Consider the following 113,380-nt stretch of genomic DNA (forward strand, 5'->3'; position numbering starts at 1 on the left):
CCTGGGACTCGTAATCATTGACGAGGAACAATGGTTCGGCGTCAGGCATAAAGAACGACTGAAACAGCTGCGCACGCAGGTGGACGTCCTCACATTGACCGCGACGCCGATTCCCCGCACGTTGCAAATGGCCATGTCGAGCGTTCGCGATTTGTCCATTATGGACACGCCGCCCGCCGGGCGCCTGGCCATTCGCACCCAGGTCGTCCGTTTCAGTGACAATCTGGTCCGGGAGGCGATTCTTCGCGAACTGGGACGCGGCGGGCAAGTCTACTTCGTTCACAATCGTGTCGAAACCATGGAACGAACCGGTGCCTGGCTCAGGGAATTGGTGCCGGAAGCACGGATCGTGATGGCGCATGGACAAATGAACGCAAAGCCGCTCGAATCGGTCATGCTGAAATTCTTTCACGGTGAGGCCGATGTGCTGATTGCATCAGCCATTATCCAATCTGGTCTGGATGTCCCGAATGCCAACACCATCATCGTGAATCGCGCCGATACGTTCGGGTTGGCGCAGTTGTACCAACTCCGAGGGCGCGTGGGACGCGGCGGCGATCAGGCCTATGCGTACTTTCTGACCCCTGACGAGGGGATGTTGACGGGCGACGCCCAGAAGCGGCTGACCGCGATTCAGCAATTTACCGAGCTCGGGTCGGGTTTTAGGATCGCCGCGGCCGATCTGGAGATCCGCGGCGCGGGAAATCTGCTCGGTAGACAGCAGTCGGGCCATATCGCCGCGATCGGTCTCGACCTGTACATGCGGATGGTGGAGCAGGCGGTACAGAAACTGAAGGGGAAAGTCGTTGAAGAAGAAATCGATCCCGTGCTGCGTCTCAACGTCTCCGCCTATATCCCGGACGTCTATGTCACAGATCCTCACCATCGGCTGTCATTCTATAAACGGCTCTCGTCATATACACAGATCGGCGATCTTGCCCTGCTTCACGGGGAACTGCAAGATCGGTACGGATTACCGCCGGAACCGGTTGAACGGCTGTTTGAAGTCATGCAGATCAGGATCCTGGCGAAGGTGCTCCGGCTGGCTTCGGTCGAATTGAAAACACAGTCTGTGGTTATCACGCTCGACGCCAAGAACCCAGTTGGAAACTCCGGCATCCAACGCCTGATGGATCGGCACAAGAAACAGCTTCGGTTTCTCTCTCCCCTGTCATTCGAGCTCCAAATACCGCATCAAGACTGGGCTTCCACCTTTCGGGAACTCACAGCAACCTTGCAAAGCCTCAATGTCTGTGATACCAACACATCACAATCTGCGCAGGGATAAGCCGCTGTACCAGTTACGCTTATGAACTTAATTCGCAGTGCTACCGTCCGTAGGGGATACGCTCGTGTTTCACTGGTCTTTGCCGGTCTTATCGGCAGCGTGCTGCTACTCATCAGCTGCACTCCCCCGCCCGAGGATCCCGTCCTCGCGCTCGTCAATGGGCGACAGATCATGCAAAGCGAATTCGACATCCGGTGGTCAGAACTCGCCGACGCGACCCGCGCCCGCTACGAGAAGGAGGGCGGGAAACGGCGCTTCCTCGACGAATTGATCACGCGCGAGCTTCTCATGCAGGAAGCCCGGAAGAAAGGCCTGGACCAGGACGACACTATCCGCGAACGGACCCAACGGTACAAGGAACAGCTCATTCTTGACGAGCTGCTCAAGGACAAGATCAAGGCAAAGATCGAGCTCACGAAGGAAGAATTGGACGCCTACTATGAAAAACATGCCCGCGAGCTTCTGACACCGCTCAAGGTGAATGTATTCCAGATGCTTCTTCCCAACTATCCGGCTGCAAAAGACCTCGAGAAACAGGTCAACCAGGGAGGAGATTTTGTGAAATTCGCCCAACGCTATTCCATCGACGGGAAGACGAAGGCCAACGGGGGCGACCTCGGCCCTTATCGCAAGGGTCTCGTCATGCCTGAAGTCGACGAGGTGATCCACACCCTCAAACCCGGAATGGTCAGCGCGCCGATTAAGACGGACGCCGGATACTATCTCGTCAAAATCGTTCCCCTCGACAAGGAAGTCATCCAAGCGGACCTCGCGACCCGCGAACGTCTCCGGCAGGAATTGCTCAACGAGAAACGCCGCAAGCGGTTTGACGAAATGATCGCCGACATCCGAGGGAGGGCGATCGTCCGCCTCGCCGACGCCTCGCGCTACGTGGCGGATGACGTTGGAAAACGCTGATCTTCGCTGTTTTCAGCTTGTCACTCCTCCCTCCTCAATTCCCGATGAATTCATGTACAATTAATCGGATTCCATCAGCCCGATAGGGCAGTTCAGGTTGGCATAGCGGAGGTTCGAAGTCTGTAACATGATGCATCGATCTAGCCACACGCCATCGCATCGGCACCTTCATCCGGCGATCAGTGTCTTGACTGCTCTCCTCGGGTTTGCTTCCCTCGGAGCGGCTCAAGTGGAAGAACGGATCGTCGCTGTCGTGAACTCCGACCTGATCATGCTGTCGGAGTTGAAACGAGAACTCGCTCCTGAACGCGAGAGACTCAAGAAGCATTACCAAGGCCGTGAGTTGGCCCGTCGGATAAAGATGGCCGAGTCCATGGTCCTAACCACGATGATTGAGCGCAAGATCCAACTTCAAGAAGCGAAAGCTCGCGGCGTCGACGTCTCCGACCAAGAGGTTAAGCAAACGATCAAACAGATGAAGCAACAAGGGGAAAAGATCGACGACATTGATCCGTGGACGCTCAAGAACGTTCGCGACCAACTCACACTGCTCAGGCTCGTCGATCGCGAAGTCCGCAGTGGTGTGATGGTCGTCGATTCGGACATGAGACGATACTACCAGGAGCATCGCGACCGGTTTGCACTTCCTGAAGAATATACGCTGAGCCAAATCCTGCTTGAACGCCGATCATCGGACGACGCTGCCGCCTCGAAGGCCAAAGCCGGCGAGATATTCGCCATGCTCAAGCGAGGAGAAACCTTTGAGGATCTTGCGCTCCGATATTCTGAAGGCCTCAACGCGTCGCGGGGGGGAGCTCTCGGTTTGGTGCGACAGGGAGAATTGCTGCCAGCCATCGAACGGGCCATTGCGGACCTGGCGCCCGGGGGTATCTCAGACCCCATTGATGCCCCGGAAGGCATTCACATCGTCCGCGTGGACGAGAAGCAGCCGAAACAGTTCCGGCCCTACGAAGCGGTCAAAACGGAAATCCAGGGTTTGGTGTTTCAGCAGAAGAGCGAGGATGTGTTCCAGGCGTGGCTGGCGAACCTGAAGAACAAATCGTATATCGAAGTTAAGTTCGAACCCGCAGCAACAGGGCAGCCCACAGGCGGTCTCTCCCCTCCTTCGTCACCGATGAAAAAGGAATGAGCGCCTCACGATTTTGGATGGCCAGGACATCGCATAAGCGACGCAAGGCCCCGACTCGTTCGCCGGCTTTCAGTTTATCCGCCTTGGTGGCGACCACGATCGGTGAACACCCAATCGACGCCAGCCAGGCGATGGTGTCGCCATCTTGTTCTCTCGGCACTCGGCTCTCGACCAACAACACCACAGCGAGCAATTGGTCCCGATTGGCAAGATAGCCTTCGACCAGTGGGGCCCATTGAGCACGCACCGATTTCGAAACCTTGGCGTATCCATAACCAGGAAGATCGACGATGTGACAATGTGGCATGGTCGGGTCGTCGGTCGACACAGCAAACAGATTAAGCGCCCTGGTCTTGCCCGGTGTCCGACTCACCTTGGCAAGACCCCTCCGCTGGAGGAGAGTATTGATCAAGGACGATTTGCCTACGTTTGATCGTCCTGCAAAGGCAAATTCCGGAATCGTGCCGGACGGAAGCTGTTCTGTGGTCAGACAACTTCTGATAAACTCCGCCCTCAGGATTTTCAACGGCAACCCTCTAGGAGTAGGTGGCATGGGGCGAAACGCGGGAACGAAATTCTCATCGACTCCGTTGCCACACGCTTCACGACAGTTCATACGCATCACGCTATGGCGAAGTCAACCACGCAACGTCGCGCACGCCTGATTCTCTCCGTCGTCCTCTTGGTGTGCCTTCCCATCGGCGCGGTACTGTTCGTGTGGCTGGTGACGCTGCCCAACGTCTCAGCCCTAAAAACGAGCAACCCGTCAACCACCGCTCTCATGGAGATGCGTCGGGCCCAGGCTCAGGATCGGGGCCACACGATCGAACGCCAATGGAAGTGGGTGCCGCTGTCACGCATCTCGCCCCATCTTCGCCGCGCCGTCGTGGCCGCGGAAGACGCGTCGTTCTTCACGCATGAAGGATTCGATTGGGAAGGTATCAAGGACGCCGCCATCGCCAACCTCGAAGCCGGTGAGCTAAAACGTGGCGGGAGCACCATCACGCAGCAGCTCGCGAAGAACCTGTACCTGTCCTCCGAGCGATCGATGTTCCGCAAGGCGCGAGAAGCTCTGATCACGCGCCTCCTTGAGCACCAACTCAGCAAAGATCGCATCCTCGAGCTGTATCTCAACGTCGCGGAGTGGGGCATCGACGTGTACGGAGCCGAAGCGGCCGCACGCCATCACTTCCAAAAATCTTCACACGACCTCACCGCAGAAGAAGCGGCCTGGTTGGCTGCTATCCTGCCTTCACCACGCCGGTACGACCCCATTCGTAAATCTACCGCCTTGAGCCGACGATACGAACGGATCATCTATCGGATGAACAAGTATCCTTCCTCAAAGCGCGCTACTCATTGAGGCCGCCGCCATGAGCAGCAGACCGGAGACTTCGTCGTGGTCGATGCCTTGATTCAAAAACCGATCGCAAAAGGAATTCGAGTGTTCCTCAACGGCGAGAATCTGACGAATCGACAGGACATCGCGGCACAGACCGGACCAGTGAAGACCCTCGGCGTCCCATTGCTCGTGCTGGGAGGGATCTGCGTGGAACATGAACTGACGTTGCAGGGCGATTGGTCTAGCGGTCTCCGACGTGTTGGAATTCGTGCTCGCCGAAGATGGCTGATTCGTGTGTGTAGTATTTGAACTCCAGTAGATTCCTCGAGGGATCTTCGATGAAGAACGTGTGGTGCTCGATGCGTGTCCCGGGATACCGTACCCGCGGTTGTTGATAGAAGGACAGCCCCTTTCCCCTGGCACGGTCAGCCAGTTCCTGCCAACCTGTCTTCGAGAGAAAAATCAGGCCGAAATGCCGCGGGTAGATCCCCTGTTGGGCTGGCTGAAGTTCCGGCACCAGATGCGCCACGAGTTGATGGCCGGCGAGGCCAAACGTCACGGCGGTCGATGATTCGCGGCCCAGGGTACAGCCGAGTCCTTCAACGTAGAAACGTTTGGCTGCCGTCACATCATGCGTGGGAAATGCCAGGTGCAAGATACTGTCACTCATCGAAATCGTCCTTGGACGCTGGGCTTTCTTTTCCCATCCCACCATCCTGCCGCCATACAGGGCGTGACGTGGCGAATTGCGAAGCGGCCGTTCGAGGCTAAAACCAACAGTCCTGCCGAACCCTGGAGCCTGGATACTAACTGACGCAAGATCTGTTGCGCAGCCACTGCGGGACTTGCCCCGGAGGCCAAACGATCGCAGATTGTCTTGGCCATGGCAAGACGAATGATGCCCTCACCGAGTCCCGTCATGGACACGGCCCCGCTCCGATTATCGGCGTAAACTCCGCAGCCGATCAGAGGGGTATCGCCGACTCGCCCCGGAAGCATTGAATCAATGCCTCCCGTGGAAGCTCCGGCTGCAACCGTTCCTCTTCCATCTAAAGCCACGGCTCCCACCGTGCCATGCCGTTCTATCGATCCGGACTCTTTTCTCGCCATCATGCGGTAGAGGAGCGTCGTTTTGATGGCCGCAGCGGAGACAGGCCGAGCGAGACGTGGCAGGCGGGACGCCTTCCTCTGTGTATGACGCTCAAGGTGGAAGTACCGAGCAAACCGGGTGGCCGAAGGCCCGACAAGCAACACATGCTTCGTCTTCTCCATGACCAACTTGGCTGCGGAAATGGGATGCACGATTCCTTCGATCGAAGCCACCGCCCCCGCCTTCAAGGTAGCGCCATCCATAATCGATGCGTCCATCCGCATCACGCCATCTAGCTGGCGGCGTGACCCCCGCCCGGCATTGAAAAGGCCGGAAGCTTCCAACAGGCTGATCGCACGTTCGACTGCGCAGACGGCCGGCCCCCCCTCCTCAAGGATGACGTAGCTCGTGGCTAACGCCTCGGCAAGACAGGCTGTCTGTAATGGAGTGACGGGTCGGCGACCGGCGCCGCCATGAACGAGGATCACGGGGCGAGAGGATTTCAATTGAGTAGGAGATCCCGGGCGCGCTTGTAGGCCGGATCCCTCATGCGATCTAAATCTGACCGCACGAAGCCCAGGCCTGTGACACAGAGTTCAAAATTGTCAGAGAGCGTTTTGAACAATGGGAGGCCTTCCGAAGACGATGTATCGGCCATTTGCGCCACAATTCCGTATGACCGTTTTCCGGTTTTGACGTAATCGACCAGAAAATCCTTATGGTAGATCAGTCCCGCGGTTTTGAGGCGACGAAGGTACTCGGGGAAAATCCCGGCCATGAACAACGTGAAGTCCCCGATGTGCTGATGTACGTCTCGTTCGCGATCGAGCGATTGGGCTTCGAGCAGCACCTCAGACTCGAAGAGCAAATCCACGACCGTCTCGACTGACGCGCCGTGGCGATTTCGAATTTTATAGAGCTGGTCAGTGTGGGTAAAGTCGACGAGAAGATTGGAGACATATTCGGTGACGTTCTGGTCCGGCCAACCGAGGTGTTCGGTGAAACTTCGCTCGGTCAGGGCACCGAAGAGCGCTCGCAGCGGATGTCGAGGAGGGACCTGCGTTCCCATCTCCATCCCCCTGTTACAGAAGACTCTTTGGCTAGTATAGCAGATGTCCGGTCACGAACTGCGTTCGGTTGTCCCTCGACTGTCGAGGATGAAGGTCACTGGGCCATCGTTGAGCAGCTCGACACGCATGTGCGCGGCAAACTGTCCGGTCTCGACCTTGGTTCCCAGTACCCGTAGATCCGTCACCACCCGTTCGTAGAGACGTTTGGCATCATCAGGGGACGCGGCATCATCGAAACTCGGGCGGCGGCCATTGGTGGTCCTGCCGAGCAAGGTGAACTGCGAGACGACCAGAACAGACCCGCCGACATCCGCCAACGATCGATTCATCTTGCCTTGTTGGTCCGAGAAGATCCGCATCGTTCGGATCTTCTCGACCAGATAGCGAGAATCTGCCTCAGCATCTCCTTTGGCCACCCCGAGCAAAACCAGCAGACCTGTTTCGATGCGCCCAACGATCTGACCGGACACCTCGACCGACGCGTAACTCACACGCTGGATGACCGCCTTCATGGTCGTTCGTTTACGATCTGAGCTGAGACAGGGTTCCTTCAAGGGTCAGCAATTTTCGCTTCACAGACAATCCTCCCGAAAAGCCACCCAGCCCGCCATCGTGCGCGACAATCCGGTGGCACGGAATCATGATCGGAACAGGATTTGCCCCCACGGCATTTCCCACAGCTCGGGCGTACGGCCGACCTCCCACGCGTGCAGCGATCCATTGATAGGAACGAAGCTTGCCGTAGGGGACTCGTTGCAACGTGCGCCAGACCTGACGCTGAAACGGCGTCCCCTGCGATAGATCGAGCGGGAGATCGAAGCCTTGGCGCGTCCGGCGCAAGTACTCGGTTACCTGAATCCGCGCGGCTTGCAACCGTTCCGACGTTCGAGAGTCGATCGGTTTATCATCGGAGGATCGAAGGATCGACTCCACTGCAGCGCGGGATGGTTTGGGCAAGACAATCGCATCAATCCCTCGCTTCGTTTCTGAAATTCCCATCCAACCCCAAGGGGTCATAAAAATCATCGCCACTCTTGGACAAGAAGGAAGTGAGCGGCGAGCTGGAGCTGTACTTCTCTTCTTTTTTTTTACCGAGCGCCTCTTATTTCCTTGCTGGGCCATTGCTCTCGCTCCTTCCCGTTCGACCAATTTTACGCTGAACCATCCTCCATACCACGTCCAATTCCTCCGACCGCAGTAGGGCATGGACGCCGAGATAGCCTGTCATACTTAATCCAATCGCCACGAACAGCATCACGACCTTCGCGATCCATTCACCCGGATGACCCCAGACTTGCGCCCCTGCGACCCACCAGCATGCCAGAGTCAACGGAACGGAGGCGCCTATGGCACGAAGAGACGCGTAGCCAATGGACAACCAGTCGACGCCCCCCAATCGACGGTCCAGCACTGCCACGAGAATCGCACCGTTCAGCATCGCCGCCAGTGCCGTTGCGAGCGCAAGGCCGGCCGCGCCCAACGCCCGCATGAAGATCAGGGAGAACACCACGTTGGCTCCCACCGATACCGCTGCCGTGATCGCAGGCGTCTTCGTATCTTGTAAAGAATAGAACGCCGAGACGATGATCCGAACACCGGCAAACGCCCACAGACCCACCGCATAACACAAGACGGCCGTGGCAGTCATGACCGTATCATTGTGGGTGAACGAACCGTGCTCGAAAAACAGATGAACAATCGGCTGGCGCAACAGGATCAAGCCCAGCATCGCGGGCACAATGATAAACAGAATCATGCGGAGGCCGAACCCCAAGGTCGTTCGCAATTCATCCAACGCCTTACGAGCCGCCTGTGAAGACAGCGTCGGCAGAATCGCGGTCGCCAGGGCCACGCCGAAGATCCCGAGGGGGAATTGAATCAGGCGCATCCCGTAGAACAAATAAGTGGGCCCGCCGGCAAAGAAGGACGAAAGCACCGTGCTCACCGTAATATTGATTTGCGTGACGGACAAACCCAACAACGACGGTACCATGAGCCAGCCGATTCGTCGCACCCCCGGATGACCCGGCTCATACCGGAGCCCGAACAGCATCCCGCGCGACTTGAGCCCAGGCAGTTGCATGGCGAATTGAGCAGCCCCGCCGGCCACAACACCGATGGCAACACCGACGATCGGTTCCGGCAGCACCGGCGACAGAAAGTACGCACAGCTGATGATGACAATGTTGAAAAACACCGGAGAAAACGCCGGAGCCGCGAAGGCCCGCAGAGAGTTCAGAATGCCCATCGCCAGTGCAGCTAGGCTGATGAAAATCAAATAGGGAAACATGATCCGCGTAAGCAGCGTTGTCATCTCCAGCTTCATTGGTTCGTCATGGAAGCCAGGTGCGAACAGCCAGACGATGCCGGACGCAACGACAATGCCAATGAGGGTGATCCCGGTGACGATCGTGAGCAGGGTCGTGAACACCGCGCTCGCCAATTCCCATGCGTCCCGCTTTGACTTGAGAGTCTGATATTCGGTGAAAACCGGGATAAAGGCGGAAGACATCGATCCTTCGGCAAACAATTCACGCAACAGGTTCGGGATCCGGTAGGCCACGAAGAAGGCGTCGGCTGCGGGTGTCGCGCCGAAGAGCTGGGCGAGAACCATGTCCCGAATGAACCCGAGAATACGACTGGAGAATGTTGCGACACCGATCATCCCGGCGGCGTCGACCACCGAATGATTCTCGTCCTGGCTTTGGTCGGGTGACGTGGAGCTTACGGCGGGATCAGCCATTGAGCGGATTCTATCGGAACCGGTCAGGACAGTCTATAATCGACACGATGGAGTGGTAAGATCTCCCTGATTGGAGGCCACGCCATCATGTCTCTTGAACCATCATCCCGTCTATCAGGCGGGTTTCAGATTCGGCATCGCACGCTGGGAGTCTATCAAGGGAGTGCGATCGAATTGGCATTTTGGCACCCCTCGTCTGGAATGCCGGAATATGGATTGTGTCGATTCGCCACGAAGGAGAAGGCGGATGCTTACGTCGCGTATCTCACTTCTCCCGCGTGCCCTGAGCCACTCGATTTCAACGACTTGATCATCGAGCCCTATGACCTCGCGGAACATGAGCGACTGACCAACGACTATCCGCTCCCTTCCGCGTGGGAGAATCCCATCTGATGCCTTCACAGTATGCGATGAGGACAGTGGGCGAGATAATCTGTTGTCTGGCCCCATCTCATTCGTATCCCGAGAATCAGCCGGCAACGCCGACTTTCATCGGAGATTTTTCGTGGTGGTCTGAGGTTCGGGTTTGGACGAACGCCAGAAGTCGCTTATTTTCCTGCGCGGCGCGGAGAAACTTGAATGCGATTCCTCGGGCGCTCACGGATCGGACCATCGCGGCCACTTCGAGCGGAGGTTCGCTCTCGTCGAGCGTTAACTGCAGATAGAAAATGTCGTTCGGATGGACCTGCGTCTCACTCTTGATAATGCATCCGCCCACGGAGATGTCCAAGACCGTCCCCTCCCCACGAACCTTCCCTCCTGAAAACGACAAATAGAGCCGTACGGGAATTCGGAGATGTTCGCGGCGATCCATCGGGTGCTTGGGAAGGTCGAGCCCGATTCGGGAAGCCATAAAGCGAAAGCTACAGTGGGGACAATAGAAAGGGGACACCATGAGGAACGCCGCGAAATGTTCGCAAGGCGATCGGGGGCGAGTTTGGAGTACGGTCGACTGGTGGCATTGTGGGCAGCTCAGAAGTCGTCCCATTCGATTAGTTCCTCGGTTCCACAACCTGGTCTCGCCTGCAAAACGTCGTGATAGTTGAAATATATCGGGGTTTTCGCGGCCGTCAAGCCGAACACCAACTCGCCCTGATGGAAGTCCATCCTGATTTCCTGTCCCATGCCTTGTTCTATGACTTGCCTTCTACTCAGGCGCTCATTACAACGAGAGGGTCATGCGCGCTGCTAGAACTCACTTCATTCAGGTCGTGGCCTTCGTCGTGGGGATGACATTGGCGAGTTGCGACGGAGACTCCCAGACGGTGCGCATTACGGCGCAGGATTTCCGGTTCACCCCGGTCACGGTTCACCTGACGGCCGCATCGCCGATCCGTCTCACGATCGTCAACGAAGGGCGCGAACCCCACGAGTTCGAGAGTTCTCTCCTCGCACACCGTGTTGACGGGTCGAGTGGGAGTTCGACGAGCTTGCGCGTGGCTCCGAATCAACGGACAGATGTAATGATTCGCACCATTCCCGGCACCTACATTTTCTATTGCAGAATCCGGGGTCATGCCAATATGAGCGGCACGATTGTCGTTGAATAGCTGGTGTATTGAAGCCTCTTCACGACGGCTGTCTTAGCGAGGAATCCCATCACCCAGATCCATTAAAAATTGACCCAGCCGATTCGCCCGTCGCAACCAACAATTTCCCCGACAAGATATCTGAGCCGGAAACGCCGCCAGTCCATTGTTAGTGATGTGGTGATCGCCGAGCCAATGTGTCGGCTTGACCGTCTCATGCGTCACGTTGCACCAGCCGGCGGCCGAAACCAAAGTCTTGCCCCCACTGGTCTGCGCGCCATCCAACACGACGATCGCGCATCGGCATGATATCTCAGCTGTTTCCCCGGCAAATTTGGTGGCCGTGAGCCCCGCTATTCCTGCTTGAACAACCATCACATCGCGATTGTTCTCCTGAATAGACATTAGAGATTTTTAACTGCCTGTTAACACCCTATTAATGTGACGATGTTACAGTCCTGCTCGTGCAATGCATCTTCCGCTTTGTGGGGATGTGCAACACCAGGAGGTCACAACGATGACTTGCCGAAAATGCAAAGGATTTATGGTTGAAGAGTGGCGACCCGACTTTTCACCGGAGTCGACGGCGCTTCGCTGCATCAATTGTGGTCTGATCTTGGATCCGCTGATCGAGCAGAATCGTCTCGCGCGACTTCGGATGAACCAGCCGGCCCTCGATGCAGCATGAACTGTAGTGAGTGCCAAAAAGCCCGTTCGGTCGTAATGGACGACTTGCTATTGCGGCCGGACCTGGGAGATGTGGACGTGGCGTTCACGGTTAGACCGAAAACTCTGCCCATAAAAACGTATGATCTGAGGGGTCTTTCGCTCGCCGTGGCTCAACGTCCACTTCTATCCTGACACACTTCTCAGCCAGCGGCGCGGTTGCCAGAATATGGTCGATGCGCCATCCCTTATTCGCTTCCAGTGATCCGGGAGCGCGGTAATCCCAGAACGTGTACTGTCGTCGATCCGGATGGAGCTTCACAAAAACATCCTGGAATCCCCACGCGACTGTGTGCTCATACGCTTTTCTCGCGTCCTCGTGGTAGCAGACGTGTTTAAGATGTTTCTCGGGACTGTGCACATCGATCGGTCTGGGCGCGACGTTCATATCGCCCAGCCAGATTGCCCGCTCTGTCGGCGACAGATGCGTTTCGAAATACTGTCGCAGCCGTTTGTACCACTCTAGTTTGTAGACATACTTCGGTGAGTCAATCTCAAATCCCTGCGGGACGTATGTATTGATAATCGGAATTCCTTGAATCACTACCCGGATGATCCGCGCCTCGTCCGGCTCTCCGCCGTCATCCAATCCGTACGCGATCGATTCCGGTTTGCATCGACTGAGGACCGCCACACCGTTGTACGATTTCATCCCTCGAAACGTGATCTCGTATCCAGAAGGAGCCAAGGCCAGCAACGGAAACTCGTTGTCCTGAACTTTTGTCTCCTGTAGGCAGAGCACATCGGGCTTCTGCTTCTCCATCCAATCGAGCACAATGGATAATCGTTTCCGGAGCGAATTCACGTTGAAGGTGGCGACTTTCATAGCGGCGAAACTCGAAGAGGGCGACGGCATCCTAGCAAAAGCGCTGTCAGGCAACAAGCGAGATGGTCGGCGACTGGCTCATGAGGAGATGGGATCCGCGTCCCTCAGGCTTTCCTCACGGGACCTCGAGAATGTGCGTGACGGAGAACGGCCCGCTGAAACAGGTCGTGCTCCAGCGGGCCGTATTTTACTCACGCGAGAGACGTGATGCGCAATGCAGAGGAAGTTATTTGCCCGTTATGGCACCCATGGCGTCTTGGCCGGTAGCCTTCATGTCCTGACCTGTCGCCTTCATTTCCTGTCCCATGGACTGGCCAGCAGCCTTCATCTCTTGACCCTGAGCCTTCATGGCATCGCCCTGCGCTTTGGCCTTGCCCTTCATTTCCTGTTCCTTGGCCTTCATGGCATCGCCTTGTGCCTTGGCTTTGCCCTTCATTTCTTGTTCCTTAGCCTTGACCTTATCCTGGTGTTCCTTCGCCTTGGCCTTCATGGCATCCTGCTCAGCTTTCACATCGGCCTTCATCGCATCTTTCTCGGTCTTCATGTCGGTCTTCATCTTGTCTAGTTCGGCCTTCATGGCATCATCGGCCATAACGAGTGATCCGGCCCCGACCAGGCAAACCATGGTGAACGCGACAACGATCACTTTTTGCATGAGACACCTCCTGTCATAGACTTAGGGATAAACAATGGATTGCATCGTCTTGACGAGACGGGCACCAGCCTGGCACGGCCTCGAAGTCCTGTCAAGCACCGGCTGGCCGAGATCGAAAAATTACCGTGTCGCGGCTAGATACCGGCGCAAAATCGCCTGCTCAACTCGTGATCGGCCTCGATCAGGCGCAGGGAAACGCAATACAAGATGGATCCGGCCCGGTTCCGGGAATTGGAGGCTGATTCGCGGCTCCGGTGACGGGGCCTCGAGCAGATTGGTTCGTTCCGAGAGTTTCAACTCGCGGGCGACATCGGCCATGAATGGTGCGCACTCGGCCTTGGCCGCATCCAGAAGCCGCTGCTCTGCATGCTGCCAGTCTTCTTCTGCCTTCAGAGGGATCACGATCGTGTAGAGGCCATAATTTTGACTCGGATTTTCTTTGACCAGTGGGTTCGACAACAGCAGACTGTTGGGAAAGATCGTGACACGGCCGGTATAGAAATGCGCGGACTGGCCCGGTCCGATCTCAAGCAATTTTGTGGCAAACACATCATGATCCAGCACCACGCCACGATGACCGGCAATTTGTATCCGATCACCCACTGAATAGATTTTCCCACCGACTCGCAGTGCAGCTCCGCTCCAACAGAGGATCAATTCTTTCGTGGCCAAAACCAGTGCGGCTGCCAAGGCCACCAGCGAGACGGTAAAGGCTTCCAGTTCGTGCGCCCATACGACGACCAATCCAACCAAGAAGACGAAGACTGTGGAATTCCGCACGGTGACAACCCACCGGCGCTTGGCTTCCATCGAAAGTGCGGCATTTTTCAGAATCCAGCGAACAAGCAGTGTGCGAGCAATCAGGAGCAATGCCAACCAGAGAACGGACTTGAGGCCATCCAACACTACCGAGCTGTCGATCTGCGGAAACCAGGATGGCATAGCTTACTCCTCTGAACGCGCTACTGAGCGTTGAGTGTGTCGCGGGTCCCCGGTACGCATTCTTCGCGCTTCCAATTCTTTAGGATCTTGTCTTCATTGAAGGTCAGCGTGTATCGGTAACAATAGAGTCGTTGCTTCGGCCCCTCGCTCTGCTTTCCGATTAACGAAGCCGCATCTCGAGCGGCATCGGCCAGTCCCGAAAAATTCACTGGGTCTAACTCTTTGTCGCTGACCGGAACGCGATAGGTCCAGATCGTGTCTCCCCCCAAGGCCGGTGTCTTGGCCGTGTGCGGAGGACCTAGTTGTTCAGCCACCTGATCCTGCGTGAGCCGGTTGACGCCTTTTTTAAAATACGTGTCCCGCCAAGGTCCGCCGCACGCAGACATCGCCCCTGCCAGGAGTATTATCAGACCTCCTGTCATGCCTCGAAACATTGGCCTGTCCGATCTCATGGTTTTGGCGGGTGTTGCAATTCCTGCATGCGCCTTATCGAGCAATAGAGCGCATAGCCCTGCGCCAATATCCCGGTCACAAGCAGCCCTAATGCCGTTTGCAACCAGTGGGCCGTTGGCTGATCGAAGCTATAGATTCCGATCATAAAACCAAGCGCGATCGCGACGATTCCGACGAATCGGGCAATCATCGCGTTCATGCGCCAATTGACTGGTGATGGTTGGGGGGCCGAAGACATTGATGTACGCTACACCGGCAGGCCGGTTTGGTTCAACTCCGCTGAGCACGGAGCGCGCGCGCCCGCGCTTCCAGCTGCGCCGCCTCGTCTGGCCGTTTTAACTTCCTCAGCACGTTGGCAAGGTCGTCGAGGGTTTTCCCCACGTCGGGATGCGAGGCGCCAAGGGACTTTTCGCGAATCGCGAGCGCGCGGCGATAGAGTGGCTCTGCCTTATCCGGCTGACCCTGGGCGACTCGCAGCTGGGCTAGATTACTCAAGCTGAGTGCAACCTCGGGATGATCGGGACCTAACAGTTTCTCTTTGATGGCGAGGGCGCGCAGCAGTAGCGGCTCGGCCTGCGCATACTGGCCATACATGCGATGGAGCACGCCGAGATTATTGAGCGTGGCGGCGACGTCGGCGTGGTTCTCTCCGTATACGGACTCGTATATCTTCAGCGCTTGGAGGTACACCGGTTCCGCCTCAACATATTTGCCTTGACCAGCATAGACCTGTGCCATCTGCGAGAGACTGACCGCGACACGCCTGTCCTGAAGGCCGAATTCCTCCGCCTTATGGACGGCTGCGAGATAGATTCGTTCCGCATCAGCATAGTTTCCCTGTTTGACTGCCTCCTGTCCCGCAGCCATGGCGGATTCCCAGGTCTGTTGCTGACAGGTTGGCAGCGACAATAGAAGAAGACCGGCCGCGATGACACGATAGCGTTTCATGGGACATCCGGATTGCTAGCTATGGAGGATTCGAGGTCTCCTTCCCTCTTTAACAGACCGTTACGTCAACCAGGTCCAGTGCGAGAAGGTCGCGGCCTGCCCGACACACTGTCCTTGGTGATCAACGACGTTCCAGACCAGCGCGTCTTCGACGAGGAATCGTCTACCGGTCGCTGTGATTCGAACGCCGCGATAGGTGTCGAGGTACCCGCGCCTCCTGGCTTGTTCCAACATCCACTCCCGTTCCGCCCGATTCACCGGTTCGGCAGTCAGCCTCGAAGGAGTTTGCACGAGTCGGTCCCATGTCATCTCCCAAAGATCCAACGCCATCTGATTTCCGTAGTTGAGGATCGGGTCGTCTTCTCTTCCGTGCGACACCACCACAAAGGGTGCTTCAAAGAGCGCCTGTGCCTGGAAATCAGGCGCACCCACCCGTTCGAGCAATTCTCTTCCCGTCCAGTAGCGGTAGCTGTTTAAAAGCCATGCTGTCCATTCAACGACGGCAGGATGGGTCCACACAGGCAGCATCATGAACAATCCGACTCCACAATCGAGGTGTCAATTGCTCGACACACCAGTTGCTGCCTATCACGCCGGTAGAAGCAATGCAAGAACGACCAGCCCTTGCGCAGCCCCTACCGGACATAGGTATAATGCTTTCCCTTTTCCGTCGTGTTCCTCATCGCGAGAGAGTCAAGCGCCAAGGAGTCCGCATGGCCGGGAAGACATTGTTCGACAAGATTTGGGAATCCCACGTGGTCCGTGAGGAACCGGACGGAACCACCCTGCTGTATATCGACCGACAGCTCGTGCATGAAGTCACATCTCCCCAGGCCTTCGAAGGGCTCAAGCTCGCAGGACGCCGGGCTCATCGACCACACACGATCTTAGCCGTACCGGATCACAATGTACCGACGACCGATCGGAAACTTGGCATTGCTGACCCGGTCAGTGCGAAGCAGATCCAGACGCTGGAGGAGAATTGCCGGGACTTCGGAATCACGCTGTTCGGTATGAACGACATCCGCCAGGGTATCGTCCATGTGATCGGTCCAGAGCAGGGCTTCACTCTTCCGGGAACGACGATTGTCTGCGGCGATTCCCACACCTCGACTCACGGTGCATTCGGTGCCCTCGCTTTTGGCATCGGCACGAGTGAAGTTGAACACGTGCTCGCTACCCAGTGTTTGGTCCAAAAGCGTCCGAAGACGATGGAAATCCGCGTCGACGGCGTCCTGTCGCCTTGCTGCTCGGCCAAGGACATCATCCTGGCTATCATCGGTAAGATCGGCACGGCGGGAGGAACCGGATATGTCATCGAGTATACGGGTTCGGCCATACGCACGCTCAGCATGGAAGGGCGCATGACGCTCTGCAACATGTCTATTGAGGGTGGTGCGCGCGCCGGCCTCGTTGCCCCCGACGAAAAGACGATTGCGCACATCAAGGGTCGGCCGTTGGCTCCCGCTGGAGCGATGTTCGACCAAGCCGTTCGCGCGTGGCATCAGCTCAAGACCGACGCAACGGCGGCGTACGATGCGACGGTGACGTTGAGAGCCGAAGAAATTGCCCCGCAAGTGAGTTGGGGAACGAGCCCCGGAATGGTGATGGGCGTAGATCAGCACGTCCCAGACCCCCGCACCATGTCGGACGACAACATGAGACAGGCGACGGAACGGGCGTTGGAGTACATGGGCCTCAGGCCGAACATGCCCATCACCGACATTCGAATAGACAAAGTGTTCATCGGTTCCTGTACCAATTCACGTATCGAGGACCTCCGTCTCGCTGCGAGTTTGGCAAAAGGCAAACACGTGGCCAAGGGGGTACACGCATTGGTGGTGCCAGGATCCGGCCTGGTCAAGCAGCAGGCTGAACAGGAAGGTCTCGATCAAGTCTTCAAAGAAGCTGGCTTTGAGTGGCGAGAAGCCGGCTGCAGCATGTGTCTGGCCATGAACGCCGACGTGTTGCAGCCCGGTGAACGGTGCGCCTCCACCAGCAATCGAAACTTTGAAGGGCGACAGGGAGCCGGTGGACGGACCCATCTCGTCTCTCCCGCCATGGCCGTGGCCGCCGCTGTCGAGGGCCATTTCGTGGATATCCGGAACTGGAGCTAGCGGACCGATGCGAGCGTTTACCACACTGACCGGCCTGGTTGCAGCGTTGGATCGCGTCAACGTCGATACGGATCAGATTATCCCGAAACAATTTTTGAAGACGATCAAACGCACAGGATTGCGGGAAGGGCTGTTCTTTGACTGGCGGAGGAAGAAGGATGGATCGCCCGATCCGGAATTTTTTCTCAACCAACCGCGGTATCAAGGCGCGACGATCCTCCTCACCCGAGAGAACTTCGGCTGTGGCTCCTCGCGCGAACATGCTCCCTGGGCGCTGCTCGACCAGGGATTCCGCTGCGTGATCGCCCCGAGCTTTGCTGACATCTTCTACAACAACTGTTTTCAGAACGGCATCCTGCCAGTGGTCTTGAAGACCGATGAGGTGCAGGCTTTGATCCAAGCCGTCCTCAAGACGCCGGGGTTCCAGTTGACGGTGGACCTCGAAAACCAGACGGTGACGACTCCGTCCCACACCAGCCACCGTTTCGACATCGATCCGTTCAGAAAACGCTGCTTGTATCAGGGACTCGATTCGATCGGGCTGACACTGCAGCACGAGGCCGCCATCACCGCGTACGAGACGCGGCGCAAGACCGAGGTGCCATGGTTGTTCGCCGATCCTCGTCCCTAAACTGAGGAGACTTTGATGAACTGGTCGATTATTCTGTTCCCTGTCATGTGGCTCTGGCGTCCAAAATTGCTTCTGACTCTCATCTTCTTCATCGGCGCCGCCTACCTCCTCATCGCATTTAATTACAGCTATTCAGACGGGAGCCGGGCCGGTTATGTTCAGAAGTTTTCCAAAAAGGGCTGGTTCTGCAAGACATACGAGGGGGAGCTGGCGATGACCACGGTACCGGGAGTTGCGCCTGTGCTCTGGGACTTTACCGTGTGGGACGACAACGTTGCATCACAATTTAGTCACATGATGAGCAAGCGATTGGTGCTCCATTATAAGGAGTATCGCTATCTGCCCACGACCTGCTTCGGAGAAACCCAATACTTCGTCGATAGTGTCGAAGTGCAGGAATAGCGCGCTGCTCGGTAGCCGGTCTCACAACCATTGCTTCATTCGAAAGACCACCAGCATCACCACGCCTACGGCCGTCATTACCGCCAAGACGATCGGATACCCCCATTCGGTTTTCAACTCCGGCATGTACTCGAAGTTCATGCCGTAAATGCTCGCAATAAAACTGAGAGGCATGAAGATAGTGGTGATGACCGTCAGCACACGCATGACCGCATTCAGGCGGTAACTGACGCTCGACAGGTAAATATCGAGGCTCGCTGATACCATTTCGCGCAGCGTCTCGATGGTATCGACGATCTGCACGACGTGATCATAGACGTCCCTGAGGAAGAGCTTCGTGGCCTGTTGCAAGGACGGGCATTCCGAACGGGATAAGCTGTTCATCGCATCCCGGAGCGGCCAGACGGCACGACGGAGAAACAGCAACTGCCGCTTGAGCGCATGAATATTCTTGAGCGTTTCCGGTTTGGGATCGGCCACCACGGTTTGTTGCAAGGCTTCGATTTTTTCCCCCAAAACTTCCAGCACGGCAAAGTATTGATCGACGATCGCATCAATAAGCGCATAGAGGAGATAGTCAGCACCAGATTGGCGAAGCCTGCCCTTCCCTCCCCGCAGTCGCTCGCGTACCGGCTGGAAGACATCGGTTCCGTTTTCCTGGAATGAGAGAACAAAGTTCCGTCCGAGGACAAAACTGACCTGTTCGACCACCACATCCTGCCGGTCTGAGAGCGAGAGCATCTTCATGACGAGGAAAAAATAGGTCTCGTAATCGTCCAGCTTTGGACGCTGATCGGTATTCGCTACGTCCTCGAGCAGTAACGGGTGAAGCGAGAATTGTTTACCGAAGGCTTCCAACACCTCCATTTTGTGCACGCCGCCAACATTCACCCAGGTCACGGACTCGTCAGCGGGAGGAGCGAGTTCATCGGGTGTGGTGACCTGCTGTTCGTCACACCTGTTACTCGTGTAGCTGAACGCGGTGATGGTGACCTGTTCCGCCTTCCTTTCACCGATGTGGACGGGCGTGCCGGGCGGAAGACCAGTTTTTCGCGATCGCTTCTGGACCAACCTCATGCCACCTCCTCCGATTGGCTCCTGCTTTAACGCAGGTTCACCGAGGCCGTCAAGAGAGAGTGGCGTCGAAACCAGCGGACCTGTTACTCTCTGATCTCCTGTTTGAGAAAGAGGATCCGCGATGCAATCGGAATTGGATGTGCTCATCGACGCAGTTCAGAAGGCCGGAGCTCGGGCGCAGCAATTGGCGCGTGAGGGGTTTTCAGTCCACACGAAGTCCGACCGGTCGCCTGTCACGACGGCAGATTTGGAGGCCAACCGTATCTTACAGGAGCAACTTTCAGCGCACTTTCCAGGCGACGGGTGGTTGTCTGAAGAATCTCCCGACGAAATCGGTCGCCTCGAGAAGACTCGCGTCTGGGTCGTGGATCCGATTGACGGGACCAAGGCCTATATCAATAGCCTGCCGGAATACTGCATCTCCGCGGCCTTGATCGAACAGGGAAAGCCGGTGGTCGCCGCGATATTCAACCCAACGACGGATGAGATGTTCTCAGCCAGACGCGGGTCTGGCCTCTATCTCAACGGAAAACCAGTGCAGACCCTGGCATCACCAGCCTCTTCGCCCCTCGTCATGGTCACTCCCTGGGAACTACGTCGGGGGCGCTGGGCCGCGATTACAGAAACCGTTCGTTGCCGTCCGATGTACTCCATCGCCCATGCGCTCGCCCTCGTGGCCGTGGGTCGCGTTCAAGCCACGATCACCCTCGAGCCGGAAAACGAATGGGATCTCGCCGCCGGCCTGTTACTGATCGAAGAGAGTGGTGGGAGCATGACCGACGGAGCAGGACAGCCATTTCATTTCAACCAACCGACACCGAGATTCCACGGTGTGATTGCCCTGGCGGGGTCAGCGGATCAGAAGTTACAGAATTTATTGCGGTCGCAGGCGGGTGGGGCTGGTATGCCATTTCAGAAGAGGTGACCTTTGACGACGGTTGGATTACTGGGAACCGGACTTATGGGTCGGGCGATCGCGGAACGGCTCCATGCCGTGCATCATTCTGTGATTGTCTACAACCGGACCGCCGCCCGGGCACTCTCCCTCCAGAACCTTGGCGTGACCGTCGTCACGTTGCCTGAACAAGCGGTCGTGCAAACCGACGTGGTCCTTCTGGTACTGGCCGACGCTGCAGCGATCCAAGCGGTCTTGCTCACACCCGCGGTTACCAAGGTCCTCGGAGGCAAGACCATTGTTCAAATGGGCACCATTGCTCCGGACGAGAGCAAAGCAATTCAACGCGAGGTCGAACGCTTCGGCGGCACATACTGCGAAGCCCCGATCCTGGGGAGTCTCGTTGAGGCAAAATCCGGCACACTCCAGGTTATGGTGGGCGGCACGGACGAACTGTTCTCTAGGTGGTTTCCGTTATTCCGCTCACTCAGCCGTGAACCCCGTCTGATTGGCCCAGTCGGAACGGCCGCCGCACTCAAACTGGCCTTGAACCAACTGATTGCCGCGGAGATTTCGGCATTCGCTTTGAGCCTTGCCTTGATCCAAAGAGCCGGGGTTCCCGTCGACACCTTCATGACCATTCTGCGAGAAAGCGCCCTCTTCGCCCCGTCTTTTGAGAAGAAATTACCCCGCCTCCTCAAGCGGGACTATCACAACCCCAATTTTTCGACCCGCCATCTTCTGAAGGACGTCGAGCTGTTCCTTGCCGAGGCGATCAAACAGCGGCTTACGGTCACCAGTCTCGAAGGCATTGTACCGATCCTGCAAAAGACGATCGACCATGGGCTCGGGGAGGTCGATTATTCTGCGATTTACGACGTCATCCATCCACCTCGATAGCTCACGGTTGGTTCGCGCCCGCATTTCCACCCAGAAGCGCGGATTCGTTGTGCAGAATCCTGTCTCGTTTTTGAAATTCGTTGTACGCGATGGGAAAATCTCTATACTCATTTCATGAACAACCCGCCGCCCCAATAACCGCATATTTCTCAAAGAATTCATGAAATGACACCGATGCCGAAGACGGTTCAGAAAACCATTGATCCCCACGCTTTCGATCTTTTGATTGACGAGGGGTTCATTCGCCAGGCGGATCTGGTGAAGGCAATTCAGGATTCCATGCAGGCACGCACCGAACTGGAAGGCGTGCTTCTCGAGAAATATCGCGTCCCTAAGGCAGCGCTTGGCAAAGCGTTGAGCAGGTTCTTCGACTGCCCCTATATTCCGTTTGACGAACGGACCGTTGCTGATCCCAAACTCGTGAAAGATCTCAGCCACGATTACCTGTGGAAACATCGCTGGCTTCCTCTCAAATGCGATGGAGAGGTTCTAGATGTTCTGATCGACAACCCCCACGATCTCGAGAGAGGTCATGACATTCGCCGCGCCTTTCCTGGTTTGACCGTACGGTACGCCGTGAGCTTGCGGCGTGACATCGAGCGGTTTCTCCAGTCAATTATCGGAGAATCCGACACGGGCTCCATTGCCGACACCCTTGGCGAACTGGTTCAAGAAGCCAGAATCGAAGAGTCACCCGATCCCGTTTCTGACGGCATTGATGAAAATGATTCCGCAATCGTACGGCTCGCCAATCAGATTATTGCCGAAGCCTATCGGCACGACGCCTCCGATATTCATATCGAGCCCTATACGGATCGGAAAGAAACCGCCATCCGCTTCCGTGTGGACGGAACCTGCTCCACCTATATGCGGATCCCAGCGGCGTATCGTCGAGCGCTGGTGTCCCGTATCAAGATTATGTCCAGTCTGGACATCGCCGAACGTCGCAAACCTCAAGACGGGAAGATCCGATTCCGATTGAACAGGGAGAAGGAGATCGAACTTCGCGTCGCCACACTGCCTACTGCTGGCAACAATGAAGACGTTGTGTTGCGGCTCCTCTCGGCAAAGGAACCGATCCCTCTAGAGGCCATGGAGCTTTCCCCTGCCATGCTCAGCAAGCTGCAGGATATCGTGGAGAAGCCGCATGGAATCATCCTGTGCGTTGGTCCAACCGGTTCCGGGAAAACGACGACTCTTCACGCTCTGCTTCGCCATCTGAATACCGACGAGCGGAAAATCTGGACGGCGGAGGATCCTATCGAGATTACGCAGGAAGGGCTCCGTCAGGTGCAGGTCAATCCAAAGATTGGATTCACGTTCGCTGCCGCCATGCGATCATTCCTGCGGGCCGACCCAGACGTCATCATGATCGGCGAGATGCGAGACAAGGAAACCGCCGATGTGGCCATCGAGGCTTCGCTTACCGGGCACCTTGTTCTGAGCACTTTGCACACGAACAGTGCGGTCGAGACAGTGATTCGACTTCTCGATATGGGATGCGATCCTTTTAATTTTGCCGATGCCATACAAGGTGTGATTGCCAAACGCCTTTGCAAGCGGCTCTGCACCAATTGCAAACAGGCCTACCATCCCTCGGCCCAAGAGTACGACAAACTTGTCCGCGCATACGGCACAAGCTCCTGGGAAGCGTTAGGAATTAGCTATGACGAAGGATTTCAGCTCTCTCGTGGGCAGGGGTGCGAGACCTGCAATCACACGGGTCTTAAAGGACGGGTCGGGCTGCACGAACTCCTATGCGGATCGGATGAGCTGCGGAGCCTGATTCAGAACCGGGCTAAGACAGCGGAGATGTTGAGCCTAGCAGTCAAAGAAGGGATGGCAACACTCGTACAGGATGGGATTGCAAAAGTGCTCGCCGGCGTGACGACCTATGACCAGGTCAGAGCCGTTGCTATAAAATGATGGATCGCTCCCGATAACGGCTGCCTAGGCTCGGACCCCTGTTTCTAACGTCTTGACAAATTTCTTCAGCCGATCACCCTCGTCGGGACGAACCTTGATAAACTCCACGCCAAATCTCGCCGGAGTCGACCATCGGACCGCCGCGAGATCAACATGGACGGGCTCTTCCCGCTCCCGGAGTTGCATCGTCAATTGCATGTACGACGCCGTACCCGCAATGGTGGTCGAGGTGATGGCGCAGCCGTCGGCGGACAGATTTAGGATAATCCCTTCGCCCTCCTGCGAGAGCTGATCTCCATTGAATGACACGGGAAGTTGAACTGCGTATCTGGTGTGTTTGCGTGATTCCACGAATCTCCCTGCGCGAGCCGACTGGTCGTCTTAATTCCTCCGTGTCATGGGGCCGACGGCGTGTCACTCACTTTCGCCGAGAGTGCTTTTTTGGTGAGACGAAACGTCCCGCCCTTCTGGGACGGAGCGTGATCGTTCCCGATGCGTGTGTACCACCATGTGCCGTCTCCCTCTGAAAAATCAGGCGAGAACTCGACGCTGAAACCGCCTTCACGGTCATTCTCTTTTTGAAACCACATCCCTTTCCACGTCCGGCCGATGAGCGCCTGCGTCTCGATGCGACCCTCCTTCCATGCGTAGGGCCCATTGCCTTGCTCATCGAGCGAGAGCAGGAATACCGCTCCATCTTCATATTCCCATTCGCCAGCCAGGTTGCGACGGTCACCCGGAAGGGCTTGGTCCAGCGATGGGACCAGTTCGGTCGAAGACGATCGCTGAATCCCCGGCTGAATGCAGCCGCCGACACCCAACAGTGCGAATAACAGCACGAGTAACCCAGTGCGGTGTATGCACAGGGATTGCTGCGAACCATTCATGGTTGTTGTACTTACCACGTGGGGACCAGTTACACAAGCAGATGAATCGAACTGATTGCCCGAGGTGCACACATAGGGCTGAGCCGGTTTGGGAATCTCTTAGCCGATCCGCGCCAGCCGCCTGCAGGCTTCATCGAGGTCGGAATCCGTCTTTGCATAACTGAAGCGGATGAAGTGATGCCCTCCCCCTCCCGAGAAAAATGCTTCCCCTGGTACACCTGCGACACCGGTTTTATTCAATAGATACATGGCCCGCTCTTTGCCGGTTTTTCCCGGCAGGCTCGAGGCATCGGCCAATACATAATAGGCCCCTTGGGGGATCGACGCTGTGAGGCCGGCCTTTCCCAGTGCGTGGCAGATGCGATCCCGTTTTATTTGATAGTCCTTTGCAAGGTCTCGATAAAACGAGTCAGGAAGCTGCTCGATTCCCGATGCTACGCCAGCTTGGAGAGGTGCAGGGGCACAGACATACAGCAAATCGTTCATGGCCCCGATCAAGGAAGCCCATCTTTGATCCGCGACACTATATCCGATTCGCCAGCCGGTGATGCTGAAGGTTTTGGAATAGCCGCCGATCGTAATTGTTCGCTCGCTCATACCGGGCAGTATTGCGAGACTGATATGCCGGCAACCGTCGTACAGGAAATATTCGTAAATCTCGTCCGTAAACGCGAACAGATCGTGCCGTTGTGTCACATCTGCTATGCCTTCGAGTTCAGTTCGAGAAAACACTTTTCCAGAAGGGTTGCCCGGCGAGTTCACAATAATGGCCCTTGTCCGAGGGGTAATCGCGCGTTCGAGATCGGCTTTCGAGAACGTCCAGTGTGGTGCCGTCATCTTCACGATGACTGGAACCGCTTCAACAGCTAATAGTGCACTGATGTGATATTGGTAATAGGGCTCGAACAAGATCACTTCGTCACCGGGGTTCAGCAGGGCGAGGCAGGTGCAGTGAAATGAACCGGTCGCGCCGGAACTAATCGTGATCTCCGTTTCTGGGTCCGCCTTGATGCCGTTGTATCGAGCCAGCTTTCTTGCGAGTGCTTGCCGCAGTTCCGGCAGGCCATCGAACCTCGTATACACATTCCCCCCGCTCTCCATGGCCTGCTCAGCCCCCTTCAGCACCACGGTCGGCACTGGGGTATCGCACACGCCTTGCGCCATATTGATCCCTGTGACTTTGGCACAAGCCTGGGTCATCGCCCTGATTTCCGAGTGAGCCAGTGTGGACATCCGCTGGTTGACCTGCCGCTTCATAATTTCCTGACTCTCCTTCGCCTCGCTCTCTCTTGTCGCAGAGGGATTCTGAAAAGGTCAAGTCCTCTACCGTGAATGACGAAGACAAGACGAGCCTGATGCTGGGTAGAACTACGTGTTTCCTTTTACATAGATTAACGTGCTGTGTATACTGCGCTTGGGGACCCAGGGCATGTTCCCTACTTCAGGACTAGTCTGTTCAGGGAAGGCATCATGCTGGTCCCAGCTATAGTTTTATAGTGAGAAGCGGAACATTCTCCCTAGTTCTCGGGTCGTTCCTCGGAAAGGACACGGTTTGTGACGGCGAATAATCCTAAACCTGATCGAGATCCGAAGCCTGATGAAGACGCCACAATCCTGGAGCGACGGGGCCGTCGCTTGCGCATCGATTGTCGGCTCTTCTTCTTTGGAGAGGACGAATTTGAGGGCGAGGCACAGGTTCTTGATATTTCGACCAACGGGTGCCAGGCCAGTTCCCAGGTGGCCGTCCAGGTTGGGATGCAGCTTCGGCTTTCCGTCTTTCTCGGGGATCAGAAATGGCCATTGCGCATCGATCAGGCCACCGTGCGGTGGGTCCGGGGCCAGAATTTCGGGCTGGAATTCATCGGGATCCGGTTGGCCCAGCGAGAGCGGTTACGGACAATGATCATGGCAAAGCGGTACTGACACGCACCTCGCACCTTACCCCACTTTCAGTCTCTGACATAACCTGGATCGCCAAAAAAGCCCGGCACCATATCGCGCCTGCCGATATTATCCGACGTTTCAGCGATCATAGACTCGGGCAGAAGGACGCTGGAACGAGGGTCGACTCGAGCGGGGAGAATGCGCCGGTGCCTTGAAGGCATGATAATAGTGAAGGACTTTTCGGACGTACCGCCGTGTTTCGCGAATGCGCGGGACCTTTTGTCCTTTCACTCGCTGGATACCGGCGTTATAGGCCGCCAGACTGAGGCGCAGGTCTCCGCGATAGAGATTCAAGAGGCGGCGCAGTTGTTTTGCACCTCCTCGGATGTTCTGGATCGGGTCATAGACGTCTGCGATCCGAAGGGTCGCCGCCGTATCAGGCGTGAGTTGCATGAGTCCGACGGCACCTTTGTGCGACACCACATGCTGGCGAAAATCAGACTCAGTTTTGATGACCGCCCGTAGCAGGGCAGGATCGAGACGGTAGTGCTTCGCGTAAAACGTGATGGCCCGGCGAAGTTCTTTCTTGGAATACTGCGGTCGATTTTCATAATCAGATTTCGTCGAACTTGGAAACAGCACGAGCGTCGTCGTGACGATCGCGACAATGCAGAGTTCGCGCGCGAGCTTTCTGAGAACGTGCGAGATTTCCATAATAAATCGCTAGAGTCTGACCCAGGACCATGACCTCATTCCTGCTGAAGAGGCTCAACTTCTGTGCCAGAACCCTTCCATCGTAAGTGTCGAAAGATGCGACGAATCTTGGCTGCTGTGACAGAAATGCCGCGCGGGACTTCTGTTCAAAGCCTGACGGGCATGACTCCTTTTTGACGCAGTGGAAATGAGAGCCTTGCGGCATCGGGATCACGCAAGCCGACAAGCCGCTTTTTCAATTTGTCACTTCGGCTTTCCCCACAACTCATCGAGCCGTTGGGCGCGGCCACAGTTGTATTTGTAGAACTTGTAGCGGATGGGGTTTTTCTTGTAGAAATCCTGGTGATACTCCTCGGCGGCATAGAATTGCGATGCCATCACGATTTGAGTCAGAATCGGCTGACTGAACCGTTTTGATTGTTCGATGGCCTGCTTGGATTCCTCGGCGAACCGCTTTTCTTGGTCATTCTGATAAAAGATCACCGCGCGATACTGCGTGCCATGATCGCAGAACTGTGCGTTTGTGGTGATTGGATCCACGTTTCGCCAGAACGCTTCTAGGAGTTGGTTGTACGTCACTTTCGACGGGTCGTAGAGCACCTCGACCGATTCCGCGTGCCCGGTCCGACCCGCAGACACTTCTTCATAACTGGGACTCTGGAGGGTCCCTCCCATATAGCCGGAGACGACTGCAATCACCCCGTCCACCTTTTCGAAGGCCTCCTCCATACACCAAAAGCAGCCGCCGGCGAAGTAGGCCCTAGCCGTCTCTCCCGATTCGACGACGGAATGGGATAGGACGTTCAAGAGTGCGACGATCACAATAATCATTGCTCCCGACCACATGGCACTAAACCGCCGGACATATTTCATGGAGCGTCCCTCCCTTTGCCTTCTGTCGTTCCATCACGCTAGGACGTACATCATCCTACCATGGTCGATCCGAAATGGATGTTCATGTATGATGCCGTCATGTTGCTTCAATGGGCCAAGATCGCAGGATTAACCTCCTTCCTTGCCGTGTCCGGATGCGCCTCGTGGTTTCAGAAAGGTGAGCCGCCTGACGTGCTGGTCACCAATGTGACCCCGTTGGAGTCCTCGGCATTGGAGCAGCGGCTGCAGGTTGATCTAAGCATCCGTAATCCCAACGACTTCGACCTTCACGTGACTGGAATCGATTTCAAGCTCGACATGAACGGGAAGCGCCTCGCCCGCGGACTGAGTAATAAAGAATTGACGGTGCCTCGCCTCGGTGACGCCGTCCTCTCGGTGGAGACCAGCGCTTCTACTTTCGACATCGTCCGTCAGGTTTTCAGGGCGTCGCAGAAACAGGAACTCTCCTACAGCATCTCCGGGGAGCTCCACAGCCAGGACGGTCGTCTTCCCTTCGAGAGCAGCGGCACGCTCTTCGAAAAGGGCCAATTCTCAGGATCGCCTTCTCCTTGAACTTCAGCCTCGTCAATGTTCAATACGTTTCATGATGAGGTCGATGGCTTCCTCCGGCGTATTGACGGACGAGACCAGCTTTTGACCAAGCTTCTTGAAGAAGGTCGTTTCGACCGGTGTCGCTCCGACGAGAATAACTGGTTTGCTTGCCTTCACCGCCAGCGCCACTTCTGACACCGTCCCCGATCCACTGAGGCCACAGGCGACCACGACATCGCTCGACAGAACGTTAATATTGTTTCTCGCGCTGCCCATCTCCGTCATGATCGCGACATCGACGTGACGGGAGACTTTGTCGGTCGCAGAGGGCAACACTCCGACCGTGAGGCTTCCGCCCACCCGTTTGGCTCCCTCGCAGGCCGCATCCATGACGCCGACGTCACGCCCGCCGGTGAGCACCACCCATCCACGTCGGGCGATCAATTCGCCCAACAACCGGGCATGGTCCAGATCTTTTCTCTTGGCCTTCGCCGGTCCCATCACCCCCACAACAAATCGCATGGACCCTCCATCAGATTGTCGCGATTCCCGATCGATCAAAATCGCGAAGCGGTCAATGTCACATCGGCATAGGTCCACGCTTTGGCGAACCGCGCCTCTTCGACCCTGGCTGCCTCATCTTGCTGCTCAGCCCGGAGGCTTTGCATCAGTCCGAACAGCGCCCACCCGCTGTCAGGATTTCGCGTAAGATCGGCCCGATACTGGGCCTCTGCTTCCGCCGGTCGGCCAGCCATCAGTAAAACTGGTCCGAGATACTGACGAACCGGTAGTGGCCAGTGAGGAGGCTCTGCGTACGGAAGGCTGTCTTCCAGCTTGATGGCTTCTTTCAGTGCGCGAATCGCATCCTCGAATCGTTGTCGCCGAGCGGCAATCTCGCCAGCCAGCATCCGTTCCGCAATTTTCAGCAGCGATCGAGTGATTTTGTCCTCCTCGCTCCGGTCCCGCCTTATCTGTTTCGTCAGGCTGAGCAGCGCATAGTGCTCTCCCTCGGCTCCCGGCAGTCGCCCGGTCGCAGCCAGAGCCAGTCCTCGCCCGAGCCGCCACATGCCGTCCGTGAGCAGCAGCCCCTTTGGAGCCGGCGGTTCACGTAACAGCTCATCCCAGCGTCCGAATCGAATCAACGAGTAGAGCGGCGCGGGCAGATAAAACTCCTTCCACTTGTCGCTGCGAACTTCTTGCTCGGTGATCGTCTTCGCCAGCTCTCGCGCCACCTTCATGGCCTCTGCGCTGCGACCCTCCATCATGAGCGAGACCCAGAGAAAATGGAGGTTGTGCGAATAGTATCCATCGGCATAGTTTCCGTTCGGCGTGCGAGAAGCCAGATACGCCCGATCGACTTGGGCTGCGTGTTCGTTGCGCTCCGCAGCCTCATGATACCTGCCGAGCCGGATGTAGAGGTGAGCCGGCATGTGGACCAGATGCCCGGCACCAGGCATCAGGTCGGGTAACCGGTCTGCGCAGGCGAGCGCCCGTTCCGGGTGGGGCGACGCTTCGAGCGCGTGAATATAGTAGTGGCAGGCGCCGGGATGGTCCGGATGTTGTGCAAGCACTTGCTCGATAACGGACACGAGTTCGGTCGTCCCTGATTTCGGCTTCCCATCCGACGTCCAGAGATCCCATGGCCGAAGGTTCATCAATGCCTCTGCAAACAAGATTCCGGCATCCGGATCATCCGGATATCGTCGCCAGACGATCCGCATCGCTTCGGCATACGCCGAATCAAGAGAGGCACGCGTTGCTCTGCGAGGTGAGAGATACCGTTTGCTAAGCGCGCCAATATACGCCTGTTCGGCTGCCGAGGCGGTTTTGGCGTGGGCACGAGCTTTTTGCATCGCATCGACGGCCCGCCGCCCGTCCTCTTTTGACATTGCAGCATTGATGTTGGGACCGGAGGCGAGGGCAACGCCCCAATAGGCCATGGCGGCGTGCGGGTCCTGTCTCGCCGCCTCCTGAAAAGAAAGGATGGCTTCCTCGTGATTGAAGGCATATACCAACCTCAGCCCCTGGTCAAAGTATCGTTGCGCCAGTTCAGAAGTCGTGGTGATTTGGTGGTGCAGCGTCCCCAGATTGTCGAACAACGGAGGAGGGGTTCCCTGATTCCCTGCATGACCGATCGATGGGGAAACTCCGAACCAGGCAAGGAGTAAAGAGTCGAAGCAGACCGCCAATGAAACGAGAACTCTCCACTGATTGGTCACGGCGACCCTTCCGATCGACCTTCCGAACATCCTGCTAAAACTTCGTCACGCTGGAGAAGTGAAAATCGTCGAGCATCATGGCGGGCACCAGCAACTTGCCCGTCTCGGAAGTGACCGCCTCGGCCGGACCGGTACAGGCGTCCAGTCGGTTGAAGACGCGCAAGGGACTATCGTGAAAGCGGAAGTTCTTCACTGCCGAGACAATTTCGCCGTTCTCCACAAGAAAGGTGCCGTCTCGAGTCATGCCGGTCAACGTGAGATCCGTCGCGTTCACCGTGCGAATGTACCAAAAGTTCGTCACGAGAATCGCGCGCTGTGTCTTCTTAATGAGATCCCGGACATTGGTTGCTTCCGCCTCTTCCGCGGCAAGGCACGGTGCGTCCAATGTCGGAATCGTGTGAATGTCGTGGGTCTTGGCCGTGTAGCGATCGTAGGAGAGTTGCTTCAACTCTCCCCGCTCGACCCACATAGATTCGGTGGAGGGTAATCCATCGCTCGTAAAACTCACTCCCAGGAGATCGGCGTGCTTCGGGAGATTCTTCAGGCTTAACCGCTTGTCGACGATCGATCGCCCCAGCTTGCCTGCAACGGGACTCGTTCCTTTCTCATAGGATTTGGCATCAAGCATCCACAGCAGCCAAGTCCAGAGCCCCGCCACTGCAGCCGGTTCAAGAATCACTTTGTAGCGACCGGGAGAGAGTTCCCTCGGCTCCCCTCCTCGCTTGGCCTTACCGATCGCGGCGAGTGTCCGTTCCTGGACTTTCAAATGATCGATCGACCGGTGCGCCGCCGAAGCCCAGCCCGTCGCGTCGCCCGCCTGTACGGTGAGGCCAAATCGCGCCTCGGTCCGTTCCTCGTGAGCAAAGAGGCCCGTGCTGGCCGCAATCCCGATGGCCGCGGTCGACGATGACACAATTCCGGCCGCATGGAGATTTTCCATTCGACACTGACCAATGGCTTCGTTGACATACTCGAGGCGGCGAGCCGGTCCGGCTGCGACCGTCTCCGGACGAGTCGTGGGAACGTTCAGATACTCGGGCTGGTCCACCGGAGGAAGATATTCAGGATCGTCGGGTGACAGGCGAGCAATGTGCTCGGCGCGGGTGAGCGTGTCCTGGATTGCGCCGGCCGTAAAATCTGTCGTACTCGCCGTACCCTGCTGCCGTTCAAATGCGACGGTTACACTGAGCAAGCCCCGCCTAGTATCGACGTTCTGCACGATCTGGTTGTTGGCGAAGCGGGTTGTCCCCCCATGCTGGTCGTGCAGGCGCACGACGGTATGGTCGCCCATCGACCGTTTCAGCACCAAGTCGGCGAGAAACTGGAATTCGTCGCGACCGGTCATCTTCGGCCAGGTCCTGGCGGCGACACTCATCAGCTCCCACCTCCCTTGATTACGCCGATCGCCCGAAATCGTGCAGGAGAAGCCGCATGGGTCATCCAGCCCGATTGACCCGGCTGACCTTTGCCACACGTAATAAACCCGAAAAGACGGCGATGTCTCCGGTCCGCAACTCCGTCGCACTTGCTCCAAAACTCAGGCGTAATCCCGTGATAGACAACATCCCGGACCATGTGGGTCCGCTTCCCACGCTCAATGAGCCAGAACGCATCGCCGCCGAACTGAAAGTTGTAGCGTCGCTGGTCGATGCTGTACGACCCATGCCCTTCGATGTAAATCCCCCTTTTGACGTCGACGATCAGATCATCGAGGGATCCGATACCAGGCTCTAACCCGATGTTGGCGATACGGACCATCGGCACGCTGCTCCAACCATCGGCGCGGTTTGACCCGCGCGAACGAGACTCGCCGATCTTCAGTGCCACTTCGCGATTGGTGCAGTATCCGACGAAGATCCCTTCGCGAACAATATCCCACCGTTGACACGCCACTCCGTCGTCGTCGTAGCCGGTCGCCGCCAATGTGGTCGCCTCCGTGTTGTCCGCCACCAGATTTACGTGTGAAGACCCATACCGAAAGCTCCCTCGCTTCTCGGTCGTGAGAAAACTCGTGCCAGCATAGTTGGCTTCATATCCCAATGCACGATCCAGTTCGCTCGGATGACCGCATGATTCATGCATTGTAAGTGAAAGGTGCTCGGGATCGAGGACGAGATCATAGGAACCAGGGTCGATCGCCGGGGCGTTCACTTTTTCGACCGCTTGGGCGGCAACTCGGGGAGCTTCGGTTAAGAAGCGCGTGTCCTCGATGAGTTCGTAACCGGTTCTGAGATGGGGCGCGGTATAACTCCGCGTCGCGAACCGTCCGTGTCGGCTCGCTGTGGCCGTCATTTCTCCGTTAAGAGCCAGCAGGTCGAACTCCAGATGGGTGCCTTCAGTGGAAACGAAGAGTTTGCGGTCCCGACAGGCCCAGAGGCTGGCTGAGCTCCGAACCACGCCCGCCTGTTGTTGCAGCACCTCCATCGTCTCCAACAGAAGATCCGTCTTCTTGTCCGTAGACACCGCAAAGGGGTCGATCCGTCTAGCCGTCACCACCTGATCGCGGTGGACCGGCTCATCGGCGAGCTTCACCTTCTCGATGGCCAACGAGGCCGATCCTCTGGCGATCTCGACCGCAAGGTCGGTGACACGCGGCACTTCCTCCAGCGAGCAGACCGAACTGGCGGCAAACCCCCATCCACCGTGGTAAAGCACCCGGACGCCGAAGCCGCGATCGCTCGACTCGCGCACGGCAGCGATCCGACGGTCTTCGCCTGCGATGGTTTGAACCGTGCTGTCGAGAAGGCGAATGTCTCCGTATTCCGCACCGGAGGCCGTGATGCGCGCGAGGGCGAGTTCGGCAAGTTGTTCCCAACCGGTGGCAGGCATCTTGATCTCATCCTGCCAAAGTTCCGGCACCCGATCAACCCTTCATCGTCCTCAGTTGGCTTTCCGCCCGTGATTGCCTAGGATGGGGACCATGTTGCCTCCGGAACGAACCCCTCGTCAGCGGATCATTGAGCTGATCACCGACACTCGCCTCTCGTCCCACCAGCTCGCCCAACTGCTGGGGATTCCAGAGCGACAGGTGGAGGATCACCTGACTCATGTGGTGAAATCCCTGGCGCGTGATCGAGGCCGACGTTTCGTTCTCGATCCATCGGTTTGCGGGGACTGTGGTTTCGTCTTTCGCAACCGGAACCGCCTTACACGTCCAAGCCGCTGCCCGATTTGCCGTAGTGAAAGGATCACAGCGCCTCAGTACGGCATCGAACCGGCATCTTTGTAGTCGCTACACTGTTCGGTTCGACACATCGACCCTCCCTGTTTGAATTTCCTCGAATCGTGTCGTAAGCTCCACGAATCGACGGGCGGTCTGCTCGATCTCGCATGGGATAAGCTTTAAGGTTTGTCGTGCCACGCTAGACATGTGTCCTGGGAGGGCGCAGGGTGACAGAAATGACTGGGATAAGGAGAAGAATGAGTCGACGCGGAGAGATCCTCGTCCTTCTGTTGAGTCTTGTCTTCACTTCCTGCAGCGGCGACAAACCCAAGGAACTGCTCGAAACAGCAGAGCTGGAAGAGAGGCAGCACAACATCGTCCATGCGAAGGAGCTCTACGAAGATCTCATCCGTCTCTACCCCACCAGCCCGCAGGCAGAAATCGCCCGAGCCCGTCTGACTTCGCTCAGTCAGGGCCAATAGGTGTTGAATGATTGCTTCATCTCGGTTGGAATCCAGGGACACGAATGCTTACAGCAGGCTGAGCCTGCTACTCAGGATGTTCAAAAAGGCTGTCAGCAAGGCCGCAGCGAGTGAAGATGCGACGCGTACCTTGTTTCACCCGCCAACCCCAAGCTTGCCGAGACAATCTCTTTCCCCAGCCCGTACGTGGAGCCGCTGAGCGATGCGAGAATGAAGCTGACGGTCTTTTTCAACATCCTGCCAGTGACTCACTGCCGTTTCGGAAACCAGGGAACGAACGCATTCGTCGTGCGCTGGTAGGCTCGATAGTCCTCCCCGCGCGCGGCCAGCGCCTGACGTTCAGCCAACGGAATACCAGTCAGTCGTACCAGCGCCATTCCCATGACAACAGGTCCGATCCACGTCAGTAACCATCCCGGCGTGCCGACTGCCATCAGCACATAGGCCCACCACTGCAGCCATTCGAAAAAGTAGTTGGGGTGACGGGAGTAGTACCAGAGGCCGTCGCGGCACACCCGGTTTTTGTTCCACGCCTTCTGGCGAAAGTGTGCGAGCTGCCAGTCTGCCGTGGCCTCCCCGACCACTGCTACAAGCCAGACCAGCACACCAGCGAGCTCCCACAGGCTGAACGTGGGCCGTGGGTTCTGCATGACGGTCAAGGGCGGGAGAGAGAACAGCACTACGGCCGGAGCCTGGAGCAGAAAGTAGGCGAACACCCCCAGGTGCTCCCGACTGCCCAGCCATCGACGCATGTATTGGTACCGCGGATCTTCCGTCTTGCCGATGACCCGATTGAGCAAAATGTAGGAACCAAGGCGCAGACCGTAGACTCCGATCATCGCCATGACGAGACCGCGGCGTCCGGGATCGCCGAAGGCGGCAGTGCCGTACCAGGTCGTGACAGCGACAAGCCCAATGCACCACCCCACATCGGCCAGTGAGGCATTCCGACCATGCAGCTGCACCATCCACAACAGGAGCATCACCCCTGTCATCATTACGAAAGCTGTGCCGATCAGGGTCAGGGGATCGTGTGAGGTCATGAACGATGGTTCTCCCTGTGGGTCAGGAGCGCTAGGGTGCGCCAGTCCGGCTCATCGTCACACAATGCTCGGAGCCGGCTAATGTGAGGGATCTCCCTCACCCGACTGAAGCTGGTGGCTGGTCGACACCCCATCGAAGTGTAATGATCGAGTCATTATAGGGAGATCTGGTTCGAGCGCAACACTCCGCGGCACGCGTCGTTCATTAGGTGGTATAGTGAAACTAGTAGTGCGCTTCAGTCCCTCGCTCTTGTCAAGGAGGTGCGCTATGGCGTCTCCGGCTCTCCCTAGTTCAACCAAGACTCTCCGCTATCAGCTGTTCATCGATGGGAAGTGGGTTGATGCTCGATCGGGCAAAACATTCACCACGCCAAATCCATCGACCGGTGCATCACTCGCCGAGGTCGCAGAAGGCGACGCGGCCGATATCGATAACGCCGTGCGCGCCGCTCGCAAAGCCTATGAAGGTGTCTGGCACAACGTGAGCGCGCGCGATCGTGGACGTATGCTGTACAAGCTGGCTCAGTTGATCGAGCGCGACGCGCGACGATTGGCCGAATTGGAGACGGCTGATAACGGCAAACCGATTCGCGAGGCAACTTACATCGATCTCCCCCAAGTCGTCGAGACATTCGAATATTTTGCCGGCTGGGCCACGAAAATCGAAGGGGCGACGATTCCGCTCCCCGGAATGATGTTCAATTACACGCTCCGGGAGCCGGTCGGCGTGTGCGGCCAGATCATTCCCTGGAATTTTCCGTTGCTGATGTGCGCCTGGAAGCTTGCGCCTGCCCTGGCCGCGGGCAATACGTGCGTGCTCAAACCCGCGGAGCAAACGCCCATCACGGCCATGGAGTTAGCCAAACTCATCCAAGAAGCCGGATTCCCAGACGGTGTAGTCAATATTGTACCCGGTTACGGTGAAACGGCAGGAGCGGCACTGGCCTCCCATTCAGGCGTGGACAAGATCGCGTTCACCGGTTCGACGGAAGTCGGGAAATTGATCGCCCATGCAGCCGCCAACAACCTGGCGAAGGTCTCGCTGGAACTTGGCGGCAAAGCTCCGAACATCATTTTTGCAGACGCCGATCTGGATCAGGCCGTTGACGGCGCGATGATGGGGATCTTCTTCAATCAAGGCCAAGTTTGTTGTGCCGGCTCGCGTCTCTTCGTCGCGGACGCAGTGCGAGACTCATTCCTCGATCGGTTCCGAGCGAAAGCACAACGCCTCAAAGTCGGCGATCCTCTGCAGCCCGACACACAGATGGGACCGCAAGTGTCCGAGGAGCAGCTGAATCGGATTCAAAACTATGTCGCGATTGGCCAGCGGGAGGGGGCAACCGTGCTCACCGGCGGGAAACCGCCTCGCCTTTCCGGTGCGCTTGAACGGGGATATTTTTTTCAGCCCACGATCCTCGTCGACGTGCAGAATCAGATGCGTGTGGCTCAGGAAGAAATCTTCGGGCCAGTCACGGCGGTTCTTCCGTTCAAAGACGAAGAGGATCTGATCCGACAGGCCAACGACACCATCTACGGCCTGTCAGCCGGAATCTGGACCAGAGATCTCGGGCGGGCTCATCGGTTCGCGAAGGCAGTGCATGCCGGAACGGTCTGGATCAACACGTACAACATGATCCATCCGGCTTCTCCGTTCGGTGGGTACAAACAATCCGGTTACGGGCGAGAACTCGGCAAGCATGCGCTCGACCTGTATACGCAGGTCAAGAGCGTGTGGGTCGACCTCTCGGATAAGCCGATCGGCTGGTTTGCGGCGTAACTCGGTTCAGCTGCGCGTCAGCCTCCGATACCGGATGCGGTGTGGCCGTTCGGCTTCTTTACCGAGTCGTTTCTTGCGGTCTGCTTCGTAGTCGCTATAGTTTCCTTCGAACCAGACGACCTTACTGTCGCCTTCAAAAGCCAGAATATGGGTTGCGATCCGGTCGAGGAACCATCGGTCGTGACTGCTGATGACGGCGCAGCCGGCGAAATTCTCGAGTCCCTCCTCCAAGGCGCGCAGGGTGTTGACGTCGAGATCGTTGGTCGGCTCATCAAGGATGATGAGGTTCGCCCCTTCTTTCAGCATCCGGGCGAGGTGCACGCGATTACGTTCACCGCCTGAAAGGTCTTTGACTTTCTTTTGCTGATCCGTCCCGGCGAAGTTAAACCGCGCGCAGTACCCGCGGGCGTTGACATCGACCTTACCCAACTTCACGGTTTCTTGCCCGTCTGAAATCACCTCGTAGACGGTCTTGTTGCCGTCCAGGCTCCGATCCTGATCGACGTAGCCGAGCTTGACCGTTTCGCCGATCTTGATTGAACCGGCATCAGGCTTGTCTTTCCCGATGATCATCTTAAAGAGGGTCGTCTTCCCGGCGCCGTTCGGGCCGATCACTCCTACAATCCCGCCCTTCGGCAGGTTAAAGTTCACGTTTTCGAAGAGTACCTTGTCGTCGTAAGCCTTACTGATCCCCTTCGTCTCCACGACCACATCGCCCAGTCGGGGTCCCGGAGGAATATAGATTTCCAGGTCGTCGGTCCGCTGCTCTTGTTTCTGGTTCACGAGTTCTTCGTAGCGATTCACTCGAGCCTTACCCTTCGATTGTCGAGCCTTTGGCGACATGCGGATCCATTCCAGTTCGTGTTCGAGCGTTTTACGTCGCTTGGATTCCGCTTTTTCCTCCTTCTCGAGCCGCTCCTGCTTCTGTTCCAACCAGGAGGTGTAGTTGCCTCGAAACGGGATGCCGTGGCCACGATCGAGTTCAAGAATCCATCCGGCCACGTTGTCGAGAAAATACCGGTCGTGCGTGACCGCGATCACGGTCCCTTTGTAATGCTGCAGGTGCTGTTCAAGCCACTGGACCGATTCGGCGTCCAAGTGATTGGTCGGCTCGTCGAGCAGTAGAATGTCAGGCTCCTGAATCAGGAGACGACAGAGCGCCACACGGCGTTTTTCGCCGCCGGAAAGCGTCCCGATTTTCTGATCCGCCGGGGGACAGCGCAGCGCATCCATCGCGATCTCTAATTCGTTTTCCAGTTCCCATCCATTGGCCGCTTCGACTTTCTCCTGGAGTTGCGCCTGTTTGTCGAGAAGCTTCTCCATCTCGTCGGGATCCGCTTCGCCGATCTTGTTACTGACGGCTTCGTATTCGTGCAAGAGCGCCACAAGTTCCTTCTTGCCTTCTTCGACTATTTCTTTCACCGTCTTGTTCGCATCGAGCTGCGGTTCTTGGTCGAGCAGGCCGACCGAATAGCCCTTCGATCTCGTAATCTCGCCGGTGTAGTTCGGATCTGACCCGGCGATGATCTTGAGCAGACTGCTCTTCCCCGATCCGTTTAACCCCAGCACACCGATCTTGGCGCCGTAGTAAAAGCCGAGATAAATCTCCCGGAGTACCTGTTTCTTCGGTGGATAGACTTTGCCGACATTGACGAGTGAAAAAATGACTTGTTTATCGTTTGTGGTTGCCATGTGTTCCTTCTCGTTGCTGGGTGAACCGACTGCGAGAGGCCACGATAGCAAATGCGCGTGGCGTTGCACAACACGAGGAGGAGTGATTCGAGGGTATCTCGCCGGAGCGTTTAGATCCCCAGTTCCTCAGAGAGCCTGAGTTCTGACTCGTCAGTGATGTCTTCGAGGCAGCTGAAGCACGCGAAGGGAAACCGATCGATCGGGATCGCGCAGACCTCGCCGACCATCGCGTCTTCGATTGCCGGCCCGCTACATGCCTTGTGGATTAAGACCAACATTGGATTGCTCTGTAGAATAACGTCGAGTCACGCACGTTCAAGTCGTAAATACTCTTGTGAGAAAAGCACCGAGTTGCCGCAGCACGATCTCCGGGATTTCATGTCCACCGCGAAAGCTGTGCCATTCTACCGACAATCCATTGTGGATCAATTCGTCATGCAACCGTTCGGCCATGACATAGGGGAGAATCGGGTCCCGTGTGCCGTGGCTCTGAAAGACCGGAACCCCTGTTCGTTTGGCGACCGCGGGACGCCAATCCTGTTTCGCCAGGAGCGACCCTGAGAGTTGGACGAGTCCAGCGAACGGGTGCGGCGTGCGCATGACGATGTCACAGCTCAACATGGCGCCCTGAGAAAATCCCCCGATCACAGTTTTTTTGTAATCGATCGGAGTTGCGCGAGGAAGCTGCGCAAGAAACTTTTCGAGCGCCTCGCGTGCGGCAGGAAGGCCGCGCGGCACTTCGGCCGATAGGTCTCGCACTCGGCCCGCGGCCCGATCCGCTTCAAGCCGGGCCATATCGATAATCCACCAGGCCCGGGAGTCGCCGAAGCCCATGCTCAGCGAGAGAGGACCTTCCGGAAAGAGAAATCGCGTCCCTTTCGGGACAGCCAGCACATCCCCCAACGCCACAAGATCGTCGCCTGGTGCACCGAAGCCGTGCAGCAGGATGACGACGGGACCGTTGCCGCCTCCGTTTCTGTCGGTTCCACCCGTGAGCCGCGTGTTCAAGCCACCCAGTATGACTTCTCGCATCGGCGGTTTGTTAATGGGCGTAGAGATATTGAAGCAGTGCCACGATGCCGTAGATGGAAGACTCGATCACCGGTTGCTGGTAGAGCGGCACGAAGGCGCCCTTTTCATTGGCTTCCACCTCGTCGATGATGAACTGAATTTGCTTCATGCGGACATCACGATCCTGGCCGACTTCCAAAGCCTGGACCATGTGCCGGCTCAGCCCATCGAGCATGGCGGCTTTCGCCTGGCTCGCTGCCTGGTACAGCAGATACGCAGCCAGCAGCGCAAGGAACACATTTAACGTCCAGGAGAGCAGTAAGAGGAGAGGATAATTCCAGATATCGAAGTAGTCGTTCCGTCCCGCAATCATGATGATCAAGGCGATAAAGGGATACCGGATCAGACGATTCACCACTTCTGTCCGCCGCCCGATCAAATCAACTACCGCGAGGTACTTCAGCTTCTCGAACTCGGCCTTCCGGGTTTCACTCAACCCATATTCGACAAGATATTGCTCTTGCACCTGTTGCGACCAGCCGCCGGTCGAAGCCGTCACCCAGCCGATCCAACGGCGGCACAACATCACGGCATCGAACACCGCAAGATTGAGGAATACGACCAAGACCGTGCTGCTCAGCGTCATGACCCAATCCACTGCGCAGCTCAGTCGACCGCGGCAGGGATGAATATACTCCTCCTCCAATACATAGTAGCCCAATAACCACGTCATTCCGAGATAGAGGAGAAACAACAAGACGGTCCGGGCGAACCACTGCGCCGGCTTGCTTGCTTCGCGATACCACGACCAGGCCTGGTCCACCGTTGTCGCCGTCATCGTTGCGGCCGGATGAGCGACTCGCTTCAGATTGAGCCAGAAGGTCTTCGGTGAGAAACGTTGAAAGATGGACTCATCTTGGAAGAGGAAATCATCCGTAATGAAGTCGCCGTTCTTGCTAAGGTCTCGCCATCCCTTTGCAAGGAATACCAGGCTGAGCACCACCACGAAGAGACGAATCAATTCGCTTGGCCAGACGCTGGCTCCGGCGGTCCAGGAGAACGGCTCTCCCTCATCGTGTCGGGCCAGCAGCGCGGGCGCACCGCCGAATGCCACGAAGGCCGCGAAAAAGGCGAGGAGGAGGACTCCCACGACTCCCAAGAGGTTCGGGTTCCGTGATACCCACAGCCACAGACGCTGATTGCTCCAAGCAATGATCGTTCCGATCATGAGTGCGATAACCATGAGGACGGCGACCGCTGTATTATTGAATTCCACACCCCGTTTCAGCTGCCCATGGTCGTCGGTCTGGGCGAGATCCGCCCTCAGGGGATGGATCGTTCGCACCCCTTCTTTGTCCACCACGCTCAAGTCCACAGCACCCTCACGGCCCACTTCAAACAGTCTCGGATGAGTTCCGGCGTCGTAGAGACGATCCTCCGGCATCAGCGAAACATGGTACTCAGTCGTGCAGGGCTCGACCTGTCTTTGATGACCATGCGATTCACAGAGGACGTGCTCCACCGCTTGCAGGACGGCAAAGTATGCCGAGGTTTGATAACTGCTGCGGAAGGGCGAGACATCGCGCTGGAGACCTCCCTCCAACTGCAGGCCGAACGGCGAGGCAGTAACCATATTACGCGTCGCCTTATATTCGCTCGTATGGAGATGGCGCGCGTCCAGATCGACGGTGAAGAAGATCGCGTGCGGGAATGCCGGACGTAGGGCTCTGATGATGAGCAACGCGTCGTAGGGATCTGTACCCAGAATGCCGATGGCCCTGGCCCCCTCCCCTTCATCATGTATGCGAGCGACCAGCGCTCGCACGTAATCGAGTTGACTGGTCCCTTCCGGACGGTCTCGGGTTGTGTCTTTGGACTGGTCCCCGGCTGCTGCCTTTGCGGCCCGAGCGGCTCTCGCCGCGTCATCGCCCGGCACTTCACCGTCCAAGCCGCTGAGATAGCTGTAGCGAAAGACATTCAGCGTAAGTGATTCGTAGTCGGCCGGCCGCTGGATCTGCAAATCGATGCCACGGGGGATCGACGGACACCAGCCCTTGATTCCCACCGGCACCTGGATTTCTTTCAGGTCGGCCTCGGTGAAGGTCGCCACCTTCGCGCAGGCGGCAGCGCGGAACTCGATGGGCAAGGCCCGCCCGTAGAACGAATCCCACTCGCTGATGAGGATGACAGCATCCCATCCGAGCCGGACCTGTCTCCGTTCCAACTCAGCGATCAGCGCTTCGAACCGTTGGTCATCGGATCCAATATCGTAGACCAGTCGCACGTTCGCATCGGCCAACCGGCGATAAAACTCCTGTTCGCAATCTTCGTACGTCGCGCAAGCCGCTCCCTTGCCGGACTCCGCCCTGAGCCCGTAGGCCAGCAGGCCCTTCATCGCGGTGGCCCAAGGGGAATAAAGGTCAATCGCGCCATCGGCGTTCGGCCAGACGCCGATACCTTCGTGAGAACCGCCGTACAGTTTCCCGGCCTCATCCAGAAGCGAACGGTACGCCGACGAACTGCGAGGGCCAATGATTTTGAACGTCACCGCCCGCCGCAACGAGGGGTTCAGCCACGCCAACTTGCGTTTGTCGTCGGTCAACAGGCACTCGCTCCGATCGGTTTCCTGGCAGACAAGCCCTTGGGAGAGCGACGTCAGCGTGGCGAAGAACCCGCGACTGAAGGCTTCATCAGGCAACCAGACGACGAGGACGCTGTCCGCACGCGATCCTGCTTCTCCACAGACCCTCGTCTTCCTGAGGCGATAGATACCATTCATAGGACAGTCCCTGAACGACGCCTTGCGGGTCCCAGTCCACAAAGGACAGGTGGCCTTCGTCTTCCGGAGCGTAACAAGCCACACCGAGCGCGGTCCCGATGGCATACCGATCGCGGATACGCGATTCGGTGCTCTCGACGTAGGGCCCCCCGCTCGTCGTCACCAGAAGGACGGTCAGGCGCTCGCCGTTTGTGACCCGCTCGACGATGGCGTGCCGGAGCGACCTGAGCCGTTGAGCCAAGGACGGCATGTGAGAGGTGGCGGATGCCGCCTTGGTTGATCCTTTCTCTCGTATGGCCCGTTCGACCGCAGCTACCGGATCTTCCCAGAGCCTCGCCCGGACCAATTCCTCTCCGGTCGTCTGCTTCATCTCCAACCCGGTGCCGACCGGCCGCGAGCTGCGCAACGGCTCCTTCACTAACAGTACGCCAGCGACGGCCAGAGCGAGCGTGAGCGCCCCCGCCACCGCCAGTTTCGAATCGCCAGGCTTCTTCGCCATAATGCCTGTGTCCTCGGCCGAACAGCCCCGACACTGTACAACAGAGTGCGTGGGGGACTGCAAGCGGACCTGGGCGTTCAGCTGCCTGGCGGGCGGAAGGTGGAGCTATGAGGAGCAACTGACCGCGAGATGCTTGCCCCAGTTGGGAGGAGGAGCCGCGTAGGCTTCCATTCCGGGCTGGTCGCTGTAGGGAAGGTGCAGCAGAGTGACCAAGCGATCGATCTCGGAGAAATCCTTCTGTTGCGCCTTCTCGATCGCCTGCTGGGCCAGATAGTTGCGCAGGACATACTTAGGATTGACTCGGTTCATCCGCTCGCTCCGTTCAGCGTCGGTACCAGCCTGGTCCTGCAGGCGAGCGCGGTAGCGAGCAGCCCAGCCGTCGAACGCACCTCGATCCACAAAATAATCGCGCAACCCTTCGTTCAGCTCTCCCGACGCTGAACGAAAATCGCCCAGTGCTCGGAAAACGTTCGTATAATCCGCCTGACTTTGAGCCATGAGAAGCAAGAGATCGGTCACGAGCGATTCATCCTCCGGCCGCGCAGCTTCGAGGCCCAACTTGGTGCGCATGAGTTCCAAATAATGGTCCTGGTGAATCGGCGTATAGCGATCCAACGTGGCCTTCAGCTCCTCCTTCGGGGCCAGCGGCAAGAGGGCCTGGGCGAGACAGCTGAGATTCCACAAGCCGATGAAGGGCTGTTGGTTAAAGGCATAGCGGCCATTGTGATCTGAGTGGTTGCAGATAAAGCCCGGATCGTAATCGTCCATGAACCCAAAGGGACCATAGTCCAGCGTGATCCCATTGATCGACATATTGTCGGTGTTCATCACGCCGTGCGCCCACCCGACCGCCTGCCACTGAGCGATCAGTTTCGCGGTCCGTTCTGTGATTTCCCCAAAGAAGCGTGCGTATTTGTTGCTCGCACTGACGAGGTGGGGATAGTGATTCGCAACGACATAGTCGGCGAGGACCTTAAGATGTTCGTACTGTTTCCGATAGTAAAAGATCTCAAACGTGCCGAACCGAACGTGGGACAGAGCCATGCGCACCAGCATCGCGCCGGTTTCGACCTGTTCCCGGTAGACTTTCTCATCGCTCCCGACGATACAGAGCGCCCTCGTCGATGGAATACCCAGCCCGTGCATCGCCTCACAGCAGAGATATTCCCGGATCGTCGAACGCAGGACGGCACGCCCGTCGCCATCGCGCGAAAAGGGAGTGAGGCCTGCTCCCTTGAGTTGCAGATCCCACCGCTCGCCTCGCTCATTCTTGACCTCACCCAGTAGAATCGCACGACCGTCGCCAAGTTGAGGAACATAGACGCCAAATTGATGGCCGGAGTAGATCATCGCGAGCGGCTCCATGCCCGGCGCCAGGAGGCTGCCTCCGAATACACCGGCAAACTCAGGGCGAGTGAATTGGTCAGGGTCGAGGTCGATCAGCCGCGCCGCGGCACGATTGGCATGAACCAGATACGGTGGAGAGCCGAACGGGGTCGGGTTCAGCTTGGCGTAAAACGCTTCGGGTAAACGGGAGTAGGTGTTGTCGAAAGAAAGAGTTTCCAGCGAACGTCCGGCCATGGCCCCAGCATGCCAGGGCTAACGAGCCGCTTTCAAGCAGGCTGAACGAGAGCCTCCATGACCCTCAAATCGTGGCTTATGTGGAGTCGAGCGAAGAGTTCTTTCTTCTTTCTCAAAGATTTCGATACGAAATCCCGTAAAGCCATCCACGAGTTTCTCCAACCTTCTGTTCCTGCCTAGCGTCCGCCATTCTTGAGGTCCCGATCCACCGTAAAAACAAAGACCCGTTCCCCGAGCTGCACGTCGATGTCGGTGAAGACCCCCAGGATCTTGGCGCCCGTGATCTCGCTCACCTGTTCGCAGAGTTTATCCCGTCCTTGCGCGATCAAATTCTGGCGTAGACGCTTGACCATTTCGACACCTTCTGTGGTCTTCGCCAACTGACGTTCGGCCGGCGTGAGCACCCCTTTGAGCCGCACGACGACCACATCACGGACGATAAAGGCCCGGACATCGTCGGGACCTCGTCCCATGAATTCCTGCTCGAACTTGATAATCGCGTTGCGAATCGCGTTTTCCATGATCTGTCCGTCTGCGCACAGGATTATAGGATCGCCTGGGAGCACGAACAAGCGGAAACCTAAGCCATTTGTCTCAACGATGTAATGTGTCATAGGTCTTTCGGGCCAAGGGGCGCCGGTTGAATGGCCTCACGCTCAATCAGTGCTTGACGGTGATCAGGGTGCCGTATTATTGAAGGGACTCGTTACTATCAGGCGGCGCTGCTGCTTGTCCCGACGGTGGCTCGAGGACGAACAGGACGCTGGGTTCGTTGACAACAGGGCCGTAGGGTGACCGGCAGTTTGATCCAGAGGCTGGTCGCAGTACAAGCCAACCGGGATGCCTCGACTGCCGGTCGAGCATGTCGGTTGGCTTTTGTGTTTTGAAATGCTTCGAGGTGCTGATGTCGGCTGTGCTGCTCGTCCCGTTGCTCCCGCTGTTAACCGCGCTCATCGTCGTGGCCGGTCCGGACAACACGCGATATCAGCGCGCCAAGATCGCGGCCTGGCCGATCGGCGCGGCCTTCTGTGGAGCCATCGTCACGCTCTATGTCGTCGCGACACAGGGACCGATCACCATTCGGTTTTACGACCCTTCGTCGTTGGCCTCCATCGGCTTTCCCATCGGCTTCCACATCGACCGGCTCAGTGCGGTCATGATGGTCCTGATCTCGGCGGTCGGCACCATCATCTATACCTATTCCGTCGGGTACATGTACCAGGACCAGCACGAATCCCGGTATCTGGCCCTCATCGGGTTCACAACCTTCGTGCTGCTTTGCATGGTCTCGAGCAGCAACCTCATGATGCTGTTCATCTTCTGGCAACTCCTGAGTTACCTGCTCTATGTGCTGGCCCACAATCATGCGCACGCGGCGACGTTGGAAGGCGCCTTTCGAACGTTTACCCTCCTGCGCGTCGGCGACGTGGCATTCCTCTCCGGCATTGTTCTGGCCCACTCGCTCTACGGCACGTTGGAATACCAGGCGCTGTTCGCCAGGGCAGCTGGCACGTCGATCGTCCTTTCCCCTTTGCCTGGAATCGAAATCAGCGGCCCGACCGCCGTTACCCTGCTGCTGTTCATCGGCGGAATGAGCAAGTCGGCGCAGTTTCCGATCCACGTCTGGCTGCCCCGTTCCCTCTATGCTCCGACACCGGTGCATGCGCTGCTGCATGCGGGCATCATCAACGCCGGCGGGTTTTTGATTAATCGACTGGCGCCGCTCTTCGGACTCAGCTCAACCACGTTGCATGTCGCCTTCGTCGTCGGAACCATGACGGCCATCCTCGGCGCCAGCATGATGTTGGCACAGAACGACATCAAAAAAACCCTCGGCTTCTCCACGATCGGCCAAATGGGCTACATGATCATGGAATGTGGCTTAGGCGCGTTCTCATTGGCCGTGTTCCATTTGATCGCCCACGGCCTCTTCAAGGCCACTGTCTTCCTGAACTGCGGCAATGTCATCCATAAGGCCAGGCAAGAACCCCACTTCCCGCACGTCGACCATCAGGAGGAGGAAGGGTCCTTCTCTCGCCTCACCTGGTCGACCGGGTTCGTGACGACTCTCTTCATTCCCCTGTTGATCCTGCTCGTCACGCACGGCGTGCTGCATATCCCGCTCCTCGAGTCGCAAGGCACCGTGATCTTTCTGTTCTTTATTTGGATCACCTCCTCGCAAGCCATCCTGACGCTCACGCGCTTGCGCGCCGTGGCTTCGTGGAAAGTATCGGCAGCGATGTTGCTGACATTGCTCTTCATCGTGTTTGTCTATCTGTTCGCGGTGGAATCTTTCACCGCGTTCTTGTACCCGGATCCGCAGGAAGTCGCGTCCTACTTCAAGGCCGCGGCTCTGGCGAATTGGCTGTTCGATCTCATCATCCTCCTGGCCACCGTCCTGACGATCGCGAGTTGGTCGTACCTCTACATGCGCGCCCATGGTCGGACCGTGTGGATGCCGGCCTGGATCGAAGGCCTGAGGATTCGGCTGTACGTCCTGTTTATGAATCGGCTCTTCGCGGACGAGATCTATCAGACCCTCGGAAGGATCGTAACGCGACTCCTCGACCGATTCGACAAGAGCGCACAAGGATGGTCGCGATGATGGAAGGCGCGCTGGTTCCGTTGCTGCTGGCCGGCATTCCTCTTTTAGGCGCCGCATCGAGTGTACTGGTCTGGTCGCGACCGGAGCATCTCAAGAACTGGTCGGTCATCTTCTCCGTCGCGAGCCTAGCTGCTGCTATTGGATGGTCGGGGTATCTTGCAACCCCACCAGAAGGCTTGTTGCTGGTCTATCTTCTGCCGGTTGCTGCCTGCGCGTCCCTTCTGGGTCAGCCGGTTCATCAGAACCATCGACCTTCATGGATGCTGACCCTCGTGTTTCTTGGGTTGGGATTGGGCATCCTCACGAGTCAAAATCTCCTCGGCCAGATAGGTCAGATGCTCTTGTTGATCCTGACCGCTGTGCTGCTCTACCGCCACCATACTCCTTTGTGGCCAATCTCCTGGTTAGGCATCGGTGCGTATGGGCTCGCCGCCATGTGTGTCGCGGTCTCTATCGTGGCCGGTCCACCTCTGTCCTCGGTCATGTCCTTGCTGGCCTGCGCCATCTTGTTGCCGCTTGTCCCGTTTCATGAGGGATACATCACCGCGCTCACGCGACTCCCTGGCAGCCTCCCCTCGTTCATTGTGTTGCTCTTTCCCTCAATTGGACTGCATGGGTTGGCCTCCGGCATGCAGACGGTGCCGGACTCAGTGGCCTGGACGGTGACCCTGCTCGCGCTGGCGGGAACTTTGTACGGAGCCGGCAAGGCGTTGGCGCAATCGCGAGCTCGACTGTTGCTCTCGTTCGGGAGCTTGTCGTTGTACTCGATGCTGTGGTGGGTTGCGGCCATGACTCACGCCACGCCACCACGTGCAACGATCTTCGTCGGCGCTATCGGTCTCATCACCAGCGGGCTGTTGCTCGCCTGGCAGGTCATCCGTACACGCTACGGAGACGATGTGGACCCGCAATCCATCAGCGGGTTGGCCGCGACCATGCCGCGCTATGCGGTCCTTCTCTCGCTCCTCGCACTGGCAGCGATGGGTCTGCCGCCGTTCGGTCTGTTTGCCGGCTTCATGGGTTTGCTGTTGGCGTCTGCCGTGCCGTTCTCACTCTCAATCCTCATCATGGTGACGGCCTGGCTCGCCGCTTCTTGGTACATCATGGGGATGGTGCAGCAATGGCTCTTCGGAGCCAAGCGTCACGATCTACGCTACACCGATCTCCTCCATAGTGAGTTGGCCGCGCTGATGATTCTTGTTGCGGTGTTGCTCGCGTTGGGCATGATGCCAGCTACGTTTTTCGGGCCTGACGCGATGGCAACAGCAACCGGCGCGTTCACGGGATTGTTCGCATGGAACAAGTAGAGAACCGGTCCGACATCGAAACAAGACGGATGGAGCTGCGAGGGATCGTCCACCTCGCGGGCGAAGTCGTCGCGCAGTATTGGCCGATGCGCATGTTCGTGCACCACAATCCGCTCCATAGCCTCGAGTACCTCCCGTTTGAAGAGACCGTCCGCCGCGGCAGGCAATTCATGGATGGTAACGGCTACCTCCCAAGCCATCAGTATCGCGCCTGCCTCGAGTCGGGCCGCATCAGAACCGAGCACGTCGACGCCGCGCTGAAACCACTGGTTCTCGACAAGCACGTGACCATCGGAGGTCGTAGGGTTACACACGGCGAGGTTCTACGGGCCTGCCTGACGGAAGGACTCTGCGAACCGCTCGTCGAGCCCTTGGAAACGGAACTTCCGGATCCTTGGCAGGAACTGATCGACAAGCTCGCGGTCAAGCTGACGTCCATCCTCAAGGTGCGGGACGTGCGCGAGCGGATCGACAAGATCGTTGAAGGGGATCAACTAGCTCTGGGACGCTGGCTTACGCTCTCGCACTGGTGCGATGACACATTCGGCACGCAGGTCGTCCGGCAGATCAACGATCAATTGATTAAATGGTGCGAAGCGTTCCTGGATGAAGACCATGCGGCCTGGCCCATGCCGGAGCGGGAGAAGGGACTTTACGGGGCCTGGAAAATGATCGCCTCCCACGAATGGTCGCCTTGCGGAATCAGGGACAGCGGCAGAAAAATCGTGCGGCTTCCGGAGTATCCCGAAGATGCTCTCCTCGACAGTCTGGATGCACTCGGCATTCCGGCTGAACTTCGACAGGATTATCTGGCTCTGCAACTGACCGCGCTGCCAGGCTGGGCCGGCTTCATCAAGTGGCGTGGAGAGGAACGGAATTATCCCTGGCAGCAAGCCTATCCGGCCGGCCTCGTGAAATTTCTGGCCATCCGTCTCTGGTACGCGCGCGAGTTGGTCCAAAAGACCTGCCGCGAAGAACTGGGCATTGAGGGTCGCTACGACGCCGTCACTACCTACATGCGGAACTATCCGGAAGAATATTATCTGAGACGACAGCGGGTCGCCGGCCGATTGCCGGCCCTCTACGCTGAGGAAGTTGACCGGCTGCGACATCAGAAACGAAACGGCTGGCGCAGCGTCATCGAGCGTTATAGAACGGAGGTTGTTCCACGCCAGCAAGCGGCGGCCAGGCGTGACATGGCGAGAAGGCTGCTGGCATTCGCTCGATCGTTCGACATCGATCCAGTCGCGCTCGTCGATAGTGCTCACAGTGATCTGAAACAACTCATCAAGTGGATGGAGGCCTTTCCTGAATCGGACCATGGACCGTTATGGCTCAAGGCATTTGAAGCCGGATACCACGAATCGCTGATAATCAAGCTTGTGCGCAACGCGCGTGAGGGTGAGGCGCCTCCGGCTAAGCAGGAGGAGGGAGCGACGCGAGTCCCTGGTATAGCCCGCCCCTATTCACAATCGGTCTACTGCATCGACGTGCGATCGGAGCCGTTCCGCCGGCATCTCGAATCCACAGGGCCCAACGAGACCTATGGCTTCGCCGGATTCTTTGCCGCGTTCATTCGCTATCGCGCGTGGGGAAAAGAACATGACACCGAACAGTTTCCGGCCATCATGCGCGCCAAGAACGAGGTGCGGGAAATCCCCCGGAGCTATTTCGATCACAAGGTGTCCAAGCACGAGGCTCGCACCAGATGGGTACAGGCGGGTCACACACTGTTACACGATCTCAAAGAAAACGTCGTGACGCCCTATGTCATGGTGGAATCGTTGGGTTGGTTCTACGGGTTCCCGATCTTCGGCAAAACATTCCTGCCAGCGCTTTATCGACGCTGGACCTCCTGGTTGCGGAACCTGTTCGTGCCGTCGATCGCCACGACACTCACCGTGGATAAGCTCGCGCCGGCCGAAACGGCGGAGATGCTGGCCGCCGAGCAACAGGCTCTCGTCAGGAAGGCGCTGCAGGAACGGATCGGGTTGCGCAGTTCCCGCATGACGCCTGCATTGGTCGAAGGGTTGCGGCAGCGCGCCTTGAGCGGATCTGGTGACCTGGACCCATCGTTGGCCGAAGTGGCCAACCAAGCAGGTCTCTCAACCGATGTGGTGAACGGCCTCGTCGAGACCTTGCGCCGCCACTACGACCTCAACGCGCGCTCGGCCTCCCGGCAGAAGGAGCGGATCACGCGCACTGGATTCACGCTTGAAGAACAGACGCTCACGGTCGATACCGCTCTACGCATGATGGGATTGACGAAGAATTTTGCACGCCTGGTCCTGTTCTGCGCCCATGGCAGCACGTCGGACAATAATCCCTACGAATCCGCGCTCGATTGCGGCGCCTGCGGCGGCAATGAGGGCAAGCCCAACGCCCGCGTCCTCGCGATGATGGCGAACAACCAGAAAGTGAGAGAACGCCTCATCAGGACCGGCATCGAGATTCCGTCCGATACCCACTTTCTCGCCGGCCAAATGGACACGACGACTGACGAGGTGCAAGTCTTCGACTTGGAGGACGTGCCGCCGACGCACCGTGCAGACCTGGCTCGTCTCCAGAAGGATCTCAAGGAGGCCTCCGCGCTCACTAGCCAGGAGCGCTGTGCGCGCTTTCCCGACATTCAGCAGGCGCTAGAGGGAACGAATGCCGAAACTCGTGTCCGTCGACGGAGTTCAGATTGGAGTCAGGTCCGACCGGAGTGGGGTCTCTCCGGCAATACGGCGTTCTTGATCGGTCGACGGGCACTCACAAAGGGGTTGGACCTTGGCGGACGTGTGTTCTTGCACTCCTACGACTATCGCGAAGACCCGAGCAATCGTCTGCTCGAAGTGCTGCTCACCGCGCCGCAGGTCGTGGCGCAGTGGATCAACATGGAACATTATTTCTCCGCGGTCGACAACGACGTATACGGGAGCGGGAGCAAGGTCTACCACAACGTCGTGGGGCGGCTCGGCATTATGTCGGGACCTTGGAGTGATCTTCGACTTGGATTGGCCAGGCAAACGGTGATGAACGGCGACGTGCCGTATCACGAACCGATGCGGCTGCTGACGATCATCGAGGCGCCGCGTGAACGGATCGAAAAGCTGATTGCGCGGCATGAAGTGCTGCAGCATTACTATCACAACGAGTGGGTGCACCTCGTCGCGCTCGACCCGGAAGACCAGGTATGGTATCGATACCGCCCGACCGGCGAGTGGAGCGTCTTAGCGAGTTAGGTATAACCGTCGAGCTAGGAAAGGAGTTCGTTAATGGGTTTGACATTGCATCCGATGAAGGAAATCCGCGTGATCGTGGCAGGAGAACAGCGGGCGTTCGTGACCGACTTACTCGACCGGGTCAACGCCACCGGCTACACCATCATCGGGAACGTATCCGGCAAAGGTCACCACGGCGTGCGCGAAGCCCATTTCATGTTCAGTGAGCAGGAAAGCCTGGAGATGATCATGACGGTGGTCCCCGAGGAGAAAGTCGAGCCGATCTTGGCCGGGCTGCGGCCGCTGTTCGAGCGGCATTCCGGTGTCATGTTCGTCGCCGACGTGGCCGTGAGCAGGCAGGAATATTTCGGCAAGAAGGGCAAAGAGGCCTGAACGACGCGATCCGCCCCGCCCTTGTCTTCACGACCAGAACCTGTCTAAAATGAGCCCCTCTGAGGCAGGTTTCGCCACGGTGCAACGATGAAGGGTTTACGGTTCGAGCGTATCGGCCGGGATCGCTACTACAATGTGGTCTTCCACATGGGCAGCACCTATGTGCCGGTAAGCGACGAGACCGTGGAAGAACTGAAATCCCAGAGCCTCCTGCCACCCGAGCGGTTCCTCGATCTGCTCATCGATCGCATCGGATATTCGTCCTATCTCAAAGATCAGATTCGCACCGAATTGAAATCGTCGGGCGATCCAGTGACGCAGATCACGGTCCTTCAGGGAGCAATCAGAGAATTATAGTTCCTTTCTTGCCAGGTTCTATCCTTCCACTGTCAAATAGACCGTTGCTCTTCCCACACCCGCTTTGAATGTGGCGGGATTTGGTTCTTCCACTGTATGCCTCAAGAGGCACCGCCTTTAAAATGGTCCTTCCGAGCTTGCTTGGTCCCTCCCAACGGGTGATCTGGATCGGTCCCGTCGTGCGCCCGTCGAACAAGCACCAACCAATTCAATACTCCCTCCAAGCTCGCTCGTTCCCTCCTCAAGCGTGGGGGCTGATTGATCTCCCACTGCGCGCATGCACTGAGCACCATTTTCTCTTATCCTCTCCACTGCCAACCCCAACGGGATGGTTGGGCTCGCTGCGACTTGCGAGGGGGTTGCATGGTTCTGTCGCTGCGGTCGCCGGAGGCGATGGCGAGCACTGTCCGAAGTTCCGTTCGGACGGAGTTTTGGACGGAACGAGTTGCGCAGCCAAGCAGTGATAGAACCACGCGGCCTAACCCATCGCCGGAGCAGCAGCCCACCATCCCCTACGTATCCCACGTCCCGCCTTCTTTGTAGAGTTTGTTCATGATGTCGTTCTTCTTCTGCGGGTCCCGCTCGTACTTGATGGCCTTGGTGTAGTTCTCAATCGCCAATTGCACCTTGCCGCGGCTCGCATAGACTTTGGCCACGCCGAGATACGCTCTTGCGTCCTCGGGATCGGCTTTCAGGGCGCGATTGAAGCTGTCCATCGCCTCTTCCCGCTGGCCCCTATCAAAGAGCATCCAGCCGATCGCTGAGTGGGCCGGTGCGATGTTCGGATTGGCCTCGACCGCCGCTTGATACTCCTTCATCGCCAAATCAGACCGGTTCTTAGTTTCGTACAAGCCGCCCAAGGCGAAGTGCACTTCACCATCGTTCGGATTCAGACGCAGCGCTTCTTGGTATTCCAAGAGCGCGGCCTGCGTCTTCCCTTGCTCTGCCAGCGCGCAGGCCAAGTTTGCATGGGCGACGGCATCGTTCGGGTTGAGTTTAATCACTTCGCGGTACTGCGGGATTGCCATCTCCAAACGCCCCTGCTCTTGATAGGCCACGCCCAGGTTGGTGCGCGCCGGCACGTAGGCGGGATCGAGTCGGACAGCTTCGCGATATTCTTTGATCGCCATTTCGAGATAATCGGCCCGCTCGTGGATTTGCGCGAGAAAGTAGTGGGGATAGGCGGACAGGGGCGCGAGCTTGGCGGCTTCTTTGTACGATTGGATCGACTGTTCGGATTCTCCCGATTGAGACAAAAAGAGACCCATCACGAGGTGGGCATTGGCCTGCCCCGCCTGTCGCACCACGAATCCGTTGACCCATTGTTTGACCTGAGCGATGTCGTCGGCCTCCTGTAGACAGAGGGCGTGCGTCTGCCAGGCCTCACCAAATTGCCCTCGGATCAGCTGCACGACATTGCGCGCAAAATGCGGCCGCGGGTCTCTGGTCGTTCCGGGAGGCGGATGCCGGGCCCAGGCGAGCGCCTCTTGCTCTGCAGCATCCCATCGCCCTTCGAGCAGGGTCGCTTCACATTGTGTTTGGTAATCGGGCATGGAACGAGGCTGCTGCTTGTTACCTGGTAAGCGTGTCCTCGATATCGGGCGACGTGGCTTGAATGCGATCGCCGAGGGCGGGATAGCGCGCGGTGAGTTTCTGCTTCATCAGCCAGGCAACGGTGCGGTACGACCAGTGGCCCTTCACGCCAGACCGGAGTTTGGCGATATATTCGGCCTCGGCATAGTCCATCTTAAACAGGCAGCGAACTTTGAATCCGAAGGGAATGGCGTACAGCGCGCCCTCCGCGCTGGATTTCCTAAGCTGCTCGATGTCGACCCGCACGGCGTCCATCGCTTGGCGATACTCCTGATCCAGTCCCGCTTGCACGAGCGGCGGCGGCACGTCGAATCCGTGGACCGTTGTGAAGTTCTGCTGCACCTGCTGGCAGCGCCGGTGCCGGTGCAGGTCGCGCCAGCCCCCGATGTCCATCAACACATCGAACGTGAAGGCATAGCCGCTGCGAAATTCCTTGATGAGTTCATCGTACGGCCCTCTGGTGCTCAGCGCCACGTCGATCGTTTCCTGCTTTTGCTTCTCCGTCCAGCTGCGGACGACTGCGAGCACGTTGCGATAGGGGGCGTGGGACACGCGATAGAGCAACGTCGTCGCGACCTCGTCCAACGGGTCGTGCGGTTCGATCAGGTCTACCGACTCCGGCTCACCCCACGTCGCCGGTTGATCCAAGCCCGTTCCCTTCAGTACGTCTTTCGCATATCTGGCGAGGTCCTGGTAGACCCTGGATTGATATTCGTTCGGCTTCGCATGGCGCGCGAGGGTCGGCGCCAACGGTTCGCTCATGCCGGCTGCCTGGCCGTTGAGTTCCCCCCACAGGTTCACGGGCGGGCGCTGGCAGGCATCCTTGAGGTCGTCTCCAATCATGCGGAGCTCGGGTAACTGCGACGAGAGGAGTCTCGTGATCTGCTTTTCTAGCGTTCGGATGCTCACGACCTGTCCGACATTTGTCTTGGCCGCGAGCGGCAACAGGTATCGCGTGACGTCGAACGCGCGTGCGGCGATGGTCCGTTGGTAATCGCCGGGTTTCATGGTTTCCGGGCGAGGTTCCCGCTCCGACAGAAATTGAGTCAATGGTTGGTGCAGGAGGCGATAGGCTTCGGCAAGGCTCCGGAGGATGCCATGGTACGTTCCCTCCGTTTCCGACCCGCGCAGGCTGTCCGGAATGTACCATGCGCCAGAGGCGAAGTTCTGATAGCGGCTTGATTTTGCCTGCCCGTCCCATAACGGTTCGTCCTCGAGGCGGATCGCCGCAAGTTCGGAAACGTCCTCGAAACAAATGATGACATGGCCGAGGTCGGCGATCGACGCGTGCCCGTAGTCAAAGTAGAACTGATCCCAGAATTTCTCTGAGGAATGGCCGTGCACCCAGCGGATGCTGCTCTCGATGGAATCGGGCGAACGGCTGTAGCGGGCAAGGGCGTAGGCCGACTTCTCCGGCGGCATGGGAGCCACTGCGATCACGCGTCGGTTGGATTGATCCTGGCTCATCGCACAAATGACCTCTGCTCACAGCCCACAATCGTGAGGAGCGCACTATACCCCCCGTTTTAGCGAGGCGCAAGGTCCGCTCCGTTGACTTGCCGCGGAACGCGCCGCTATAGTCGCGACGCGCATGCGCGAGAGGCAAGGGGCTCGTGGCTAGGGGCTCTCTTTCCTCTAGCCCCTCGCCTCGGATCCTCGCGCCCATGGCCAAGCAAGATATGATCAAAGGCATTAAGGGCGTCAAAGATATTCTCCCGGAAGAGACCCCTCGATGGCGTGTGATTGAAGAGGCAGCGAGAGGAGCTGCGCTGCGCTATGGGTTTCAGGAGATCCGTATCCCGATCTTTGAGGTGACGACGCTGTTCGCTCGGAGTATCGGCGCCACAACCGACATTGTCGAGAAGGAAATGTATACGTTCGCCGACCGGGATGGCACGTCGCTGACACTTCGCCCGGAGGGCACAGCCGGGACGGTCCGTGCCTTTATCGAACATAATCTCGCGGCCGACCCGCTCCCCCAGAAATATTTCTACCTGGGGCCCATGTTCCGACATGAGCGTCCTCAGGCGGGCCGCCTCCGGCAATTTCATCAATTCGGCGTCGAAAGTTTCGGCACTTCGGACCCTCGGGCTGATGTGGAGGTGATCGCGCTGCTCTGGCGTTTTTTGTCTGATCTGTCGTTGCCGGATTTGACGCTGGAGATGAACAGTCTGGGGACCAGCGCGGACCGAGCGGCCTATCTGCCGGCTCTGGTCTCATTTCTCAAGCAGCACGAATCTCGGCTCTGTGCAAACTGCCGACGTCGTATCGAGACGAATCCCTTGCGGATTCTGGATTGCAAGGTTCCTGAGTGCCGGACGGTTACCGACAAGGCTCCTCGCCTGACTGATCATCTCTCGGCAGAGGCTCAGGTACATTTCGACGAGGTTCTCGCGGGATTGGCCGTGATCGGAATCCCCTACCAGTTGAATCACCGCTTGGTGCGCGGGCTCGACTACTACTGCCTGACGGCGTTCGAGATTACCTCGACACACCTGGGGGCACAGAATGCCGTCGGCGCCGGGGGGCGCTACGACGGTCTCGTCGAGTCGTTGGGAGGCCCCAGCGTTCCGGCAGTGGGTTTTGCTGTTGGCCTCGAGCGTGTGACGCTGATGCTCCCTGAGGGAACGGCTTCATCGATCGGGCCATCGATTTACGTAGCAGCGTTTGGAGCGGAAGGAAATCGCGCTGGCGTGCTTCTCCTTGAAGCGCTGCGGCGAGCTGGATTCAGTGCGCAAACTGACTATCGTTCAACATCCCTCAAGGCCCATCTGCGTCAGGCTGACCGAGCCGCGTGTTCCTTCGCAATTCTCCTCGGGGATGACGAGGTAAAACGTGGTTCTGGAATTCTCCGTAACATGCACTCGAAAGCTCAAGAGGAACTGTCCTTGGGGGACTTTCCTACCCTCCTTAAATCGCGCGTTTTAGGCTGAAAAACCGCGCTTTTTTCCAGTTGCTTTTCTTTTCAAAAACCCGTAGACTCCCCTCGAGCACACCAATCCGTAACTATTTGATAGTATTCGGAAGTTGTTTATTTTTCTCCTGTGGATTCCCATGGCACCCCGTAAACTCGGCCTCCTTTTATCCACACCCCCGTCTCATCCGAGTGTCAACACGGTCTTGCGCCTCACTGACGCGGCTCTCCGTCAGGGGATTGACGTTTATCTCTATCTCATCGATGAGGGTGTAAAGAGCCTAATGGACACACGTTATGGAGACTTGATTCAGGCTGGAGCGAAGATGTCTGTCTGTGCCTATGGCTGCCAGCAACATGGGGTTTCGACCAAAGATATCAATCCGAAGATCTCTCTTTCTGGGTTGGTCGTGCTCTCCGGGATTATCGATGGGTGTGATCGTTTCTTGGCATTCACGTAAAATTCCTTCTTTTCCGTTCATCTGGTGCCTATGCCAAAACGTGTGGCGGTCGTGATTTCAGGTGATCCCTGCAAGACGCATCGCCCTGTTGAGGCCTTGCGTATTGCGTTGGGTCTTTGCGCTGGGGAGCATGAGACCACGGTCATCCTTCTCGATCACACTCCCCTCCTCCTCACGGACGACACTGATGATGTGGTTGACGTCGATATCCTCGAAAAATACCTTCCCTCCCTCAGCCAACTGCGGGTCCCATTTCTTATGGAGGCTGACTCCTTTCCTAGGCCATTGCGTCATGAATTTGCTGTATCTGCTGCATCTTCGGACAAGATCAGAGGAGTTCTTCAGTCGGTGGATCGCAGTTTAGTCTTTTGATTTCCTGTGGGAGTTTCTTGGTGAGCAAGACATTGTATCTGCTTCGTCGGCATCCGAATGAGATTTCTCGTGCGCTGTTTCATACTTCAGATCCAGGAGTAGAGGTAGTCCTTATTGAAGAGGCTGCTTCACGTGCATTCTCTTACGATGATCTCGTGAGGAAAGTTTTTGAAGCGGACCGTGTGGTTGTCATATAAGGACGACCAGGTCTTACTCCGAAGAAAAGTGTGTCAGAAGAGAGAAACCTCGGCGTAGTAGGAGAAGTAGTAGTAAGGTCAGCAGATAGTGGGGATGAGTCGAAACGACTGTTGGGGTATGGAAATAAGTTACTCGGTCTCTGGGGAAGTCCTTGGGGATTGACTCTGTATGATCCCTGTGCGAACAGTGGACATACTGGGGAACGTCTGGAAGTAGCAAAGTGTGTGACAAAAAGAGAGACGTTCGAATGGCTACGATCACCAGAGAAAAAAGATACAGAAATCCAACTTATCCACAGGTGTGAATAAGCCTGTGAATGAACAACCATAAGGGGTTATGAGCGTTACGAGCGTCTGGCAAGAGGCTCTGTCCTACATTCAGGGTAAGGTCCCAAAGCAGGTCTACGACACCTGGTTCACTCCGGTTCAGCTTGAGAGAATTGAGGAGTCGACCGCACAAATAGGCGTTCCTAATAAGTTTTTTGGGGATTGGCTCAGTCAGCATTATGGTCCGCTGCTTGCGGAGGCTGTCTCAAATGCCAGGGGGGGTGGCGACCTCGCTGTAAGCTTTGTCGTGTTTCAGCGTTATGCAGCCCGTCAACCAGAAAATCCCCCAATCAGTCAGGCGGGCCGGACCGGGACTCCGGTCCGCGCAAGGAGAGGGGGACAACTCAATCCCAAATACACCTTTAAGAACTTTGTCGTGGGAGCCGGCAATCAGTTCGCCCATGCAGCCTGTATGGCTGTGGCCGAGCAGCCGGCCAAGGCGTATAACCCGCTCTTCATCTATGGCGGTGTGGGGTTGGGCAAAACGCACCTCTTAAATGCGATCGCGAACCATGTTGCGGAGCGAACCGACCTCCGGATCGCATACCTGACGACAGAGCAATTTACCAACGAAGTCATCAACTCCATCCGCTATGACAAGATGATGGACCTGCGCAAACGGTATCGTCACATCGACATGTTGATGATCGACGACATCCAGTTCTTGGCCGGGAAAGAACGGACACAGGAGGAATTCTTTCACACGTTCAACTCGTTGTACGAGGCCCACAAGCAGATTGTTTTATCCAGCGACCGGTTCCCCAAAGACATGCCCGATATCGAAGAACGGCTGCGGTCACGGTTTGAATGGGGACTGATCGCAGATTTACAGCCGCCCGACGTTGAAACCAGGATCGCCATTCTCAGGAAGAAGTCCGAAGACGAGGGTGTCACGCTGCCGGAGGACGTGATCCAGTTTCTCTCAACAACCATGAAAAGCAACATCCGCGAGCTCGAAGGATCGCTGGTGCGCCTTGGAGCCTATGCGTCGTTGACCGGGCAGACGATCACCCTCGACATGGCGAAGAACGTGCTCCGGGACCTCATCGGCGACAAAAAGAAGATCGTGTCGATGGAAGATATTCAAGAGGCCGTGAGCGCGCGCTTTCACGTGAAGATCGCCGACCTCAAGTCGAGGCGTCGCAGCAAGACGCTCGTGCATCCGCGCCAAATCGCGATGTACCTCTGTCGCGAATTGACCGACGCATCCTATCCCGAGATCGGGCGTCATTTCGGCGGGAAGGATCATACGACGATCATTCATGCCTGTCGGCAGATCACGAAAGCACAGGACGGCGACGCCACGCTGAACGCGACATTGGAGAGCCTCAGGGAGGAGATTCTCAGGGGGTGACGAGGCGCTCGAGGGAGAGACGACCATGAAGGTACGGATTGGGCGTGACGAATTGTTGACGGGCCTCCAGCGCGTACAGGGCGTCGTGGAGAAGCGAAACACCATGCCCATTCTTTCCAATATCCTGTTCGAGGCCAAGCAGGAGGGGGCGGAGATCGTGGCCACCGACTTGGAGCTGGGAATGCGCGGGCTCTACAAGGCCACGGTTCTGAAGCCGGGAGGCATTACCGTCTCCGCACGCAAGCTGTATGAGATAATCAAGGAACTTCCGGCGGGGGACATCGAGCTCATATCAGGAGACAATAATTGGACGACGATTCAAGCAGGCAAAAGCCAGTTCAAGATTGTCGGGCTTCCGAGCGCGGACTATCCGGCGCTTCCGACCATCGATCGAGAGGGCCTTATTCCCCTCGCGGGAGCCGGCCTTCTCGAACTGATTCGCAAGACCCTCTTTGCGGCCGGCGACAACGATGCACGGTATATTCTCAACGGGCTCCTGGTCACGCTGATCACGACCGATAAGAAGACGATGTTGCGGTTGGTTGGCACCGACGGTCACCGGTTGGCGGTGGCTGAACAGGACGTCGGCAAGGCAACCGGCAAGGGGGCGCCGCAAGAAATCAAGGCGATCATTCCTAAAAAGGCGGCGCATGAGATGCAGCGCCTGCTGGAAGAAGGCGGTGATGGGGAACCGTTGATCGGGTTCACCAAGAACCTCATGATCTTCCGGAAAAGCGGTCTTTTGTTGACCTCCCGGCTGATGGAGGGAAACTACCCCAACTATCAGCAGGTCATTCCAAAAGAAGGCCAGAAAAAGGTCAGCGTCAACCGCGTCGAATTCGAGAGCGCCCTCCGCCGCGTCTCGGTGCTCTCGCGGGACAAGGCGAACGCCGTGAAAGTCTCATTTGCGGCGGGGCGGATGACGCTGTTCTCGAGCAATCCGGACTATGGCGAGGCCACGGAAGAACTGGCGGCGCGGTACGACGGCGAGGCCCTGAATACAGGGTTCAACGCCCGCTACCTCCTGGATGTCTTCGGGGTGATGGACGGAGAGACGATCTCTCTCCAGATGGACAACCCGCTCAGTCCCTGTTTGATCCAGGAGCCCGATAGTCCAGGGTTCAAGTGCGTCGTGATGCCGATCAAGATCTAGGCATCCATTGTCACCGGTCATGAGTCGTGCGGATGCTTGCCGCCAGGCATGACACCCGTGGACTACATGACCGGGGACAGATGTTGGTTGACCAATCAGCAGAGGAGCCGAATGGCTACTGACGAGACAGCGGAGCGGCCGAAATCAGAGAGCTACAGTGCGGACCAGATCAAGGTCCTGGAGGGCCTCGATGCCGTGCGCAAGCGGCCGGCGATGTATATCGGCAGCACCAGCGTGGACGGCCTCCATCACCTCGTGTACGAAGTCGTCGATAACAGCGTCGACGAACACATGGCTGGCTTCGGCGAGACGATCGAGGTGACCATCCACATTGACGGCAGCGTCACGGTCGTCGACAACGGACGCGGTATCCCGACCGGCATGCATCCCACGCAGAAGAAGTCCGCTGCAGAAGTCGCGCTCACGATGCTGCATGCCGGAGGCAAATTCGAACAGGGTGCCTACACAGTCTCCGGCGGATTACACGGCGTCGGCATTTCGGTCGTCAACGCGCTCTCTGAATGGTTGGAGTTGGAAATCTGGCAGGACGGGCAGGTATTCGAACAACGGTATGAGCGGGGGAAACCGAACGCGCCGCTCAAAGATACAGGAAAAACGAAGCGTCGAGGCACGAAGGTCCGATTCAAGCCGGACGGTCAGATCTTTGAAACGCTGGACTTCAGCTTCGACGTATTGGCGCAACGGCTGCGCGAGCTTGCCTTCCTCAACAAAGGCCTTGCGATTACCCTGAAGGACGACCGCAAAGAGCCGGCCAAGGAACAGGTGTTCCTCTACAAGGGCGGCATCATATCCTTCGTCGAGCATCTGAACGAAGCCAAGACCCCGCTCCACAAGCCGATCTACGTCAACGTCGAAAAAGAGAAAATGATCCTGGAAGTGGCGTTGCAATACAACGACAGCTACGCGGAAAATCTCTTCTCCTTCGCGAACAATATCAATACCAAGGAAGGTGGCACACACCTCGTCGGCTTCAAGGCCGCCTTGACCCGCACGATTAACAATTATGCGAACGCGAACGATCTGCTGAAGAAAGAGACCGAGTCGCTCACCGGTGACGATGTGCGCGAGGGTCTCACGGCTGTGGTCAGCGTCAAGGTCCGCAATCCGCAATTCGAAGGGCAAACCAAGGCCAAGCTTGGTAACAGCGAAGTCAAAGGAATCGTCGAAGCTGCGGTCAACGAAGCGCTAGGAACGTACTTCGAAGAAAATCCGCCGGTCGCGCGGAAAATCATCGGCAAGGCCATCGATGCGGCCCGCGCACGCGAAGCGGCGCGTAAGGCCAAGGACCTTATTCGGCGTAAGAGCGCGTTGGATGGCGGCTCGCTTCCGGGCAAGCTGGCGGACTGTGCGGAGAAGGATCCGGCGTTGAGCGAACTCTATATTGTCGAGGGTGATTCCGCCGGCGGATCAGCGAAGCAGGGGCGAGACCGGAAATTCCAAGCGATCCTGCCGTTGAAGGGCAAGATTCTCAACGTCGAAAAGGCGCGCTTCGACAAGATGCTCTCCAGCGAGGAAATCCGCGTCTTGATCATGGCGCTCGGGACCGGCATCGGGCGCAAACGTGAAGAGGGCGATAAGGGCGACAAAGACACGTTCGACATCGCCAAGGCCCGGTACCACAAGATTATTCTCATGACCGACGCGGACGTCGACGGCAGCCACATCCGGACCCTGCTCCTGACGTTCTTCTTCCGCCAAATGCCTGAGTTGATCGAACGGGGCTACATCTATATTGCCCAGCCTCCGCTTTTCAAAGTGAAGAAAGGGAAAGCCGAACGATATTTGAAGGATGAGGGTGCCCTGAACGAACACCTAGCCGACTTGGCGGTCGAGGATGTCGAAGTCTACGTGGAAGGAGCACAGGACTACGTCACAGGCCGCCGTCTGCTGCCGATCTTGAAGAAGCTCATCGCATTCGAGACGCTCCTGACCCGTCTTAACAAGAAGCCCCATGAAGCCAGCATGCTGCGGGCCTTCGTGGACGTGCCGGGACTCGATCGCGAATTGCTCAAGAACAAGAACGCGCTGAAGAATGTAGTGACGGAAGTGAAGAAAACCTTGGCCGTTGTCTACCCCAAGCTGACACCAGCCATCGAGATCGTCGACGATGAGGAACATCAGTCGAACAAAGTGACCTGCCGTCTGCTCGTGAGCGGAATCACCCACAGTTTGGACGTGACGCACGATCTGGTGGGCTCTGCCGAGTTCCGCGAGCTTCAAAAGTTGGCGCCATCGGTAATCGGGATCGGCCGTCCTCCTTATAAATTGAAGGCAAAAGGTCAGGTCCAGCAGGAAGCGGAGACCGACGAATTGGTCAAGGCGATCTTGGATATGGGCAAACAGGGACTCAGCATCCAGCGGTATAAAGGTCTCGGTGAAATGAACCCCGGGCAGCTCTGGGAAACCACCATGAATCCTGAGGTGCGGACGCTGTTGAGGGTGAAATTGGAAGACATCACCGGGGTCGATGAAATCTTCACGATTCTCATGGGCGATGAAGTCGAGCCCCGGCGGAACTTCATTCAGGATCACGCGTTGGAAGTCAGGAACTTGGATGTGTAGAAATTGGCTAGGGGCCAGTGGCAAGGGGCTAGAGGTTGGGCAGTCAACTCTAGCCTCGTGCCCCTCGTCTCTCGCCCACCGACGGAGTCGGAATGCCCCCCGATGAACGGCTGAGTCAGATTGCAATCGAAGACGAGATGCGCTCGTCGTACCTGAGCTACGCGATGAGCGTCATCGTGGGCCGAGCCTTGCCCGATGTACGAGACGGTCTGAAGCCGGTGCATCGCCGCATCCTCTTCGGCATGAACGAAATGGGCTTGGTCCACAACCGGCCCTATCGGAAGTCCGCCAAGATTGTCGGCGAGATCATGGGGAACTACCATCCCCACGGCGACAGCGCGATCTACGATACCTTGGTTCGGATGGCGCAAGACTTCAACATGCGCTATCTACTCGTGGACGGCCAGGGCAACTATGGCTCTGTGGACGGTGATCCACCGGCGGCCATGCGCTATACCGAGGCGCGGCTGGCGAAGCTGGCCGAAGAGATGCTGGCCGACATCGACAAGGAAACGGTCGACTTCGGCCCGAACTATGACGAGTCCCGTGTCGAGCCGCTGGTCCTCCCGTCGAAGGTCCCGAATCTCCTGGTGAACGGTGCAGGTGGAATCGCGGTCGGCTACGCGACGAACATTCCGACCCATAACATCGCGGAAGTCATCGACGGACTCCTGCTATTGCTCGACGAGCCTGACACGACGATTGCCCAGCTCATGAAAAAGATTCCGGGCCCCGACTTCCCGACCGCCGGCTTTATCTACGGCACGGCCGGGATCAAAGAGGCCTATGAGACCGGCCGGGGCCTGCTGACCCTGCGGGCGAAAGTCAATATCGAGTCGGATGAACGGACGGAGCGCGAGCGTCTGATCGTGACCGAAATTCCGTACCAGGTGAACAAAGCCAAGTTGATCGAGCGGATCGCCGAGCTGATCCAGGAGGATCGCATCAAGGGCATCTCGGACCTGCGCGATGAATCGGATCGCGAGGGCGTGCGCATCGTGATTGAACTCAAGCGGAGTGAAATCCCGCTTGTCGTACTGAACAATCTGTACAAACACTCGCAGCTCCAGACGACCTTTGGCGTGATCATGCTGGCGCTGGTGAATAACCGGCCGGAGGTGCTGAATCTCAGGCAGATCCTCCAGCACTTCGTCGATCATCGCCGCGAGGTCGTCGTCCGGCGGACCGCCTACGAGTTGCGCAAAGCGGAAGACCGGGCCCACATCCTCGAAGGGCTCAAGATCGCCCTCGACCATCTCGACGTCGTCATCACGCTGATCCGGCGCGCCCAATCGCCCGACGAAGCCAGGGCCGGGTTGATGCGACAGTTCTCGCTGAGCGAAATCCAGGCCAATGCCATTCTGGACATGCGGCTCCAACGCCTGACGCAACTGGAGCGGACGAAGCTCATCGAGGAATACGCGGAGGTGTTGAAGCAGATCGAGTATCTAAAGTCGGTCCTGGGGAGCGAGGCCTTGGTGCGGAAGATCATCAAGGACGAGTTGATCGAAATCCGCGAGAGCTACAAGGACGACCGTAAGACACAGATCGTGAAGGAAGAGGCGGAAATCAACGTCGAGGACCTGATTGCGGAAGAGGAAGTCGTCGTCACGATCTCGCACGCCGGGTATATCAAGCGCAATCCCGTCTCGCTCTATCGAGCCCAACGTCGTGGCGGCAAGGGCAAGATCGGCATGGGCATCAAGGAAGAGGATTTCGTCGAAACACTGTTTACGGCGTCGACTCACGACTATCTGTTGTTCTTCACCGACGCGGGCAAAGTGTACTGGCTGAAAGTCCATGAAATTCCAGAGGCAGGGCGCGCCGCAAAGGGCAAAGCATTGGTGAATCTCTTGGCGCTCGCGGGCGATGAAAAGGTCACAGCGACTCTACCAGTGAAAGAATTCCGGGAAGACCGCTTCGTGGTGATGGCGACGAAACAGGGCATCGTCAAGAAAACGGAACTCTCGGCCTACGGGAATCCGAGACAGGGTGGAATCATCGCGTTGGGACTGGAAGAGGGCGACAAGCTGATCAGCGTCCATGTCACAGACGGCCAGCGCGAGATTCTCCTGGGGACCAAGCAGGGCATTACCATTCGATTTACGGAGGACGAAGTCCGGCCCATGGGCCGCACCGCCTACGGCGTAAAAGGCATCACGCTCGAAGAAGGCAATGTCGTCATCGGGATGGAGACCATCACGCCAGATTCCACCACGTCCATTCTCACGGTGACGGAAGGCGGCTATGGCAAACGGACGCCGGTGACCGAATATCGCATTCAGGGCCGGGGCGGCAAGGGCATCATCAGCGTCAAGACGACCGAGCGGAACGGTCTGGCCGTGGGTTTTCTCCAAGTCCGCGAGGGCGATCAAATCATGCTCATGGCGGCGCAAGGCAAGGTGTTGCGCTGCAGCGTCGACGACATCCGAGAAATCGGCCGCAACACGCAAGGGGTGCGGATTCTCGAGCTTAACGGGGACGACCGGGTTGTGGCAGTGGCTCGGCTGGCCGAAAGTACCGAACGCGATGACGCGGGACCTGACGAGAGTGCTGTTAACTGATCTTCGTCCGTGACACCCGGCCTCCCTGACCGATTTGTTCCCACCCATGAATGATTCAACGAGTCAGCCGGCGGTACCCGGGCAAAAGAAACCGCTCGATACCGTCGTCAAGATGGCGCTGGGAGTATTCGTCGGGTCCTTTGCGTTGATCTGGGGCGGGATGTATCTCAGCCGTCCCGACCGGTCCATTCCACCTTACAGCATCGGGTCGCAAGAAGGGTCGGCCGTCGCGGTTCACGTGCCGGCCTGGACGAGCGACGCGGAGATTGAAACCCTCATCGAGCGCTTCCGGAAAGTCGGCCGGGAAACCAGAAACTTCGGGGCCATGAAGATTCGCCCGACGACGCCCGATGATCCTCAGAGCCGTTATCACCGTATCACGATCTACATCTTTACGCTGGATGACTGGGCAGAGGCACCGATCCTCCATCAGTACCTAACAGGTGAAGATCGAGACGTGCGGGAGGGGTTTCGGAAGGCGTTACGGGGTTTCTACCAACTGACTGATTCGGAAGAAGAGGGCCGGATCGGTCCGTTGGTCGAGGGCCCTGATACAGCCGCGACGATGGCTTATTCCCGCCAGCTGTTCAAGGGACCTATCGGTCAGCCCTTGACCGGGTCGAGCGAGCGAGCGAGTGCGCCATGAGGTGCGCAAAGCGATACCGAAGATCCGGATCGTGAATTGGAGACGCGTGAGCGGAGGTTTCCGCGAGGAGATCGACGCTCGGATTGCTCGCGTCTGTGCTTTGGTCTACAGAGGAGGACACCTGGTCCGACTCCGGAAGCTCCCCCACCCGGAACACGATGTCGGCGATGAAATCCGCGCCGACCGCGCTGTGAAGTTTCTCAATCAGCGTCGGCTTGAGAAAAGTCAGTTGGTGGAGCCAGACGCTATTATGGACGCGCACGTACAGTTTCTTGTATCGGATTTGATCGGGCCAGGTGTTGGAGGCGATCGGTTCGCCGACAATCGCACCCCATTCTCGCCGAACGCGGCTTTCAAGGAGTTTCGACTCAAGACCCAAGCGGCGGGCTAGACCGTTGAGTACGGTCCCGATCGAATCGAGTGGGCGGACGCCGCGCATGCGCGCATGATAGGGAGTGTGCGCACAGCGGTCAAGCGAGAAGACTCACTCCGATCGACAGTGCGACATGACCAAAGCTTCAGACGATCATCAAAAAGTCGTGGCGACCAATCGGAAGGCCTACCACGATTATTTTATCGAAGAGAAACTGGAAGCCGGCCTCGTGCTCAAGGGAACGGAAGTAAAGTCCCTGCGGGAAGGCCGCGTGAACCTGCAGGACAGCTATGCCTCCGTCCATGGGAACGAAATCTTTTTGCACCAATGCCATATCAGTCCCTACAGTCATGGCAACATCATGAACCACGACCCGACAAGGGCCAGAAAGCTGCTGTTGCATCGGAAGGAAATCAACAAACTCATCGGAAAGACTCAGCAGAAAGGGCTCACGCTCGTGCCGCTCCGCATCTACTTCTCCAAGCGCGGCCATGCGAAGGTCGAGATCGGTCTGGCGAAGGGAAAGAAGCAGTACGACCGAAGGGAATCGATCAAGGCCAGAGAAGCCGGTCGCGAAGTCGAACGGGCGATCAAGGAGAGAAAGTAGAGTCAGCGGGTCCTGTCGCCGACCCAGCCCATTCGTCCTCGCTCCACCCATCCCCCAGTAGGTCCCTTACGCTGCGGGCGAATGGGCGCCCGGGTCTGCACCACCCGCTGACTGAAGAAAAGCGGAGAAGTTCTAAAGCCGGCGCCGTTAGTCGTTGTTACTCGCACATTCCAACTCGTTGATCTCGCAAGACAAAATAATCACCACTTTCTCGTCGCCACTGTTACTTGACTTTGTTCTAACTAGAACTATTATACTGGGGTCAGCCGGGGTTTTATGTCGATCTCAGCGATCGCAGCAGTTTGAACAGGCAGTGGGTCGATTAATCACAAGGGGGTGCCCATGAAAGTGCTCTTTCAGACGGATGAGAGTTGGGTCGGTCTGATCTTACGACTGACGCTGGGGTTCGTGATGTTTCCACACGGAGCGCAGAAGCTCCTCGGTTGGTACGGTGGATTCGGCTTCTCCGGCATGATGGGCTTCTTCACGGAAACCATGCACCTCCCATGGTTGATCGCGTTCCTTGTCATCATCGGAGAATCCTTTGGGAGCGTGGCTCTCCTCCTGGGACTCTTGACGCGATTTACGGCGGCAAGCCTCGCAGTCATCATGCTGGGGGCGATTACAATGGTCCATCTGCCCAACGGATTTTTCATGAACTGGTTCGGGAAGCAGGCCGGCGAAGGATATGAGTACCATCTCCTCGTGATCGGAATCGCGGTGACACTCATGGTGACTGGCGCAGGCAAGTGGTCGGTTGATAAAGTGATCGCAGAACGAGTGCATGTGTAAAGAGTGTCCGATGAAAGGTTTCGATGACTGACAGTCCGCCGATCGGGCGAGCAAGTCCGAACATGGCACGTGGCGGAGAAAGAGAGGTCAGAATGAGAGACGCGATGCTGGCAACCAATGTGAACAAGGCGGCGCAGGTGAAAGTCTATCAACCGGGCTCTCAACATGTTGTCGGGGACGGGTTCCACGTCCGCAATCTACTCCCGAGCAACGACCTGGACCGCGAACTGAGCCCGTTTATCATGCTGGATTATGCGGGGCCTACGTACTATCCGGCGACGGACACGCCGCGCGGAGTCGGCGAACATCCGCATCGGGGGTTCGAAACCGTCACGATCGTCTATCAGGGGATCGTGGCCCATCGGGATTCGGCCGGGAACTCCGGCGTCATCGGACCGGGAGACGTCCAGTGGATGACGGCCGCGTCGGGCATCGTCCATGAGGAGATGCACGAGCGCGCATGGGCCAAGCGCGGAGGGACGCTGCAGGCGATTCAGTTGTGGGTGAACCTCCCCAAAGCGTTCAAGATGTCGGCGCCCGGCTATCAAACCATCGTCAACGCTCAAATTCCGGTGGTGCCGCTAGAGGACGGAGCCGGCTCGCTGCGTGTGATCGCGGGATCGGCGCGAGGCGTCAAAGGCCCGGCGAAGACCTTCACTCCGATCGAACTGTACGATCTCCGTCTGCGCGCAGGTCATTCATTGCCGCTGCAGATTCCGAAGGGTCACAACGTCGGTATGTTCGTCCTGAGCGGCCGAGCATCCGTCGCGGAGTCGCAGAGGTTGGCAGAAGCGGACCTGGCCGTCTGGGCTTCCACGGGCGACGACGTGACGATTACGGCAGAGGAAGATGCCGTGATCCTGGTGATGGCCGGCGAAGCAATCCACGAGCCGGTGGCGCGCTATGGCCCATTCGTGATGAATACGAAGGCGGAACTGGTCCAAGCCGTGAACGATTATCAGGCCGGCAAGATGGGACATTTGTCTTGATGCCGTCGCTCATGAAACGTATGTCGTTGAAAGCTGACGTAGCGCCAGGGATGAAAGCTCACATGGGCCAGTCGACAGCAGTACTCTCGATCGAGATCTATTCCGATGTCGTGTGCCCTTGGTGCTATGTCGGAAAGCGTCGGCTGGAGCAGGCGCTCGAGACCGCTGGTTACGCAAGCCGGGCGCACATTCTGTGGCGCCCGTTTGAGCTGAATCCGACAATGCCGAAGTCCGGCATGGATCGGCAGGCCTATCTCGACGCGAAATTTGGAGGCCCAGAGGCCCGGCGTGCGATGGAGCAACGCATCGCTAATGCCGGTGAAGCGGATGGGATCGTGTTCGCCTTCGACCGGATCGAACGGACGCCGAACACGTTCGATGCCCATCGCTTGCTATGGTTCGCCCAGCAGCACGGGAAGCAGGACGACCTGGCCGAAGCGCTGTTTCACGCCTATTTCTCGGAAGGCCGGGATATCGGCGACGGACCGACGCTCGTCGAGATTGCAGTGGAGGCCGGGCTTGGTCGCGGGGAGGCCCGGCAGTTTCTATCGGGCGATGCGGGAATTGAAGAAGTCCGTGCTGAAGAAGCAGCAGGTCACCGTTTGGGAATTCGCGGTGTCCCCTACTTCCTGTTGAACGATACCTATGCGATCTCCGGTGCGCAATTTCCTGATATCTTTGTCGCGGCCTTGCAAAGGGCAGACGTTGATCGCGCGGAGCGAAAGGTAGGTCGATGATGGCGGTTCAAGTCTACGGCTGCAACCATGTTGTGATCGAAGTGACCGATGCGAAGAAAGCCGTGAAGTTTTATTCCGATGTGTTTGGCCTGAAGATGCTCCGGGGAGGGGAAGGCGCGGCCTGGTGCAAACTGGGCGAGCATCAGTTCATGGCGATCTTCGAAGTCGAGAAGCTCCAACCAGACCGCACGAAACACTTTGGCCTTATGGTGCGCGATCAGAGACAGATCGATGAAGTTCGGCGGAAACTCACGAAGAAGTATAAGCTCAAGCTCCATCCGAATTTCCGCTGCGACTTCCGAGATCCTTGGGGGAACCGTATTCAGGTTGGCGACCTCTCCGACGAGTCGCTGGTCTGGCTTCTCCCCTATCAGGAAGTGCAGAAGGCAGGAGTGACGTTTGTGAAATGAGTTCACCTATGACTCTCGACCACGGACAACACCAACATGAACACCATGCCATGGCAGGAGAACGAGCTTCGCTGACGGGACTCGCTGTCTCGGCCACGATCCATTGCCTGACCGGCTGCGCGATCGGTGAAGTCCTTGGCATGGTGATCGGGGTGGCGCTCGGTTGGAGCAACGCTGCGACCATCGCTGTGTCCATTGTCTTGGCCTTTCTCTTCGGGTATTCGATGACGCTCTGGCCGCTCCTGGCCGGTGGCATGGAATTCGGGCCGGCGGCGGGATTGGCGTTGGCTTCGGATACGCTCTCGATCACCGTGATGGAAATTGTAGACAATGCTGTGGTGTTAATGATCCCCGGTGCGATGGACGCGGGGTTGACCAGCCTGCTGTTCTGGGGGAGCCTGGTACTGTCGCTGGCCGTGGCTTTCGTGGCCGCCTTGCCGGTGAATCGGTGGTTGATCAGCAAGGGTCGCGGACACGCCCTGGTCTACGCGCACCATTAACGGTCAGCTCAGACAAAGAGGATCTGCAATGAAAGCACATTATCTCGGTCACGTCGTGTTCTATGTGAAGGATCTTGAGCGATCATTGAAATTCTATCGCGACCTGCTGGGATTCAATGAAGTCGGACGGATTTTCAACGGAGCGGCCGCCGCGTTGACGTCCGGCCGCACGCATCACGAGCTGTTGCTCATCCAAGTCGGTGACGCGCCGGGGCCTCCGACCGGAAGACATCGAGGCCTGTATCACATCGGCATCAAAGTCGGCGACAGTCTCGATGAATTGCGCGAGGCGAAGAGAGAATTGGAACGAGCCGGTGTTACGATCGACGGCATAAGCGACCACACAGTCAGCCAGAGCCTCTACCTTCAGGACCCGGACGGCAATGAGGTTGAACTCTACGTGGATGTGGACGAGTCCATCTGGAAGGAGAACCCCGAGGCCGTGTTGTCCCCGATCAGGCCCCTGCGGTTGTAACCAGATCAAGGGCTTGCTACCCTCGATCGGCACGACTCAAAGGAGTACAGTTCACCAAGAGGCCACACCACGCAGCCAAATAGCGGGCGCTGCTCACGCTGGGTCCAGCAACCTATAAAGGAGGAGCCGTCATGCGCATGAAATGGGAAACGCCTTCGTTCGCGGAAGTAAAGATGGACGCCGAAATCAACTCATATCAGGACGATTTTGCGGACACTCCGGATGTCCAGGAGCCATCGAAGGAAGCGTCGGTCGCAAACATTCCCCAATAATAGTAGGAACAGCAATGCTCATCCGGGTCCTAGGATCTGCAGCCGGAGGAGGATTCCCACAATGGAACTGCGCCTGCGTGAACTGTCGAGGCGTACGGGGTGGGCTGATCCACGCAGTTCCCCGGTCGCAGGAATCAGTCTGTGTGAGCGCTGACGATGGAGACTGGTTTCTCATTAACGCATCTCCGGACATCCGTTCACAAATCGAGAGCTTCGGCCCTCTCCACCCAAGGAAATCACGCGCCACGCCGATTCAGGCGATCTTTCTGACCAACGGCGACCTTGATCACTGCCTGGGACTCCTCTCGCTGCGGGAGAATCACCGTCTCGTGATCTACGGGACCGAATCCGTGCATCGCGGTTTCACAGAAGGCAATGTCTTGTATCGGACCCTTCAACGCTTTGCCGATCAGGTGACCTGGCGAACCCTGAAACTCGGAGTGGAAGAAACGGTGCTGCGCGCAGATGGATACCCGTCGGGGTTGACGGTGAAAGCCATGGCCGTTCCGGGAAAACCTCCTGTACATTTGGAAGGACTCGTCTCGTCCGATAACCTGGAAATAAATGTGGGGCTCAGGTTTCGCCAGGTCAGCAACGGGCGGGTCCTGACCTATCTGTCCGCTGTCGGCAGAATCACGCCTTCCGTCGTCGAAGGACTGGAAGGCGCGGATTGCGTCATGTTTGACGGTACCTTCTGGTCAAGCGATGAACTGTCCGCGCCGGGCTTCCTCCAGAAGTCGGCCGAGGAGCTCGCTCACTGGCCCGTCGGCGGGCTGGAGGGAAGTCTGTCGATGCTCTCGAAGATCACGGCTCCCCGCCGACTGTTTATCCACATCAACAACACCAATCCGATGTTGCGGGAGGATTCCCCTGAGCGGAAGATCGTCGAGGCAACCGGATGGGAAGTGGCCCGGGATGGGATGGAGGTCAGGCTATGAAGAGCGACCAGCATCAAGGTCCGCTTTCAAAGGACGCCTTCGTGGAGTGGCTCTCGCGCGAAGGTGCTGTCCGTTATCATGACCACCATCTCTTCCATAAGCTCATGCACGATGGGAATCTGACGAATGTCCAGCTGCAACAATGGGTGTTGAATCGCTACTACTACCAAACTCGCATTCCGATCAAGGACGCCCTCATCGTCTCAAAGTCTGAAGACCCGAATTTTCGACGGATCTGGCTCCGCCGCATTCAGGATCATGACGGATCGCAAGATGGGCAAGGCGGCCTCGCTTCGTGGCTCGAGTTGGCCCGCGGTGTGGGTCTCGATATCGAGGAAGTCAGAAACTGTCGGTCTGTGCTCCCGGGAGTCAGGCTCGCCTGTGACGGGTATGTGCAGTTCGTCCGTGAGTCCCCGCTTCTCGAAGCAGTGGCCTCCTCACTGACGGAGTTGTTTGCTCCAGCGCTCATGGCCAAACGCCTCGAGGCGTGGAAACACCATTTTCCGTGGGTAAGTTCGGAAGCCCTGGCGTATTTCCAGATGAGAATTTCCCGCGCCAGCCTTGATTCGAAACAGGCCGTCGAATTCGTCGTGCAACACGCCGTGACGTATGAGCTGCAGAAACGATGTGTGCAAGCTTTGGTCAAGAAGGCCGAGATTCTGTGGCATATACTCGATTGCCTGTATATGGCCTACGTCGAGCCCGGATCAGAACGAGAAAAGGCGGCCCATGCTTATGACCACAGCCAGGCCTCGGCTTAACCGAAAAGTGCGCCTTCGCCTCGATCGGCGCACGGGTCGCTATATGCTGCTGTACCCTGAACGGGGACTGGAGCTGAACGAGACTGCCTTGGAGATTGCACGCTTCTGTACGGGAGAGTGGACGGTCGACGATATCGTCCAACATCTGGCTCGTGCGTTTCATGATGCTTCCCTGCTTGAAATCAAGCGAGACACGCGTCACTTTCTCGACACCCTCGCCGAACGTGGACTCCTGCAAGGTTGACCATGAACGGCGAGTATCGTCCCTATACATTCATCGCCGAACTCACCTACCAGTGTCCTTTACGATGCCCCTATTGTTCGAATCCTCTCGACTATACGCATCAGAGAGACGAAATCGACACCGACACATGGCTTCGTGTCTTTCAGGAGGCGGAAGCACTTGGTGTGGTCCAGCTCAACCTGACGGGCGGCGAGCCGTTGCTGCGGAATGATCTTGAACGGCTCATTGAGGGGGCGAGCAAGCTTGAGCTGTATACGAATCTGATCACGAGCGGCATCCCTCTGACCTTCGAACGACTTGCTCGATTTCGGGCGCTCGGGCTCAACAGCGTGCAAGTGTCCATCCAAAGTACAAAGCCGACGGAATCAGATCGCATTGCCGGCGCACCATCGTTCCACCGGAAGCTCGACGTCATGCAGTGGGTGAGATCGCTCGACATCCCGTTGACCATGAACGTGGTACTCCATCGGGACAACATCGGTGAAACCGCGGCGCTCATCGCGCTGGCCGAAAATGTGTCGGCAGACCGGTTGGAATTGGCCAACGCGCAGTACCTTGGGTGGGCTCTCCGGAATCGCGCAGCGCTCCTGCCCACTCGCGAGCAACTCGGACGGGCACGAGCCATCGCGGCTGACGCCAGGGAACGGCTTCGAGGGAGAATGGAAGTGGTGTTCGTCACTCCCGACTACTATTCGGCGTTTCCCAAATCCTGTATGGATGGCTGGGGACGCCGGTTCATCGTGGTGAATCCGGAAGGGCTTGCGCTGCCCTGTCATCTAGCGCAGACGTTGCCGGGCTTACATTTTGACAACGTCAGGCAGCGTTCCGTCGAGGACATTTGGCATCACTCCTCCGGCTTTAATCAATTCCGTGGAGAGGGATGGCTGCCCGACCCCTGCCGAACCTGCGATCGTCGCACCAAAGACTTTGGAGGATGTCGCTGTCAGGCCTTTCATGTGACGGGGAACGCCGGCGCAACGGATCCAACTTGTTCTCTCTCCCCTGCACATGGGCGCATTGAATCCGCCCGAAGCCAGGCGAGTCACGTGGCCGGTGCGCCGGTGTTGTTTGAATATCGGACCGGCCGAGGATTTGCTCGAGCATGAGCGGGCTCTCTTGGTCCCTCCGTTCCTGGGGATGACCGGACAGTGTGCATTCAATCTGGCGATGAAAAGGAAAACGGAATAGCCGGCTAGGAGGCGATGGTTCGATGAGGCGCGTTGGTATGCTGTCATTCTTCTCGACGATTCTGATCTTCGTCGCCTGCCGGGTCGGCGCAGGCCCTCTCCCGCTCGATACAATCAAGCTCCCCCCCGGCTTTTCCATCGCGATCTATGCGGACAATGTTCCGAATGCGCGGGGAATGACGCTTGGGCAAAACGGCACCGTCTTCGTCGGCTCCAGAGAGAAAGGAGACGTCTATGCAGTCCTCGACAAAGACGGTGATCAACGCGCTGATGCCGTGGTGACTATCGCCCGTAGCTTGCAAATGCCCGTGGGTGTCGCCTATCAGAACGGCTCTCTGTACGTCTCCGCGGTCGATCGCATCTTACGTTTCGACAAGGTTGAGCAAAACCTGACGAATCCTGCTCCGCCGGTGGTGGTCACGGATCGATTTCCGAAAGAGACGCATCATGGATGGAAATTCATCGCGTTCGGTCCAGACGGAAAACTCTATGTGCCTGTCGGAGCCCCTTGCAATATCTGTGAACCCGACCCCGACCGCTACGCGCTCATCGCCCGCATTAATCCGGGCGGGAGCGGTTACGAGGTTGTGGCTCGTGGAGTCCGGAACTCGGTCGGATTCGACTGGGATCCAACGACCCGCGACTTGTGGTTCACGGACAATGGTCGGGATTATCTCGGAGACAATCAACCGCCGGATGAACTCAATCATGCGTCGAAGGCGGGACTGCACTTCGGCTACCCCTATTGTCACGGTGGAACAATCCAGGATCCTGAATACGGCAGCAAGCACGCCTGCAGCGAATTCACTGCGCCGGCCGTCACGCTCGGCCCCCATGTTGCTTCTCTTGGCATGCGTTTTTACACCGGCATGATGTTCCCCTCGGAATACCGAAACCAAATCTTCATTGCGGAGCATGGGTCGTGGAATCGGAGCGAGAAAATAGGCTATCGGATCACCCTCGTGTCACGGGATAAACAGGGGCGACTCCAGTATTCGACCTTTGCAGAAGGGTGGCTTCAGGGTCAAAAGGCATGGGGACGCCCTGCTGATGTTCTCGTCATGCCGGATGGCGCTCTCTTGGTGTCGGACGATTCGGCGGGCGTGATCTATCGAATCAGCTATCGAACACCGTCGGCCAATACTCCCCCGCCACCACCGTGAGTGCTGGTGACTGCCGTGGCGAAGTTTCAGGGTGAGGCTTGAGGAGAAGGAGGCTCTCATGCGCTCGACATGGTTCCGATTCTTACTGGTCGTTGGATGCCTGCTGGTTCAAGGACCTGAGGCGTCGGCTCAACAGTCTCGGCCCGATGATGAAATCACGAAGTTGGCCGATGACGTGTATCTGTTCAGGCACAAATTTCATCAGTCTATTTTTATCACCACGCCAAAAGGTGTCGTCGTCACCGATCCGATCAGTTCCGACGCCGCGACCTGGCTGAAAGCCAAGATCAAGACCCTCACCGATCAGCCCGTCCGCTACGTGATATACAGCCACAACCATAATGATCACATCACCGGTGGCAGCGTCTTCTCCGACACAGCTCTCTTCATCAGTCAGACTGCCGCAAGGCCGAAAATTCTCCAGGCCGGGGATCCTCAGACACCAGTTCCCAACGTGACGTTTGGTGATCGGATGTTCATCGACCTTGGAGGCAAACAGGTCGAACTGATTTACACCGGAAGAAACCATTCGGATAACAGCCTCGTCGTGCTGCTCCCGCAGAACAAGCTGCTCTTCGCCGTCGATTTCATTCCGGTCGAGACGGTGGCCTATCGGGCGCTGCCGGACAGCTATCCAGAGGAATGGATCGACTCGCTCAAACAGGTCGAGCAATTGGATTTCGAGATCCTGGTTCCCGGCCATGGCAAGGTCGGCACGAAGGAGGACGTGCAACGGTTTCGCGGCTACCTCGAAGATCTCAGAGTCGCCGTACTGGAGCAGGTCCAGAAGGGCGCAAGTCTGGAAGAAACGAAAAAAACTGTTCAGCTTCCCAAATACGAACAGTGGCAGCGGTATTCCGATTGGTTTCCGGAGAATGTCGAAGGGATGTACCGGTATCTCTCCGAACAGCGGAAGGACAATCGCTGAGCGAACCTGAAATTGTTTCGGCGCCGATTTACGGTGGAGTACGAGCGCCCATACAACCACCTAAGGAGGAGAACATGAGCGACGTCATCATTACCCCCAAGAATGACGGACCCTATTACGTCAAAGGCACGTTCAAGATCGTGACGGAAGGCGGTCGACAGATCGTGGTCGATGGAAACGAGGCCTGGCTCTGCCGGTGCGGCCACTCGGCAAACAAGCCGTTCTGCGACGGTTCGCACAAGAAGGCCGGGTTCAAGAACAATTTGGATCAGAAATCATGACGACCTAACAAGCTCTGTAAAAACTCAATTGTCGTTCAAAAGTCATTGACAGTTTTAGCGTGGTGAGGGCGCCAGAATAGCCCACAGGATACTCAAAAAGGCCGTCCGGCGCGGCCGCAGCGAGCGAGGAGGCGAGGCGTACTCCGTTCCGTACGTTGAGCCTCTAAGCGATGCGAGAACAAAGCTGGCGGACTTTTTCAGTATCCTGCTCAACGAAGGGAGATGGACGATGAAACGCACCAGTTCCGCAATCTGGCAAGGTGATCTGAAAACCGGCAAGGGAACAGTTTCGACGGAGAGCGGCGTGTTGTCGAAGACCCAGTATTCGTTCAGCACAAGATTCGAGAACGGTAAGGGCACGAATCCGGAGGAGCTGATCGCCGCGGCGCACGCGGGCTGCTTCACGATGGCGCTGTCGGCGCAGCTGGGCAATGCGGGACTCGTGGCCGACAAGCTGGAAACGACGGCCACGGTGAGTTTTGAGAAACTCGAAGCCGGTTGGGCCGTGACGCAGATTCATCTCGACGTAAAGGGCAAGGTCCCGAAAGCCGATGTCACAGCCTGGGAGAAGGCGACCGCTGCGGCAAAATCAGGCTGCCCGATTTCTCGGTTACTCAACACGACGATCACAATGGACGCAAAGTTGGAGGGGTAGATGACGTCGGAAGGGGAAACGATCATGACGGTACGACGAGCAAAGGGAGATGGGAGGAGAACCCGAAGTCCGATCAAGGTGCTCGCGATTGATGTGGGCGGCACCAACGTGAAGGTGCTCGGAGCCGATCAGTCGACACCTCATAAAATCCCTTCCGGGCCGGCCATGACGGCGAAAAAGATGATCGGCGAAGTCAAGCGCGCAACCGATGGTCGAGCCTATGACGCGGTCTCGATCGGGTACCCAGGCCCGGTACGGGGCGGACACCCGCTGGCGGAACCCAAGAATCTCGGCGGAGGGTGGGTGAAGTGTGATTTTCAGAAGGCCTTCGGCAAACCGGTCAAGGTGATCAACGACGCGGCCATGCAGGCGCTCGGCAGCTACGAAGGCGGTCGCATGCTGTTCTTGGGGCTCGGCACCGGCCTCGGTTCCGCGCTCATCACCGACGGTGTGCTGGTCCCGATGGAACTCGCGCATCTCCGGTATCGAAAGGGTCGCACCTACGAGGACTACGTCGGGGTGCGCGGATTGAAGCGGTACGGGAAGAAACGATGGCGCCGGTACGTGCTGGATGTGGTGTCAGCGCTTCGGGATGCGCTCCAATCAGACTATGTCGTACTCGGCGGCGGCAATGCGAAGAGGCTCCAGAGGCTGCCCAAATGGGCTCGTCTCGGAGACAACAGCCATGCCTTTATCAGCGGCTTTCGATTATGGGACGACGCCTGGCAGGATGAACGATCTGCCTGTGTCGTGCGGATGGGCCGTTCAAGTGAAGGGCGTGGGTCGTAAGCCGACCAGCCGGGAACTCGACTTCTTGACTTGTCCTGGGTCCTCCATGCCTGAACTCCATTGGTACGAACGGGGCGTCTAGAGAGGGGCGAGGATTCAAGATCCGTCTCGACCCGCGTCTGCCAAGGCGGCAGCGGACCCTCTTGAGCAGCCACAGCCGATAGTCCATACTGAACATGTATGGACGGGCGCACCGTATCTCCATGTGAGACTCTCTCCGAACGGTACCAAGCCCTACTGGAGGTTGCGGAGGCGATTTCCTCACACCGCGACCTACACGAACTCTTTCGCGACCTCGCCCAGCGGCTTCCCCGGGTCGTCCACGTGAATTTTGTGTCCCTCTCCTTGCACGATCCCGCCCGTAACCTGATGCGATTGCAGACGATCCAAGCGAATGTTCCGGTGGATCTCATCGGTGGCCACGAGGAACCGATTGAGGAAACACCGTCGGGACTCGTATGGCAAACACAGCAACCGGTCCTTGTGCCGGACCTTGCCGAAGAACATCGGTGGCCAAAAGTTACTCAACGGATGAAGGAGGACGGCACGAAGTCGTTTTGTGTCGTGCCCCTGACCACGGCGGTCCGACGGTTGGGAGCGATGGGGTTTTCGAGCTTGGAGAGAGGGGCCTATGGCGAAGCGGACCTGGAATTTCTGCGACAGGTCGGAAACCAAGTCGCCGTTGCCGTGGACAACGTCCTCCATCATCAAGACCTGACCCATGATCGTGACCGCTTGCGTCTCCTCCTGGAAGTGTCCGAGTCTATCGCGTCACACCGTGACCTGGCCGAGCTGTTCCATGATCTGGCCCAACGGCTTCCACGCGCGCTCGAGTTTTCCTATATCGCCTTGATTCTGCATGATCCCGAGCGGAACGTCATGCGTCTCCATATCCTGGAGACGCCGCGACCGGTCAGCATCGCTCCAGGGTGTGAATTTCCCGTCGAAGAGTCGGTTGGAGGTTGGGTCTGGCAACACCAGCAGCCCCTGGTGATCGAGAATATCGAACAGGAAACCCGATTCCCGAAACTGATCCAGATGATTTGCGAGGCAGGCGTCCGGTCCTTCTGCACGGTTCCTCTCACGACCGCGCGCCGCCGCCTGGGTGCGTTGTCCGTCGGAAGCTTTGAACAGCATCATTACGGCAGGGCGAGCATCGAATTCCTCCAACAGGTGGCCAAGCAAGTCGCCATCGCGGTCGAGAATGCCCTGGCCTATGGCGAGATAACGGGCCTCAAGGAAAAACTCGCCAAGGAGAAACTGTACCTGGAAGAAGAAATCAGGACCGAATACAACTTCGAGGAGATCATCGGTGAAAGCCCGACGTTGAAAAAGGTGCTCAAGCAGGTCGAAGTCGTCGCGCCGACGGATTCGGCCGTACTGGTTCTGGGAGAAACGGGAACGGGCAAGGAATTGCTGGCCCGTGCCATTCACAACTTGAGCGGCAGGCGGGAGCGGACGTTCGTGAAGATGAACTGCGCGGCCATCCCCACCGGTCTGCTCGAAAGCGAGTTGTTCGGTCACGAGCGCGGAGCCTTCACCGGGGCGATCGCCACCAAGATCGGACGATTCGAGTTGGCCGATGGCGGCACGCTCTTTCTCGACGAAGTGGGAGACATCACGCTTGAACTCCAATCGAAGCTCCTGCGCGTCCTACAGGAACAGGAATTCGAGCGGTTGGGAAGCACGAGAACCATGCGAGTCAACGTGCGGGTCGTGGCCGCGACCAACCAGGACCTGTCCGAGATGGTGGAGAAAAAGGAATTTCGCAGCGATCTCTATTACCGGTTGAACGTGTTCCCGCTCGTGGTTCCTCCCTTGAGAGAACGCCGCGAGGACATTCCCGTGCTTGTGCGCTACTTTGCCCAGAAGTTTGCGCGACAGTTGAATCGTTCGGTCGAACGCATCCCCGCCGATACAATCGATGCCTTGACGGCCTATGCCTGGCCCGGAAACATTCGGGAGCTCGAAAATCTGGTCGAACGGGCGGTCATCCTCTCCACCGGCCCTGACTTGGTGTTTCCCCTCAGCGAACTCAAAACCCCGCGCTTCCAGGCGGGTGCGGCGTCAGTGTCCACACTGGAAGCGGCGGAGCGAGAACACATCGTTCGCGCGCTGAACGCAACCAACTGGATCATCGGAGGTCAGGCCGGCGCGGCGGCCAAGCTCGGCATGAAACGCACCACCCTCCAATCCAAGATGCAGAAGCTCGGCATCGTACGTTCCCACTAATGCCCACTCACGCCTTTATTTCCTGACAGTGAGCACCCGTGTACATAGACACTCTTGAGCAAGCGACATAGGGGTACTGGTACCGCTGTATCGAGAAGGAGTATCCTAAAGCGCACGGCTCAAAACTCTGAACGAAGACCGCTGTGTTTGATTCAGGCCTCCCTTCTCTGGAGGAGGGGATGAGCGTAATGGTGCCTTCAGGTCCATTGTTCCGCTATGGCCTCAGCGTTGCAGCAGTGGTACTTGCTCTGCTGCTCACCGCATTGTTTCAGCCTTTCCTAGATCGCAGTCTTTTTCTTCTGTTCTTCGGCGCTGTGATTATCAGTGCTTGGTTCGGTGGTATGGGACCAGGTCTTCTCGCCATTGGCCTCTCCAGCGCAGCGTGTCAGTACTTTCTGCTCCATCCGGTCGGCACCGAAATAGTCAATGCGTCTCCAGACCTACTGACGCTCCTCGTCTTTGGATTGGTCAGTCTCATCGCCACCGCACTGATCTCTGCCCGTTTGCGTACCGATCAGGCTCTACGTGCAAGCGAAGCGCAAATGCGGCGGCTAGTGAGCTCCAACATCGTCGGGATCATCCATTCACATTTTGATGGCCGCATTCTCGACGCCAATGACGCTTTTCTCGCGATGGTGGGATACACGCGAGCGGACCTGCGATCCGGGACCGTCCGGTGGGATGCGATGACACCACCGGAACTTCGTCATCTGAGCGAACGAGCCATGGAGAAGCTGAGGGCGTCAGGGGCTTGCCCGCCGTTTGAGAAGGAATACTTTCGCAAGGACAGCAGTCGCGTTCCGGTCCTGATTGGGTTGGCGCTCTTGGAGGGCACCCAGGACCAAGCGATGTGTTTCGTGCTCGATCTCTCAGAGGGCAAACGTATGGAAGAGGCGCTCAAGCAGATACGGGATCACCTGGAGGTCAGAGTTCGCGAGCAGACGGCTGCGTTGAGGCACATGAATGAAGCCTTGAAGGGCGAAATCGACGAGCACAAACGGGCTGAAGAGGCATTGCGCCTGAGCGAGCAACGCTTTCGGTATCTGGCAGAAAACATGGATGAGGTCTTTTGGTTCACACAAGTCAATCCTGAACGGACCCTCTACGTGAGTCCAGCGTTCGAGACCGTTTGGGGGCGAGCGGTCAACGATGTGTACGAGGACCCGCGTCTCTGGCTGCAATGTATCCACCCCGAGGACCGAGTGCGGGTGACAGGTGCCTTTGAAGCATGGCTTAACGGACAGGCTGAGATGTATGACATTGAATACCGCATTTTGACACCGCCCGATGAGGTTCGATGGATTCACGATCGAGGAGTCAAGGAAGAGAAGGAAGGTCGGCCGGTTCTCGTAGGTGGAATTGCAACCGACATCACCGAACGCAAGCGGGCGGAGGAGGCGCTGCGGGAGAGCGAGGCGCGGCTGAAACTCGCGCAAGAATCGGCCGGTGCCGGAGTGTGGGATTGGGACATCCGGTCCAGAACGATGAAGTGGTCGAAGGAGTATTATCGTTTGCTCGGACTCAAGCTGGGCGAACACCAGCCATCGCATGAAGCTTGGCTACGGTCCGTACATCCCGACGATCGACTCAGAGTTCAGTGCGCCGTGGAAGAGGCCATCAAGGAGAAACGAGAACTCGAGATTGAATATCGCATCTGTCGGCCCGATGGCGAGCTACGGTGGCTGACCCGGAGAGGACAGACGTTCCATGACCATGACGGGCAGCCGGCTCGCATGGTCGGCATTACGCTCGATATCACAGATCGCAAGCGAGGAGAGTTGTTGCTTGAGGGAGAAAAACGTCTTCTCGAGATGGTGGCCAGGGGTGATTCGCTCGCCGTCATCCTGGATGCCCTATGTCGGGTCGTCGAAGAGCTGTCCAACGGGTTGCTAGCGTCGATTTTGCTGTTGGATCGGTACGGCAAACGGCTCTGGCACGCAGCGGCCCCTAGTCTTCCAAAAAGTTACACTGACACGATTAACGGTATGGCTATCGGCCCTGCAGCAGGTTCGTGCGGAACGGCGGCTTACCGGGCCCAGAGAGTGGTTGTCCCAGACATAACCAAGAGCCAGCTATGGGCCGAGTATCGCGATCTGGGATTGGCGCACGGTTTGCGCGCCTGCTGGGCCACGCCGATTCTGTCCACCGAAGGTCCGGTCTTGGGGGCCTTTGCCATCTACTACCGCGAACCTCGCAGGCCTACCCCCCATGAGATCGATCTCGTTGAGCGAGCCACCTATCTCGCGAGAGTTACCATCGAACGCAAACGCGTAGAGGAGGCGCTAAGCACTATGCAGTCTGAACTCGCGCGCGCTTCTCGGGCAATGACGATGGGGGAGTTGATCGCATCTATCGCTCATGAAATCAATCAGCCTCTGGCCGCGATCGTCACCAACGGCAATGCGTGCCTGCGCTGGCTCTCCGGCCCAAAACCGAATATCAAGGAGTTACGGGAAGCGGTGGCAGACGTCGTGAAAGATGCCAACCGGGCTAGCGACGTGATCGCCCGCATTCGAGAGCTTTTGAAAAAGAGCCCTCCTCAGGCCGTGCGGCTGGATATGAACAAGGTCATTCGTGAAGTCGCTGCACTGGTGGACAAGGACGTCTTGAGAAGGAGAGTCTCGCTGCGAACGGTGCTCGCATCGAACCTGCCGAGCCTGTCGGGTGATCGCATTCAATTACAACAGGTGCTCCTCAACCTCGTCATGAACGCAGTCGAGGCCATGAGCATGGTTCCGGAGACGGGGCGAGAACTCGTGATTCAGTCGAGCGCGCACGGCTCGAACGAAGTGTTGGTCCAAGTGCGAGATGCGGGCATCGGGCTCGATCCGATCAACCTCGACCGTATCTTCGACCCGTTCTTTACGACAAAGACGAACGGGATGGGCATGGGGTTATCGATCAGTCGGTCCATTATCGAGGCCCACGGTGGAAAACTGGAGGCATCACCGAATGCGGATAGAGGGGCGAATTTTCATTTCACCCTTCCAGCCGAATGAAGGAAACGATCGTGCATGAAGTTGAACCATGTGTGTTTGTCGTGGATGACAATGCTTCGGTTCGGAAGGCATTGAAACGGTTGTTTTCATCGGTCGGCATGCAATGCGAGACGTTCCCCTCAGCTCAGGAGTTCCTACGATGCGACCCTCCGAATACCCCGGCGTGCTTGGTCCTGGACGTGCGCATGCCGGGGTTGAGCGGGCTCGAGCTCCAAAGCCGACTCGTTGCGGTGAATCAACACATCCCGATCATCTTCATCACCGGACATGGCGATATCCCCATGTCTGTACGAGCCATGAAAGCAGGCGCGGTGGAGTTTTTGACCAAACCGTTCCATGATCAGGACTTGTTGGAGGCGGTGCAGCAGGCCATCCAGCTCGATCGAACTGTGAAGCAGCAGCGGGCTGAATTGGCTCGACTCCGCGAGCGGTTCGAATCCCTCACGCCTCGTGAGCGTCAAGTGCTGGCGCTGGTCGTGACCGGCCGGCTCAATAAACAGACTGCAGTAGAACTCGGCACGAGCGAGAAGACGATTAAAGTTCACCGCCATCAGGTCATGCAGAAGATGCAGGCCCAGTCTCTGGCCCAGTTGGTTCTCATGGCCGAGAAACTCGGCCCCACCACCCGAACGGTCTAGCCATCTAAGACCAAAGTCCAATAGCTCATCTCTTTCGCTTCCGGTAGCCTCTGCCCACGAAAACCGATAGGGTCCCGCAATACTTCAGATGGGAGCGACCGCGTAGGCGAGACCCTCCCCGGGAACGATAGCCAAACGCCGATTGCTTTCAAGCGCCGACTCAAGAGGATCGTGTGGCAACGGCGAAGCGCGCTCTTGTTTCGATCGTGGACGATGACGAGTCGGTCCGCAGGGCGTTGAAACGGCTGATTCAATCGGTTGGGTTGAGAGCGGAGGTCTTCGCTTCGGTGGACGAATTGTTGTACTCAGGCCAACTGGGGAACACGGCATGCTTAATCCTCGACGTGGTGATGCCGGGAACGGGGGGCTTAGACTTCCAGCGCCGGTTGACCTCTGCCAAACAGCACATTCCCATTGTGTTCATTACGGCCCACGACGACGATCATGCTCGTCAGTCGGCCCTGGCTCTCGGAGCCGCCGCCTTTCTCCGAAAGCCGTTCTCAGATGAAGCCCTACTGGATGTCGTGCGCTCGGTCCTGGACATAGGTCAAGGAAAATGAGGGCTACGTCCGAGACAAAGCGGAGAAGAAATCATCTGGCATCCCTATGCCACCTCGGAGAGGAGGCTGTGTTGATATCAGGAACCATGGAATGATGCTGTTGATCCGGAAAGAGATCGAGGTCAAACCAAAGGAGGTGGTCGAGGTCCACGTTGAGTTTCCCGTCCGGAAGGTCACTATCGAATAGTCTCGCTCGAGACGAAGCACATGAAGTGGTACCACGCTTCAGATGAACCTGGCGAGACAAGGATGGCTGGTTGAAGGGAGGTTTGACCTATGGATCCCAGAGGGAGAAAACTCTGTTACAGGAGTGCAATTGTCGGACTGCTCGCACTCCTCGGATTCGTCAGCTATGAACTGGGCGCGCTCGTGCCGAAGGCGAATGCGATTCCGGCCTTCGCCCGCAAGTACAACTTTGCCTGCAATGTCTGCCATGTGCCTGGATTCCCAAAGCTCAACGACTTCGGCAACCTGTTTCGCGATCAGGGCTATCAACTGGGGACGGATAACGATTTGCCGACATTTGAGGGCATCTCGATGGGATTCTGGCCGCTGTCGTGGCGCACCACCGCCGGGTATGAACTTGCCGGCCAGAAGATAGATGGGGCAAAAGCCCAAACCGGCGGCGTCTGGTCTGCCACGTTGGACATGTTGAGTTTTGGCACCCTGCATCGCAACATTTCGTACGGAGTGGTCTTCACGGGCGCGAGTGCGACTTCCGGCTCCGGAGGAAATATCGATCTGGAATCGGCCTTTGTGCGTCTCATGAACCTGGAGCGGTTCCTGGGCGGGTCCACGAACACCTATCTGATGAATTTCAAAATCGGGAAATTCGAGCTGGACGTGCCCTTCAGTGAAAAACGGAGCCCAACGCTGAATTCCGAATATGTCTGGTACCATTACGTCGCGGGGACGCCGTGGGTTCAGTCGACCTTGGCAGGGTTGAACGCCACCGCCGGCATGACTGCCTCCTATATCAATCCGAATCAATTCCAGCCCGGATCGAATCAGCCGGGAATCGAGCTCACCGGGATTAAGAAGACTGATTCGACCGGGGGATATTTTCGGTACTCCCTGGCAGGGCTCACGACGAACATGAATGGGGCCTGTCCCGGCCCTGGCCCCACCCCCGGCGTTCAGGGTACGCCTGGCGCCGCGTTACCGAGCTGCACTGGAATGGGAGGCCGGGGCTTCGACTTCTACGGACACGTGACTCAGTCGTTCGGGGGCTACGGGATTGTCTCGGGTCAGCGAATCGGAGCGTTCTTCATGTATGGCAAGGCACCGACGGTGGATAATCCAGTTTGTCCTGGTTGTCAGGGAACAATGGGGAACAGTCAAGGGTTTATGCGCGTCGGGGGGGATGCAAGTCTGACCTTTGATGGGCAATGGAATCTCTTCGGGTCATACGTGTACGCGAACGACAGCTCTGGGCTCTTTCAAAACACTCAGTTGCTACCGACTAATACGAATGGATCACTCGGCGGATTCCAGAACGCGGCCTGGCAGGGCGGATTTGTGGAGTTGAACTGGTACCCAACCCAACTTCCTCTAGTCGGAGGGACCGGGTGGCTGTTCGGCTACCGGTATGACCTGATCCGCAATATCCGGCAAGGCATCTCCTCCTTTGCCAGCACCTACAACAACGTGGATTCCAACACGTTCCTGGCGCGGTACTACATTCATCAGTCAACGCGGACTGATATCGCGCTGCATGCCGAATATAATTTCTACACCGATACGGGGGTAGGAGTGAATGGGGGTGATTTGAAGGGAAAAACCATGTTGGTCGGGATGGACTTTGCTTTCTGAGATCGCCTTCTTTTCACGAAAGGGTATAAGCAGGGGGTAGCGCCACTCGGTTTGGCAAAATGCTCGCTGTTGGGTTAGGTTGTGCCTACTAAATGGGCAATACCTGCGGACAAGGGCGGTGGGGACCTCGTTTGCCCGGCGCAGTCTCTACGGTGGTACTGCTGGTGGGACTCTTCTCCCTGTTCCTCCCGATGGCTGCGGCGGGACAAGAGGCAAGACTCCAAGTGCTTCCGTTGCGTCCGTTCTACGTGGACTTTGCAATGCGGCAAACATTTACCCCGAACGGGCGTGATTTGGCTTTCCAAGCCGGCTTCACCGCCCTCACCTACGGCAATTTGGAGGTAGGGGCGACCTATCAATACTTCGGATTCGACTCGACAGACCAGCACGCCAACATCCACTCGGTCTATCTGAACCCACGGTGGAACAATTTTATTGACATCCTGGATTTTCCCAGCGGAAGCCCGATCAGCCGTACGCTCAGACATCTACTGTTCGGCCCCCTCGAAGATCGAGCGGTCCCCTTTGTGGGCGCCATCGGCGGAGTCGTCGTTGCGGGCCCTGGGAATAAAGCTCCCGCTTATTTAACCGGAGCAAATCTCGGGGTCCGTTTTCCAGTAGGACACAGTTTCGCATTGGAGCTTGAGTTTGCATACTTCGTCTACGGGCTTGATTTTGAGGGGACCTCGGGGAACGAGCAGCAGTTGCTCTTCATAACAGGTATATTGTTCTGAGCCGATCCGACGACGAACATCGCATCATCGGCCGGCCGGTCGGATATTCGTGGAGCTGGAAGGGTGATTCATCTGCCTGGTCGGATGTCGGGCTGTCTGCTGGCGCTGGTTGTGGGATCCCTCATCCAGGGATGCGGGTTATTGTATGATGCGACGGCATTGTTGAAACCACTGGGTGCCGAACTGTCAGATGAAGTCGACGTGATCTGTCAACACCGACGGTTGCAAGTTGGGATCGCGGTCGAGCCGTTTCAGCCCTTTGTCTTTCCTGCTGTGTGGACCGACCAGGGTCCCAGAGTCACGGGCTTGGACATTGAGTTGACCCAAGAAATCACCGCGACCTTGTCCAGACACTGTGGAGGGCCGCCGGTAACCGCGGTTCCGCACCTGGTTCATTTCCGGGACCTGTTCAGGCTGTTGACCGAGGGACAGCTGGACTTGTTCGTGTCCTCGGTGGCGTACAATGTGCCGCATCCCTCAGCGACGGGTCTCGCGTTTTCAACCCCCTATTATTATGAGGGCGCGATAGGTGTGGCCGCGCGGCGGCCGGATGTGATCGAGCACGTACGCTCCGCGCTTCGTGAGCCGTCACCAGATGGAAATCTTCTCGCTGCACGCAAGAAGGCACTTGCTGGATTGACTGTGGCGGCACAGGAAGGGAGATCCCCTTATGTGTACGCGGAGGCCGAACTCAAAGACATCCGCCTTGTGGCATGCGACACACTCTTAGCCGCCTTCGAGTCGCAGGACCCACCGATCGATGTCATTCTTACCAAACAACCCATCCTTGACTTTCTCCTCCGTCGGGAACGCAAGGACTGGCAGTCGCTCGTCCTGGAGAACGGGCAACCGTTCTTGCTGACCCGCGAGCTCTATACCGTTGTGATGGCGGAGCAGAGTTTTCAGCTACAATCGCTGGTCAATGATCTACTGTTTCAACTGGAGCAATCCGGACGGTTGGAAGCCATGCGTCGCCGTTGGGTTGAAGAAGATTATACCTACACAGAGCGAGCCGTGAGAGAGGGCCTTGTCGCAACGGCATCGAAGGCTATTCACAGGAACGAGCAAGGAAGTTGTCGGTGGGCAAGGTAGCGGCAATCGAAGCCTAGAGTATGATTGAAGAGTAGCCAGTAAGGAGGTGCTACCATGATCGTATATACCGCAATCGCTGTGTTGGGATTTGTGATCGGGTTACCCGGGGAGGTGGTTTTCTGGGCGATAGATACGGTGGAAATGACGATGAAGCCAGACGAAATCTGTCGATCAGCTGACCAGACACTTGGGGACTATTTCGTGAAAGGTCATTGGACCGAGGCTCCCTGGCGGCCGGTGTGCAAAGAGTAATAAGTGTGGCACAAAAATATTTCGATGGCGTGCAGAAGGCCACAGTCGTCCTTCTCGCAACCGGCATGATCGGTCTGTTGGGTCAGGCCTGTCGAGGCCCGGCGCCACCCGCCCCAATTGCCTGCGGCACATGTGAGGACCAAGACCGTATCGTCAGGCTACAACCTGCCCCTCCTGGCGAGGGGCAGGCTGCTTTCGCCCATCCGTTCCTTTTAAATCCTGATGACTGGAAAGTCATCCTCAAGAGCATCCACGTCCAGCGGCAAAGCCAAGGGTTTCTCATCTTCACGTCCAAGGATGCCGTGGAACCAGCCTTTACAGACGACGAGGTCGAATACCTCAGCACGACGCTCAGCCGGGTGTTCGGGCATGCAAGCCGAAATGAGCGGGTGGTCTTTGCCGTCAGCCGGCATCAGCCCGCTGACATCACGGAAGTCACGAGCGGTGGGTGGTTTGTGCAAGGACCGTCGCTGCATCTGGTCTTGGCTAATTATCGATTTGCAGTCACGATGGCGAGTATCCGCGAACTCTTGTGGCAAGATCCGATGTGGACCCAAGCTGGCCCCTCCTATGACTTTGTTCCCGGCGACCATCAAACAGTGGCGCCAGAAGAAGATTCTGTTCGTCGCCTCATCTCACTGAGACTGCCCCTGCTCTCCATCGCTTACAAACCACTGTTGCTCGGCGAGTCTTCCGTCTCAGCGGCTGTGCCGAGCGGCTCTACGGGTCGCGAACTGTCTCCTCCACCCACTCGACCCTCTCCACCAAGTAAGTCGGTGGAGGAGCGGCTGCAGATGCTCAAGCGCATGAGGGAACAGGAGCTCATTACAGAGGAAGAGTACCGAGCCAAGAAACGCCAGCTCCTTGAGCAATTCTAATAGACCAATCTTTCGAGGGAATAATTGTGTCAGGTGTTTTCGGTGAAGAGTTCAAGACACTGGGTAGGTTGTGAGAACCCACGAGCTCTGCGTTCATGCGGGGCAAAACGGATCGCCAGCAGAGGCGTCGAGAACCGCTAGGATTTCGGCGACAAGTTCGGAGTATTTTACGGTGCGGGCCGGCGCGGCGGCCAAACTCGGCATGAAACTAAACACCCTCCAATCCAAGATGCAGAAGCTCGGCATCTTCCGTCCCTCGTAGCACTTCCTCGGACACGAGGCTAGGGGCCAGGGGCGAGAGGAGAGAATTATTTCCCTCTTGCCGCATGCCTCTTGCCAAGCACAGCCTTCAACCATTAGCGTTCTTCTTTCACGCAGCACTGTCGAGCCCCCTCGCCTCTCACCTCGTGCCTCTAGCCTGTCGCTTGAGCGCCGACTTTTCGGCATCTGCCGAGATGTCGGCAGTATCTCTCCGGCTCCCTTCGCTCGTCATCAGCAATGTCTTTTGTGTCGCGAGGAGAATGTGTTCTGTTTTTCGTCACTTAGCAGCGTTCACGATTATTGACGTGTGTGGAACGATCATTGCTGTGGGAAGAACCGCGAGTACAGATAACCATCCACAATCTTCGACGTACACGAGGCCGGTATGAACGAAGCGATTGAGTTTCTAGCACAGCACGGAACTCTGGTCCTGTTTGTCGTGGTCTTTGCGGAGCAAGTCGGATTGCCGCTGCCCGCCGTCCCATTTTTGATCGCCGCCGGCGCCTTGGCTGGCACCGGTCAAATGGCGTTAGGCATGGCTGTCGGGTCGGCCGTCTTGGCAGCTCTCGCGGGTGATCAAGTCTGGTTCGAGCTCGGTCGACGACGAGGTCGTCGAGTGTTGAACTGGCTCTGCCGCATCTCGCTCGAGCCGACCTCGTGCGTCCGTCGAACCGAAGACTTCTTTGCCCGTCATGGAGTCCGCTCATTAGTTGTCGCGAAATTCGTGCCGGGCCTGAGCACCATCGCACCGCCGCTTGCCGGCATTGTGGGGCTCCCGGTCCCGCAATACCTTTTATACAACGGCTTGGGAGCAATCCTGTGGGTAGGCTCCGGCATCGGCCTCGGCTATATGTTCAGTGATCATCTCGAACATGCTCTGACCCTGAGCGCCCAGGTTGGCCCAACTGTCATCTTGCTCTTCCTCGGCGGCGTGACGGCGTACGTTGTCGTGAAAGCGCTCCGCCGGCAGCAAGCGGAGAGTCTTGTGCCGCGCCTGACCGCTCAAGAAGTGGCCGACAAGCTCACGGCGGGAGAAGATCCGATGATCATTGACCTGCGTTCTCATGGGGCTCGACAGACGGAAGCGGGAATCCTCGGATCGCTCTCTCTGTCGCTCGAAGACTTGAAAGCGAAGCCTGAGGATCTTCCGCGCGATCGAGATGTGATCCTCTATTGTGACTGCCCGGAAGATGCGGCGAGCGTTCAGGGCGCGATGCTGCTCCGCAAGTTGGGATTCACGCGGGTTTGGCCGCTCGCCGGCGGCATCGAAGCCTGGCGCGCCATCACCGTGAAGGCAGAAGACCAGATGAGAGTTGCTGCAAGCGAAGCGGTTACAGTCTGACGGACACACGCGAGGTTCAGCGATTTCTGATACATGAAATGGAGGGCACATGGAACGGACACTGACACACACGAATGTCGCGACACTGATGGCAATGGCTGCAACGATCGGTGGAACCCTTCTGTGCCTCCACCTTCTCTTTCTTCCCGACACGATCGGGGCAACTGTGCCGGAGGCGAAGGCGAATGGCGCGGTCGATCTGGAGGTTTCGCTGCGTTGGATTCAGCCGATACTCGGCCAGGCGATCGTGGAAGATACGTTGATCAAGCAGCGGTATGGGAGCGAGATCGGTGAAGCGATCAAGGTTCCCAACGAGGCCACGGCGGCGGCATACCGCCTTCACGGTGCGAATCCCTATGCACAGGCCTCGGCCTACGCGGGGGCTATGGTGGTGGACCATGCGACTCGGACGCAATGGGTCATGGGTCGGCTCATCGCGGAGTTGACGAGGCACAGGGTGCGAGCTGGGACACTAACGGCGGATCGACTGGCGGGAGAAGAGAACCAACGAATGATCACCATTGCTCAACAGGCCGGGAAGAAGTCAGACGACGTCTTCCTGACTGAATTGCAGACCAGGCTTGGGCAGGTGATCGTGTCCGACACCGTGAATCGGGTGCACACGGCTGAGCGCAATCCCGAACGGGTCGGCCTGATCTTCTGACCGGAAGGGACCGTTGTCGAGAGAGGAAACAGGGACTGGAGAAAGGAGACGGAACCATGAGCAGGCTTACGGAAAAAGTGGCGATCGTGACCGGGGCATCAGACGGTATCGGGCGTGCGATCGCAGAAAGGCTGGCGCAGGACGGCGCCACCGTGGTCGTGAATTACGGCAAGAGCACGGACAAGGCCAAGCAGGTCGTCGCCGGCATTGAAGCGAAAGGCGGCAAGGCCGTCGCGATCCAAGCCGACATGAGCAAGGTCGGCGATGCCGGACGGTTGGTGAAGGACACGGTGAAGAAATTCGGCCGGCTGGACATTCTGGTGAACAACGCGGGCATGTTTATGTTCAAGCCCTTGGTCGACATGAGCGAAGAAGAGTTCGACCACATGTTTGCCCTCAATACCAAGGGGCCGTACTTTGCGCTTCAGGAAGCGGCGAAAGTCATCCAGGACGGTGGACGCATCGTGAACATTTCGACGGACGGTACCCACATCGGGTTTGGCAGTGCCACGGCGTATCTCGGCAGCAAAGGGGCGCTGGAACAGTTCACAAAAGGCTTGGCCCACGAGCTGGCCCCCAAGGGAGTTACGGTGAATACCGTGTCACCGGGGTACACGATCACGGCCATGCTTCCCCCTGATCCCGCCTTCCGGCAGATCGGTGAGCAGGCCTCGCCGCTCAAGCGACTCGGCGTCCCCAAGGACATTGCCGACGTCGTGGCCTTCGTGGTCAGCGAAGAGGCACGATGGTTGACGGGACAAAATATCCATGCCGGCGGCGGCGTGGTGATGTGATTGACGGTTTCCGTCCCTGAGACTAGGGCGGCCTTAATCTGGGAGGAGGTGCGCCATGGCAGTCACCTTGATCAACGTGTTTTCAGTCCCGAAGGGCAAGGAAGACGAGTTCGTGAAGTGGTGGCAGGACGTGAAGACCAATATTACGAAGCAACCGGGGTTTATCAGCGGAAAGTTTCATCGGAGCATCAAGCCAGACAGCAAATTCAACTTCATCAATGTTGCGATCTGGGAGAACGAAAACCTTTACTGGAAAGCTTATGAGAAGAGCGCGGCGCCCGCGAAGTCGAAGTTAGAGCACATGGGCGCTGAGATGGTTCCGGCTCTCTATCACGTTGCGTTCGAATATTGATCCGGATGCGCGGAGATGGCTGCATTGCATCCGGGTGGCCGCCCGCAAATCAGGAGCGAGAGCTGGTGATCGGTTCGGGCAAAAAAGTACAGGAGAAAAAGCGCCGTGAAAGACAATCTCGACAAAGTCAAACTGCTGGCGCGCGACTTACGGAACGGCAAGGAGTTTCCGCGGAGCCCGCGCGAAACGTTGGCAGGCTATGTCCTTGCGGCCCGTGCCGTCGACAAATGCCGAGCGGTCCTCGTCGGCTGGCAGGGCGAATTCCATTCCAACTGCCCGCTCGACCAACGGTGGCTGAAGTTTGCGGGGATCGATTACCACGCGTACCGCTCGTTTGTCGCCACCGGCGCAACCGACGATGAGATCGCGGCGTGGATCGGCGACCATGCCAAGAAGCGCTCCCGTGCCGAGATCGTCGTCTGGAACAATAAGGAACGCGATCTGCGCTTGAGCGACCTGTCTCCGGAGCTGCAGGAATACATGGAGGACTACATCCGGCAGTACGTTCCGCGCAACCGCGTCGTGTATCACTGGTTCGATGTGTACGACCTGGAGGAGCAACGGATCTAACGGAGTGAACGATGTCCTATCCCGATCCCCGCTATCGAGGCGACAAGGGCGAGATCAGCGCGGTCTACCGTCCGGCCGACCAGAAGCCCGAGCTGGCGATTGGGTCCGGAACGGCGGTGCGCTATCTGGCGACCGGAGGGTCCACACGCAGACAATTCGGCCTGTATCGGTGGGATTCGAAACCGCACACGCCGGGGCCGACCGCGCACTTCCACAGGACCATGTCGGAATCGTTCTTCGTCCTGGCCGGGTCGGTGCGGCTGTTCGACGGAGAGCGCTGGCTTGACGCAACGGCGGGGGATTTTCTCTACGTCCCAGAGGGCGGCGTACACGCGTTTCACAATGGGTCCGACGAGGCCGCCTCGATGCTGATTCTTTTCGCCCCGGGCGCGCCGCGAGAGGCCTACTTCGAAGCCCTTGCTCAGAAAGCCGCAGGCCGTCAGTTCAGTGACGAAGAGTGGCTCGACCTCTGCCGCCGCCACGACAATCATTTTGTCTGACCTCGCCGGCACATTACTCGCACGTGCGAGCGCCTCTTGCTCTCACTCCTGCCATCGGATCGTTTACTCATCCCTTGTAGCTCGTCGTTCGTAGCTCGCACTCGAAGCCATCAGGAGTTGGCGATCAGTCTTGAAGCCGATCGATCTACGCGATAGGCTTTACCGTTCGACAAGCTCACGGCCCGACTCGACTGGCTTCGACCAGTTCCCCTCGATCTGCTCGGGGCCTGAGCTTGTCGAGGGGAACTGGTCGCAGGCTGAGTTATACCGAAGGGCAAGAGGCGGGACAGCAACGGACGTGTGGCACGGTTGGCATCCCTCACCGTATAATTTTCCAGCTAGGCATTACTCGTCAGGACGGAAGATGATGAATCGCCACACCATCGGTTTCTTGATGCTACTTTCGCTGGGCACAACACCAGCCGCGGTTTGGGCAGAGGCGCATTCCATCACCGCCACGGGTGAATACAAAATGGGGGAGAATGATAGCCTGGAAGATGCGAAGCGCCTTGCCCTCCTGAATGCCAGGACTCTATGTGTCGGACAAGCGGTCCGGTATCTGGCCGACCTCCCGGACGTGAAGCAGTTGGGACTGAACGCCGATGAACTCAGGGCCTACACCACCGGCCTTTTGGAGATAAACGAATATCCCCACGAAACGGCGACCCAAGGACCCCAAACGACGGTGTCGGTCCTGGTCAAGACAGTCATCGATCCGTCGATCGTGGTTCCTCAGCTCGAACAGTTGATGCGAAACGAGCGCGCAAAGGTCGAACTCACGCGAGCCCGGGATAAGATCGACGGATACCGCAAAGACCTGGAAGCTGACACCCAACGATTAGCCGCCGCACGCGAGAAATCGGAGCTGCAGACCATCGCTCAGCATCGACGCGACCTCATGAGTTTCATCGATACGGAAGAGCAAATGGCACACACCTGGTCCGCGTTGGTGGGAGCAGAAGAGATGAGACGCCCGGACACGGCGCCGGGCAAGGAAGCCGGCAAGCACAAAAAGAGCCAGTCCAAGCCGGCGCACGCCGGTGCTCCCGATAATGCGGAGGAACATCGCAAGAAGGGGGCGTCGCTCAACGCACAAGGCGACTATGACGCAGCGATCCCGGAGTTCCGTCAGGCACTCAGTCTAATGCCGGATCTGACGCGAGCGCACCTCGGCCTGGGAGAGGCGTTGCAAGGGAAGGGAGACCTCCAGGGGGCCATGGCCGAATACAAGACGGCACTCAGTAAACAGCCCGACGATCCTGATGCGCATACCGCTCTCGGAACGCTGCTCCAGGGGAAGGGTGATCTGGAGGGAGCCATCGCCGAATACCGCACAGCCCTTCGTCAGCGGCCTGATGACGCCGTAACGCACTATAATCTGGGGACCGCGCTCTCGACCAAAGGGCAGGTAGACGAGGCCGTGACGGAATATCGAACGGCCATTCGCCTCAATCCTGATTTGGTGGAGGCGTACTTCGATCTGGGCAGTCTCTTGAAAGCAAACGCCCAAACGAAGGAAGCGGCTGACGCGTTTCGGGAGTATGTGAAGCGCGCGCCCAGCACCCCGGCAAATAAGAAATGGATCGAGCAGGCACAGGCCTTTCTGACTGAGGCGGGTGAGCAGCGACGACATGAACGGCACTAGGCCCTGTTCCGATCTCTCTGGTCCCTGTGGTCCATTTGGTGTGTCTCGCTTCTTTGGTTCGAGGAACGATGTAAACCAGACAAACGAGATAGACCAGACCAACGCTCCCCTCCCGCCTGTGCCATACGCTATAAGCCATAAGCTCTCAGCTCTTTGTGTCCGCCTATGAGTCGTACCGTCCTCATCGTCAGCGCGCACCCCGATGACATGGAAATCGGGATGGGGGGAACCGTCGCCAAGCTGGTTCAGGAAGGGGCCGAGGTCACTTCTCTCATCGTGACCGATGGCGGTCGGGCGTCGAATCCCTTCGGCTGGACGGAGCAACAAATGGCTGACGAGCGGCGAGCTGAAGCGCTGCGGGCCGCCGAAGTCTTGGGCGTGAAGGACGTGATTTTCTGCAACCAGCCTGATGCGGCGGACGAGGTTGATGTGAAGGCAGTCAGGCGGAAGCTCGTCGAGGTCATGACTCGTCTCAAGCCCGCCGAGGTCTATACGCTGCACGACGAACTCGATCGGCATCCGGGCCATCGCCTGGCTGGTCGGCTGACGCGAGAAGGTATTGGTGAATCGGGTCTCACGCCGTCGGGAGGAGTCTGGGCCTATGAAATTTGGGGCCTCTTCGCCAAATGGGATCGTCTCGAGTACATCGACGCCTATCTGGAGAAAAAGAAGCTGGCGATCGCGGAGCATCGCAGTCAGGTGGCGACGATCCCATACGGGGACGGGATGCTCGCATTGAATCGTTGGCGTGCCGTGTACGCCGATCCCTTCGCCGATACGCCGGCGGGCACATATGCGGAGGCGTTCGTTCGAGTGGCGCTCGAATCTCGTCGTTCGTGAAGGCTTCGCGCGACAGGCGGGACGAGCGCGACTGGCGCGACTTGTTGACAGGACGCGTTCGACGGTTCGTGCAAGTCTTGCTTGTCTCGCCTTTCTCGCCCGTCCAGCCAGTCTCGCCGTGTCAAATGGTTGCATCACGTGATCTCGCTGAGTTGACACAAACTACACCAAAAAGTAGCCCTTCCCTATTTGCTGCAAGCTAATCCGACGAAGTTTCGGTTTCGCCTGCCACATCTACTTAACTTCGTGTATCCTATGGACCAGTTTTAAGCAAATGGGTGACCAATAATGCCTCGAGGCAGACAAGTTCCGATCACCCCTGAGGTCTTAGATTGGGCCATCAGAACCTCAGGCTTTTCTCAAAATGAGATAGCAGACAAACTCGATACTCCCCCTTCAACGCTAAGGGCTTGGATTGCTGGGAGTGAGAAGCCTGGCCTAACAGTCCTTCGACGGCTTGCAAGCCTGCTCAAGAGACCACTTGCCACATTTCTACTTCCTGCTCCACCCAGGTCGGTTAGTGTGCATGTTGAATTTCGACATCCGCCCGGGGAAACAAGAAGGTCATTAAATTCGGTAGAAGTAAACAACCTTCGCGAGGCATCTCGGATCCAGAGGGGGTTAGCGTCGATACTTTCTCAACTTGGGGAGCCAACAATACCATTTCCCTCCGTATCAACGTCGGACGACCACGAGCGAGTTGCCACAGAGGAACGGCAGAGGATCCGCGTTGCAGTCGAGGATCAGATCCGATGGTCAACGCATTCTCAAGCTCTTCAGGCGTGGCGAAATGCGCTTGAACAAAGAGGTGTGATTGTCTTCCTTCTCCCAATGGGGAAAGAGTCTTCACGCGGCTTTTCTCTCTGGAATGAGTACGCACCTCTAATCTCCGTAAACACTCAGTGGAATTATCAAGCTAGAATCTTCACCCTATTCCACGAATACGCGCATCTGATTACGAGAACCAGTTCGTCATGTTTGGGGCATATCTCGGCGCGTTTAAGACTAGGTGAAGATCATGTTGAGAGGTGGTGCGAGAGATTTGCAGCAGCTTTTCTCGCTCCGTGGGGAGCGATCGAAACCGTAGCTAAGCAAAGATTTGGCTGGCAACTCGGGAGAGAAATTCATGATCTGGCGCTGGCACGAAAGCTCGCCAATAGCTTCCACATTAGTCTCCGGGCAATGACGCTGAGACTAATCGATCATGGTATTGCAAGTTGGGATTTGTATGGGCAGATACCAGAATACATCGACAAGAAGGGTGGCGGTGGTGGTGGTGAAGGGAGAACCCGTCTTCAGATACGACAAGACGAGTGTGGAGATCAAACAACCCGCGTATTGATAAAAGGACTTCAGCACGATGTTTTGTGTCGAACCGATGTCCTCAGCTATTTGGATGTCACCGATACAGACCTTGATTCACTCTTTTCTGAATCGAGCGGCCGTTAGGTGGGCAAGAGCACATGCCCGATGATGTGGCAGTCACAGATACTTCTTCAATCATTCAACTTCGGGATCTTGAGATTACACGCAATGATCTTCCTATTGTTCTGGGCAAGCTCACCGAATTGGTAAATGGTAACAGCCTTGTCTTCCCCAAGGAGGTGATTCCTGAGCTTGAAAGACACACCAGCCCTGACTCAAGATCTCAAATACTCGTAGATTGGGCCCGGTCTAGCTCCTTACTTGCAACCCGCCATACTGTTCCACTTGAAACAGTGAAACTTGTCCTTCAACGTGTTCCAGACGTTCTTGATCCTGATAAGCATGGGGTCGAGGAAGCAGATCACTACGTCTCAGCGCTCGCCGTTCACTTTAATGCTGAGGGCCATCAAGTCACGGTTCTTACCGAAGAAACTAGGGATCGCGCTTACAAATGGTCGATGACTAGAGCGTGTGGGCACTTAAGACTGATCCGTCTTCCAATTGAGGGATTTCTTCATGAGAAGGGAATATGGTGGAGGAGTAGATAAGTTGGCCGTGGAGAAATGCTCAGGGCCCCCATTTCGCGGCGCGGGGCAAATGGAATCTTTCAAACTGATTTGGCATCGATTTCCGAGCTTCGTCGCTGCTGGTACAGTGTTTCGGGGTAAAGGTTGCATCTATTTGCAAACTGATGCCACCGGAAACATTCTACGTGTTGGAGAATGCGATGACCCCTGGGAACGATACAAAGGCGGAACGGCATACGCTCTTGATGCGGCCGGTCACGGCTCAAGAAATCTATACTTCTTCGCTGAAGTGGGTGCACACTCACAAGCTAGAAAGGCACTCGAAGCCAACCTTATTTTTCAGCTTCAGCCGCAATACAACAATCAGCATAGAAAAAGAGCGCCGCGAGTGAGGTTGCAATGTACCCATTCAGGCGATGTACCAAACGGCTTACAGCGTTTACCGGGTTGACATTGGGGCAGAAAGAAAAAGGAGCTGGAGTTTTTGCGGGAATGTCTCCTCCGCGCGCGGCGAGTAAAGAAAATGGTGGCAGGAACCGTTTCCATCTGAAGGGCCGCCCCAGCTCCGCCAGCTGCATCCGTCCTCGCTGCTGGTTCTCCCCGTCGCTTTATAGTGCCACCTCGGAGTAGGCTCCGGCTTCTTCGAGTGCGTCGCTCTCGAACCGCTCTCGACGGCCTTCGCTGCCGGCCCTGTTCCGATAGACCAGCTCGTCGGTGTCGAGATCATATTCAGGAATGTCGGCGCTCTCCCATCGTTGCTGGAAGTAGTGGGCATAGAGCGTATAAAGGCCGTGGTCCTGGCGGTTGTGCCGCAGGACATACTCCGGCAGGGCCTGGACGTCCAGATCGGTGTGGTAATGCTGGAGCCAGAGATAATCGCCCAAGATGACCATTTTGACCAGGGGCGGGTCCGCATAGAGCTTCAGTCTGACGGCTTTCCCCATCGCTCTGAGTCGTTTGAGCAGGGCAATGCTCTGCCGGACTTCTTCCCGGAAGGCGGTGAGGGTGTACTTGGGGTGGTTGATGGCCTCGATGCGCGCGCTCGCGTCCTGGCTGTAAGGATTCACCAGGAGGATGTTCGCGCCGAGGCATTTGTCGAGGACTGATGACAGATCGCCGACTTGATCGACGAAGGTGTTGTAGCCGCTCGAGCCGATCACCATGATGGTGCGGCCGGTGCCTTGTTCTTCCTTGAGCCGTTTGATGCGTCGCTGCGCGTTCCGCGTGCGCCGGGGGAAAAAGGAAACGAGGCCGGCGCCGGTGGCCGCGGCGGCGAGGGGACGGTCGCGCAGACTGCGATGGACGAAGCTGAGGCCGACAATGAGCAGAATGGCGACGCTCATTTCGACGGTGATGAGCGAGAACTTGTCATGCTCCACGCGGGACCAGAACGCCAAGAACTGCTTGGCACCCGCCGGGAGGAGAAGCGCAATGGCTGCGCTCAAGGCGACGATGATGATGTGATAGAGACTTCCCACGGCGTCGCGGAGAAGGGAACGAACGGTTGACGACAATTCATGAAACAAGAATCACCTCTCGAGTTGTTGAACGATAGACCACGCACCTCTGTCCAACTATCATGCAAGCGATGGGCCGAGGCCGTGAGGTGTGCTTAGCAGATACAGAACGATGGTGCGGGGACGAGACTCATTATCATGGCAGAATCCATGTCAGCCGGAGACTGGGACTGTTCGCAGATGTGTACGCAATTCACATAAACATTAGCACGATTGGACGAGTAACACAAGCGCTTCGGCGAGGTTGCGCTCGTGGATCGTGCCTTTCTCGACGCAGATGGAACCGGAAAACCGGGACATTCTGCTTTTCGGATCGCCTCCTTCGCGCGCGGGGGCTGAAGGACACGCATTTCTCCAACTCCTCAGTTGAAGAGTTTCCTCATTGATTTTTGGGGCGCCTCAATCTAGCCTACCCACGATTTCCTGGGGCGTCGTCTTGGAGTGGTGAGTCAATCGCTCCGAAAAGTTCTCTATCCACGCAAACCACAGTCCGTCCCGAACAACTCTCATCGATTCGATGCGGAGGGTCCTGCCATGTCGGAACAACCGAACGAGCCAACCGGACTGACCAGACGGGAGCTCACGAAGCTTTTGGGCGCGTCTGTCGGACTGGCTTGTCTGTCGCCCCTTGCCGGCTGCGGCGAGCTCTGGGAACGCCAACCGGTCATCCCCGTGGACACCTGGCACAAGGGGGTCTGCCGCTTCTGCGGAACGGGCTGCGGCGTCATGATCGGCCTGAAGGATAACAAAGTGGCGGACGTCAAAGGAGACGATGAGGCCCACAATCGTGGCCGTCTCTGCATCAAGGGTCTCGCGACCCGCGACATTCTCTACTCCGAGGGCCGTGCCCTCTATCCGATGATCCGCAAAGACGGCGAACTCCAGCGGGTGAGCTGGGACGAAGCCATGACGCTGGTCGCGCAACGGTTCAAGGCATCGATCGAGACGCATGGGCCGGACAGCGTCGCCTACTACGGCAGCGGGCAGCTGTACACCCAGGAAAGCTACACCGCGAATAAATTATTCAAGGCCGGTATCGGCACCAACAATGTCGACGGGAACCCGCGCTTATGCATGGCGTCGGCTGTCACCGGTTACACCACCACCTTTGGCAAGGATGAACCAGCCGGCTGCTACGAGGACGTCGACGATGCCGAGTGCTTTTTTATCACGGGATCGAACACCCTGGAGTGCCATCCGATTATTTGGGAACGTGTGCGCGATCGCAAACGGAGTCATCCCAAAACCAAGATCATTCTCGTCGACCCACGCACAACCTTTACGGCACGGCATGCGGACCTACACCTGCCGATCTATCCAGGTACAGATGTCTCGCTGTACAACGCGATGATGCACGTGTTTCTCGAACAGAAGTTCATCGATGCGGACATGGTCGAACACTACCTCTCATTCCAGGAAGGCGAAGCGAAACGGACGTTCGACGACTTCAAGCGGCACATCGCGAAGTATACGCCGGAGGCGGCTGCCAAGACCTGCGGCATCACTCCGCGGGACATCCGCGAAGCGGCGTTCCTCTTCGCCTCGTCGAAGGCCACGATGTCGTTTTGGACCATGGGGCTGAACCAGCAAGCACAGGGGACTGCCTCCAACCGGCTGGTCTGCGCGATGCATCTCCTGACGGGACACTTTGGCCGCCCAGGCGCCACGCCATTTTCGTTGACTGGTCAGCCGAACGCCTGCGGCGGGGTGCGCGACACCGGTTCGCTCGCGCATGCGCTGCCGAACGGACGTCTGGTTGCCAACCCCACGCACCGGGAGGAAATGGAGGACTTGTGGAAGGTCCCACGGGGGCGGATCAGTCCGAAGCCGGGATACCACGCCGTCGCCCTGTTTGACGCGATGAACCGCGGCGCGGTGAACTGCTGCCTCGTGATGTGCACGAACCCCGGGCAAACGCTTCCCAGCGTCACGACCTACCGGCAAGGGATGGAAAAAGCCTTCCTGGTGGTGGTGGACGCGTTTCATCCGACGGAGACCACGAAATATGCCGACGTGGTGCTGCCCGCTGCCCTGTGGGTGGAGAAAGAAGGCGTCACGGGCAACGCGGAACGGCGCTATCATCTCTACCCAAAACTCGTCGATCCGCCGGGCGAGGCCAAAAGCGACTTGGATATTCTCGTCGATCTGGCGGATCGCCTCGGGCATGGGAATCTGATCTCAGCCAGAACCCCGAGAGATGTCTGGGACGAATGGCGCAAGGTCTCGGCCCATTCGAAATACAACTTTGAAGGCATCACCTACGAGCGGTTGGAGAAGGAGCGCGGGTTACTCTGGCCTTGCCCGACGGAGACGCACCCGGGTACGAAGCGGCGGTACGTTCCGGGGGAGGATCCCATGGCAACGGGTACCGGCCGGTTGGATTTCTACGGAAAACCGGATGGGCGAGCGACCATCTGGCTGGACCATCAGGAAGAACCGCTCGATCCCTACACCACCGAGTTTCCGCTGATCTTCAACACGGGCCGGATTCTGGAGCACTGGCATACGATGACCATCACCGGTCCGGTACCCACACTCCAAGGGATCCACCCTGACTACCTGGAGATCCACCCCTATGATGCCTATCAGTTACAGATTAAGGACGGTGATCCGGTCGTGGTGAAGAGCCGGCGCGGAGAAGTCGAGCTGCGGGCCCGTCTGACGGAGGTTGTGCAGCCAGGGATGGTGTTTGCGACCATGCACTCAGCCAAGCATCTGGTGAACCAATCCACCCATGACGTCTACGATCCTTTTTCGAAGCAACCGGCCTACAAACGTTGTGCGGTTGCGGTTCGGCGGAAGATGGCCTAGCGGAGGACTCTGACCATGACAGAACAACTCGGGTCTCATCGGCGTCCGATGCTTTTCCTCACGGTGTTCCTTGCGGAAGCGTGGCGAGCGGCCTCTCCTGCATGGGCGGTCGAGACGCACGGCAGATGGTCGGACGTTGATGTCTTGCGCGGGATAGGCATAGCGGCGGCAGTGGCAGGCATCCTTCTTCTCATTCTGGTTCAGCACGTGTACCGAAACAGAATTCAGCATAGTACCTATCGGCGCCTGCTCCTCATCGGGTTGTTTGTGCTGCCGATGATCGTCACCTGGAGTACGACGAGGACGGTCATGGAAGGGACCAAGTCGGTGCAGGCCTGCATGTCTTGCCACGTGATGCATCCCTTCGTCAACGACATGGAAAATCCAAGCAGCCCGACGTTGGCCGCGCGGCACTACCGGAACAACTGGATTGCGAAGGACCAGTGCTACTCCTGTCACGTGACCTACGGCGCGACCGGCACCGTGGAAGGTAAACGAGACGGATTCCGACACTGGCTGTATTACATCACCAATACCTACGCGGATCCCATTCAGTACGCGGGCAGTTACGACAATTCGAATTGTATGAACTGCCATCGGGGAACCGGCAAGTGGGAGCGCGTGAAGAGCCACCAGGCGCTCGTGGCAGAGCTTGCAGCGGACCGCATCGCTTGTATTTCCTGTCATGGACCGCCCCATCCCCTACCGAGCGAGCGAAAAAAGGTGGCGAGCCGATCAACGACGACCGCGGAGCCGGGAGGTCATTATGGAAACGACGAACGTCAACGTCCCTGATCGAGCGGCGGCATGGGTCGAGAGGCAACTGACGCTGGCCGTCTATACCACCATTCTTGGACTCGCATGCGTGTTGCTTTTTCTTTGGTACGGGTTTGGCGCGTGGACGATGGGGTTGGGGACCTTCATCGGCATTCCTCTGCTCGGGCTCGCTGTTCTGCTGTACCTCAGCGCCGTCGTCGCCGACCTGAAACGGCGGCGTGCCTTCTAAGTGAGACGGAGAACTCAGTTGTGGGACCCCGCCTGTTCTCACGTTAGTATACGGCCACGCAAGACAAAGGTGCCGGAACAAATTCGCCTCGTCCGTGCGCGGCGGCATCTTGTTGCGTTTCTTGAAGGGCTGGTGCAGTTGGACGATCCCCTTCCTCCGTATGAACGGTGGTTAAAATCTGTAGCCGGCTTCGACGATGTACATATCGACGCCGAGGCTGGTCGGTCCGTATACCCCCGCGTCGGAGAAGTGTTGGAGACGAAATCCGGCGTAGGCGTGGGGGATCGGATTGACGAGGAGCCCGGCAGTGGCGACGATTTGAACTGGACCGCCGAAGTCTTGAACGCCATATTTGTCTCGGCTGAAAAATCCCAAGCCCACCCCGATATCGAGGGACACGACTCTGTTCCAGCCGCTCAAGGCGAGGCAGGGAACGGCGGTCGCCATCAGTCCGTATTCGTCCGTCGCTGCCAGCACCCCCGCACTGGTGATCAGTCTCGTCTCCAGCTTCCAGGGGCTCTCACCCAGCGGCCGTGACCAGGGAAGTTTGAAGACCGCGGCCACGTCGGTCAGATAAAAATTGTATTTTTGTTGTTTTCCCATCAGAGGAGTTTTTCCACTGAAGCCAAAGCGGGGGCCGATGCTGAGAAGAGTCGTGTCTTCTGCAAGGCTGGGCGTAGAGATCAGGATGGAGAATGCAACCATGCCGATCAGATTGAGCAGGCGCGAACAGTGAATGGGGCGCATGGGTGGTCTGTCTGGAATAATGACATCGTGACACGGTTCGCCGCTCCCTCCAAACATTCACGCTTTTCGGAACCACCACCAAAGTGACGTCGGAACTCAATTACGCCTCGCCTGCGCGTGGCGATTCTTCTCGTCCATATGCCTCGCCGATTCCTTCATTGACACATCGAATCGAGTGCAGTAGCCTCCCCTCCTCTTACTCACACGCCCAAGGGAAGTCAGCACGGTGTCAGACATCTCAACGCTAGAGGCCATGGCGGAATTGTGGGAGCGCGTCGATTATGTCGGCTTGTTTCTGGTCTTTGTGGGAGTCACCGTGGAATCGTTGGTGGAATTTACCAGCCTCATCAAATCCTCTTTCTGGAAACCCAGGGTCGGCAAGGCATCGGCCCTCGTGTTGATCATCGGGTTAACGCTGGAGCTTGTCGCATCATCTCGCCTTTCGACGGTGAACCGTCAGGTGATCGGAATTCTCTCAAAACAAGCGACAGATGCCGAGAAACGTGCGGTGCATGCCGAGAGAGCCACAGAAGAAGAACGGGCTGCCCGCCTGAAGTTAGAAACGGAAGTGGAGTCCAAACATCAGAGTGGACAGCCGCAATAGTCAGGAAGAGAAAACGCTGTCACGGACCAATTCGGCCTGTGCGCGTGTGGCGGGGGTCCCCGGTGGCTGTGCTCGGGGTCCGCTTCTATACAAGGACACGAGGCGCTTTATGTTATGCGCCTTGCTGGCTGGTAGCAGAGAGAGGGAGCCAGAGAAAGGGCAGAGAAGATGAAAGAGACAGGAATCATACTCGTGTGTTTGCTCTTCAACGCTCTCCTCGTTCTTACCGAAATGGCGTTTGTCGTGGTAAACAAACCGAGTCTCCGGCAATTGATGCGACAGGGGCATAGCCGGGCAGGCGTGCTTCTTCGATTGAGGGAGACACCTGAACGAACGCTTTCCGTGATTCAGATCGGGCTCACGCTTGCGCTGGCACTGGCCGGCGTCGTGGGTGGCGTTGGAGCGGAAGAAGACCTCAGCCCGCTTCTCAGACAACGGTTGGAGGTCAGTGAGAATATGGCTGATGCGATTGCCATTGGCCTGGTGGTGGCGCCCTTGACCTATTTCACGATAGTGCTCGGCGAATTGTTGCCGAAAAGTCTGGCGCTCAGACATTCGATGAGCATCGCCTTGTTGACAGCGCCGTGGTTGAGTCTGGTTGAGAAGGTTCTTGGTCCTGCTGTAACGGTGCTGGAATGGTCGACCAAGCAATTCCTGCGCCTTATCCGGTTTTTGTCGCGGCAACAAATCGGTGAGTCGAGAGACGGCGAGCCTGCGGAGACAACAGTGGAACTGGAGCTCCTGTCGACTCAGCATCGGCAGTATGTCATGAACCTGGTCGATCTTGAACGGAAACGAATCAGGGAGATTTATCTGCCCTGGGACAAAGTGACGGCGGTGGATGTTCAGAGTGTGGCTAGTGACGTCGAGACTGCGATGATTTCTTCCGGGCACACGCGTCTTCCCGTCTTGAAGGAGGGCCAGGTCACAGGAATACTCAATACGAAGGAATTCGCCGCCTTGCGTGCGTCCGGCCGAGAGGACTGGGTGTCGTTCATCAGGCCCGTGGTCGAGCTGCAAGCCGACACGCCGCTGCTGACCGGCCTCCGGCGCCTTCAGGAACGTCGGGTTCACATGGGTGTGGTCTACTCAGGAACGGAGCGATTAGGCATCGTCACGTTGGAGGACATCCTGGAGGAGGTGGTCGGTGAAATCTACGATGAAGATGATGACGGGGCGATCCGACGCCTTTTGAGCTCCGGCCCGATGGTTCGAGCCGGGAGAGGCTCTAATCTGTCATGAACGCCGCGAATCATGAGGTTCCTCGCACCCGCGGCAGGATAATGTTCCAGGACCCATCTCACCTTGCCCGCCCGCGCTCGGGGACTCATGCACATTGACCATTTGAAACGTGTGGTTCCGGATCTCACCAAGGCCAAACACCTTCTTGCGCTCTTGGGATGGTGCGCGGTGCTCTTCGGCTCGCTGTCCTGTGTCAAATCCCTCGATATGTCCGATGAAGGCGTCACACGGGCGACGACGGAGTGGGGCGTGGTCATTGGGTCGGTACTTGTGCAACCGGAGAAGGGAGCATCGGACCATGACGTCCCAGGCCGCGAGGTCATGAAAGAGTATGAATTCGACATCGTGCAGGTCCAACCGGGAGACCCCTATGGTGAAACTCCCTATGCTGAACGGTATCGGCTTGATGCGAAGAGCGGGCAAGAGCGGATTTTCATCGCCCGCTTACGGACGGGCCAGTATCTCTTCAAGAGTTTTCAAGAAGCCCGGGTCAGGGGTATCGGAGGAGAGTTGAACTTGATCTTTGCCAGCATGGCGGGCGAAGTTCGGTATATCGGGCGCGTGGTCGTACACATTCCCCAGCGAGTCTCGGTGGGGAAAGGTTATCGCTTCATGGTCGAGAACGCACGGGAACCGACTTTGGTGCAGGTGTCCGAGCAGCACGCCGATTTGACGAAGGATGCCGTGAACGTCCCCATGCGGGCAAGCGGCGATGCCGCTCCGTGACCGACCCGTTCCGGACGGCGAGATACGACAACGGTGTCAGAAACCAATTGGCCTCGTCCGCGCGGGATTTTATTCTGTGAGGCGATAGGTATCGGGAGAGGGGTTATGTTTTCCGCAAACGGATGATGCCTTCTCGGATTAGCCGCTCGATTTCATTCCCCACCAGCGCCTTTGCGACCTCAGCCGACGTCTTGCCGTGGATCCCCACCTTCGCGAGTTCCGCCAAGTAGGCAGCCACTTCCGCAGAAGGCCTGATTGAAATCGGTGCCGTCTGATGTTTGTTTGGCTTTCTAGCCATGGCTGCAAGATAACACGGATTGATTGCTTTTTAGAAGCTAATTAGCATTTAATTACATATATGCAACAGGAGGTCTCCCATGATCTATGAAATCGTCGAGCCAACGGAGGCGAATGGCGACTGGCGAGTGGAAGCCATCGATTACGATGGTGATGGACGAAAAGATGTGTTGACCTTCTCGGGACCGACTGCGGAAGGAGATGCGAGGCAATACGCCCGACATAAGATCTTCGCACAGCTCAGAGAAGCGTTGCTCTCACCTATCCCCTGCAGCACGTCGCTGCACGAAGGTGTGCTGGCGTGATCAGTTTCGGCGTCGGGAGGTCATGCTGAATATGCGCGCGCTTTCATTCTTTGACATGGCATGAAACGAATGGATCGCGATGCGACCGGTGTAACCTCCGAGCGGCGCGAGCATGTTCATTGGTTGGTCTCAACGACCACTCCGGATGAACAGGTCTCGCAAGCCATGCTAAGTCCTCCACGGGCAGCGAAGAATGATCATGCAGCATGACCATGTGACGGTATCGTTCGGACTGTTTCCGTACGCTTCGCAAAGAAGAATTCCTTACTAACGGTTTTTGAGCCCCGCCGGCCGCAACAGCATCAATCCCCTCCTCCGCTGTTTGTGATTTCTGCTCGAACACCTCAGCATGGAGCAGTAGTCAGATTTGATATTGACCAATCGGCGAGCGGGAAATATCATCCCTCAACGAATCGAACTGGATTCTAAGGAGGACTCATGTCTGAAACGCCTGATGTGTATGCTGACCAATTTCAAGTCAACCTCGGAGCCTTTGGGTGCACCGTGAATTTTCAACTCTCCGGCGCGACCCCTGTCGCACCTGGGGCTCTCCCGCAAATCGAACGTGTTGCTACCATCCGTATGAGCCTTGAGCACCTCAAGGCGATGGTGTTCATCATGCACCAACAAATCGCGGCTTATGAAGCTCAAGCCCATGTCACGATTGGTCTTCCCGTTGAGGTTCTTCGCGCGATGCAAATCCGACAGGAGGACTGGGAAGCCTTCTGGCGTCCATAGTTCGATTCCAAGACGAGACAGTGTCAGGAACAGTTTCGCCTCGCCCACGTGCGGCGGCGTTTCTGATTCGCTCACGAGTCGGATTCCTCCCGTTGACTAAGTGAACCTCTCACAGTAGCCTGTTTTTTTGAGCCGGTTCTCGGCGCATGCGGTGCTAACCATATGGATCTCTCCGGACCATCTCACTATGCGGGTTTGCCGGCAGTGAGTGAGAACAAAACCGTGCAGGGGCGAGAGTTGGTGGACGAGCTCTACCGCTCCGAGTCGCGCCAGGTGCTCGCCACCCTGATCCGTCTACTCGGCGACTTCGACGCCGCCGAGGAGGCGCTACACGATGCGTTTGCCGTGGCAGTCGAGCAATGGGCGCGCGATGGTGCCCCGGCGAATCCGCGCGCGTGGCTTGTGTCCACCGGTCGCTTCAAGGCCATCGATGGCATGCGTCGGCGTGCCCGGTATGATGCCTCGCTGACAGAACTCACCAGGCAGCTGGAAGCCACCACAAATGACGCCGACGCACAAACCGACGAGAGCGTCGAAGACGATCGGCTGCGACTGATCTTCACCTGTTGCCATCCCGCTCTGCCGTCCGAGGCGCAAGTGGCGATGACCCTCCGGGAGGTTTGCGGGCTCACGACCGAGGAAATCGCGCGCGCCTTTCTCACGAAGCCGGCCACGATCGCTCAGCGGATCGTACGTGCCAAGGCCAAGATCCGGGATGCGCGGATTCCCTATGAAGTTCCATCAGAGCAAGAACTGCCGGACCGGTTGGAGGCGGTGCTCCGGGTCGTCTATCTCGTGTTCAACGAGGGATACTCTGCCTCATCCGGTGGCTCGGTCACGCGTCACGATCTCTCAAGCGAAGCAATCCGTTTAGGACGGTTACTGATCGCGCTGCTGCCGGAGCCTGAGGCGATCGGACTTCTGGCGCTGATGATGCTGCACGACTCGCGGCGTACGGCGCGCACGTCGTCGACGGGCGACTTGATTCTCCTGGAGGATCAGGATCGCGCTCTCTGGAATCGGGATCAGATTACCGAGGGAGTGTCGCTGGTGGAACAGGCGTTGTCGTCGAGGTCGGTGGGACCGTACGCCATCCAAGCGGCGATCGGAGCCGTGCACGCGCAAGCGCCCAGCGCCGCGGCCACGGATTGGGCTCAGATCGTGGCGCTCTACGACCTGCTGATGCGGGCCGAGCCCTCACCCGTAATCGAGCTGAATCGTGCGGTGGCCGTGGCGATGCGTGACGGTCCCTCGGCCGGTCTGGCCTTGATCGATGCTCTTCTTGCGCGAGGCGAATTGGTGAAGTATCACCTCACTCATTCGGCGCGGGCCGATCTCTGCCGGCGACTGGGGAGAACGGAGGATGCCCGTGTGCCCTATAAACGGGCCTTGAGTCTCACGCAGCAAGAGCCGGAGCAGCGGTTTCTTAAGCGACGGTTGAGTGAACTGCATGACAAGGCTGGTTGACGACCTGGCCTCCCCTCTCATAAGTGATTGAATCCGCGAGATTCGATCGCTCGTGTCGATTTTGGTCTTCCCGGACGACTATCTGACAAGAACAGCATTTCACATTCACATCGGAGGTCGGAACCATGAAATATCTGCTCTTCTGCTGCCACGATGAGAAGAAGTTTGACTCCATGTCCAAGAGCGAGTGCGAGACCCCTATGGATGAGACCTCGGCCTACTGCGAAGCGCATGAGAAGGGCGGCCACCTCATTCTGGCGGAGCCTCTGGAATCAGTTCAGACGGCCATGACCGTGCGCGTCCGTGGCGGCGACTTGTCTGTCACGGATGGTCCCTTTGCCGAGACGAAGGAACAGATCGGAGGATTTTTTCTCATCAACGCACAAGACCTGAACGAGGCAATTCAAGTGGCCTCGAAGTTTCCGTCAGCGCGGCTCGGGAGCCTGGAGGTGCGGCCTGTCAGGGAATTCAAGGCCAGTCGCTGAGTGTCAACCGTTGCATAGGCATTCGGCGACATGCACTATGATACGGAAGTCTTAATGAAGTCTGGATCGTGATCGGTCGCGATGGAACGACAGGACGCACTGAACGAGAGGCCCATATGAAATACATGTTGCTGATCTACTTTGAGGAACAAGCAGGGTTGAGCGAGAGCGAGCGGCAGGATTGCTACAAAGAGTCCACAGAGCTGGCGCATCAACTTCACTCGAAGGGCCAATACCTGTCTGCCAATCCATTGTATCCGACGTCAATGGCGACCAGCGTCAGGGTGCGCGACGGCAAGCGGCTCGTGACCGACGGTCCGTTCGCGGAGACGCGTGAGCAACTGGGCGGCTACTTTCTCATCGAAGCCGAGAATCTTGACGAGGCTCTCGCCGTTGCGGCGAAGATTCCCATGGCGCGCAAAGGCACGGTCGAAGTACGGCCGGTGATCGAGATACCGGGATTGCCGGGCTGACGGAAGAGCGTATAGCTGATGGCTGATGGCACGAACAATGGCAATACGAAGGAGCACAACGTGACGCAGAAAATCACGCCCTGTTTGTGGTTCGACGACCAGGCCGAAGAGGCGGTGAAGTTTTATACGTCGATCTTTAAGCATTCCAAGGTCGGACGCATTGCCCGTTACGGAGAAGCGGGAGCGGAGGTTTCCGGGAGGCCCAAGGGATCGGTCATGACTATGACGTTCGAGATCGCGGGGCAGGAATTTATGGCACTGAACGGCGGTCCCCACTTCAAATTCAGCGAAGCGATCTCGTTCATCGCGAACTGCGAGAAGCAACACGAAATCGATCGGCTCTGGGAGACGCTTTCTGAGGGAGGAGAACAAGGGGTATGCGGCTGGCTGAAAGACAAGTATGGTCTGTCCTGGCAGATCGTTCCGACGCTGTTAGGGACGATGCTGCAGGACAAAGATTCGGACAAAACGAATCGTGTGATGCAAGCCATCCTTCAGATGAAGAAGCTCGACATCAAACGGTTAGAGGAAGCCTATGAAAGGAGTGAGGTATGAGCAAGGTACGGGTGCTGGTCGGCACGAAGAAGGGCGCCTTCATTTTGACATCGGACGGAAAGCGTAAACAGTGGGACGTCAACGGTCCGTTGTTCGGCGGCTGGGAAATGTATCACCTCAAGGGATCACCGGCTGATCCGAATCGGTTGTATGCGTCGCAGACCAGCAGCTGGTTCGGGCAGATCATTCAACGCTCGGATGACGGGGGCAAGACCTGGCATCAACCGGGCACGCCTCCCGGTGAACCGACCACAACTGCGGACGGCATGCCGAAAGGCGAGAGCAACAAGTTCGTGTACGATACGTCGTCCGAATCCGGCAAACCGCTCACGACGCACCAGTGGTACGACGGCACGCAGCATCCGTGGGAGTTCAAGCGGGTTTGGCATCTCGAACCATCGCTGACCGATCCGGACACGGTCTATGCGGGTGTGGAAGACGCGGCCTTGTTCCGATCGACCGACGGCGGGCAAACGTGGCATGAGCTTGCCGGGCTCCGCAGCGCAAAAGGCCACCTTTGGCAACCGGGCGCCGGCGGGATGTGTCTCCACACGATCATGCAGGACCGAAGCAATCCACGGCGCCTCTATATCGCCATCTCGGCCGCGGGTGTGTTCCGGACCGACGACGGAGGCAAGTCATGGCGGGCGATCAATCGCGGGCTCAAGTCTCAGTACGAACTTCCTGACCCTGATGCAGAAGTGGGTCACTGTGTGCACCGCATCGCGATGCATCCGGCCAGGCCGAATGTGCTCTTCATGCAGAAACATTGGGACGTCATGCGGAGCGACGATGCCGGCGAGTCGTGGCACGAGGTCAGTGGGAATCTGCCGACCGATTTCGGGTTTCCAATCGATGTGCACGCACACGAGCCGAACACGATCTACGTGGTCCCGATCAAGAGCGATTCGGAACACTATGTGCCGGACGGAAAGCTGCGTGTGTACCGCAGCCGCACCGGGGGCAACGAGTGGGAAGCACTCACGAAGGGTCTGCCGCAGCAAGATTGCTACGTCAATGTGTTACGCGACTCGATGGCCGTCGACTCGCTCGATTCCTGCGGGATTTATTTCGGGACCACCGGCGGGCAGGTGTATGGGTCGGCGGACGCGGGCGATAGTTGGAATCCTCTCGTCCGGGACTTGCCGGCGGTTTATTCGGTGGAAGTGCAAACACTGTAGCGGATAAGAGCGTATGGCTTATAGCCAATAGCGTATTGCACAAGCAGATGCGTGAAAGAGCTTATCGCTTATGGCGTATAGAACGAGCACGGAGCGCGCTGCTCTTCTCGTACTGCCAGTGCCATAAACTATACGCCATATGCTCTTCAATCTTCTTGGCTTGTGCCATAAGCTATACGCCATTAGCTCCGA

Annotated in this window: 123 protein-coding genes (1 of these 123 only partly in view); 79 read left to right on the forward strand and 44 right to left on the reverse strand. The window is 57.5% G+C overall.

Annotated features, from left to right (window positions below; all coding sequences use genetic code 11):
* The 3 genes from mfd to VEI50_07745 form a co-directional block, all read left to right on the forward strand.
* A protein-coding gene (gene mfd / locus VEI50_07735; protein ID HXX75005.1) for a transcription-repair coupling factor crosses the window boundary here: on the forward strand, positions 1-1,288 show its 3' end. The gene continues 2,177 nt to the left of window position 1, outside the view; only the last 1,288 of its 3,465 coding nucleotides appear in the window; its start codon lies off the left edge, out of view; the stop codon is at positions 1,286-1,288.
* 21 nt (positions 1,289-1,309) lie between these two features.
* The gene (locus VEI50_07740) at positions 1,310-2,206 is read left to right on the forward strand and encodes a peptidylprolyl isomerase (GenBank protein HXX75006.1); all 897 of its coding nucleotides are present in this window, start codon (positions 1,310-1,312) and stop codon (positions 2,204-2,206) included.
* Between the two features lie 127 nt (positions 2,207-2,333).
* A complete protein-coding gene (locus tag VEI50_07745) occupies positions 2,334-3,356 on the forward strand; it encodes a peptidyl-prolyl cis-trans isomerase (GenBank protein ID HXX75007.1) in 1,023 nt (340 codons plus the stop codon).
* Here VEI50_07745 and yihA read toward each other — a convergent pair.
* Positions 3,280-3,972 carry a ribosome biogenesis GTP-binding protein YihA/YsxC gene (gene yihA, locus VEI50_07750; GenBank protein HXX75008.1) on the reverse strand — a complete coding sequence of 231 codons (693 nt, stop codon included), beginning with the start codon at positions 3,970-3,972 and terminating at the stop codon, positions 3,280-3,282. The genes VEI50_07745 and yihA overlap by 77 nt on opposite strands.
* A gap of 12 nt (positions 3,973-3,984) precedes the next feature.
* On the opposite strand from yihA, the gene mtgA reads away from it, so the two are divergent.
* Positions 3,985-4,719, forward strand: a complete 735-nt coding sequence (gene mtgA / locus VEI50_07755) for a monofunctional biosynthetic peptidoglycan transglycosylase (protein ID HXX75009.1) — start codon at positions 3,985-3,987, stop codon at positions 4,717-4,719.
* On the opposite strand, the gene VEI50_07760 is transcribed toward mtgA, so the two are convergent.
* The 7 genes from VEI50_07760 to murJ all read right to left on the reverse strand — a co-directional run bounded on the left by VEI50_07760 (position 4,699) and on the right by murJ (position 9,601).
* Positions 4,699-4,914 (reverse strand): hypothetical protein, encoded by a 216-nt coding sequence (locus tag VEI50_07760; protein HXX75010.1) that lies wholly within the window; start codon positions 4,912-4,914, stop codon positions 4,699-4,701. The two genes, mtgA and VEI50_07760, sit on opposite strands and share 21 nt — an antisense overlap.
* Before the next feature lie 25 nt (positions 4,915-4,939).
* Entirely contained in the window at positions 4,940-5,368 is a 429-nt protein-coding gene (locus tag VEI50_07765; GenBank protein ID HXX75011.1) for a VOC family protein, read from the reverse strand.
* Positions 5,365-6,276 carry an isoaspartyl peptidase/L-asparaginase family protein gene (locus tag VEI50_07770; GenBank protein HXX75012.1) on the reverse strand — a complete coding sequence of 304 codons (912 nt, stop codon included), beginning with the start codon at positions 6,274-6,276 and terminating at the stop codon, positions 5,365-5,367. The genes VEI50_07765 and VEI50_07770 overlap by 4 nt, the downstream gene beginning before the upstream one ends.
* A gap of 14 nt (positions 6,277-6,290) precedes the next feature.
* Positions 6,291-6,857 carry a hypothetical protein gene (locus VEI50_07775; GenBank protein HXX75013.1) on the reverse strand — a complete coding sequence of 189 codons (567 nt, stop codon included), beginning with the start codon at positions 6,855-6,857 and terminating at the stop codon, positions 6,291-6,293.
* Between the two features lie 51 nt (positions 6,858-6,908).
* On the reverse strand, positions 6,909-7,370 hold the full coding sequence (dtd, locus tag VEI50_07780) for a D-aminoacyl-tRNA deacylase (GenBank protein ID HXX75014.1): 462 nt from the start codon (positions 7,368-7,370) through the stop codon (positions 6,909-6,911).
* A 10-nt stretch (positions 7,371-7,380) separates the two neighbouring features.
* Positions 7,381-7,884, reverse strand: a complete 504-nt coding sequence (locus VEI50_07785) for a methylated-DNA--[protein]-cysteine S-methyltransferase (GenBank protein HXX75015.1) — start codon at positions 7,882-7,884, stop codon at positions 7,381-7,383.
* Positions 7,885-7,960: 76 nt separating this feature from the next.
* Positions 7,961-9,601 (reverse strand): murein biosynthesis integral membrane protein MurJ, encoded by a 1,641-nt coding sequence (murJ, locus tag VEI50_07790; GenBank protein HXX75016.1) that lies wholly within the window; start codon positions 9,599-9,601, stop codon positions 7,961-7,963.
* 87 nt (positions 9,602-9,688) lie between these two features.
* Here murJ and VEI50_07795 point away from each other — a divergent pair, with 87 nt between their 5' ends.
* Positions 9,689-9,994 carry a hypothetical protein gene (locus tag VEI50_07795; protein ID HXX75017.1) on the forward strand — a complete coding sequence of 102 codons (306 nt, stop codon included), beginning with the start codon at positions 9,689-9,691 and terminating at the stop codon, positions 9,992-9,994.
* Between the two features lie 76 nt (positions 9,995-10,070).
* Here the strand turns inward: VEI50_07795 and VEI50_07800 are convergent, their stop codons facing one another.
* Complete coding sequence (locus VEI50_07800) at positions 10,071-10,454, reverse strand: PilZ domain-containing protein (protein HXX75018.1); 384 nt, start codon at positions 10,452-10,454, stop codon at positions 10,071-10,073.
* Between the two features lie 119 nt (positions 10,455-10,573).
* A complete protein-coding gene (locus VEI50_07805) occupies positions 10,574-10,708 on the reverse strand; it encodes a hypothetical protein (protein ID HXX75019.1) in 135 nt (44 codons plus the stop codon).
* 71 nt (positions 10,709-10,779) lie between these two features.
* On the opposite strand from VEI50_07805, the gene VEI50_07810 reads away from it, so the two are divergent.
* A complete protein-coding gene (locus VEI50_07810; GenBank protein HXX75020.1) occupies positions 10,780-11,151 on the forward strand; it encodes a cupredoxin domain-containing protein in 372 nt (123 codons plus the stop codon).
* 33 nt (positions 11,152-11,184) lie between these two features.
* Here the strand turns inward: VEI50_07810 and VEI50_07815 are convergent, their stop codons facing one another.
* Positions 11,185-11,535, reverse strand: coding sequence for an NAD(P)/FAD-dependent oxidoreductase (locus VEI50_07815; protein HXX75021.1), 351 nt, complete (start codon positions 11,533-11,535; stop codon positions 11,185-11,187).
* A 112-nt stretch (positions 11,536-11,647) separates the two neighbouring features.
* Between VEI50_07815 and VEI50_07820 the strand changes: the two genes are divergently transcribed.
* The gene (locus VEI50_07820; protein ID HXX75022.1) at positions 11,648-11,818 is read left to right on the forward strand and encodes a hypothetical protein; all 171 of its coding nucleotides are present in this window, start codon (positions 11,648-11,650) and stop codon (positions 11,816-11,818) included.
* 90 nt (positions 11,819-11,908) lie between these two features.
* On the opposite strand, the gene xth is transcribed toward VEI50_07820, so the two are convergent.
* The 7 genes from xth to VEI50_07855 form a co-directional block, all read right to left on the reverse strand.
* Positions 11,909-12,682, reverse strand: coding sequence for an exodeoxyribonuclease III (gene xth / locus VEI50_07825; GenBank protein ID HXX75023.1), 774 nt, complete (start codon positions 12,680-12,682; stop codon positions 11,909-11,911).
* A 226-nt stretch (positions 12,683-12,908) separates the two neighbouring features.
* Positions 12,909-13,337, reverse strand: a complete 429-nt coding sequence (locus VEI50_07830; GenBank protein HXX75024.1) for a hypothetical protein — start codon at positions 13,335-13,337, stop codon at positions 12,909-12,911.
* Between the two features lie 120 nt (positions 13,338-13,457).
* On the reverse strand, positions 13,458-14,279 hold the full coding sequence (locus VEI50_07835) for a hypothetical protein (GenBank protein HXX75025.1): 822 nt from the start codon (positions 14,277-14,279) through the stop codon (positions 13,458-13,460).
* Positions 14,280-14,299: 20 nt separating this feature from the next.
* The gene (locus VEI50_07840) at positions 14,300-14,665 is read right to left on the reverse strand and encodes a hypothetical protein (protein HXX75026.1); all 366 of its coding nucleotides are present in this window, start codon (positions 14,663-14,665) and stop codon (positions 14,300-14,302) included.
* A gap of 62 nt (positions 14,666-14,727) precedes the next feature.
* Positions 14,728-14,931, reverse strand: a complete 204-nt coding sequence (locus VEI50_07845) for a hypothetical protein (protein ID HXX75027.1) — start codon at positions 14,929-14,931, stop codon at positions 14,728-14,730.
* 71 nt (positions 14,932-15,002) lie between these two features.
* Positions 15,003-15,680: a tetratricopeptide repeat protein gene (locus VEI50_07850; protein HXX75028.1), complete on the reverse strand. Its 678-nt coding sequence runs from the start codon at positions 15,678-15,680 to the stop codon at positions 15,003-15,005.
* Between the two features lie 60 nt (positions 15,681-15,740).
* Entirely contained in the window at positions 15,741-16,211 is a 471-nt protein-coding gene (locus VEI50_07855) for an MEKHLA domain-containing protein (protein HXX75029.1), read from the reverse strand.
* A 182-nt stretch (positions 16,212-16,393) separates the two neighbouring features.
* Between VEI50_07855 and leuC the strand changes: the two genes are divergently transcribed.
* The 3 genes from leuC to VEI50_07870 are packed head-to-tail and all read left to right on the forward strand — an operon-like array spanning position 16,394 to position 18,830.
* Entirely contained in the window at positions 16,394-17,797 is a 1,404-nt protein-coding gene (leuC, locus tag VEI50_07860) for a 3-isopropylmalate dehydratase large subunit (GenBank protein HXX75030.1), read from the forward strand.
* Between the two features lie 7 nt (positions 17,798-17,804).
* Positions 17,805-18,428 carry a 3-isopropylmalate dehydratase small subunit gene (gene leuD / locus VEI50_07865; GenBank protein ID HXX75031.1) on the forward strand — a complete coding sequence of 208 codons (624 nt, stop codon included), beginning with the start codon at positions 17,805-17,807 and terminating at the stop codon, positions 18,426-18,428.
* Positions 18,429-18,443: 15 nt separating this feature from the next.
* Complete coding sequence (locus tag VEI50_07870; GenBank protein HXX75032.1) at positions 18,444-18,830, forward strand: hypothetical protein; 387 nt, start codon at positions 18,444-18,446, stop codon at positions 18,828-18,830.
* A gap of 21 nt (positions 18,831-18,851) precedes the next feature.
* Here the strand turns inward: VEI50_07870 and corA are convergent, their stop codons facing one another.
* On the reverse strand, positions 18,852-19,907 hold the full coding sequence (corA, locus tag VEI50_07875; protein ID HXX75033.1) for a magnesium/cobalt transporter CorA: 1,056 nt from the start codon (positions 19,905-19,907) through the stop codon (positions 18,852-18,854).
* Positions 19,908-20,028: 121 nt separating this feature from the next.
* Here corA and VEI50_07880 point away from each other — a divergent pair, with 121 nt between their 5' ends.
* From VEI50_07880 to VEI50_07890, 3 genes are all read left to right on the forward strand, one after another.
* A complete protein-coding gene (locus VEI50_07880; GenBank protein HXX75034.1) occupies positions 20,029-20,832 on the forward strand; it encodes a 3'(2'),5'-bisphosphate nucleotidase CysQ in 804 nt (267 codons plus the stop codon).
* Between the two features lie 3 nt (positions 20,833-20,835).
* Positions 20,836-21,702, forward strand: a complete 867-nt coding sequence (locus tag VEI50_07885; protein ID HXX75035.1) for an NAD(P)-dependent oxidoreductase — start codon at positions 20,836-20,838, stop codon at positions 21,700-21,702.
* Positions 21,703-21,876: 174 nt separating this feature from the next.
* Entirely contained in the window at positions 21,877-23,628 is a 1,752-nt protein-coding gene (locus tag VEI50_07890; GenBank protein ID HXX75036.1) for a GspE/PulE family protein, read from the forward strand.
* Between the two features lie 24 nt (positions 23,629-23,652).
* Here the strand turns inward: VEI50_07890 and VEI50_07895 are convergent, their stop codons facing one another.
* The 3 genes from VEI50_07895 to VEI50_07905 all read right to left on the reverse strand — a co-directional run bounded on the left by VEI50_07895 (position 23,653) and on the right by VEI50_07905 (position 25,772).
* Positions 23,653-23,979, reverse strand: a complete 327-nt coding sequence (locus VEI50_07895; GenBank protein ID HXX75037.1) for a PilZ domain-containing protein — start codon at positions 23,977-23,979, stop codon at positions 23,653-23,655.
* A gap of 44 nt (positions 23,980-24,023) precedes the next feature.
* Positions 24,024-24,467, reverse strand: a complete 444-nt coding sequence (locus tag VEI50_07900) for a hypothetical protein (protein ID HXX75038.1) — start codon at positions 24,465-24,467, stop codon at positions 24,024-24,026.
* Between the two features lie 147 nt (positions 24,468-24,614).
* Positions 24,615-25,772, reverse strand: coding sequence for an aminotransferase class I/II-fold pyridoxal phosphate-dependent enzyme (locus tag VEI50_07905; protein HXX75039.1), 1,158 nt, complete (start codon positions 25,770-25,772; stop codon positions 24,615-24,617).
* Between the two features lie 297 nt (positions 25,773-26,069).
* Here VEI50_07905 and VEI50_07910 point away from each other — a divergent pair, with 297 nt between their 5' ends.
* Positions 26,070-26,438 (forward strand): PilZ domain-containing protein, encoded by a 369-nt coding sequence (locus VEI50_07910; protein ID HXX75040.1) that lies wholly within the window; start codon positions 26,070-26,072, stop codon positions 26,436-26,438.
* 99 nt (positions 26,439-26,537) lie between these two features.
* Here the strand turns inward: VEI50_07910 and VEI50_07915 are convergent, their stop codons facing one another.
* Positions 26,538-27,113 carry a lytic transglycosylase domain-containing protein gene (locus VEI50_07915; GenBank protein ID HXX75041.1) on the reverse strand — a complete coding sequence of 192 codons (576 nt, stop codon included), beginning with the start codon at positions 27,111-27,113 and terminating at the stop codon, positions 26,538-26,540.
* Between the two features lie 243 nt (positions 27,114-27,356).
* Positions 27,357-27,986 carry a peptide-methionine (S)-S-oxide reductase MsrA gene (gene msrA, locus VEI50_07920; protein HXX75042.1) on the reverse strand — a complete coding sequence of 210 codons (630 nt, stop codon included), beginning with the start codon at positions 27,984-27,986 and terminating at the stop codon, positions 27,357-27,359.
* A 60-nt stretch (positions 27,987-28,046) separates the two neighbouring features.
* On the opposite strand from msrA, the gene VEI50_07925 reads away from it, so the two are divergent.
* Entirely contained in the window at positions 28,047-28,559 is a 513-nt protein-coding gene (locus tag VEI50_07925; protein ID HXX75043.1) for an LEA type 2 family protein, read from the forward strand.
* Between the two features lie 12 nt (positions 28,560-28,571).
* Here the strand turns inward: VEI50_07925 and VEI50_07930 are convergent, their stop codons facing one another.
* From VEI50_07930 to VEI50_07950, 5 genes are read right to left on the reverse strand one after another with little or no spacing between them, the layout of a single operon-like run.
* On the reverse strand, positions 28,572-29,060 hold the full coding sequence (locus VEI50_07930) for a hypothetical protein (protein ID HXX75044.1): 489 nt from the start codon (positions 29,058-29,060) through the stop codon (positions 28,572-28,574).
* A 35-nt stretch (positions 29,061-29,095) separates the two neighbouring features.
* Entirely contained in the window at positions 29,096-30,757 is a 1,662-nt protein-coding gene (locus tag VEI50_07935) for a hypothetical protein (protein ID HXX75045.1), read from the reverse strand.
* A 34-nt stretch (positions 30,758-30,791) separates the two neighbouring features.
* Positions 30,792-32,132: a TldD/PmbA family protein gene (locus tag VEI50_07940; GenBank protein ID HXX75046.1), complete on the reverse strand. Its 1,341-nt coding sequence runs from the start codon at positions 32,130-32,132 to the stop codon at positions 30,792-30,794.
* On the reverse strand, positions 32,132-33,586 hold the full coding sequence (locus VEI50_07945; GenBank protein ID HXX75047.1) for a TldD/PmbA family protein: 1,455 nt from the start codon (positions 33,584-33,586) through the stop codon (positions 32,132-32,134). Before VEI50_07945 ends, VEI50_07940 begins: the two co-directional genes overlap by 1 nt.
* A gap of 34 nt (positions 33,587-33,620) precedes the next feature.
* On the reverse strand, positions 33,621-33,806 hold the full coding sequence (locus tag VEI50_07950; protein ID HXX75048.1) for a hypothetical protein: 186 nt from the start codon (positions 33,804-33,806) through the stop codon (positions 33,621-33,623).
* Between the two features lie 371 nt (positions 33,807-34,177).
* Between VEI50_07950 and VEI50_07955 the strand changes: the two genes are divergently transcribed.
* On the forward strand, positions 34,178-34,402 hold the full coding sequence (locus VEI50_07955; GenBank protein ID HXX75049.1) for a tetratricopeptide repeat protein: 225 nt from the start codon (positions 34,178-34,180) through the stop codon (positions 34,400-34,402).
* 248 nt (positions 34,403-34,650) lie between these two features.
* Here the strand turns inward: VEI50_07955 and VEI50_07960 are convergent, their stop codons facing one another.
* Positions 34,651-35,445, reverse strand: a complete 795-nt coding sequence (locus VEI50_07960; protein ID HXX75050.1) for a DUF1295 domain-containing protein — start codon at positions 35,443-35,445, stop codon at positions 34,651-34,653.
* A 268-nt stretch (positions 35,446-35,713) separates the two neighbouring features.
* Here VEI50_07960 and VEI50_07965 point away from each other — a divergent pair, with 268 nt between their 5' ends.
* Entirely contained in the window at positions 35,714-37,222 is a 1,509-nt protein-coding gene (locus tag VEI50_07965) for an aldehyde dehydrogenase family protein (GenBank protein HXX75051.1), read from the forward strand.
* A 6-nt stretch (positions 37,223-37,228) separates the two neighbouring features.
* Here VEI50_07965 and ettA read toward each other — a convergent pair whose 3' ends face one another.
* The 7 genes from ettA to VEI50_08000 all read right to left on the reverse strand — a co-directional run bounded on the left by ettA (position 37,229) and on the right by VEI50_08000 (position 45,305).
* On the reverse strand, positions 37,229-38,914 hold the full coding sequence (gene ettA / locus VEI50_07970; GenBank protein ID HXX75052.1) for an energy-dependent translational throttle protein EttA: 1,686 nt from the start codon (positions 38,912-38,914) through the stop codon (positions 37,229-37,231).
* Positions 38,915-39,024: 110 nt separating this feature from the next.
* A complete protein-coding gene (locus VEI50_07975) occupies positions 39,025-39,192 on the reverse strand; it encodes a hypothetical protein (protein HXX75053.1) in 168 nt (55 codons plus the stop codon).
* A 37-nt stretch (positions 39,193-39,229) separates the two neighbouring features.
* A complete protein-coding gene (locus VEI50_07980) occupies positions 39,230-39,946 on the reverse strand; it encodes a hypothetical protein (protein HXX75054.1) in 717 nt (238 codons plus the stop codon).
* A gap of 10 nt (positions 39,947-39,956) precedes the next feature.
* A complete protein-coding gene (locus VEI50_07985; protein HXX75055.1) occupies positions 39,957-42,704 on the reverse strand; it encodes a hypothetical protein in 2,748 nt (915 codons plus the stop codon).
* Positions 42,616-43,203 (reverse strand): hypothetical protein, encoded by a 588-nt coding sequence (locus tag VEI50_07990; protein ID HXX75056.1) that lies wholly within the window; start codon positions 43,201-43,203, stop codon positions 42,616-42,618. Before VEI50_07990 ends, VEI50_07985 begins: the two co-directional genes overlap by 89 nt.
* A gap of 105 nt (positions 43,204-43,308) precedes the next feature.
* A complete protein-coding gene (locus VEI50_07995; protein HXX75057.1) occupies positions 43,309-44,784 on the reverse strand; it encodes a YdiU family protein in 1,476 nt (491 codons plus the stop codon).
* A 176-nt stretch (positions 44,785-44,960) separates the two neighbouring features.
* Positions 44,961-45,305, reverse strand: a complete 345-nt coding sequence (locus tag VEI50_08000; GenBank protein HXX75058.1) for a DUF2294 domain-containing protein — start codon at positions 45,303-45,305, stop codon at positions 44,961-44,963.
* A 383-nt stretch (positions 45,306-45,688) separates the two neighbouring features.
* Here VEI50_08000 and VEI50_08005 point away from each other — a divergent pair, with 383 nt between their 5' ends.
* The 5 genes from VEI50_08005 to VEI50_08025 all read left to right on the forward strand — a co-directional run bounded on the left by VEI50_08005 (position 45,689) and on the right by VEI50_08025 (position 52,652).
* Positions 45,689-47,389: a proton-conducting transporter membrane subunit gene (locus tag VEI50_08005; protein HXX75059.1), complete on the forward strand. Its 1,701-nt coding sequence runs from the start codon at positions 45,689-45,691 to the stop codon at positions 47,387-47,389.
* Positions 47,377-48,696: a proton-conducting transporter membrane subunit gene (locus VEI50_08010; protein HXX75060.1), complete on the forward strand. Its 1,320-nt coding sequence runs from the start codon at positions 47,377-47,379 to the stop codon at positions 48,694-48,696. Before VEI50_08005 ends, VEI50_08010 begins: the two co-directional genes overlap by 13 nt.
* Positions 48,684-51,923: a DUF2309 domain-containing protein gene (locus VEI50_08015; GenBank protein ID HXX75061.1), complete on the forward strand. Its 3,240-nt coding sequence runs from the start codon at positions 48,684-48,686 to the stop codon at positions 51,921-51,923. Before VEI50_08010 ends, VEI50_08015 begins: the two co-directional genes overlap by 13 nt.
* A gap of 33 nt (positions 51,924-51,956) precedes the next feature.
* Positions 51,957-52,295: a P-II family nitrogen regulator gene (locus VEI50_08020; GenBank protein ID HXX75062.1), complete on the forward strand. Its 339-nt coding sequence runs from the start codon at positions 51,957-51,959 to the stop codon at positions 52,293-52,295.
* Positions 52,296-52,382: 87 nt separating this feature from the next.
* Positions 52,383-52,652 carry a hypothetical protein gene (locus VEI50_08025; protein ID HXX75063.1) on the forward strand — a complete coding sequence of 90 codons (270 nt, stop codon included), beginning with the start codon at positions 52,383-52,385 and terminating at the stop codon, positions 52,650-52,652.
* A gap of 512 nt (positions 52,653-53,164) precedes the next feature.
* On the opposite strand, the gene VEI50_08030 is transcribed toward VEI50_08025, so the two are convergent.
* Together VEI50_08030 and VEI50_08035 are read right to left on the reverse strand one after the other, a co-directional pair.
* Positions 53,165-54,205: a tetratricopeptide repeat protein gene (locus VEI50_08030; protein ID HXX75064.1), complete on the reverse strand. Its 1,041-nt coding sequence runs from the start codon at positions 54,203-54,205 to the stop codon at positions 53,165-53,167.
* 19 nt (positions 54,206-54,224) lie between these two features.
* On the reverse strand, positions 54,225-55,712 hold the full coding sequence (locus VEI50_08035) for an FAD-dependent thymidylate synthase (protein ID HXX75065.1): 1,488 nt from the start codon (positions 55,710-55,712) through the stop codon (positions 54,225-54,227).
* Between the two features lie 197 nt (positions 55,713-55,909).
* Here VEI50_08035 and hisS point away from each other — a divergent pair, with 197 nt between their 5' ends.
* On the forward strand, positions 55,910-57,178 hold the full coding sequence (gene hisS, locus VEI50_08040) for a histidine--tRNA ligase (protein ID HXX75066.1): 1,269 nt from the start codon (positions 55,910-55,912) through the stop codon (positions 57,176-57,178).
* A 121-nt stretch (positions 57,179-57,299) separates the two neighbouring features.
* On the forward strand, positions 57,300-57,620 hold the full coding sequence (locus VEI50_08045) for a DsrE family protein (GenBank protein HXX75067.1): 321 nt from the start codon (positions 57,300-57,302) through the stop codon (positions 57,618-57,620).
* A gap of 57 nt (positions 57,621-57,677) precedes the next feature.
* Here VEI50_08045 and VEI50_08050 read toward each other — a convergent pair whose 3' ends face one another.
* Positions 57,678-57,914, reverse strand: coding sequence for a hypothetical protein (locus VEI50_08050; protein ID HXX75068.1), 237 nt, complete (start codon positions 57,912-57,914; stop codon positions 57,678-57,680).
* A gap of 612 nt (positions 57,915-58,526) precedes the next feature.
* Here VEI50_08050 and dnaA point away from each other — a divergent pair.
* The 5 genes from dnaA to VEI50_08075 all read left to right on the forward strand — a co-directional run bounded on the left by dnaA (position 58,527) and on the right by VEI50_08075 (position 66,816).
* Entirely contained in the window at positions 58,527-59,870 is a 1,344-nt protein-coding gene (dnaA, locus tag VEI50_08055) for a chromosomal replication initiator protein DnaA (protein ID HXX75069.1), read from the forward strand.
* 25 nt (positions 59,871-59,895) lie between these two features.
* The gene (dnaN, locus tag VEI50_08060) at positions 59,896-61,023 is read left to right on the forward strand and encodes a DNA polymerase III subunit beta (GenBank protein HXX75070.1); all 1,128 of its coding nucleotides are present in this window, start codon (positions 59,896-59,898) and stop codon (positions 61,021-61,023) included.
* A gap of 111 nt (positions 61,024-61,134) precedes the next feature.
* A complete protein-coding gene (gyrB, locus tag VEI50_08065; protein ID HXX75071.1) occupies positions 61,135-63,606 on the forward strand; it encodes a DNA topoisomerase (ATP-hydrolyzing) subunit B in 2,472 nt (823 codons plus the stop codon).
* A 92-nt stretch (positions 63,607-63,698) separates the two neighbouring features.
* On the forward strand, positions 63,699-66,170 hold the full coding sequence (gene gyrA, locus VEI50_08070) for a DNA gyrase subunit A (GenBank protein ID HXX75072.1): 2,472 nt from the start codon (positions 63,699-63,701) through the stop codon (positions 66,168-66,170).
* A 46-nt stretch (positions 66,171-66,216) separates the two neighbouring features.
* On the forward strand, positions 66,217-66,816 hold the full coding sequence (locus VEI50_08075; protein HXX75073.1) for a hypothetical protein: 600 nt from the start codon (positions 66,217-66,219) through the stop codon (positions 66,814-66,816).
* On the opposite strand, the gene VEI50_08080 is transcribed toward VEI50_08075, so the two are convergent.
* The gene (locus VEI50_08080; GenBank protein HXX75074.1) at positions 66,767-67,255 is read right to left on the reverse strand and encodes a DUF721 domain-containing protein; all 489 of its coding nucleotides are present in this window, start codon (positions 67,253-67,255) and stop codon (positions 66,767-66,769) included. The two genes, VEI50_08075 and VEI50_08080, sit on opposite strands and share 50 nt — an antisense overlap.
* Before the next feature lie 67 nt (positions 67,256-67,322).
* Between VEI50_08080 and smpB the strand changes: the two genes are divergently transcribed.
* The 37 genes from smpB to VEI50_08265 all read left to right on the forward strand — a co-directional run bounded on the left by smpB (position 67,323) and on the right by VEI50_08265 (position 99,055).
* Positions 67,323-67,796 carry an SsrA-binding protein SmpB gene (gene smpB / locus VEI50_08085; protein ID HXX75075.1) on the forward strand — a complete coding sequence of 158 codons (474 nt, stop codon included), beginning with the start codon at positions 67,323-67,325 and terminating at the stop codon, positions 67,794-67,796.
* 342 nt (positions 67,797-68,138) lie between these two features.
* Positions 68,139-68,588, forward strand: a complete 450-nt coding sequence (locus VEI50_08090; protein HXX75076.1) for a DoxX family protein — start codon at positions 68,139-68,141, stop codon at positions 68,586-68,588.
* 92 nt (positions 68,589-68,680) lie between these two features.
* Positions 68,681-69,577, forward strand: coding sequence for a pirin family protein (locus tag VEI50_08095; GenBank protein HXX75077.1), 897 nt, complete (start codon positions 68,681-68,683; stop codon positions 69,575-69,577).
* A 62-nt stretch (positions 69,578-69,639) separates the two neighbouring features.
* Entirely contained in the window at positions 69,640-70,314 is a 675-nt protein-coding gene (locus VEI50_08100) for a DsbA family oxidoreductase (protein ID HXX75078.1), read from the forward strand.
* Entirely contained in the window at positions 70,311-70,724 is a 414-nt protein-coding gene (locus VEI50_08105) for a VOC family protein (protein ID HXX75079.1), read from the forward strand. Before VEI50_08100 ends, VEI50_08105 begins: the two co-directional genes overlap by 4 nt.
* Positions 70,725-70,732: 8 nt before the next feature.
* Positions 70,733-71,224 (forward strand): DUF4396 domain-containing protein, encoded by a 492-nt coding sequence (locus VEI50_08110; GenBank protein HXX75080.1) that lies wholly within the window; start codon positions 70,733-70,735, stop codon positions 71,222-71,224.
* 28 nt (positions 71,225-71,252) lie between these two features.
* Positions 71,253-71,699, forward strand: coding sequence for a VOC family protein (locus tag VEI50_08115; GenBank protein ID HXX75081.1), 447 nt, complete (start codon positions 71,253-71,255; stop codon positions 71,697-71,699).
* A 131-nt stretch (positions 71,700-71,830) separates the two neighbouring features.
* Positions 71,831-71,971, forward strand: coding sequence for a hypothetical protein (locus VEI50_08120; protein HXX75082.1), 141 nt, complete (start codon positions 71,831-71,833; stop codon positions 71,969-71,971).
* A 14-nt stretch (positions 71,972-71,985) separates the two neighbouring features.
* Entirely contained in the window at positions 71,986-72,909 is a 924-nt protein-coding gene (gene pqqB / locus VEI50_08125) for a pyrroloquinoline quinone biosynthesis protein PqqB (protein HXX75083.1), read from the forward strand.
* On the forward strand, positions 72,906-73,670 hold the full coding sequence (gene pqqC / locus VEI50_08130) for a pyrroloquinoline-quinone synthase PqqC (GenBank protein ID HXX75084.1): 765 nt from the start codon (positions 72,906-72,908) through the stop codon (positions 73,668-73,670). The genes pqqB and pqqC overlap by 4 nt, the downstream gene beginning before the upstream one ends.
* Positions 73,639-73,914: a pyrroloquinoline quinone biosynthesis peptide chaperone PqqD gene (gene pqqD, locus VEI50_08135; GenBank protein HXX75085.1), complete on the forward strand. Its 276-nt coding sequence runs from the start codon at positions 73,639-73,641 to the stop codon at positions 73,912-73,914. The genes pqqC and pqqD overlap by 32 nt, the downstream gene beginning before the upstream one ends.
* Positions 73,915-73,916: 2 nt before the next feature.
* Positions 73,917-75,020 (forward strand): pyrroloquinoline quinone biosynthesis protein PqqE, encoded by a 1,104-nt coding sequence (gene pqqE, locus VEI50_08140; GenBank protein ID HXX75086.1) that lies wholly within the window; start codon positions 73,917-73,919, stop codon positions 75,018-75,020.
* Between the two features lie 104 nt (positions 75,021-75,124).
* A complete protein-coding gene (locus tag VEI50_08145) occupies positions 75,125-76,264 on the forward strand; it encodes a sorbosone dehydrogenase family protein (GenBank protein HXX75087.1) in 1,140 nt (379 codons plus the stop codon).
* Between the two features lie 58 nt (positions 76,265-76,322).
* Positions 76,323-77,192 (forward strand): MBL fold metallo-hydrolase, encoded by an 870-nt coding sequence (locus tag VEI50_08150; GenBank protein HXX75088.1) that lies wholly within the window; start codon positions 76,323-76,325, stop codon positions 77,190-77,192.
* A 74-nt stretch (positions 77,193-77,266) separates the two neighbouring features.
* Positions 77,267-77,473, forward strand: coding sequence for a CDGSH iron-sulfur domain-containing protein (locus VEI50_08155; GenBank protein HXX75089.1), 207 nt, complete (start codon positions 77,267-77,269; stop codon positions 77,471-77,473).
* A gap of 229 nt (positions 77,474-77,702) precedes the next feature.
* Complete coding sequence (locus VEI50_08160) at positions 77,703-78,128, forward strand: OsmC family protein (GenBank protein ID HXX75090.1); 426 nt, start codon at positions 77,703-77,705, stop codon at positions 78,126-78,128.
* The gene (locus VEI50_08165) at positions 78,129-78,917 is read left to right on the forward strand and encodes an ROK family protein (GenBank protein HXX75091.1); all 789 of its coding nucleotides are present in this window, start codon (positions 78,129-78,131) and stop codon (positions 78,915-78,917) included.
* 180 nt (positions 78,918-79,097) lie between these two features.
* Positions 79,098-81,149 (forward strand): sigma 54-interacting transcriptional regulator, encoded by a 2,052-nt coding sequence (locus tag VEI50_08170; protein HXX75092.1) that lies wholly within the window; start codon positions 79,098-79,100, stop codon positions 81,147-81,149.
* A 179-nt stretch (positions 81,150-81,328) separates the two neighbouring features.
* Positions 81,329-84,148 carry a PAS domain-containing protein gene (locus tag VEI50_08175; GenBank protein HXX75093.1) on the forward strand — a complete coding sequence of 940 codons (2,820 nt, stop codon included), beginning with the start codon at positions 81,329-81,331 and terminating at the stop codon, positions 84,146-84,148.
* Positions 84,145-84,786 carry a response regulator transcription factor gene (locus VEI50_08180; protein ID HXX75094.1) on the forward strand — a complete coding sequence of 214 codons (642 nt, stop codon included), beginning with the start codon at positions 84,145-84,147 and terminating at the stop codon, positions 84,784-84,786. The genes VEI50_08175 and VEI50_08180 overlap by 4 nt, the downstream gene beginning before the upstream one ends.
* 173 nt (positions 84,787-84,959) lie before the next feature.
* Entirely contained in the window at positions 84,960-85,346 is a 387-nt protein-coding gene (locus tag VEI50_08185) for a response regulator (GenBank protein ID HXX75095.1), read from the forward strand.
* Between the two features lie 276 nt (positions 85,347-85,622).
* Entirely contained in the window at positions 85,623-87,158 is a 1,536-nt protein-coding gene (locus VEI50_08190) for a hypothetical protein (GenBank protein HXX75096.1), read from the forward strand.
* Positions 87,159-87,250: 92 nt separating this feature from the next.
* A complete protein-coding gene (locus VEI50_08195) occupies positions 87,251-87,892 on the forward strand; it encodes a hypothetical protein (protein ID HXX75097.1) in 642 nt (213 codons plus the stop codon).
* Between the two features lie 63 nt (positions 87,893-87,955).
* Positions 87,956-88,984: a transporter substrate-binding domain-containing protein gene (locus VEI50_08200; GenBank protein ID HXX75098.1), complete on the forward strand. Its 1,029-nt coding sequence runs from the start codon at positions 87,956-87,958 to the stop codon at positions 88,982-88,984.
* Positions 88,985-89,038: 54 nt separating this feature from the next.
* Positions 89,039-89,236: a hypothetical protein gene (locus tag VEI50_08205; protein HXX75099.1), complete on the forward strand. Its 198-nt coding sequence runs from the start codon at positions 89,039-89,041 to the stop codon at positions 89,234-89,236.
* Between the two features lie 5 nt (positions 89,237-89,241).
* Positions 89,242-90,114, forward strand: a complete 873-nt coding sequence (locus tag VEI50_08210; protein ID HXX75100.1) for an SHOCT domain-containing protein — start codon at positions 89,242-89,244, stop codon at positions 90,112-90,114.
* Between the two features lie 70 nt (positions 90,115-90,184).
* Positions 90,185-90,376: a hypothetical protein gene (locus VEI50_08215; protein ID HXX75101.1), complete on the forward strand. Its 192-nt coding sequence runs from the start codon at positions 90,185-90,187 to the stop codon at positions 90,374-90,376.
* 384 nt (positions 90,377-90,760) lie between these two features.
* The gene (locus tag VEI50_08220) at positions 90,761-91,717 is read left to right on the forward strand and encodes a VTT domain-containing protein (GenBank protein ID HXX75102.1); all 957 of its coding nucleotides are present in this window, start codon (positions 90,761-90,763) and stop codon (positions 91,715-91,717) included.
* A gap of 49 nt (positions 91,718-91,766) precedes the next feature.
* A complete protein-coding gene (locus tag VEI50_08225; protein ID HXX75103.1) occupies positions 91,767-92,381 on the forward strand; it encodes a hypothetical protein in 615 nt (204 codons plus the stop codon).
* 56 nt (positions 92,382-92,437) lie between these two features.
* A complete protein-coding gene (locus tag VEI50_08230) occupies positions 92,438-93,175 on the forward strand; it encodes a glucose 1-dehydrogenase (protein HXX75104.1) in 738 nt (245 codons plus the stop codon).
* Between the two features lie 55 nt (positions 93,176-93,230).
* Positions 93,231-93,527 carry an antibiotic biosynthesis monooxygenase family protein gene (locus tag VEI50_08235; protein ID HXX75105.1) on the forward strand — a complete coding sequence of 99 codons (297 nt, stop codon included), beginning with the start codon at positions 93,231-93,233 and terminating at the stop codon, positions 93,525-93,527.
* Positions 93,528-93,632: 105 nt separating this feature from the next.
* Positions 93,633-94,097: a DUF5069 domain-containing protein gene (locus tag VEI50_08240; protein HXX75106.1), complete on the forward strand. Its 465-nt coding sequence runs from the start codon at positions 93,633-93,635 to the stop codon at positions 94,095-94,097.
* A gap of 11 nt (positions 94,098-94,108) precedes the next feature.
* Complete coding sequence (locus tag VEI50_08245) at positions 94,109-94,597, forward strand: cupin domain-containing protein (GenBank protein HXX75107.1); 489 nt, start codon at positions 94,109-94,111, stop codon at positions 94,595-94,597.
* A gap of 364 nt (positions 94,598-94,961) precedes the next feature.
* Positions 94,962-96,242 carry a tetratricopeptide repeat protein gene (locus VEI50_08250; GenBank protein ID HXX75108.1) on the forward strand — a complete coding sequence of 427 codons (1,281 nt, stop codon included), beginning with the start codon at positions 94,962-94,964 and terminating at the stop codon, positions 96,240-96,242.
* Positions 96,243-96,407: 165 nt separating this feature from the next.
* Positions 96,408-97,082 carry a PIG-L family deacetylase gene (locus tag VEI50_08255; protein ID HXX75109.1) on the forward strand — a complete coding sequence of 225 codons (675 nt, stop codon included), beginning with the start codon at positions 96,408-96,410 and terminating at the stop codon, positions 97,080-97,082.
* Between the two features lie 288 nt (positions 97,083-97,370).
* Positions 97,371-98,531 carry an XRE family transcriptional regulator gene (locus tag VEI50_08260; protein ID HXX75110.1) on the forward strand — a complete coding sequence of 387 codons (1,161 nt, stop codon included), beginning with the start codon at positions 97,371-97,373 and terminating at the stop codon, positions 98,529-98,531.
* A 14-nt stretch (positions 98,532-98,545) separates the two neighbouring features.
* Positions 98,546-99,055: a hypothetical protein gene (locus tag VEI50_08265; protein ID HXX75111.1), complete on the forward strand. Its 510-nt coding sequence runs from the start codon at positions 98,546-98,548 to the stop codon at positions 99,053-99,055.
* 587 nt (positions 99,056-99,642) lie between these two features.
* Here the strand turns inward: VEI50_08265 and VEI50_08270 are convergent.
* Positions 99,643-100,560: a hypothetical protein gene (locus VEI50_08270; GenBank protein HXX75112.1), complete on the reverse strand. Its 918-nt coding sequence runs from the start codon at positions 100,558-100,560 to the stop codon at positions 99,643-99,645.
* 525 nt (positions 100,561-101,085) lie between these two features.
* Between VEI50_08270 and VEI50_08275 the strand changes: the two genes are divergently transcribed.
* The 3 genes from VEI50_08275 to VEI50_08285 are packed head-to-tail and all read left to right on the forward strand — an operon-like array spanning position 101,086 to position 104,368.
* Complete coding sequence (locus VEI50_08275) at positions 101,086-103,362, forward strand: nitrate reductase (GenBank protein ID HXX75113.1); 2,277 nt, start codon at positions 101,086-101,088, stop codon at positions 103,360-103,362.
* A gap of 15 nt (positions 103,363-103,377) precedes the next feature.
* Complete coding sequence (locus VEI50_08280; protein HXX75114.1) at positions 103,378-104,157, forward strand: NapC/NirT family cytochrome c; 780 nt, start codon at positions 103,378-103,380, stop codon at positions 104,155-104,157.
* A complete protein-coding gene (locus VEI50_08285) occupies positions 104,129-104,368 on the forward strand; it encodes a hypothetical protein (GenBank protein ID HXX75115.1) in 240 nt (79 codons plus the stop codon). The genes VEI50_08280 and VEI50_08285 overlap by 29 nt, the downstream gene beginning before the upstream one ends.
* Before the next feature lie 171 nt (positions 104,369-104,539).
* Here VEI50_08285 and VEI50_08290 read toward each other — a convergent pair whose 3' ends face one another.
* Positions 104,540-105,115: an acyloxyacyl hydrolase gene (locus VEI50_08290; protein HXX75116.1), complete on the reverse strand. Its 576-nt coding sequence runs from the start codon at positions 105,113-105,115 to the stop codon at positions 104,540-104,542.
* A gap of 226 nt (positions 105,116-105,341) precedes the next feature.
* On the opposite strand from VEI50_08290, the gene VEI50_08295 reads away from it, so the two are divergent.
* The 3 genes from VEI50_08295 (at position 105,342) to VEI50_08305 (ending at position 107,687) form a co-directional block, all read left to right on the forward strand.
* Positions 105,342-105,719 (forward strand): hypothetical protein, encoded by a 378-nt coding sequence (locus VEI50_08295; GenBank protein ID HXX75117.1) that lies wholly within the window; start codon positions 105,342-105,344, stop codon positions 105,717-105,719.
* Positions 105,720-105,887: 168 nt separating this feature from the next.
* Complete coding sequence (locus tag VEI50_08300) at positions 105,888-106,961, forward strand: hemolysin family protein (protein HXX75118.1); 1,074 nt, start codon at positions 105,888-105,890, stop codon at positions 106,959-106,961.
* Between the two features lie 87 nt (positions 106,962-107,048).
* A complete protein-coding gene (locus tag VEI50_08305; protein ID HXX75119.1) occupies positions 107,049-107,687 on the forward strand; it encodes a hypothetical protein in 639 nt (212 codons plus the stop codon).
* A 103-nt stretch (positions 107,688-107,790) separates the two neighbouring features.
* On the opposite strand, the gene VEI50_08310 is transcribed toward VEI50_08305, so the two are convergent.
* Positions 107,791-107,985, reverse strand: a complete 195-nt coding sequence (locus tag VEI50_08310; protein HXX75120.1) for a hypothetical protein — start codon at positions 107,983-107,985, stop codon at positions 107,791-107,793.
* A 79-nt stretch (positions 107,986-108,064) separates the two neighbouring features.
* Between VEI50_08310 and VEI50_08315 the strand changes: the two genes are divergently transcribed.
* From VEI50_08315 to VEI50_08345, 7 genes are all read left to right on the forward strand, one after another.
* On the forward strand, positions 108,065-108,289 hold the full coding sequence (locus VEI50_08315) for a VCBS repeat-containing protein (protein HXX75121.1): 225 nt from the start codon (positions 108,065-108,067) through the stop codon (positions 108,287-108,289).
* A gap of 438 nt (positions 108,290-108,727) precedes the next feature.
* Positions 108,728-109,027 (forward strand): hypothetical protein, encoded by a 300-nt coding sequence (locus VEI50_08320; GenBank protein ID HXX75122.1) that lies wholly within the window; start codon positions 108,728-108,730, stop codon positions 109,025-109,027.
* Between the two features lie 162 nt (positions 109,028-109,189).
* Entirely contained in the window at positions 109,190-110,494 is a 1,305-nt protein-coding gene (locus tag VEI50_08325; protein ID HXX75123.1) for an RNA polymerase sigma factor, read from the forward strand.
* A gap of 125 nt (positions 110,495-110,619) precedes the next feature.
* Positions 110,620-110,979 carry a YciI family protein gene (locus VEI50_08330; GenBank protein HXX75124.1) on the forward strand — a complete coding sequence of 120 codons (360 nt, stop codon included), beginning with the start codon at positions 110,620-110,622 and terminating at the stop codon, positions 110,977-110,979.
* A 116-nt stretch (positions 110,980-111,095) separates the two neighbouring features.
* Positions 111,096-111,452 carry a YciI family protein gene (locus VEI50_08335; GenBank protein ID HXX75125.1) on the forward strand — a complete coding sequence of 119 codons (357 nt, stop codon included), beginning with the start codon at positions 111,096-111,098 and terminating at the stop codon, positions 111,450-111,452.
* 18 nt (positions 111,453-111,470) lie between these two features.
* Positions 111,471-112,007, forward strand: a complete 537-nt coding sequence (locus VEI50_08340) for a VOC family protein (GenBank protein HXX75126.1) — start codon at positions 111,471-111,473, stop codon at positions 112,005-112,007.
* Positions 112,004-113,188, forward strand: a complete 1,185-nt coding sequence (locus VEI50_08345; GenBank protein ID HXX75127.1) for an exo-alpha-sialidase — start codon at positions 112,004-112,006, stop codon at positions 113,186-113,188. The genes VEI50_08340 and VEI50_08345 overlap by 4 nt, the downstream gene beginning before the upstream one ends.
* The last annotated feature ends 192 nt before the right edge of the window (positions 113,189-113,380 follow it).

The sequence above is a fragment of the Nitrospiraceae bacterium genome, assembly GCA_035623075.1.
Lineage (GTDB): Bacteria > Nitrospirota > Nitrospiria > Nitrospirales > Nitrospiraceae > DASPUC01.

Bases quoted from the DNA above. Each gene is read 5' to 3' on its own strand.
- VEI50_07835 (HXX75025.1), bottom strand. From the start codon at position 14,279: ATGCCATCCTGGTTTCCGCAGATCGACAGCTCGGTAGTGTTGGATGGC.
- VEI50_07815 (HXX75021.1), bottom strand. From the start codon at position 11,535: ATGTCTATTCAGGAGAACAATCGCGATGTGATGGTTGTTCAAGCAGGA.
- gyrB (HXX75071.1), top strand. From the start codon at position 61,135: ATGGCTACTGACGAGACAGCGGAGCGGCCGAAATCAGAGAGCTACAGT.
- VEI50_08100 (HXX75078.1), top strand. From the start codon at position 69,640: ATGGGCCAGTCGACAGCAGTACTCTCGATCGAGATCTATTCCGATGTC.
- VEI50_08005 (HXX75059.1), top strand. From the start codon at position 45,689: ATGTCGGCTGTGCTGCTCGTCCCGTTGCTCCCGCTGTTAACCGCGCTC.
- xth (HXX75023.1), bottom strand. From the start codon at position 12,682: ATGAAAGTCGCCACCTTCAACGTGAATTCGCTCCGGAAACGATTATCC.
- VEI50_08050 (HXX75068.1), bottom strand. From the start codon at position 57,914: ATGACGCAATGGCCTAGGAAAGGAGTCAGCCTCCATAAGAAATGGGAC.
- smpB (HXX75075.1), top strand. From the start codon at position 67,323: ATGACCAAAGCTTCAGACGATCATCAAAAAGTCGTGGCGACCAATCGG.
- pqqE (HXX75086.1), top strand. From the start codon at position 73,917: ATGAACGGCGAGTATCGTCCCTATACATTCATCGCCGAACTCACCTAC.
- VEI50_07870 (HXX75032.1), top strand. From the start codon at position 18,444: ATGAACTGGTCGATTATTCTGTTCCCTGTCATGTGGCTCTGGCGTCCA.
- VEI50_07990 (HXX75056.1), bottom strand. From the start codon at position 43,203: ATGGCGAAGAAGCCTGGCGATTCGAAACTGGCGGTGGCGGGGGCGCTC.
- murJ (HXX75016.1), bottom strand. From the start codon at position 9,601: ATGGCTGATCCCGCCGTAAGCTCCACGTCACCCGACCAAAGCCAGGAC.
- VEI50_07980 (HXX75054.1), bottom strand. From the start codon at position 39,946: ATGCGAGAAGTCATACTGGGTGGCTTGAACACGCGGCTCACGGGTGGA.
- VEI50_08245 (HXX75107.1), top strand. From the start codon at position 94,109: ATGTCCTATCCCGATCCCCGCTATCGAGGCGACAAGGGCGAGATCAGC.
- VEI50_08230 (HXX75104.1), top strand. From the start codon at position 92,438: ATGAGCAGGCTTACGGAAAAAGTGGCGATCGTGACCGGGGCATCAGAC.
- VEI50_07855 (HXX75029.1), bottom strand. From the start codon at position 16,211: ATGATGCTGCCTGTGTGGACCCATCCTGCCGTCGTTGAATGGACAGCA.
- VEI50_07740 (HXX75006.1), top strand. From the start codon at position 1,310: ATGAACTTAATTCGCAGTGCTACCGTCCGTAGGGGATACGCTCGTGTT.
- gyrA (HXX75072.1), top strand. From the start codon at position 63,699: ATGCCCCCCGATGAACGGCTGAGTCAGATTGCAATCGAAGACGAGATG.
- VEI50_08305 (HXX75119.1), top strand. From the start codon at position 107,049: ATGCACATTGACCATTTGAAACGTGTGGTTCCGGATCTCACCAAGGCC.
- VEI50_08320 (HXX75122.1), top strand. From the start codon at position 108,728: ATGTCTGAAACGCCTGATGTGTATGCTGACCAATTTCAAGTCAACCTC.
- VEI50_08260 (HXX75110.1), top strand. From the start codon at position 97,371: ATGCCTCGAGGCAGACAAGTTCCGATCACCCCTGAGGTCTTAGATTGG.
- ettA (HXX75052.1), bottom strand. From the start codon at position 38,914: ATGGCAACCACAAACGATAAACAAGTCATTTTTTCACTCGTCAATGTC.
- VEI50_07905 (HXX75039.1), bottom strand. From the start codon at position 25,772: ATGAAGCGGCAGGTCAACCAGCGGATGTCCACACTGGCTCACTCGGAA.
- pqqD (HXX75085.1), top strand. From the start codon at position 73,639: ATGCTTATGACCACAGCCAGGCCTCGGCTTAACCGAAAAGTGCGCCTT.
- leuC (HXX75030.1), top strand. From the start codon at position 16,394: ATGGCCGGGAAGACATTGTTCGACAAGATTTGGGAATCCCACGTGGTC.
- VEI50_08325 (HXX75123.1), top strand. From the start codon at position 109,190: ATGGATCTCTCCGGACCATCTCACTATGCGGGTTTGCCGGCAGTGAGT.
- VEI50_07765 (HXX75011.1), bottom strand. From the start codon at position 5,368: ATGAGTGACAGTATCTTGCACCTGGCATTTCCCACGCATGATGTGACG.
- VEI50_08225 (HXX75103.1), top strand. From the start codon at position 91,767: ATGGAACGGACACTGACACACACGAATGTCGCGACACTGATGGCAATG.
- VEI50_08090 (HXX75076.1), top strand. From the start codon at position 68,139: ATGAAAGTGCTCTTTCAGACGGATGAGAGTTGGGTCGGTCTGATCTTA.
- VEI50_07890 (HXX75036.1), top strand. From the start codon at position 21,877: ATGCCGAAGACGGTTCAGAAAACCATTGATCCCCACGCTTTCGATCTT.
- VEI50_07965 (HXX75051.1), top strand. From the start codon at position 35,714: ATGGCGTCTCCGGCTCTCCCTAGTTCAACCAAGACTCTCCGCTATCAG.
- VEI50_08300 (HXX75118.1), top strand. From the start codon at position 105,888: ATGAAAGAGACAGGAATCATACTCGTGTGTTTGCTCTTCAACGCTCTC.
- VEI50_08220 (HXX75102.1), top strand. From the start codon at position 90,761: ATGAACGAAGCGATTGAGTTTCTAGCACAGCACGGAACTCTGGTCCTG.
- VEI50_08145 (HXX75087.1), top strand. From the start codon at position 75,125: ATGAGGCGCGTTGGTATGCTGTCATTCTTCTCGACGATTCTGATCTTC.
- corA (HXX75033.1), bottom strand. From the start codon at position 19,907: ATGAGGTTGGTCCAGAAGCGATCGCGAAAAACTGGTCTTCCGCCCGGC.
- VEI50_08095 (HXX75077.1), top strand. From the start codon at position 68,681: ATGAGAGACGCGATGCTGGCAACCAATGTGAACAAGGCGGCGCAGGTG.
- VEI50_07960 (HXX75050.1), bottom strand. From the start codon at position 35,445: ATGACCTCACACGATCCCCTGACCCTGATCGGCACAGCTTTCGTAATG.
- VEI50_08030 (HXX75064.1), bottom strand. From the start codon at position 54,205: ATGCCCGATTACCAAACACAATGTGAAGCGACCCTGCTCGAAGGGCGA.
- msrA (HXX75042.1), bottom strand. From the start codon at position 27,986: ATGAAATATGTCCGGCGGTTTAGTGCCATGTGGTCGGGAGCAATGATT.
- VEI50_08035 (HXX75065.1), bottom strand. From the start codon at position 55,712: ATGAGCCAGGATCAATCCAACCGACGCGTGATCGCAGTGGCTCCCATG.
- VEI50_08010 (HXX75060.1), top strand. From the start codon at position 47,377: ATGGTCGCGATGATGGAAGGCGCGCTGGTTCCGTTGCTGCTGGCCGGC.
- VEI50_07925 (HXX75043.1), top strand. From the start codon at position 28,047: ATGGTCGATCCGAAATGGATGTTCATGTATGATGCCGTCATGTTGCTT.
- dnaA (HXX75069.1), top strand. From the start codon at position 58,527: ATGAGCGTTACGAGCGTCTGGCAAGAGGCTCTGTCCTACATTCAGGGT.
- VEI50_08190 (HXX75096.1), top strand. From the start codon at position 85,623: ATGGATCCCAGAGGGAGAAAACTCTGTTACAGGAGTGCAATTGTCGGA.
- VEI50_08170 (HXX75092.1), top strand. From the start codon at position 79,098: ATGGACGGGCGCACCGTATCTCCATGTGAGACTCTCTCCGAACGGTAC.
- VEI50_08340 (HXX75126.1), top strand. From the start codon at position 111,471: ATGGCTGATGGCACGAACAATGGCAATACGAAGGAGCACAACGTGACG.
- VEI50_08330 (HXX75124.1), top strand. From the start codon at position 110,620: ATGAAATATCTGCTCTTCTGCTGCCACGATGAGAAGAAGTTTGACTCC.
- VEI50_08000 (HXX75058.1), bottom strand. From the start codon at position 45,305: ATGGAAAACGCGATTCGCAACGCGATTATCAAGTTCGAGCAGGAATTC.
- VEI50_08265 (HXX75111.1), top strand. From the start codon at position 98,546: ATGCCCGATGATGTGGCAGTCACAGATACTTCTTCAATCATTCAACTT.
- VEI50_07915 (HXX75041.1), bottom strand. From the start codon at position 27,113: ATGGAAATCTCGCACGTTCTCAGAAAGCTCGCGCGCGAACTCTGCATT.
- VEI50_07785 (HXX75015.1), bottom strand. From the start codon at position 7,884: ATGATTTTTATGACCCCTTGGGGTTGGATGGGAATTTCAGAAACGAAG.
- VEI50_08045 (HXX75067.1), top strand. From the start codon at position 57,300: ATGGCACCCCGTAAACTCGGCCTCCTTTTATCCACACCCCCGTCTCAT.
- VEI50_08335 (HXX75125.1), top strand. From the start codon at position 111,096: ATGAAATACATGTTGCTGATCTACTTTGAGGAACAAGCAGGGTTGAGC.
- VEI50_08115 (HXX75081.1), top strand. From the start codon at position 71,253: ATGAAAGCACATTATCTCGGTCACGTCGTGTTCTATGTGAAGGATCTT.
- hisS (HXX75066.1), top strand. From the start codon at position 55,910: ATGGCCAAGCAAGATATGATCAAAGGCATTAAGGGCGTCAAAGATATT.
- VEI50_08180 (HXX75094.1), top strand. From the start codon at position 84,145: ATGAAGGAAACGATCGTGCATGAAGTTGAACCATGTGTGTTTGTCGTG.
- VEI50_08315 (HXX75121.1), top strand. From the start codon at position 108,065: ATGATCTATGAAATCGTCGAGCCAACGGAGGCGAATGGCGACTGGCGA.
- VEI50_07880 (HXX75034.1), top strand. From the start codon at position 20,029: ATGCAATCGGAATTGGATGTGCTCATCGACGCAGTTCAGAAGGCCGGA.
- VEI50_08345 (HXX75127.1), top strand. From the start codon at position 112,004: ATGAGCAAGGTACGGGTGCTGGTCGGCACGAAGAAGGGCGCCTTCATT.
- VEI50_08285 (HXX75115.1), top strand. From the start codon at position 104,129: ATGGAAACGACGAACGTCAACGTCCCTGATCGAGCGGCGGCATGGGTC.
- VEI50_08110 (HXX75080.1), top strand. From the start codon at position 70,733: ATGACTCTCGACCACGGACAACACCAACATGAACACCATGCCATGGCA.
- VEI50_08120 (HXX75082.1), top strand. From the start codon at position 71,831: ATGCGCATGAAATGGGAAACGCCTTCGTTCGCGGAAGTAAAGATGGAC.
- VEI50_08160 (HXX75090.1), top strand. From the start codon at position 77,703: ATGAAACGCACCAGTTCCGCAATCTGGCAAGGTGATCTGAAAACCGGC.
- VEI50_07955 (HXX75049.1), top strand. From the start codon at position 34,178: ATGAGTCGACGCGGAGAGATCCTCGTCCTTCTGTTGAGTCTTGTCTTC.
- VEI50_07775 (HXX75013.1), bottom strand. From the start codon at position 6,857: ATGGGAACGCAGGTCCCTCCTCGACATCCGCTGCGAGCGCTCTTCGGT.
- VEI50_08075 (HXX75073.1), top strand. From the start codon at position 66,217: ATGAATGATTCAACGAGTCAGCCGGCGGTACCCGGGCAAAAGAAACCG.
- dtd (HXX75014.1), bottom strand. From the start codon at position 7,370: ATGAAGGCGGTCATCCAGCGTGTGAGTTACGCGTCGGTCGAGGTGTCC.
- VEI50_07805 (HXX75019.1), bottom strand. From the start codon at position 10,708: ATGGACTTCCATCAGGGCGAGTTGGTGTTCGGCTTGACGGCCGCGAAA.
- VEI50_07950 (HXX75048.1), bottom strand. From the start codon at position 33,806: ATGAGTCAGGTGATCCTCCACCTGTCGCTCTGGAATCCCCAGCAGTTG.
- VEI50_07830 (HXX75024.1), bottom strand. From the start codon at position 13,337: ATGCAAAAAGTGATCGTTGTCGCGTTCACCATGGTTTGCCTGGTCGGG.
- VEI50_08250 (HXX75108.1), top strand. From the start codon at position 94,962: ATGATGAATCGCCACACCATCGGTTTCTTGATGCTACTTTCGCTGGGC.
- VEI50_07985 (HXX75055.1), bottom strand. From the start codon at position 42,704: ATGAATGGTATCTATCGCCTCAGGAAGACGAGGGTCTGTGGAGAAGCA.
- VEI50_07940 (HXX75046.1), bottom strand. From the start codon at position 32,132: ATGAGTGTCGCCGCCAGGACCTGGCCGAAGATGACCGGTCGCGACGAA.
- leuD (HXX75031.1), top strand. From the start codon at position 17,805: ATGCGAGCGTTTACCACACTGACCGGCCTGGTTGCAGCGTTGGATCGC.
- VEI50_08205 (HXX75099.1), top strand. From the start codon at position 89,039: ATGATCGTATATACCGCAATCGCTGTGTTGGGATTTGTGATCGGGTTA.
- VEI50_07795 (HXX75017.1), top strand. From the start codon at position 9,689: ATGTCTCTTGAACCATCATCCCGTCTATCAGGCGGGTTTCAGATTCGG.
- VEI50_07840 (HXX75026.1), bottom strand. From the start codon at position 14,665: ATGTCTGCGTGCGGCGGACCTTGGCGGGACACGTATTTTAAAAAAGGC.
- VEI50_07800 (HXX75018.1), bottom strand. From the start codon at position 10,454: ATGGCTTCCCGAATCGGGCTCGACCTTCCCAAGCACCCGATGGATCGC.
- VEI50_07975 (HXX75053.1), bottom strand. From the start codon at position 39,192: ATGTTGGTCTTAATCCACAAGGCATGTAGCGGGCCGGCAATCGAAGAC.
- VEI50_08175 (HXX75093.1), top strand. From the start codon at position 81,329: ATGAGCGTAATGGTGCCTTCAGGTCCATTGTTCCGCTATGGCCTCAGC.
- VEI50_08235 (HXX75105.1), top strand. From the start codon at position 93,231: ATGGCAGTCACCTTGATCAACGTGTTTTCAGTCCCGAAGGGCAAGGAA.
- pqqC (HXX75084.1), top strand. From the start codon at position 72,906: ATGAAGAGCGACCAGCATCAAGGTCCGCTTTCAAAGGACGCCTTCGTG.
- VEI50_07760 (HXX75010.1), bottom strand. From the start codon at position 4,914: ATGTTCCACGCAGATCCCTCCCAGCACGAGCAATGGGACGCCGAGGGT.
- VEI50_08255 (HXX75109.1), top strand. From the start codon at position 96,408: ATGAGTCGTACCGTCCTCATCGTCAGCGCGCACCCCGATGACATGGAA.
- VEI50_08280 (HXX75114.1), top strand. From the start codon at position 103,378: ATGACAGAACAACTCGGGTCTCATCGGCGTCCGATGCTTTTCCTCACG.
- VEI50_08290 (HXX75116.1), bottom strand. From the start codon at position 105,115: ATGCGCCCCATTCACTGTTCGCGCCTGCTCAATCTGATCGGCATGGTT.
- VEI50_08310 (HXX75120.1), bottom strand. From the start codon at position 107,985: ATGGCTAGAAAGCCAAACAAACATCAGACGGCACCGATTTCAATCAGG.
- yihA (HXX75008.1), bottom strand. From the start codon at position 3,972: ATGAACTGTCGTGAAGCGTGTGGCAACGGAGTCGATGAGAATTTCGTT.
- VEI50_08155 (HXX75089.1), top strand. From the start codon at position 77,267: ATGAGCGACGTCATCATTACCCCCAAGAATGACGGACCCTATTACGTC.
- VEI50_07810 (HXX75020.1), top strand. From the start codon at position 10,780: ATGCGCGCTGCTAGAACTCACTTCATTCAGGTCGTGGCCTTCGTCGTG.
- VEI50_07945 (HXX75047.1), bottom strand. From the start codon at position 33,586: ATGCCTGCCACCGGTTGGGAACAACTTGCCGAACTCGCCCTCGCGCGC.
- VEI50_08195 (HXX75097.1), top strand. From the start codon at position 87,251: ATGGGCAATACCTGCGGACAAGGGCGGTGGGGACCTCGTTTGCCCGGC.
- VEI50_08150 (HXX75088.1), top strand. From the start codon at position 76,323: ATGCGCTCGACATGGTTCCGATTCTTACTGGTCGTTGGATGCCTGCTG.
- VEI50_08080 (HXX75074.1), bottom strand. From the start codon at position 67,255: ATGCGCGGCGTCCGCCCACTCGATTCGATCGGGACCGTACTCAACGGT.
- VEI50_07845 (HXX75027.1), bottom strand. From the start codon at position 14,931: ATGAACGCGATGATTGCCCGATTCGTCGGAATCGTCGCGATCGCGCTT.
- VEI50_08015 (HXX75061.1), top strand. From the start codon at position 48,684: ATGGAACAAGTAGAGAACCGGTCCGACATCGAAACAAGACGGATGGAG.
- VEI50_07850 (HXX75028.1), bottom strand. From the start codon at position 15,680: ATGAAACGCTATCGTGTCATCGCGGCCGGTCTTCTTCTATTGTCGCTG.
- VEI50_07930 (HXX75044.1), bottom strand. From the start codon at position 29,060: ATGCGATTTGTTGTGGGGGTGATGGGACCGGCGAAGGCCAAGAGAAAA.
- VEI50_08165 (HXX75091.1), top strand. From the start codon at position 78,129: ATGACGTCGGAAGGGGAAACGATCATGACGGTACGACGAGCAAAGGGA.
- VEI50_08025 (HXX75063.1), top strand. From the start codon at position 52,383: ATGAAGGGTTTACGGTTCGAGCGTATCGGCCGGGATCGCTACTACAAT.
- VEI50_08275 (HXX75113.1), top strand. From the start codon at position 101,086: ATGTCGGAACAACCGAACGAGCCAACCGGACTGACCAGACGGGAGCTC.
- VEI50_08020 (HXX75062.1), top strand. From the start codon at position 51,957: ATGGGTTTGACATTGCATCCGATGAAGGAAATCCGCGTGATCGTGGCA.
- dnaN (HXX75070.1), top strand. From the start codon at position 59,896: ATGAAGGTACGGATTGGGCGTGACGAATTGTTGACGGGCCTCCAGCGC.
- VEI50_07995 (HXX75057.1), bottom strand. From the start codon at position 44,784: ATGGCCGGACGTTCGCTGGAAACTCTTTCTTTCGACAACACCTACTCC.
- VEI50_07820 (HXX75022.1), top strand. From the start codon at position 11,648: ATGACTTGCCGAAAATGCAAAGGATTTATGGTTGAAGAGTGGCGACCC.
- VEI50_08105 (HXX75079.1), top strand. From the start codon at position 70,311: ATGATGGCGGTTCAAGTCTACGGCTGCAACCATGTTGTGATCGAAGTG.
- pqqB (HXX75083.1), top strand. From the start codon at position 71,986: ATGCTCATCCGGGTCCTAGGATCTGCAGCCGGAGGAGGATTCCCACAA.
- VEI50_07745 (HXX75007.1), top strand. From the start codon at position 2,334: ATGATGCATCGATCTAGCCACACGCCATCGCATCGGCACCTTCATCCG.
- mtgA (HXX75009.1), top strand. From the start codon at position 3,985: ATGGCGAAGTCAACCACGCAACGTCGCGCACGCCTGATTCTCTCCGTC.